Raw genomic sequence first — 114,126 nt, 5'->3', positions numbered from 1 at the left:
GTCCATCGGCAAGTACCACCCGAAGGAAGAGCCCTCGCTCATCGAGATCGACTCCGAGCGCGTGCAGTACTGGCTGGGCGTCGGCGCGCAGCCGACCGAGCCCGTCCTCCAGCTGCTGAAGATCACCGGCGACTGGCAGAAGTTCAAGGGCATCGAGGGCGCCGAGGGCACCCTGAAGGTCAAGCCGGCCAAGACGTCGAAGCTGGACCTGTTCAACGCCGCGCTGGCCGCCGCCGACAACGAGCCGGTCGCCCAGGCGGTCACCCCCAAGAAGAAGGCCAAGAAGGACACCGAAGAGGGCGCCGAGGCTGCTGAGGCAACCGAGTAATGAGCGGGCGTTACCCGTCCACCCCCTACCCGTCGCGAGCCGTCCACAGACCGGCCCCGACGACGGGTGAGTCGCGTCTCGAGGTGATGGAGCAGTGAGTGCCGTCGTCGCCGATGCCGTCGAGCACTTGGTGCGCGGCATCGTCGCCAATCCGGAGGACGTGCGCGTCGAGCTGATCACCGGCCGCCGCGGACGCACCGTCGAGGTGCACGTGCATCCCGATGACCTGGGCAAGGTGATCGGCCGCGGCGGACGGACCGCGACCGCGCTGCGCACCCTCGTCGCCGGTATCGGTGGCCGGGGGATCCGGGTCGACGTGGTCGACACCGACCAGTAGATGGAACTCGTCGTCGGGCGGGTCGCCAAGTCGCACGGTGTGCGCGGCGAACTCGTCGTCGAGATACGCACCGACGAGCCCGAGGCGCGTTTCGCGCCCGGCGTCACGTTGCGGGGCCGGCTGCCGCGAGCGGCGGAGGTCCGTGAGTTCACCGTGGAGTCGGCCCGGGAGCACTCGGGCCGGCTTCTGGTGTTCCTGGCCGGGGTGGCCGACCGCGCCGCCGCCGACGCGCTGCGCGGCATGCTGTTCCTGGTCGACAGTGCCGACCTCCCGCCGTCCGAGGACCCGGACGAGTTCTACGACCACGAGCTGGAGGGGCTGGAGGTCCGGCTCACCGACGGCACCGTGGTCGGGGCCGTGCGCGAAGTGCTGCATTCCGCGGCCGGTGAGCTGCTCGAGGTGCGCGCCGCCGACGACGGGCGGGAGATCCTGATCCCCTTCGTCACCGCCATCGTGCCCACGGTGTCGCTCGCCGAGGGCGTCATCGTGATCGATCCGCCCGAAGGTCTGCTCGACCCGGAATGAGGCGGTCGCTCACCCGATCGGGTGGCGCTCGCCCGGCCGACGAGGCGCGGCCCGGCGGCGACAGGAGACAGGCATGAAACTCGACGTCGTCACGATCTTCCCGGAGTACCTGGAGCCGCTGCGCACGGCTCTGCTCGGTAAGGCGATCGACAAGGGACTGATCTCGCTCACCGTGCACGACCTGCGCCGTTGGACGCACGACGTGCACAAGTCGGTCGACGACGCCCCCTACGGCGGTGGGCCCGGCATGGTCATGAAGCCGACCGTCTGGGGCGACGCGCTCGACGAGGTGTGTCCCGACGACGCGCTGCTCGTGGTGCCGACCCCGGCGGGTGTGCCGTTCACCCAGGACACAGCGCACCGCTGGGCCGCCGAGGAGCATCTGGTCTTCGCCTGCGGCCGCTACGAGGGCATCGACCAGCGCGTCTTCGATGACGCCGCCCGCCGCGTTCGGGTGGAGGAGGTCAGCATCGGCGACTACGTGCTGATCGGCGGCGAGGCGGCCGTGCTGGTGATGACCGAGGCCGTGGTCCGGCTGCTGCCCGGCGTCCTCGGCAACCAGCAGTCCCATCAGGAGGATTCGTTCTCCGACGGATTGCTCGAAGGCCCCAGCTACACCCGCCCGGTCTCTTGGCGCGGCCTCGACGTCCCGCCGATCCTGCTTTCCGGCGACCACGCGAAGGTGGCCGCCTGGCGGCGTGAGCAATCTCTCGCCCGCACCCGCGAACGCCGCCCGGACCTGCTCGTGGATCGCAACGAGGGGGCCGGGCCGCGGCATTAGACGTCGTCGAACTTGCTCGCCTATCTCCGTCCGGCGTCCTGACGGGACATCAGAGACCGGATCGCGGTATCGGACACTGCAGAGCCGTGGACGTGACAACCACGTCTCAGGGCAGCAAGCCGTGACGGCGGGCCGCTACCACCGCCTCGTGGCGGGAGTGGGCGTCGAGTTTGACCATCGCGTTGCGCAGGTAGCTCTTCACGGTTTCCGGGCCGAGCGAGAGACGTTGCGCCGCTTCCTGGTTGGTGCAACCCAAGGCGATCTGGGAGAGCGCGTCGAGTTCGCGGCGGGACAGGCGGGGGCTGTCGGGGTGCGGTTCGCCTGCCATGACCCGGGTGAGTCGTTCGCACACCGCGTGCAGGCGTCCGCGCAACCGATCGTCCTCGGCCGAGCGCGCCATGCCGCGGAGTTCGGCGTGGATGTCGCGCAGTTCCTCGGCGATGGCCGGAGCGGCCTCGGCCGACGGCGCGGCCAGCTCCAGCAGGCGCACGCGACGGTCGACCTCGTCGCGAATGGCGATCTCGGTGGCCAGGCGGCGCCCGGCCTGGACGACGAGATCCGCGGTGCGGTCGCCCAGCGGGCTGAGGCCCCTGGTCGCGGCGTAGAGCACCGCGCGTGAGCGCTGGTCCACCACGACGGGGACGGCGAGCACGGAGCGGATGCCCTCGCCGGAGACCGGCCCGTCGTAGTCGTGGGTGATCGAGGAGGCGCGGCGATAGTCGGAGACCGCGGCGGGCCGCCCGGATTCCATCACGCGGCCCCCCAGCCCCGACGTCCGCACGACGGCCAGGCCGCGCAGGCCGTTGGTCAGCGTGCCGACGAACTCCGACAGCAGCAGCGCGTCGCCGTGCACTTCGCCACCGAAGGCCACCGGCACGCCCGCGGTGCCGGCCACCCACCGGATCTCGGCACGCAGGGCGTCGCTGTCGCGCGGACGCAGCAGAGCGGTGTGGGTCACGAGACTCACCCCTTTTCGGGGGTAGTGGCGGGGGCGGTGTGACCCACATCCTATTGCACACCCGGGTTGCGCTGGATCACACAACGAGGAGAACCGAAGATGGGCACCGATCCGAATCAGCGGGTGCGCGAACTGCTGGACTGTTACGACCGCGGTGACGCATCAGCCGCCGACCTGCTGTGCGATCGGCACCCGGCCGACGGGATCGCCTTCACGATCGTCGAAGCCGACCTGTCCTCGACCGACCTCACCTACGGCGAACTGCGCGAACGCTCCGCTCGCTGCGCCGCGGCACTCGCCGAACTCGGCGTCGAACCCGGCGACCGGGTCGCGACCCTGATGGCGAAGTCGGCGGACCTGGTGGTCGCTCTGCTCGGCATCTGGCGCCGCGGCGCGGTGCACGTTCCGCTGTTCACCGCGTTCGCGTCGCCCGCCATCGCCCTGCGGTTGCACGCGAGCCGGGCCTCGCTCGTCATCGCCGACGCCGACCAGGCGGCGAAGCTGGCGCCCGGGCCGGATCTGCCCGCGGACCCACCCTGGCGCTTGATCGTCGCCGGCGCGGAGGTCCCCCAGGGGACGCTGGCGATGAACGACCTGCTCGACAGTCATTCGGCCACTCACCCGCACGCTCGTCCCGTCGCGGTGGGCGGCGACGGACTGCTCGTCCAACTGTTCACCAGCGGCACCACGGGCACGCCCAAGGGCGTCCCGATTCCACTGCGCGCGCTCGCATCCTTCCACGCGTACCAGGAATTCGCGCTGGACGTCCGGCCCGACGACGTCTTCTGGAACGCCGCCGATCCGGGCTGGGCCTACGGCCTCTACTACGCCATCCTCGCCCCGCTGGCCACCGGCACCCGCAGCATCCTGCTGCACGCGGGCTTCTCCGCCCCGCTGACCTGGCAGGTGCTGGAGACCTTCGGCGTCACCAACTTCGCCGCCGCCCCGACGGTCTATCGCGCGCTGCGCGCCGACAGCACCACGCCGCCCGTGCACTCCCGGTTGCGCCGCGCCTCCTCGGCCGGAGAGCCGCTGACCCCCGAGGTAGTCGCCTGGTCCGTCGAGTACCTGGGCGTCGCCGTGCGCGACCACTACGGCCAGACCGAGCACGGCATGGTCATCTGCAACGCCTGGCACGAAGACCTCGACACCGAGACTCCCGCGGGATCAATGGGCCGCTCGCTGCCGGGCTGGACCTGCGCCGTGCTCGCCGACGACGCCGACGTCGTCGCTCCCACCGGCGAATTGGGCCGGGTCGCGATCGACACCGAACGCAGCCCGCTGCTGTGGTTCCGCGGCTATCTCGACGCCCCGGACCGCACCGCTTCGCGTTACACCGCCGACGGCCGCTGGTATCTCACCGGTGACGCGGGCTCGCAGGACGCGGACGGCTTCTTCCGCTTCTCCTCCCGCGACGACGACGTGATCATCATGGCGGGCTACCGCATCGGCCCGTTCGAGGTGGAGAGCGTGCTGGTGCTGCACGAGCGGGTCGCCGAGGCGGCCGTGGTGGGCATGCCGGACGAACTGCGCGGCGAAGTCCTGGAGGCGTTCGTCGTGCTGCGCGAGGGAGCTTCGGGCGGCACCGATCTGGAAGCCGAGTTGCAGAACTTGGTGAAGAAGAAGTTCGCCGCACACGCCTACCCGCGCAAGGTCCACTTCGTGCCGAGCCTGCCGAAGACGCCCAGCGGCAAGGTACAGCGGTTCGTGCTGCGGCAGGGCGGTGCTCGATGACGCCGGCCGCGCAGCCGCCCGTGCCCAGCTACGCCTCCGGCGTGTCCGAAATCCCGCTGCTCGGCGACACCATCGGCGGCAATCTCGATCGGGCGGTGGCGGCGTTCCCGGAGCGGGAAGCATTGGTGGACCGCCCGACCGGACGTCGCTGGACATATCGGGAACTCGGCGCCGCGGTCGACGCCCTGGCCTGCGGCCTCGCCGGACAGGGCATCGGCAAGGGAGACCGGGTCGGCATCTGGGCGCCGAACTGCGCGGAATGGTTCCACGTGCAATACGCCACGGCGAAGATCGGCGCGATCCTGGTCACCGTCAACCCGGCCTACCGCACCAGCGAACTGGAGTACGTGCTGCGCCAGGCGGGCGTGCGGATGCTCATCGCGGCCGAGCGGTTCAAGTCCTCGGACTACGTCGCGATGATCGAGCGGGTCCGCCCGAAATGCCCGGAGTTGGCGCAGGTGCTCGTGCTGGGCACACCCGAGTGGGACGAGCTGTCCCGCACCGAGATCGACGCCGACCGGCTGGCCGCGCTCGGCGCGCGTCTGTCGGCCGACGACCCGATCAACATCCAGTACACCTCCGGCACAACGGGCTTCCCGAAGGGCGCCACGCTCAGCCACCACAACATCCTGAACAACGGCTACTTTGTCGGCGAGCTGTGCGGATACACCGAACAGGACCGGATCTGCGTTCCGACGCCCTTCTATCACTGTTTCGGAATGGTCATGGGCAACCTCGCGAGCACGAGCCACGCCGCGGCCATCGTGATCCCGTCGCCGTCGTTCGACCCGAAAGCGGCCTTGGCGGCGGTCGAGGCGGAGCGCTGCACCTCCCTCTACGGCGTGCCGACGATGTTCATCGACATGCTCGCCGAACTGGATTCGGCCACCGTGCAGCTGTCCACGCTGCGCACCGGGATCATGGCGGGCTCGCCCTGCCCGGTGGAGGTGATGAAGCGGGTGATCGACCGGATGGGCATGCGCGAGGTGTGCATCTGCTACGGCATGACCGAGACGTCTCCGGTCAGCACCCAGACCCGTCGCGACGACGGCGTCGACCGGCGCACCGCCACGGTCGGCCGGGTCGGGCCGCACCTGGAGGTCAAGATCGTCGATCCCGCAACGGGTCTCACGGTGCCGCGCGGCGAACCGGGCGAACTGTGCACCCGCGGTTACTCGGTGATGCTCGGCTACTGGGACGATCCGGACAAGACCGCCGAGGTCATCGATGCCGCCCGCTGGATGCACACCGGCGATATCGGCGTGATGGACGACGAGGGGTACCTGGCCATCACCGGCCGGATCAAGGACATGGTCATCCGCGGCGGGGAGAACATCTACCCGCGCGAGATCGAGGAATTCCTCTACACCCACCCCGACATCCTGGACGCGCAGGTGATCGGGGTACCCGATCCGAAATACGGCGAGGAGCTGATGGCCTGGGTCCGGATGCGCCAGGGGACAACGCCGTTGGACGCAGCGGCGGTGCGCGAGTTCGCCACCGGCAAGCTGGCGCACTTCAAGATCCCCCGCTACGTGCACGTGGTCGAGGAGTTCCCGATGACGGTTACCGGCAAGATCCGCAAGGCCGAGATGCGGGAGCTGTCGCGGCGGCTACTCGGCCTGGGCGACAGCTGAGGTGAGGAGGTTCACCTGGGCGTGGATCGCCTGTCAGGCGGCGACGGTAGTGTCTCGGACGTGACGACAGCGCCCGAGACTGCCAGTGCAGAGTCCACACCCGCCGTGCCACGCTCCGACGCCGCGGGCCCAGCCAGCGTGAACCGTCGCATCGCCGAGGAACTCGCGGTGCGTGAGACACAGGTGCGCGCCGCCGTCGAGCTCCTCGACGGTGGCTCGACGGTGCCGTTCATCGCCCGGTACCGCAAGGAGGTCACCGGCGGGCTGGACGACGCGCAGCTGCGCCTGCTCGACGAGCGTCTGCACTACCTGCGCGAACTCGACGAGCGCCGCGCCGCGATCGTCGAATCGATCCGCGGCCAGGGCAAACTCGACGACGCCCTGCACCGGCAGATCCTGCTCGCCGAGACCAAGGCCCGGCTCGAGGACATCTACCTGCCGTACAAGCCGAAGCGGCGCACGAAGGCGCAGATCGCGCGCGAGGCCGGGCACGAGCCGGTGGCCGACGCCCTGATCCAGGACCCGAACACCGATCCCGCGCAGTACACGGCCGAGCAGCTCGACGGCGCGCGCGCCATCCTGGTCGAACGATTCGCCGAGGACGCCGACCTGGTCGGCGAACTGCGCGAGCTGATGTGGAACCGCGGCCAGGTCACCTCGACCGTGCGCGCGGGCAAGGAGGAGGCGGGCGCGAAGTTCGCCGACTACTTCGACTTCAGCGAGCCGTTCGACAAGCTGCCCTCCCACCGCATTCTCGCGCTGCTGCGCGGGGAGAAGGAGGAGGTGCTCACGCTGCACCTCGAACCGCACACCGAGGAGCCGCAGCCGGGCGAGCGCACCATCTACGAGGGCCGCATCGCCGCCCGCTTCGGCATCGCCGACCGGGGCAGGCCCGCCGACTCCTGGCTGCTGGACACCGTGCGCTGGGCCTGGCGGACCAAGCTGCAAGTCAGCCTCGGCATCGACACCAGGATGCGGTTGCGGCAGGCGGCGGAGAAGGACGCGGTCGACGTCTTCGCCACGAACCTGCGCGACCTGCTGCTCGCCGCGCCCGCGGGCACCCGCACGACGATGGGCCTGGACCCCGGCTACCGCACCGGCGTGAAGGTCGCGGTGGTCGACGCCACCGGCAAGGTGGTCGCCACCGAGGTGATCTACCCGCACAAACCGCAGGGTCAGACCGAGAAGTCGCTGGCCGTGCTCGGCGCGCTGGTCGCCAGGTTCGGCGTCGAACTCATCGCCATCGGCAACGGCACCGCCTCGCGCGAGACCGATGCCCTTGCCGCCGAGCTGATCTCCCGCATTCCGGAGAACAAGCCGACCAAGATCGTGGTGTCCGAGGCGGGCGCCTCGGTGTACTCCGCGTCGGCCTACGCCTCGCAGGAGTTGCCCGACATGGACGTGTCGTTGCGCGGCGCGGTGTCGATCGCGCGGCGGCTGCAGGACCCGCTGGCCGAACTGGTGAAGATCGACCCGAAATCCATCGGTGTCGGCCAGTACCAGCACGATGTGTCCGAATCGCTGCTGGCCCGCTCGCTGGGCGCGGTGGTCGAGGACGCGGTGAACGCGGTCGGCGTCGACGTGAACACGGCCTCGGTGCCGCTGCTGTCCCGGGTGTCCGGCATCGCGGGCTCGGTGGCGGAGAGCATCGTGGCGCATCGGGATCAGAACGGCCCGTTCCGCAGCCGGACCGCGCTGCTCGACGTGCCGCGCCTGGGCCCGAAGGCGTTCGAACAGTGCGCGGGCTTCCTGCGCATCCGCGGCGGCGACGATCCGCTGGACACCTCCGCGGTGCACCCCGAGGCGTATCCGGTGGTGCGGCGCATCCTGGAAACGACCGGTCGTCCCGTCGCGGAGGTCATCGGCAACACCACGGTGCTGCGCTCGCTGTGCGCCGGGGATTTCACCGACGAGCGCTTCGGTGTCCCCACCGTCACCGACATCATCGCCGAGCTGGAGAAGCCGGGCCGTGACCCGCGCCCGGAGTTCAAGACCGCCGAGTTCGCCGCGGGCGTGGAGAAGGTCGCCGACCTGAAACCGGGCATGGTGCTCGAGGGCGTGGTGACGAACGTGGCGGCGTTCGGCGCATTCGTCGACGTGGGTGTGCACCAGGATGGCTTGGTGCACGTCTCGGCCATGTCGCACAACTTCGTCAAGGACCCGCGCGAAGTGGTGAAGTCCGGCGACGTGGTCAAGGTGAAGGTGCTCGAGGTGGACGTGGCCCGCCAGCGCATCGGCCTGACCCTGCGCCTGGACGACGAGCCCGGCGCGCCCGCCAAGGGCGGCGACAACCGGCAGCGCGGCCAGGGTGGCCAGGGTGGCCGATCCGGCGGGGGCGAGCAGCGGCAGCGGCAGAATGGTCAGAACAAGCAGCAAGGCCAAGGCCGCAATCAAGCACAGAACCGCGGCGGCAATCAGCGCCGCAACGCGCCCGCACCGAGCGGCGCGATGGCGGACGCGTTGCGCAGGGCGGGCTTCGGCCAGTAGCGCGGCGCACGGGAGGGAGTAGCGGCCATGCGACGGTGGCTCCACGAGGACGTGATCGCCCAAGGGCGGCTGCCGTTGCTGTGCTTTCTCCTCGGCTTCATCGTCGGGTTCCTGTTCATCCGCGTGAGCGTGCGGCTGATCCGCGCGCGGGTGCGCTGGTGGCCGGGCAACCTGCGGGCCGGTGACACCCACGTCCATCACATGGTGTTCGGGGTGATCCTGGTGCTCGCTTCGGGCATTGGCATGGTCACCCAGTACCAGAGCGCCGATACGACCACGGCCGGAATTCTCGCGGCCGTCTTCGGTGTGGGCGCCGCGCTGGTCCTCGACGAATTCGCGCTGATCTTCTATCTGCGCGACGTGTACTGGGAGGAGCAAGGGCGCACGTCGGTGGACGCGGTGTTCGTCGCGCTCGCGGTGACCGGTTTGCTGCTGCTCGGTTTCCACCCGCTGTGGCTGCTGGACATCAACGACTTCCGGCACGATCCGAGCATCGAGGCCCGCCTCTTCGTCGTCGTTTTCTCCGTGGTCAACCTGGCGCTGGCCGCGATCGTCATCGCCAAGGGCAAGATCTGGACGGGTTTGTTCGGCATGTTCTTCCTGCCGCTGCTGTTCGTGGGTGCGCTGCGGCTGAGCCGTCCGGGCGCGCCCTGGGCGCGCTGGCGTTACGGCGACCGCAGGCGTCTGATGTACCGGTCCATCGTCCGGGAACGGCGGTATCGCCGTCCGGTCATCCGCGCGAAGATCTTCGTACAGGACCTGGTCGCGGGAAAACCGGACGTCGAGCACGTCCTCACGGCGGCGGAGGCCGAACTCACGCGCAAGGTCGTGCCCGCTCCGCCCGCGCCGCATCGGCACCATTCGCTGTGGCATTCCGACCACGGTCCGCTGAATACGCCCAGCCCACCGCCCGCCCAGGACGCCATCTCCGGCGAGCAGAACCACCACTGACCTTGCTCTGCGTGGTACGCGGCGACCGCGCTTGCACCTGGTCGGCTTCGAAGCGCCGGAGAACCAGCGGCTCGCGGCGGTCGTGCACCGCCCCGTACCCGGGCCGATTTCTTCCGTGGCGCGCCGATCTGGCACAATGCACAGGTTGCCCTGGGTGATTCTCGACCCGGCGCACCCCATTGATCGGAGCATGAACCGGCCGAGCACGTCCAGTGCCGCCAGGGTCCTCTGTTCGCGCGAAACCATAAGGATGGAAATGAACACCCTTGACTTCGTCGACGAGAAGTCGCTGCGCAGCGACGTCCCCGACTTCCGGCCGGGCGACACGCTGAACGTGCACGTGAAGGTCATCGAAGGCTCGAAGGAGCGCATCCAGGTCTTCAAGGGCGTCGTGATCCGCCGCCAGGGCGGTGGCATCCGCGAGACCTTCACCGTCCGCAAGGTGTCGTTCGGTGTCGGCGTGGAGCGCACCTTCCCGGTGCACAGCCCGAACATCGACCACATCGATGTCGTGACCCGCGGTGACGTTCGCCGCGCCAAGCTGTACTACCTGCGCGATCTGCGCGGCAAGGCCGCCAAGATCAAGGAAAAGCGCTGAGTTAGCTTTTCGGCACACAGATTTTCCCCAGCCCGGCATCGGACCTCGGTTTCGCTGCCGGGCTAATCTGTTCGGCGTGGCAGACGAAAGTGGGTCGGTGTCGGTGTCCGAATCGGGCGACGAGAATACGCGGGCTGGTCGCGCAAAGCGGCGGGCGAAGAAGAAGCAGCGGCCGTTCTGGCAGGAATTGCCGATCCTCATCGTGATCGCCGCGGTGATCGCCGCACTGATGGTCACCTTCGTCGGTCGGCCGTACGTGATTCCGTCGGAGTCGATGGAAACCACTCTGCACGGATGCCCCGGATGCACCGGCGACCGCATCTACGTGCAGAAGTTGAGCTACTACTGGAGCGATCCACAGCCGGGCGACGTGGTCGTGTTCGTCGGCCCGCCCTCGTGGAACACCCACTACAAGTCGATCCGCTCGGACAACGCCGCCGTCCGTGGCGTGCAGAACTTCTTCTCCTTCTTCGGCCTGGTGCCGCCGGACGAGAACGACCTGGTGAAGCGCGTGATCGCGGTCGGCGGTCAGACCGTGGAGTGCTGCGACCCGCAGGGCCGGGTGATCGTGGACGGCAAGCCGCTGGACGAGCCGTACGCCCGCTACCTCGCCCCGTACGTGCCGGGTCAGCCCTACAACGCGACCGGCGGACGTGAGTTCAAGCCCGTGAAGGTGCCCGAGGGGCACCTGTGGGTGATGGGCGACAACCGCAACCAGTCCGCCGACTCCCGCGCGCACATCACCGACGAACTGCAGGGCACCATCCCAGTGGAGAACGTCCGGGGCAAGGCGGTGTTCAAGATCTGGCCGCCCGGCCGGATCGGACCGGTGCACTCGGAGAATCCCCAGACGAACTGATCGCTCGGGGCGCAGGATAATTGGACGGTGGGGCAAGGTCGAGTGCCGGTGGGTAACGGATGGCCGCCGCGCGTGGTGATGCGCAGGGCGGGAGGTCTGCGCACGCTCGAGGCGGCGTTGATCCGCAGTGGCCTCGGGCCGGTCGCCGGAGTCGACGAGGCGGGCCGGGGGCCGTGCGCGGGACCGCTGGTCGTGGCGGCGTGCCTGCTCGCCCCGAAGGCCTACGACAAGCTGGCCGGTCTCGACGACTCCAAGAAACTCACCGAGGCCACCCGCGAAGAGCTGTACCCGGTGATCATCCGGCTGGCGCTGGCCTATCAGGTCGTCGTCATCCCGGCCTGGGAGATCGACTCGATCGGCATCCACGTCGCCAATATCGAGGGAATGCGCCGCGCCGTCGCCGGGCTCGGCCAGGAGCCCGGCTACGTGCTGACCGACGGGTTCCGGGTCCCCGGCATTCCCGTGCCGTCGTTGCCCGTGATCGGCGGCGACGGGGCGGCGGCCTGCATCGCGGCGGCGAGCATCCTGGCCAAGGTCACCAGGGACCGCATCATGGTCGAGCTGGACCGGCGGTTCCCCGGCTACGGCTTCGCCGCCCACAAGGGCTACAACACGCCCGAGCACACCGCCGCGCTGCACCGCCTCGGACCGAGCAGTGAGCACCGCCGTTCCTGGCGCAATGTTCGCGAGGCCGCCGGGCTGCGGCCGGTCGCGGCGGCCGCCGACGCAGCGGACGCGGTGCTGGCCGAGGGCCTCGACGAGGCGCTGTCCGAGCAGTTTCCGAACGAGCGTACGGCTGGCCGAGTGGCTAGCGACGCAGCGCATGCGCGATGATGTCATCACACGACGCGATGCGGCGAGAAGGAGGACGTCCCACCCGATGAGTGCCGAGGACCTCGAGAAGTACGAAACCGAGATGGAGCTCTCGCTGTATCGCGAGTACAAGGACATCGTCGGCCAGTTTTCGTACGTGGTGGAGACCGAGCGCCGCTTCTACCTGGCCAATTCGGTGGAGCTGCGGCCGCAGAACGCGGATGGCGAGGTGTACTTCGAGGTGCGGATGAGCGACGCGTGGGTGTGGGACATGTATCGCCCGGCCCGCTTCGTCAAGCACGTCCGGGTGATCACCTTCAAGGACGTCAACATCGAGGAGCTGGAGAAGCCCGACCTGCGGCTGCCGGAGTGAGCCGCGGGGTTCTGCACAGCGGCTCGGCTATCCACAGGTTTTCTGTTCTCCCAGGTCGGTGGCGCTGACCTGATTCGCGCCCGGCGCACGCTGGCCGGGTGACTGACAGACAGGCGCTCGGCGCGCACGGGGAGGAATTGGCGGCGGATTTTCTGCGCGCCGCGGGGATGGAGATCGTCGCCAGGAACTGGCGTTGCCGATACGGCGAGCTCGACCTGATCGCACGCGACGGGGACGTGACCGCGTTCGTGGAGGTCAAGACGCGTTCCGGCCTCGGTTACGGCACGCCGGCCGAGTCGGTCACCTTCGCCAAGCGGCAGCGGATCCGCCGGCTGGCCCTGTTGTGGCTGGCCGAACAGGAAGGGCCGTGGCGGCGCATCCGGTTCGATGTGGTGTCGGTGCTGGCGGTGCGTGGTCGCGCACCCGTCATCGATCATCTCGAGGCGGTGTTCTGAATGGCCCTGGGACGGGCCCATTCCGTCGCGGTGACCGGCGTCGACGGTCTGCTCGTCGAGATCGAGGCCGATATCGGGCAGGGGCTGCCCTCCGTCCACCTGGTCGGGCTACCCGACACCGCGTTGCAGGAGTCGCGCGACCGGATCCGTTCGGCGGTGGCGAACTCGGGGGAGAAGTGGCCCGACGGCCGGGTGGTCCTCGCACTGTCACCCGCGACCTTGCCGAAGCTGGGCAGCGTCTACGACTTGGCGCTGGCCGTCGCGGTACTGGACGCGTCCGGCTCGGTCCCCTCCGAGCGGCTCGCGAAGACGGTGCTGCTCGGGGAGCTCGCGCTGGACGGGCGGGTGCGGCGGGTGCGGGGCGTCCTGCCCGCCGTGCTCGCGGCGCGCAAGGCCGGTTGGTCGACCGTGGTGGTACCGGCGGTGACCATGGCCGAAGCCGGACTGGTCGAGGGTATCGAGGTCTTCGGGGCCCGCAGCTTGCGCGGTGTCGTGGCCTGGCTGCGCGGGGAAGGCGCGCTCGACGAGCCGGACGGCGATCTGCCGGATTCCGTGCGGCAGGGCGGCGATCTCAGCGAGGTGGTCGGGCAGGACGAAGCGCGCTGGGCATTGGAGGTGGCCGCGGCGGGCGGCCACCATCTGCTGCTCACCGGCCCGCCCGGCATCGGGAAAACAATGCTGGCCCAACGACTTCCGGGACTGCTGCCCCCACTCACCGAGACCGAGGCGCTGGAGGTGACCGCGATCCACTCGATGGCGGGCACGCTCGCCGGTGACCACCCCCTGATCACGGCGCCGCCCTTCGTCGCCCCCCATCATTCGACCTCGGTGACCGCGATGATCGGCGGTGGCTCGGGGACCGCCCGGCCCGGCGCGGTCAGCCGGGCGCACCGCGGGGTGCTGTTCCTCGACGAATGCGCCGAACTCGGCACGAAGGTGCTGGAGGCGATGCGAACACCCCTGGAAGAAGGGGAAGTACGCATCGCCCGGCGTGACGGTGTGGCGCGCTACCCGGCCCGCTTCCAGCTCGTGCTGGCCGCCAATCCGTGCCCGTGCGCCCCGGCCCGCGATGTCGACTGCATCTGCGCACCGCTGGCTCGCCGCCGCTACCTCGGCAAGCTGTCCGGGCCACTGATCGACCGGATCGACATCTGGGTGCGGATGCACGGGCAGTCCGGCGCGGCGTTCAGCACCGATGCCGCCGAGAGCAGTGAGGTGGTCCGGGAGCGGGTCGCCGTCGCGCGACGCGCCGCCGCCGAGCGCTGGCGCGAGTACGGGTGGCTCACCAACGCCGAAGTCCCCGGTCACATCTTGCGCCAGCGGTTCCGGCTACCACGCGAATCGCTCGCTCCCGTCGAGACCGCGTTGCGTCTCGGCCGCATGTCCGCGCGCGGCGCCGACCGCGCCATCCGGGTCGCCTGGACCATCTGCGACCTACGCGGCGGCGAATTGCCATCGACGCAGGACGTTTTGGCCGCGTTGAACTTCCGTCAAAGGGGTGCGCAATGAGCGCGACGGTGCCGGCCGAGGAGGAGGCGGCCACCGTGCCGGCGGCCGCGAGCGTGCCCGGGGCGGACGCGTCGGCGGTGATGGATGAGCCTGCGGCCGCGAGCATTCCTCCGGCGCCGGGTGTGCCGGTGGTGGCGAGCGTGCCCGAGGCGGACGTGTTTGCGGTGGTGGATGTGTCCGCGGCTGCGACCATGCCTGCGGCGGTCGACGTGCCTGTGGCCCCGACTTTGCCTGTGGTGGACGTGTCCGCGGTGATGGATGGGCCTGTGGCCGCGACTTTGCCTGTCGTGGACGTGTCCGCGGTGGTGGATGGGCTTGTGGACGCGAGCATGCCTCCGGCGATGAGTGCGCCGGTGGTGGCGGACGTGCCGGTGGTGGCGAACGTTGCGGTGGCTGACGTGCCTGCGGTGGTGAGCGCGCCCGTGGTGGCGAACGTCCCCGCGGTGGTCGACGCGCTTGCGTCCGGTTCCGGAGTGTCGTGCGGCGAAGCCGATGCTCGGCGGCTCGCCTGGGTGTATCTGTCGCGGGTGGTGCAGGGGCCGTGCGCGCCACTGTCGGCGCTCATCGGGTCGGTCGGGGTGGTCGAGGCGGCGCGCGCTGTGCGGGAGTGCGCGCTGCCCGAACCGCTTCGCGGGCCCACGGCGCAGCGTCGCGAGGTCGACGTGGCGGCGCGGGACTTGGAGACCGTCGAGCGGATCGGAGGGCGCGTGGTGACGCCGGACGACCCGGAGTGGCCCGCTTGGCGCATGCTCGGTTTCGCGCAGCTCGAGCCGGGCCGGGATCGCGACGGCGCCGTTCCGCTCGTGCTGTGGGTGCGCGGCCCACGCTCGCTGCTGGAGTCCAGCGAACGCGCTGTGGCGGTGGTGGGTGCGCGGTGCAGCACTGGGTACGGAAACCGGGTCACGGGGGAGATCGCTGGCGATCTCGCCGCGCAGGGGTGGACCATTGTGTCCGGTGCCGCGTTCGGGATCGATGGCATGGCGCATCAGGCGGCGTTGGCGGTGGAGGGACCGACGATCGCCGTGCTGGCCTGTGGGATCGACCGGCCGTACCCGGCGCAGCACGAGCGCCTGCTGGCCGACATCGCCGAATCCGGCCTGGTGGTCAGCGAATACCCGCCCGGTGTCACCGCGCAGAAGCATCAGTTCCTCGCCCGGAACCGCTTGATCGCCGCCCTGGCCGACGGTGTGCTCGTCATCGAGGCAGGGTTGCGCAGCGGCGCACGCAACACCGTCAAATGGGCACGCCGCCTCGGCCGTCCCGCACTGGCCGTGCCCGGCCCGGTGACCTCGGCCGCGTCGGTGGGGTGCCACCGCATGATCCGCGACGGCGAAGCCCTCTTGGTGACCCGTGCCGAGGAGGTCGTCGACGAGGCGGGGCCGCTGCGTTTGTCGATTCCCGAAGCGGCGGCAGGTGGTGATCCGGAGCACCGGCTGACCGGCGACGAGGCGCTGGTCTTCGCCGCGCTGCCGAGAGTGGGTTCGCGCTTACCGCTCGAGGTGTCCCGGCAGTGCGGATTGTCTCTTCCGGTGGTACGTGCGACATTGGCCGCTCTCGAATTGGCGGGGTTGGTGGCCAGTGACGAAAGTGGTTGGCACCGAACGGCCCGCCGCCCGTGAGCGCGGTCGGCGCGGGGGCTTGCCATCCGGGGCGCGGGTCGCGACGGTGGAGGGATGGAGGAACTGCCCGAAGATCTGGAAGCGCTGCTGGTGGAGTACGGCAGGCATCTGCGGCTCGGGCGCAACCGCTCGGAGCACACGGTGCGGGCGTATCTGGGGGACGCTCGGTCGCTGCTGGAGCATCTGTACACACGGTCGGCGGATTCGGCCATCCGCGAGCTGGACCTGCTGCTACTGCGGTCGTGGCTGGCGCAGCAGGCGGCGGCGGGTGCGGCACGAACGACCGTGGCCCGGCGGGCGTCCTCGGCGCGCACGTTCACCGCCTGGCTCACCCGTACCGGCCGGTTGCCCGCCGATCCGGGGCTGCGGTTGGGTTCGCCGAAAGCGCATCGCGTCCTTCCCGCCGTACTCGGGCGGCAACAGGCGCTGGGTGCCATGGACGCGGCGCAATCCGGTGCCGCCCAGCGCGATCCGATGGCACTGCGGGATCGGGCGATCGTGGAATTGCTGTACGCCACCGGCATCCGGGTCAGTGAGCTGTGCGGGCTCGACATCGAGGACGTGGACCGCGAGCGGCGCGTGGTGCGCGTGCTGGGCAAAGGCAACAAGGAGCGATCGGCGCCGTTCGGCACGCCCGCCGACGAGGCGGTCGGCAATTGGCTGAGCTACGGACGTCCCGCCCTCGCCACCGTCGACTCCGGCCGAGCGCTGCTGCTCGGTCGCCGCGGCAGGCGGCTCGACCAGCGCCAGGCCAGAACCGTGGTGCACGAGGTCGTCGCGGCCATCCCGGGCGCACCCGACATGGGTCCGCACGGTTTGCGGCACACCGCCGCGACCCACCTCCTCGAGGGTGGGGCGGACCTGCGTGTGGTCCAGGAACTCCTCGGCCACGCCAGCATGGCCACCACGCAGCTCTACACCCACGTCTCCATCGACCGCCTCAAGAAGGTGCACGACCAGGCCCACCCGCGCGCCTGACGGTCTCACTCGGCCCAGCGACCGATCGGCCGCACCGGACAACAAGCCACCTCGGATGAGGACGCTCATCCGGCCGTGCTGAAGATCCATCGCCACCGGGCGCCGCTATTCCGACTGAGCGGTCTGTTTAGTGTCGGTGTCGTGCACTCGGGGTTCGGTAAGCGCCCCGGTCACATCGCGAAGTAGGCGAATACCCATGTGGCCGGTGCTCAGAAAGCGCACCCTGAGAGAAGCGAATCGGTGCCCGCAGTTCACGACGTACTTCGAGTGGGAAAGACGAACGATGCCTACGTCCGGCGGACAGGCCCTGAATCGCGGACTGTACTCACCAGCGGGACAGTCCGCGTGGTGGCAGTCGGCCGCAGGCGCCGCTTCCCGGCCCGCCGGACAGGACATGACGCGCGAGATTTCGCTCGACGGCGGCCCGGCAAGTCTCACTATCGGGCGTTCCGCGACGGCCGATATCCCCGTAACTTCCGACCCGACCGTCTCTCGGCTACACGCCGTTATCGAGCGTGTGGGCGGATGCTGGGTCATCGTCGACGACGGGCTGTCCAAAAATGGGACATTCGTCAATGGCGAACGTGTCGGTGGACGGCGGAAACTGGCTTCCGGTGACACGATTCGCGTCGGCCGGTCGGTATTCGTCTTCCGGGCCGCCGAATCCGTCGACGAGGACATGACGCTCGCCCATGCGCCGCTGCCCACCCGCAATTCACTGACCCCGGCCCAGTATCTGGTTCTCGAGGCGCTGTGCCGCCCATGCGACGCGCACAACGCGTATTCGTATCCCGCGACCAACAGTCGGATAGCGCGCGATCTGTGCCTGAGTATCTCGACGGTCAAGACGCACATGCGTGCGCTGTTCCGGATATTCCAGGTCGAAGCCTTACCTCCGAACCAAAAACGGCTGTTCCTGGTCGAACGGGCTATCGAATTCGGCATTGTCACCGACTCGGATAGGTAAGGCTTCGGCCGAATCCGGCGGAGTTCGCCCTGTCCCGCTAAATCGGCTGGAAACCCGCTCCGGCGCTACCGCGCGCGTTCACGTCGGCGACGACCGCGGTGATGTCCGTGCCGAGTTGCGGTCCGAGACACGGCACCGCCAAGTAGCCGTTGACCATGCCGACCAGCGTGGTTCCGACGACGAGTGGAGCCCCCGAATCGCCTTCGACGACACACGTCTGGGTCCAGGTCAAATTGCCGCTTGTGAACACGTCACCATAGGCCACCCCACAGGTCCGGCCGGTTGTCCGGCCCTCCTTGCAGACGGTGTCCGGGGGGCGGGCGGGCCCACCCAAGCCGGTGATGGTCGTGCCGCCCACCTGGTTGACCGGCGCGACCATCCCCGGATCGAACACGATCACGGAATAGTCCATGGTGCTGTCGGCGTAGTCGACAGTGCCGACAGCGCCGGCGTCTCGATTGTTTTCGGCGGCGACGGTGGCACCCGCGCCACCGCAGTGCGCCGCGGTGAACCCGACGAGCCGGCCGCTGGAGTCGCGCCCGATCGTGGTGAGAGTGCAGATGTTCTGACCGCCGACGACGATGCCGGAGCCTCCACCCAGAACGGTGGAAGGCTCGGCGTGCGCGGTCCCGGGTGCCCCGAACAGCGCCGTGGCCGCGGCGAGTGCCGCGGCAGCGCCCACGAGTTTCCTGAACTTGGTCATCCGGTAATTCAACCGCACTTATCCGCGCGTCACGATTGATTCCCGCAGTTTCCCCGGCTGGGCGCCGGATGAGCCGGGTATCGGAATTCCGTCTTTGTCCCGGAGCCCGGTGGCGGAGCGCAGACAGCGACGAGGCGCCTCGGGTTCACGACACCTCCCGAGGCGCACTCGTCTTCGAGGCGCTGCCTACGAATGCGGTCAAGCGGCGCAGACGAACACGGCGACCGCGTTGACGACCGGCGGAAGCAGCAACAAAGGAGCGCAGAAAATGCCCAGCGGCCAAATCAGGCCCAATGTCGCGGGCTCGACCTGAACCGGTACCGGTTGATCCGCTACGTGCACAGGTCCGGGGGATACGTCCGGTGCTGCCGAAGCAAAACCTGAACCCAGGGCGATGACCGGTGCGATCGCTACCGCCGCCGCCGTTACGCGCATTTTGTTCGTGATCATGATGTCTCCATCGATTGATTGCTTCACGAGCCCTCTTTTGTTGAAGGCCCACAGTGTGAACACACCATCAACTCTTCTCGGAGGGCGCGCGGGAGACCATCAGCCCCAGGGTCGGAATAGTTCATACCTCGAGCCACTCGCCCGCTCGGCGGGGCCGCCGACACGATCAGCCGTTGGCCACAGGGACGGTTTCCGGCTGCTCGACGACCGCTCCCGGCCGCCGTGCGCGCAGCAGGACCGCTCCGAGCAGGGCGGCGGCGATGCTGAATCCCGCGCTGATCCACGCGCCGGTGGACATGGCGGTGGTGAATGCGTCCTTGGCCGGCTCCAGGTAGCCGAGCTGGAAGGCGGCTCCGATGGACTCGCGGGCCGCGTCGGGGGCGTCGGCGGGCATGTTCGAGGTGAAGACCCCGGCCAGCACACTGCCGAGGACGGCGATGCTGATCGCCATGCCGACCTGCTGCAGCGTGTCGTTCATCGCGGAGCCGACACCGGCGTGCTGCAGCGGGATGGCGCTCATGATGGCCGCGTACGCGGCCGGACCCGCCAAACCGCCGCCCACACCCATCACGAGCATGCTGACCAGAATCCACAGGTACCCGCTCCCGACGGCGAGGATGCCGAAGGCCACACCCATGACGAGCAAGCCGGACACGATGAGCGTCTTGTTGCTCAGGGTCTTGCCGAGCGTCGCGCCGAGCCCGTTGCACACCGCCGCGGCCACGGCGTACGGCAACAGCGCCAGCCCCGCCTTCATCGGCCCGTAGCCGAGCACGAACTGCAGGTACTGCGTCAGCATCAGCATGACCGCGCCCATGCCGAAGACCATCAACAGCAGCGTGAAGCAGGTGCCCGTGAAATCGCGGCTGCCGAACACCGCCAACGGCAGCATCGGATGGGCCGATCGGCTCTCCCACACGACGAACGCGGCCGCCGCGACGACGGCCAGCACGATCACGCCGACGTTCCATTCCCGCTCGATGATCACGTAGACCGTCGCGCTCAGCGCCACCACGGACAAGACGACCCCGACCAGATCGACCGGCCGTTGTTCGCCGGTGGTCTCGGGCATCAGCACGACCGCCGCCACGATCGCGAGCACGGCCACCGGGATGTTGAGCAGGAACACCGACCCCCACCAGTAGTGCTGGAGCAGAAAGCCGCCCAGCGTCGGTCCGGCGACGATGCCGACCATGGAGACTGTCGACCACGCCGCCATCGCCGTGCGCCGTTCGTCCTCGGCGAAGGTGGTCATCAGGATCGACAGCGTCGACGGCATCAGCAGCGAACCGCCGACGCCCATCGCGGCGCGCGCGGCCACGACCTGCCACGGCTCGGTCGCCAGCACCGCGGCCAGCGAGGCCACGCCGAACACCGCCAGTCCGGTGATCAACGCTCGGCGCCTGCCGAAGCGGTCGGACAAGCTTCCCGCCGTGAGCAGGAGTCCGGCGAAGACCAGCACGTAGGCGTCCAGAATCCACTGCACGTCCGACGGGGTGGCGCCGAGCTCCCGGATCAGCGACGGAATCGCGAGATTGAGCACGGTGCTGTCGAGCATCAGCACGAGCAAGGACAGACAGAGGACCCCCAGAACCCACCAGCGGCGAGGGTCTCGTACAACGTTCGATTCCACTCGCACAGCGTACGAGAAACTCGAACAGTGTGCGAGCGATTATAAGATCGTGTTATGACCAAGCAGTTCGCCTCGGTATGGACCAAGCAGCCGCGCCGGCCCAAGTCCGCCGGGCTGCATCGTGAGCAGATCATCGCCGCGGCCGTGGAACTGCTCGACGCCGAGGGACTGGAGGCGCTGAGCATGCGCAAACTCGGCGCGAAGCTCGGTGCGGGCGCGACCAGCCTGTACTGGCACGTCTCCAACAAGGAGGAACTGCTGGAATTGGTGCTCGATGAGTTCTGGGGCCTGGTGCGGACTCCGGAGCCCGAGCAGGCCTCCTGGCGCGAACTGCTGACCACCTTCGCCTACAGCCTCCGCGCGAGCATCCGGGAGCACCCATGGATGGCGACCCTGGTGGGGCGGCTGCCCAGTATCGGCCCGAACTCGCTACGCCTGAGCGATCGGCTGCGCCGCGCGTTCGTCCAGGCGGGGTTTCATGGCGTGGACATCTACCTCGCCAGCGGAACGGTGATGTGTTTCGTCCTCGGCCAGGTGCTGCCCGAGATCGCCTGGGACACGGCGTACAAGGGGGCCGAGATCGACACCGACGGCGTCCTGCGCGTGATGACCGAATTGGCCGGTGACTATCCCGAAATGCTCGCGGACTATCAGGCGATCGTCCCGACGGACCAGGAGGTCGGGCGCGCGATGGCCTTCGACTTCGGCCTGCTGTGCGTCCTCGACGGCTTGGAAGCCCGCCTGCGGAATGCGGCGCGATCCGAGGAGTCGTGCGGAAGTCGTGTTCCGGAGGAGTGAGTCGTGGGAGTGAAACGGGTTCCCTGGGGAGAAAGTCCGGTCGACGCCGCATTGCGCCGATAAACTGATACGTGTTCTATGGACGTGGTCCGGTGCGGTAGCTCCGCACGGCCACGCGGCGCGCGGGCGCCGATGCGCAGAAAGGCGTCGACGTGAGCACGCACACCGTTCTCGGCCGCGAGGTCCGCATGCCGGTCCGCATCCGGCTCGCGCACGCGTTCATGGCCACCTATCTGGTGCCCGCCGCGGCGGCGCAACGCCTCATCGACTACTCCGGCCTGCGGGTTCTCCGGCTGCCCGGCGGGCGGGCGATGTGCACGCTGGTCTTCGTCGACTACGTCGACGGCGATCTGGGCCCCTACAACGAGTTCGGCGTCTCGTTCATGGTGCGCCACCACACCGCGGGCGCGGCCTCGGGATTCGGCGATCTGAAGGCGCTCAGATCCGGGCAGGCAGGCGTACTGATCCACCGGCTGCCGGTCGACGGCGATTTCACCCTGGCCGCCGGGCGCGGTATCTGGGGATTTCCGAAAGAACTCGCCGACTTCGTCGTCGACCACGGTGGCCCGACGCGCAGCGGTGCGCTGCACCAGAACGGACGGCTCATCGCGGATCTCACGCTGCGGCCCGGATTCTCGACCCCGAACGGGCGCGCCACCGCATCCTCGTTCGACGCCTACTCGCACATCGATGGCGTGACACGCTGCACGCGCTGGGAGATGCAGCCGTCCGGCATGCGAGCGCGGCTCGGCGGGGCGACGTTGAAGCTGGGGGATCACGAGATCGCCGCCGAACTCCGGTCGCTCGGTTTGCCGCGCCGGGCGCTGATGTCCTCGTCCGTTTCGCGGCTGGCCATGACATTCGAGGACGCCATCGCCATCTGACGCGCTGCATAACCACCCGGTCACGGGCGCGCGGGGCGCGTGGACGGCCCAGGTGACGGCGATTAATCTGACGTAGCGGATCGTTTGCCAACGCTAGCAGCGATGGAGTGGTGCCCGTGATCGTCGCCGACCGGACCTGTCCCGCCGCTGAATGCTGCGAGCTGGTTCGATCGTGTGATTCGGGGTCTCGAACACGAGTCGGGAATCGTTCAGGGAGCAGCACGCGAACACGGTTGCTGAGCGCTGCGCGCGGCGTCTGGCTTCCAGTCGGCAATCCGAGCGAGGCGACGGTGAGTGTCGCCCGCGCGAAGTGCCCGGTGCGCCTGCGAACACGGATCGGGTTCCCGCCGTCGGCGATGAGCCGCCGCGAGGTTCCTCGGTCCCCACTAGCGTGGTGTGTCGTGACCACCGTGCAGTCCGGCGTGAACCCGTGCGACGGAGCGCCGCCTCGTGTCACGAACCGCCACCCTCGTGCGCGGGTCGGTCGGCACTCGACGATCCGAGCCGAGGCGGCGTGACGCTGCCGAGTCCCGAAGCCGAATCGGAAGGGGGCGAAGAGGAACTCGACTATCGGTTCACGCTCGCGAACGAGCGCACCTTCCTCGCCTGGATGCGGACCGCGCTGGGACTGCTGGCCGGCGGCGTCGCGGTGCACACACTGGTCCAGTCGTTCCGGATGGCGGGACTGCGGCGCGCGATCGCGCTCAGTTGCCTGGTCCTCGCATCGGTCGTCGCGGTCGGCGCGTACGCGCACTGGCGGCGGGTCGGCGTGGCCATGCGGCGCGGCGATCCACTGCCGGACACGGTGCTGGTACCGGTCCTGTCGGCGGGCATCGCGATCGTCTCGGTGCTGGCGGCTATAGCGGTGCTGCTGCGGTGAGCGCGCCTCATCTGTCCGCCGAACGCACCGCGCTGGCGTGGCGGCGCACCGCCGTGGCGGCGATGGTCGTCGGCACACTGTTCCTGCATCAAGCCCTCGAAAGCGGGTGGCGAGCGGCCGCGGCGGCGCCGATCGGCGCCGCGATCACGATGGCGGCGCTGGCCGGGGCCTGCTATCTGCGCAACCGCGGTTTGCGCCGCGGCCACTACGCCCATGGTGGCCGCATCGTCGCCGCGACGGCCGCGGCGGTGTTCGTGGGCGCGGTCGCCGCCGCGGCCGCAGGCTCCCTCGAACCGCTGCCCTGAACCGGGCAGCGGCCCGGCAAGGTTGGTCGAGACGACAGGAGGACGACAATGAGCACAGCGAGCGAGCCGAGCGGCTTCATCGTCGCGGAACACCGGCGTGCGGCCGCCGCACTGCCATTCGCCGACACCACCGATCTGACCGACGCCGAGCGCGGATTCATCGCCGCGCCGGTATCGGGCGTGGTCACCTCCGGAGACGGAACCGTCGTGTGGGACAACGACTCCTACTCGTTCCTGCGGGAACCCTGCCCGGTCTCGGTCCATCCGAGCCTCTGGCGGCAGTCCGGCGTCGCGGTGCGACAGGGGTTGTTCGAGGTCAGCGAGGGCATCTATCAAATCCGCGGTTTCGACCTCTCCAATATGACGCTGGTCGAAGGCGAAACCGGCGTCCTCGTGATCGATCCGCTGATCTCGGCCGAGACGGCGGCGGCCGGTCTCGCGCTCTACCGCACCCACCGCGGCGACCGTCCGGTGACCGGGCTGATCTACACGCATTCGCACATCGACCACTTCGGCGGGGCGTGCGGAGTCACCACTACGGAGGCGGTCGCCGAGGGGCGCTGTCCGGTGCTGGCGCCGGCCGGATTCCTGGAACATGCGGTGGCGGAGAACATCTACGCGGGCACGGCGATGGCACGCCGCGCGGGGTACATGTACGGCGCGGTGCTGCCGCGCGGTCCACTCGGGGCGGTGGGAGCCGGGCTGGGGCAGACCACCTCGGTCGGCACCGTCACACTGATTCCCCCGACCGTCGACATCACCGCGACCGGCCAGGAGGAGACGATCGACGGGATACGGATGGTCTTCCAGCTCACGCCCGGTACGGAAGCGCCCGCGGAGATGAACTTCTACTTCCCGGATCGCCGCGCGCTGTGCATGGCGGAGAACGCGACCCACACCCTGCACAATGTGCTCACGTTGCGTGGCGCCCTGGTGCGCGACGCCCACGTCTGGGCGAAGTACCTCACCGAGGCGATCAATATGTTCGCGCGCGAATCCGACGTCGTCTTCGCCTCCCATCACTGGCCGACCTGGGGCACCGCCCGCCTGGTGGAATACCTCTCGCTGCAACGGGACCTGTACGGATACCTGCACGACCAGACCGTGCGCCTGCTGAACCAGGGATACGTGGGCGCGGAGATCGCCGAACTGGTGACGCTCCCACCCGCCATCGGGGAGGCCTGGCATGCGCGCGGATACTACGGTTCGGTCAGTCACAACGTGAAGGCCATCTACCAGCGCTACATGGGCTGGTTCGACGGAAACCCGGCGCACCTGTGGGAACACCCGCCGGTCGAATCCGCGCGACGGCACGTGGAATTCATGGGTGGGGCCGACGAGGTGCTGCGCAAAGCGCAGGTCTCCTACGACGCCGGGGACTACCGCTGGGTGGCGCAGGTGCTCAACTACGTCGTCTTCGCCGACCCGGACAACGATGCCGCGAAAGCGTTGCAGGCCAGCACGTTCGAGCAACTCGGCTACGGCGCGGAGAACGCGACCTGGCGCAACTTCTATCTCAGCGGAGCCTACGAGCTGCGCTACGGCTCGTTCGGCACGCCGACCAAGAGCGAATCGCCGACCATGGTCGCCGCACTGAGCATCGATCAGATCTTCGACGCTCTGGCGTTGCGCGTGGACGGTCCCAAGGCGTGGGACCACCGGCTCGTGACCGACTGGATCCTCACCGACCTGGACCGCACCCACCGGCTCGAACTGCGCAACGGCCGCCTCACCCACTTCGATGTGGCCCCCGGTATGCGCCTGCCACAACCCGACGCCACGTTCATCCTGGCCAAGTCCACGCTGATCCGGGTGTTGCTGGCCGGTGACGACTTCGGCGTCGCGGCGGCCGCCGGCGATATCGTCATCGAGGGAGACGTCACCAAGCTCGCCGAACTGGTCGACATCTTCGACGCCCCGGACCCCGATTTCGCGATCGTCACACCGTAGACCTCGCGGCTGGTGGTCGCGGCAGGCTGATCGCGCCGTGATGCTGCGTGGCGCGAGCTCGCGGGTGCACGCCGCGTGCCGTCGGGAGTCAGGCAGATGTCGGCAAGGCCGCGATGTATCTGCCCGCGACGAAACGCTGGATCAGCCGCACCACGGGTCCGCCGAGTCGGGTGTACCAGGTGGCGGGGCGCGAGAACGCGACGATCAGCCCGTACACCGTGTCGTCGGCGGGGTCGTACTCGACGGCGAACAGTTCCTCCCCGGACGCCGGATGTCCGGGCAAGGTTCCGTACGCGAAACCCCGTCGGTCGGGTTCGTCGAGGACGTACACCACGCGGCACGGTGCGGTGATTCCGAATGGACCGGCACCGAGCCGCACCGTGATGGTTGTGCCGGGTTCGGCCGTCGGAGTGTCGGCGGCTCGGAAGATTCCGGTGCCCTTCTGCACCCGGTAAGCCGAGATCTCCGCACCCGCGTGCTCGAACAGCGCGCGACCCCGCCCGATCGGCCGCCGCAGCCGAAACCCGTGATACCCCTCCGGTAGCGCACCTCGTGTCGCGCCGACTTCGGAATACGTGAACGACCGCCCATCCTCCATGCCCCCGATCTTCGCCCCGCCGCGCACCCTCCCGCCACCGCGCGCTGCCGACACGCCGGGCCCGATCACCGAGGTTTCCACCGAGACCTGAACCGAGGCGCGAACCAACTACGGCGCTTCTCCTGGTCGGGCTGAGGGGCGCACCGGTTTGAGGCGCAGGGGAGTGAGCTGCAGGAGCCCGAGGGGATCGAGGTACTCGCGGACGCGTCGGCCTGCGCCCTCGGCGCGGGCTCCCCAGTGCAGGCATGTCGTCACGCATCCGGGATGTCCGGCCTCCAGCGTGCCGATTCGGGTGCCACGCCCGACCCGCCTGCCCACGGGCACGTCGGCTCGAACGGGTTCGTAGGTGGTGCGCACCCCGCCCGGGTGATCGATGGACACGACCGGCTTGTCGGCCACGGTTCCGGCGAACACGACGATCCCCTCGCCCGCGGCCAGCACAGCTTGCCCCTGCACCCCGGCCAGATCGACCCCGCGATGTCCCGGCAGCCAGTTCTGCGCGGGTTTGTCGAAGCGCCGGACCACCGCGGGGCGCGGTTGCAGCGGCCAGTCGAACCGCGCCTCGGGTGCGGCGGTCGCCGTCGGCTCCATCGAGACGACCGCGGCGATGCCCAGAGCCAGCGCCGAAGAGGGACGCCGCCGCGTCCGCATGGGATGCGAACCGGTCGTTCGTGCCGGGCCGGGAAGCCCGACTACGACCCGCACAGGGGCACGGGCGGTGTACACAGGTCGCCACCGGAGGCGGGATCCGTTTCATCTCGGTGGTCACCGGCGCCGAGTCCGGATTGCCGCAACGGCGCTCGCCGGAGCAGTTGGGAAAGAGACGGCAGGCACGCGGACCCTGTGCACGCCCCGGGCGCAGGTTTCGCGGCGGGCGTCTCGGCCCCGACCGGCGGTGCGGTAACGACCCCGAGCACGAACAACAGCGGAACGAGGAAGGTCATCGTCGGGGAGATCGGTTTCATGCCTCCACCCTCCTGCGTTTCCGGCGACGCCGATGGCTCGATATACGGAATGTGGATAACCTCCCCGCCTGTGAAAAGTCGCTGTTCCGCCTGGTCGAAGGGGGCCGATCGAACCGGTTTAGGTCTGCGTGCCCGAAGGCCGTAAACTGAGCGAGCGGTCTGTGCATGCATGGACCGACTTCGCGCGCCACCCGTGCTTGTTCATAGCGGCGCTGTTCGAATCGAGCTCGAGATATCCGGGTTCGCGGCAGCGTGTTCGGAACAGGGAATCGTCGGCTGGTCCCCACCTTCGTGGTCGGGTCCGACGATTCGGCGGCGCCAGGGCAGCGGATCGCCGATTCGCTGCGTCAACCGGCAACGAAAGAGAGATACGGGAGCTATGGCTGTCGTAACCATGAAGCAGCTGCTCGACAGCGGCGCGCACTTCGGACACCAGACCCGGCGCTGGAACCCGAAGATGAAGCGGTTCATCTTCACCGACCGCAACGGCATCTACATCATCGACCTGCAGCAGACGCTGACCTACATCGACAAGGCCTACGAGTTCGTCAAGGAGACCGTCGCCCACGGTGGCACCGTTCTCTTCGTCGGTACCAAGAAGCAGGCCCAGGAGTCGATCGCGGCCGAGGCGACGCGCGTCGGGATGCCGTACGTCAACCAGCGCTGGCTGGGTGGCATGCTCACCAACTTCTCCACCGTGCACAAGCGCCTGCAGCGCCTCAAGGAACTCGAGGCCATGGAGCAGACCGGTGGCTTCGAGGGTCGCACCAAGAAGGAAATCCTCATGCTGACGCGTGAGATGAACAAGCTGGAGCGCACCCTCGGCGGTATTCGCGACATGCAGAAGGTGCCCTCGGCCATCTGGGTCGTCGACACCAACAAGGAGCACATCGCCGTCGGCGAGGCGCGCAAGCTGAACATCCCGGTCATCGCGATCCTGGACACCAACTGCGACCCCGACCTGGTCGACTACCCGATCCCGGGCAACGACGACGCGATCCGCTCCGCCGCCCTGCTGACCAAGGTCGTCGCCTCCGCGGTGGCCGAGGGTGTGCAGGCGCGCGCCGGCGCGTCCGCGGGCGACGAGAAGCCGGAGGCGGGTGCGGGCGAGCCGCTGGCCGAGTGGGAGCAGGAGCTGCTCGCGCAGGCCGCTCCCGGCGCCGAGGCCGCCGAGACCTCGGCCGAGGCCTGAGACTCGTAACCCCCGCGGCGTGAGCGACGGTCCCGGAGGCGGTAGCCTGCGTAACCACGCAGGGGCCCGCGAACGCCGCAGATCGGACACTGTTTCGGCGGCGATCACGAGCGAGTGCCATCGTGATCGCCGCTGCCAACACTCACACTTCTCCGAAGGAGGCTCGCCGAGAATGGCGAACTACACCGCTGCCGATGTGAAGCGGCTCCGGGAGCTGACCGGCTCCGGCATGATGGACTGCAAGAACGCGCTGGCCGAGACCGACGGTGACTTCGACAAGGCCGTCGAACTGCTGCGCATCAAGGGCGCGAAGGACGTCGGCAAGCGTGCCGAGCGGACCACCGCCGAAGGCCTCGTCGCCGCCAAGGACGGCGTCATGGTCGAGATCAACTCCGAGACCGACTTCGTCGCGAAGAACGCGGAGTTCCAGCAGCTCGCCGAGCAGGTCGTCGCCGTGGCGGCGACCGCCAAGCCCGGCGACCTGGAGACGCTGAAGGCGTTGGACCTGGGCGGCAAGACCGTCGACGAGGCCGTGCAGGCGCTCGCCGCGAAGATCGGCGAGAAGCTCGAGCTGCGTCGCGTCATCTCGCTGAACGGCCCGGTCGCCACCTACCTGCACAAGCGTGCCTCTGACCTGCCGCCCGCCGTCGGCGTGCTGGTCGAGTACACCGGTGAGGGCGACGCCGCGGCCGAGGCCGCTCGCGCCGCCGCCATGCAGGTCGCCGCGCTCAAGGCGAAGTACGTCACCCGCGACGAGGTTCCGGCCGACATCGTGGAGAACGAGCGCCGCATCGCCGAGCAGACCGCTCGCGAGGAGGGCAAGCCGGAGGCCGCGCTGCCGAAGATCACCGAGGGCCGCGTCAACGGCTTCTTCAAGGACGTCGTGCTGCTGGAGCAGCCGTCGGTCACCGATTCGAAGAAGACCGTCAAGGCGCTGCTGGACGAGGCCGGTGTCACCGTCACCCGCTTCGCCCGCTTCGAGGTCGGCGCCAACTGAGTCGCCGCACTCCCAGCGTGCAGGGCCCCCCGCCGACCGAACGAACGCCGGTTGACGGGGGGCCTTCTGCTGCCGCTCGAACCGAATAAGGCAGGATAGATGCCGCTGCGCCTTGCTCTACGTCACGGGCGCCTGCCGTGCGCACCGAATCGCCGGAAGAACGACAATCCCTCGCCTAAGGAGACTGGAGACCCATGACGGACCCGGGGACCGATCGCCCAGGATATCGCCGGGTACTGCTGAAACTCGGCGGCGAGATGTTCGGCGGAGGCAAGGTCGGTCTCGACCCGGATGTCGTGCAGACGGTCGCCGAGCAGATCGCCGAGGTGGTCGCCACCGGCGTCCAGGTGGCCGTGGTGATCGGCGGCGGGAACTTCTTCCGCGGCGCCGAGCTCGAGGAACGCGGCATGGAACGCGCCCGCAGCGACTACATGGGCATGCTCGGCACGGTGATGAACAGCCTTGCGCTGCAAGACTTCCTGCAGCAGCAGGGCGTGGACACCCGGGTGCAGACCGCGATCACGATGGGCCAGGTGGCCGAGCCCTACCTCCCGCTGCGCGCCAAGCGGCACCTGGAGAAGGGCCGTGTGGTCATCTTCGGAGCGGGTATGGGCATGCCCTACTTCTCCACCGACACCACCGCCGCGCAGCGCGCGCTGGAGATCGGCGCGGACGTGGTGTTGATGGCCAAGGCGGTCGACGGGGTGTTCACCGCCGACCCGCGCGTCGACGAGACCGCCACCATGTACTCCGAGATCACCCACAAAGAGGTCATCGAGCGCGACCTCAAGGTCGCCGACGCGACCGCCTTCAGCTTGTGCATGGACAACCAGATGCCGATTCTGGTGTTCAATTTGTTGACCAAGGGCAATATCGCCCGCGCGGTCGCCGGTGAGAAGATCGGCACACTGGTTCGGTCCTGATACCCGCAGACCGCGGATCATGACATGACGACGCTGTGGAGGAAACGGTCGTGATTGAAGAAGCGCTCTTCGACGCCGAGGAGAAGATGGAGAAGGCGGTCTCGGTAGCGAAGGACGATCTCGGAACCATTCGCACCGGTCGGGCGAATCCGGGTATGTTCTCCCGGGTCGTCGTGGACTACTACGGCTCGCCTACCCCGATCACGCAGATGTCCAGCATCACGGTGCCGGAGCCGCGCATGGTCGTGATCAAGCCTTACGAGGCGGGCCAGCTCGGGGCGATCGAAACCGCGATCCGCAACTCGGATCTCGGCGTCAACCCCACCAACAACGGTGACATCATCCGGATCTCGGTGCCCCAGCTGACCGAGGAGCGTCGCCGGGAACTCGCGAAGCAGGCGAGGGGCAAGGGCGAGGACGCCAAGGTCGCCATCCGGAATGTCCGCCGCAAGGCGATGGACGAACTGTCGCGTATCCAGAAGGATGGCGAGGCGGGGGAGGACGAGGTCGGGCGCGCCGAGAAGGAGCTCGACAAGACCACTGCCAGGTACGTCGGCCAGGTCGACGAACTGGTCAAGCACAAGGAAGCCGAACTGCTCGAGGTCTGACGCGGATCGGTCGGCAGGCGGGGCGGGCCCGGAGGAGGCCCAGCCCATCGCGAGTGCCGCCGGAGATTCAGCGGAGGGCCCGCCCGGGCGGGGGACGAACGGAACGACGAGTTGAGCGACGGGACAATCGTGGCCGAGAACGCCGCCGCGACCGGTGCGCCAGAGGAGCCGCCGGTGAACGGGACAGCCGATGCGATGCAGGAGCGCGCGCACGATGCTGGTGCGTCCGGTTATGAACCGTTAAGCAGCCCCGCGCCGTCCGGACCCGATGCCGCGGCCGCCCACACCGCTCCCGCGTCGAGCGGTTCGCGCGCGGGTCGCAATCTGCCCGCCGCGCTGACCGTCGGCTTCGGACTCGGCCTTTCGCTGATCGCGATCCTGCTGTTCGTGCCGAAAGTGTTCATCGGCGTCGCGGCGGCCGGTGTCGGCGTGGCCACCTGGGAGGTCGCCAAGCGGCTGCGCGAAGCCGACGTGCTCGTCCCGCGCGTCCCGCTGATCGCGGGCGGTCAGGCGGTGTTCTGGCTCGGCTGGCCCTACGGCGCCAGCGGCGTCGCGGGCGCGTTCGCCGCCACCACGCTGATCTGTATGGTGTGGCGGCTGTTCGATCACGGATTGCAGACGGCCCCGCGAAACTTCTTGCGTGACACCGCCATCACGGTGTTCACGCTGGCCTGGATCCCGCTGCTCGCTTCGTTCGCCACGCTGCTGCTGCTCGAGCCGGACGGCAACCTGCGGGTGCTCACCTTCATGATCCTGGTGGTCTGCTCCGACGTCGGCGGTTACGTGGCGGGCGTGCTGTTCGGCAAGCATCCGATGGTGCCCTCGATCAGCCCGAAGAAGTCGTGGGAGGGTTTCTGCGGCTCGCTGGTGTTCAGCGTGATCGGCGGTCTGCTCACGGTGACGCTGCTGCTGGAGGCCAACTCGATGATCGGCGTCGTGCTCGGCGTCGGCCTGGTGCTGGTGGCCACCTGCGGGGACCTGATCGAATCGCAGATCAAGCGGGAACTCGGGATCAAGGACATGGGCACGCTGCTGCCGGGCCACGGCGGCATCATGGACCGCCTCGACTCCATGCTTCCCTCGGCGTTCGTCTCCTGGCTGGTGCTCTCCACGCTGATCTGACTCGTGCGCGTCAGACCTTCTTGGCGGCGCGGCGCAATTGCAGGATGCGGACGCCGCCCACCGAGGCCATGACGAGTGCGCCGCCGATCACCGACAGCAGCACGGTGACGCCGAGCGGCAGCGAGAAGTTCCAGAAGAAGAAGTGCACTTGGATCTGTTCCAGGTTCTGCAGGATGAAGACCAGCAGCACGACCAGGATCAGGACGCCGGTGACGAGCCCGCTCCAGGCGTAACCGGTGCGCGAAGACAGCGATTTGTTGGTCGTAGTAGCCGGAGGAGCGCTCGGCCTCGAGGCGCGCTTAGGGTGCGACAGGTCCGGATCCGGCTCCGGCGGATGTTCGGCATGCGTGGACATATCTCGATCATGGCCGACCGCTATCACCGCCGCAGGCATTTGCCCGCGACGAACCGGGCATGTCGGGCCGCCCGCACGTGGTCGGGTGACGGGGCGGTTGCCGCGAATGGGAGAATGGAGCAACTATGACCGTCTCCCTGCCCCTGGTTTTCGACGCTCCGCGTCGCGGCATGCCGCCGCGCCATCTCGCCGACCTCGATGCCGAGGGCAGGCGGGTGGCCGTCGAGGAACTGGGTCTGCCGAAGTTCCGTGCCGATCAGATCGCCCGGCAGTACTACGCGCGTCTGCAGGCCGATCCCGCGCAGATGACGGATCTGCCCGCCGCCGTGCGGGAGAAGATCGGCGACGCGCTGTTCCCGCCGCTGCTGAGCGTTGTCAAGCACGTGGCGTGTGACGCCGGGGAAACCCGCAAGACGCTGTGGCGCGCGGGTGACGGCACGCTGCTGGAAAGCGTCCTCATGCGCTACCCCGACCGCGCGACGCTGTGCATCTCCAGTCAGGCCGGTTGCGGCATGGCGTGCCCGTTCTGCGCCACCGGTCAGGGCGGGCTGAACCGCAACCTGTCCACCGCCGAGATCGTCGACCAGGTGCGCGCCGCGGCCGCCGCGCTGCGGGACGGGGAAGTGGCCGGCGGGCCGGGCAGGCTGTCCAACATCGTCTTCATGGGTATGGGCGAGCCGCTGGCCAACTACAAGCGGGTGGTCGCCGCGGTACGCCGGATCACCTCGCCCGCGCCGGACGGCCTCGGTATCTCCCAGCGCAATGTCGTCGTCTCGACCGTCGGGCTGGCTCCCGCCATCCGCAAGCTGGCCGATGAGGGATTGTCGGTCACGCTCGCCGTCTCGCTGCACACGCCCGACGACGAACTGCGCGACACTTTGGTCCCGGTCAACAATCGCTGGCCGGTCGCCGAAGTGCTCGACGCGGCGCGCTACTACGCCGACAAGACCGGCCGCCGCGTCTCGGTCGAGTACGCGCTCATCCGTGACATCAACGACCACCCCTGGCGCGCCGACCTGCTCGGCGAGAAGCTGCACAAGGCGCTCGGCTCCCGCGTGCACGTCAACGTCATCCCGCTGAACCCCACCCCCGGCTCCAAATGGGACGCCAGCCCCAAACCGGTCGAGCAGGAGTTCGTCCGCCGCGTCAACGCCCAGGGCGTGCCCTGCACGGTCCGCGACACCCGCGGTCAGGAGATCGCGGCCGCCTGCGGGCAATTGGCCGCGGAGAACTGAGAAACGCTACCCGCGGTTCTTCGCCGGGCGGTTGGTGGCGGCGCGGCGTTCGGCTTCTTTCGCCTTGACGCGGGCGTTTTCCGCGCGCACCGCCGCGAGGTTCTCGCGTTCCCGGACAAGCCATTCCGGCGGGTCGGCCAGCAGCGCGCTGATCTCGTCGGCGGTGAGGGCATCGGAGACCTCGGCGCGGGCCAAACCGGTGTTGGAGACACCGAGCTTGCGTGCCACCACATCGCGGGGGAACGGGCCGGTGCGGCGCAGCTCGGTGAGCCATTCGGGGGGATCGTTGCGCAGCGCGTCCAGCTGGGCGCGGGTGATCGGCGCGTTGCGGAACTCCTCGGGCGCGGCCGGAAGGTAGATGCCGAGCTTGTTCGCCGCGGTGAGCGGCTTCATCGTCTGCGGTTTCTTGTCCGGGCTCACCGATACAGCGTACTGGGCGGCGCGGCGGGTCCTGACCACGCGGTGGCCTACGCTTCCACGAATGAGCCGGTTGGAGTCGATCGATGTCGTGCGCCTGCGCTGGTTCGTCGCGGTCGCGCAGGAGTTGCACTTCGCGCGTGCGGCGAAGTCGCTGCACATCTCACGGCAGAAGCTGAGCCACACCGTCATCGACTTGGAAAACGAGCTGGGCACCAAGCTTTTCGTACCCGGGGCACAACCTACCCAGCTCACCGACGACGGGCATGCGGTGCTGGAGCAGGCGCGAGAGATCATCTCGCGGTCCGAATCGTCGGGCGGGCAGGAACAACCGGACGGTTCGGCCGGCCTGCGCGTGGGTTTCGTGCCGGGCGTGACCGTGTCCAAGTGGACCCGGATCTGGGGTGAGCGGTTTCCGGAAACCTCGCTCGAGGTGATCGCGCTGACGCAGGCGGACCAAGAAGCGGCGTTGCGCGAGGGACGTGTCGACATGTGCTTCGTGCGGCTGCCGATCGACCGCGAGGGCGTGAGCGCGATTCCGCTCTACCGGGAGGTGCCGGTCGTGGTGGTGCAGAAGGAACACCCGCTGTCGGTATTCGACGAGGTACGCATGGGCGACCTGTCCGACGAGCGCCTGCAGGACACCTCGGACGTCGACGCGATCGCCGCCGCGCTGGAACTCGTCGCGGCGGCCGGTGGCGCGGCGATCGTGCCGCACTCGCTCGCTCGCCTGCACCACCGCCGCGACCTGGTCTACCGCCCGATGCTCGATGTTCCCGACACCGAGGTAGCGCTGGCCTGGCGCACCGGCCACACCAGCGACCTGGTCGAGGATTTCATCGGCGTCGTGCGCGGGCGTTCCGAGCGCAGTTCACGCGCACCGGCGCGCGCTGAGGAGAACCAGCCGCGAAAGAAGTCTCCGGCCAAGAAAACGAGCGGTCGTCCGGCTCCTGCCAAGAAGAAGCCCGCCCGGCGCCGCGGGCGCTAGCCGGCCCGGTGGCGGCGCGAACCGCGGCGGATCCGCGCCGTCCGTTCGTCAGCTCTTGCAGACCCGGTTCAGTTCGTCGGTCGCCGGGTCCATGCTCGCGACCTTGTCATCGGTGAGGGCGTGCGCGTAGGCGGCGATGGCGTCCTTCTCGGCGCCTTCGGCCTCGATGGCCGAGAGCTTCGCGGCCAGTGACTGCTGCACGGTGGGATCCAGATTTCCGCCGGACTCGTCGATGGCGGCGTTGATCGCGGCGATGGCCGCGCCGCACGCCGGTGACTGGGCGTGCGCCGGCGCCGCGGGAAGCAACAGCAGCGAGCCGAACGCGCTCGCGACGAGCAGGGCAGCCGAACAGGTCTTGATCATTGCGTCCTAAGGGTCTTGTGCGAACAGAAAACGAGGTCCGCGACCCTGTTGGGACGCGGACCCCGGACGCACACGGTACCGGGCTGCTGCTGCCGGTACAGGACGAATGAGACTAGCGCGGCTTGCGCTGCAGCACCGAGTCGCGGATCAGGATGCCTGCGATCAGAGCGGCGAAGCCGACCAAGAAGATGTCCTCGACCTTGCCGCTGTGGTTGCCGACCAGCATGGCCAGCAGGATCAGCGCGACGATCCAGCCCGCGATCCGGAAGGTGCGACGCGACTCGCCGCTCCAACCCCAGGCGGCGGAGGGAACTTCGGCGGGGTCCACGCGAGTGACGACGCGCTCGGTGTCGGCGTGTTCGAGTTCCGTGGCGGCCACGATCGCTCCTTAGCTGTTACTTGTACCGCGATTCCGGTACGCACTCGATGAGCTACTGCCGCATATCGTGACATACGACGGTGTGTCGTTGTAAGTCGGCCCGCGCCCGTCGGACGCGTTCGGCCGGGTAGGACACAATGAAGTCGTGTCCGACATCGTGAGAGTCCTGCTGCTGGGCAGCACCGGATCCATTGGCACCCAAGCGCTCGAGGTGATCGCCGCCAATCCCGACCGCTTCGAGGTGGTCGGACTCGCCGCGCGCGGCGGCAATACCGAGCTGCTCGCCGCCCAGATGGCCGCCACGGGCACGCGCAATGTCGCCGTCGCCGATCCGGCCGCCGCCCAGCGGCTGGACCTGCCGCTGGGCGGCCCGGGGGCGGTGACCGAACTGGTGCGCCGCACCGAAGCGGACGTCGTGCTCAACGCGCTGGTCGGCTCGCTGGGACTGGAGCCGACCCTGGCCACCCTCCAGTCGGGCACCCGGCTCGCCCTGGCCAACAAGGAATCGTTGGTCGCGGGCGGTTCCCTGGTCACCCGCGCCGCCGCTCCGGGGCAGATCGTCCCGGTCGACTCGGAGCATTCCGCGCTGGCGCAGTGCCTGCGCGGCGGTCGCGCCGAGGAAGTCGACCGGCTGGTGCTGACCGCCTCCGGCGGCCCGTTCCGCGGCTGGACCACCGAGATGCTCGATTCGGTCGAGCCCGCCGAGGCCAAGGCGCACCCCACCTGGTCGATGGGGCTGATGAACACGCTGAACTCGGCCTCGCTGGTGAACAAGGGGCTCGAGCTGATCGAGACGCACCTGCTGTTCGGCATCCCCTACGACCGCATCGACGTCACCGTGCATCCGCAATCGATCGTGCATTCGATGGTCACCTTCACCGACGGCTCCACGCTCGCCCAGGCCAGCCCGCCGGACATGAAGCTGCCCATCGCGCTGGCGCTCGGCTGGCCGGACCGGGTGCCCGGCGCCGCCGCCGCTTGCGATTTCGGCACCGCGTGCACCTGGACGTTCGAGCCGGTCGACAACGACGTCTTCCCGGCCGTCGAGCTCGCGCGCGCGGCCGGGCAGGCGGGCGGCAGCGTCACCGCGGTCTACAACGCCGCCAACGAGGTCGCGGTGCAGGCCTTCCTGGACGGCGCCATCCGCTTCCCGCAGATCGTTCGCACAGTGGCCGCCGCCGTCGAGGCCGCCGAACGGTGGCGTGCGGAGCCGGATTCGCTCGACGAGGTCCTCGCCGCGGACCGCTGGGCGCGGGAGTTCGCCGCCGCTCGGGTACGCGACTGAAACCGTTCGGCGACGGATCGGACGCGCGCAGCGACGGGGTCCTGGCACACTGAACACACAGGACAGATCACTGTCCGGTTAGGGTGATCAGAGTGCTCGCGGCCAGGAGCGGACGCGTGCGTGCGGGATAGACGAGCTGCGCAAACGCAGGAGGGTCGTAGAGCAAATGGTGTTCGCGTTGGGATTCGTGCTGTTCGCGCTGGGCATCACGGTGTCGATCGCGCTGCACGAATGTGGGCACATGTGGACCGCCCAGGCCACCGGCATGAAGGTGCGACGGTATTTCATCGGATTCGGACCGAAGATCTTCTCGTTCCGCCGCGGTGAGACCGAATACGGCCTCAAGGCTCTTCCCCTCGGCGGCTTCTGCGACATCGCGGGCATGACGGCGCTGGACGAATTGCGCCCGGAAGAACTCGATCGCGCCATGTACCGGCAGGCCACCTGGAAGCGGCTGCTCGTGATGTCCGGCGGCATCGCGATGAACTTCGTCCTCGGGTTCCTCCTGATCGTGGTGCTCGCCGTCGGGTGGGGCCTGCCGAACCTGAAAGAGCCGCCCGCCACCGCGCTGGGCGAGATGAGCTGCGTCGCCCAGCAGAATCCGGACGGCTCCACCCTGCCGTGCACGGGCACGGGCCCCGCGCAGCGCGCCGGATTGCAGCGCGGTGACATCGTCAAAGAGGTGAACGGCGTCAAGGTCGACACCTGGCGGGAGTTCCAGGCCGAGACGCAGAAGCAGACCGGCCCGTTCACCTACGTCGTCGAGCGGGACGGCCGCACCCTCAGCATCCCCGTCACCCCGGAGCGGGTTGTCCGCTACCCCGAGGGCGGTGGCGCGGGTCGCGAGGTCGGCGCCATCGGTGTAGGGCGGGAGCGTTACGAACCCGTGCAGTACGACTTGCTGGGGGCAGTTCCCGCCGCGGTCACCTTCACCGGGGACATGTTCGTGCGTACTGTCGACGCGCTGGCCCAGATGCCCGCGAAGGTGTCCTCGCTGTGGGACGCGATCACCGGCGGTGAGCGCGACCCGGAGACCCCGGTCAGCGTCTACGGCGCCAGCAAGATCGGTGGCGAGACCGCCGAACGCGGCCTGTGGAACATTTTCATCCTCGTGCTGGCCAGCCTGAACTTCTTCCTCGGCGTCTTCAATCTGCTGCCGTTGTTGCCGTTGGACGGGGGCCATATCGCGGTGGTCGTCTACGAGAAGATCCGTAACACCATCCGCGGCTGGAAGGGGCTCGCTCCCGCGGCGCCGGTGAACTACTTGAAATTGCTGCCGGCGACTTATGTCGTCGTGGTGATCGGCGGCGCCTATATGCTGCTCACCCTGGCCGCCGACATCATCAACCCGATCAAACTGTTCTGACCGGGGGCGATGGCCGGGCGATTCGGTTCGCGACGTAGTCTGTCGCGGTCACACCGGGGAAGCCTTGTCGTTGCTGTCACAGGGTGGGCGTCGTGCGCCAAGGCTAGACTCGGCACCGAACCGGCAGGACACGATGAAAGTAGGCAGCCGAAGGTGACCAGCACAATCGGATTGGGAATGCCGGCCGCTCCCGCGGCAGTGCTCGCTCCACGGCGTAAGACCCGCCAGCTGATGGTGGGCAATGTCGGGGTGGGCAGCGCTCACCCGATCTCGGTGCAGTCCATGACCACGACCAAGACGCACGACGTGAACGCCACCCTGCAGCAGATCGCGGAACTCACCGCGTCGGGGTGCGACATCGTGCGAGTGGCCTGCCCGCGTCAAGAGGACGCGGACGCGCTGGCCACGATCGCGCGGAAATCTCAGATTCCGGTGATCGCCGACATCCACTTCCAGCCCCGCTACATCTTCGCCGCGATCGACGCCGGGTGCGCCGCGGTGCGCGTCAACCCGGGCAACATCAAGGAGTTCGACGGCCGGGTCGAAGAGGTCGCCAAGGCCGCGGGCGCCGCGGGCATCCCGATCCGCATCGGCGTGAACGCCGGTTCGCTGGACAAGCGGATGATGGAGAAGTACGGCAAGGCCACGCCGGAGGCGCTGGTGGAGTCGGCGCTGTGGGAGGCGAGCCTGTTCGAGGAACACGGCTTCGGCGACATCAAGATCTCGGTCAAGCACAACGACCCGGTGATCATGGTGGAGGCCTACCGGCAGCTGGCCGCGCAGTGCGACTACCCGCTGCACCTCGGCGTCACCGAGGCGGGCCCGGCGTTCCAGGGCACGATCAAGTCGGCGGTCGCATTCGGCGCGCTGCTGGCCGAGGGCATCGGCGACACGATCCGCGTTTCGCTGTCCGCGCCGCCCGCCGAGGAGGTCAAGGTCGGCGGTCAGATCCTGCAATCGCTGAACCTGCGTCCGCGCAAACTGGAGATCGTGTCGTGCCCCTCCTGCGGGCGTGCGCAGGTGGATGTGTACACCCTGGCCAACGAGGTGACCGCCGGTCTGGAGGGCATGGCGGTTCCGCTGCGGGTGGCCGTCATGGGCTGCGTCGTGAACGGGCCCGGCGAGGCACGCGAAGCCGATCTGGGCGTGGCCTCGGGCAACGGCAAGGGCCAGATCTTCGTCAAGGGCGAGGTCATCAAGACCGTTCCGGAGGCGAAGATCGTGGAGACGCTCATCGAAGAGGCGATGCGCATCGCCGAGGAGATGGGTGAGAACGCCGCCGCAGGCGAACCGGTCGTCACCGTCAGCTGAGCCGTCGCCTCCCACGGCTTTGCGTGGAGACGTACCGCATCGCGCCGGTTCGTGGCAGGCTGTGATCGTGCGGAGTCTGCTGGAGCCGGCGCGACGGGCCAAATACGCCCCTGCGCGGCAGCTCGCTAATCGGGACCTTGCCCAGGTGCTGCGTGTGCTGGATGCCGATCCGGTGGCTTCGTGCATGGTCGCGGCCCGATTGCAGGAGTTCGGCCTGGACACCCGGTGCGGGCAGGGCGAGCTCTGGTCCAGGGGCGGCCCCGCTGAGTCACTGTGTTTCTCGGGTGCGAATCTCGTTCCGTTGCTCGGCGACCGGGACGCACTGCGCGCGTTCGCCGACCGGGCGATCCGGTGGCCGCGGATCTGTTCCTCGGTGGTGGGCCGCAGGGAACTGGCGTTGCCGCTGTGGGAGATGCTGGCCGGTCACTGGGGTCCCGAACGTGAGCTACGCGGGGAACAGCCGCTACTGGCGCTGGCCCAGCCGCCGCTGGCCACACCCGACCAGGAGGTCCGCCGGGTGCGCCGCGACGAACTCGACCGCTACCTCTCGGCCGCGATCGCCATGTTCATCGAGGAGGTCGGTGTCGACCCGCGCGCGGGCGACGGCGGCCGCGGCTATCGCCGCCGGATCGAGAGCTTGATCGAATCCGGCCGTGCCTGGGCCCGTTTCGAGGACGGGGAAGTGGTGTTCAAGGCCGAGGTCGGCTCGCTGTCGCGGCGCACGGGCCAGATCCAAGGGGTCTGGGTGCATCCGGACCATCGGGGCAAGGGACGCGGCACCGCGGGCACCTCGGCCGTCGCGAACGCCGTGGTCGCCTCCGGCCGCACCGCGAGCCTGTACGTGAACGACTACAACGCGATCGCCCGCCGTGCCTACAGCCGGGTCGGATTCCGGCAGATCGCGACCTTCGCCACCGTCCTGGTCGATTGAGCGTGCACTTCGGCACGGCGAATCGCGGAGTGCCGCAGGCGTTTGCCGGTCAGTGACTACTACGATCGGTGCCGATGTCGACTCGCATGCTCGTCTCGCTCGCCGCCGTGGCCCTCACGGTGGCCGCGGCTGGTTGTGCGAGCGAGCCGCAGGGCCCCGTTCCCGCCGCGGACGCGTTCGTCAAAGCGTTCGCCGAGCACCGGGTGAGCGCGGCCGCGGAGTTCACCAATCTGCCGGAGAAAGCGACCGGCGCATTGCGTTCCGCGTGGGACCAGCTCCAGGCCGAGCAGCTCACCGCGCGAACCGGCGCGGCGCGCGTGACCGGCGACACCGCGACCGTCGACTACACCTACGAGTGGCGGCTGCCGAAGAATCGGATCTGGAAGTACTCGGGCCAATTGCAGATGGGCCGCAGCACGGGTCGCTGGATGGTCCGCTGGACCTCCACCAATATCCACCCCAAACTCGGCGACACCCAGACCATGACGTTGCGGTCCAATCCGCCCCCGAGATCGCGGGTCAACGAGCAGTCCGGCAGTGACGTGATGGTGCCCGGCAAGGTGTCCCGGGTCGCGTTCGCCGTGGCGGACGCCGCCGAGCCCGCGACGGTGGCCACCGCGCTGGCCGCCGCGCTGCATCGTTTCGACCAGTCGCTGACGCCGCAGTCGATTCTCGACGCGGCGGAGGCGGCGCGGGGCACTTACACGGTCGCCCTGCTCAACGAAGTCGAATCCGGCCAGGTGATCACCGATCTGATCGGGTTGCCCGGCGTCACGCTGACCCAGCAGTGGGATCTGGTGGCCACCGATCGGGAATTCGCGCCCGATCTGCTCACCCAGGTGCGCAAGACGGTGATCGCGGAGGTGGACGGCAAGGCGGGCTGGAGCGTGGTCACCATCAACGCCAACGGCGCCGACACCGACGTGCTGATGGAGGTGCCTTCGCAGCCCGCGCCGTCGTTCTCGCTCAGCGTCGATCGCAACGTGCAGATCGCCGCCCAGCGCGCGGTGCGGCAGCGCACCGAGCAGACCATGATGGTGGTGCTGCGGCCGTCGACCGGCGCGATTCTTGCGGTGGCGCAGAACAAAGCCGCCGACCGGGACGGTCCCATCGCGACGATCGGCCAGTATCCGCCCGGCTCGGTGTTCAAGACGGTGACCGCCGCCGCGGCCATGTCGAACGGTCTCGCGACACCCGACACGGTGTTGCCGTGCCCGAGCCGGATCGTCATCGGCGAGCGGACCATCCCCAACTACAACCTGTTCACGGTCGGCAACGTGCCGATGTCCACGGCCTACGAGCGGTCCTGTAACACCTCGTTCGCCAAACTCGCCAGTGCGCTGCCCGGGCGGGCGCTGCACGAGGCCGCCGCGAAGCTCGGTGTGGGGCCGGCCTATTCGGTGGTGGGGCTACCCACGATCTCCGGATCGGTGCCGCCCACCGACGACCTGATCCAGCGCACCGAGGACGGCATCGGTCAGGGCAAAGTGGTGGTCAGCGCGTTCGGCATGGCGCTCATGGCGGCAACCATCGCGAACGGCTCGGCGCCCGTGCCCTACCTCATCGTGGGACGGCCCACCCAGGTCGACGGAGACCGTACGGTTCTCGCGCCCGACGTCGTCGCAGGACTGCGCGCGATGATGCGGCAGGTGGTCGTCGGCGGCACGGCGGAGCGGATCGCCGATCAGGGCGAGGTGTACGGCAAGACCGGCGAGGCGGAAGTCGACGGCGGGTCGCACTCCTGGTTCGTCGGCTTCCGCGGCGACATGGCGTTCGCCACGCTGCTGGTCAAAGGCGGTAGTTCCGACAATGCCGTCGCGGTGACGCGGGATATGCTGGCCGCGTTGCCCGCCGGTTACTGACGCGCCTTCGCTCCCACACGGGGACGACCCAGAGAAGGAACTCGGGGTGCCGCGGCACGGGAAACAGTGCCGCCCGGATCATTGTCGACCGGTAGTTCATCGGTGTCCTCCTTCGTCGTGCTCGGCCGCGTCACGAACCCGTCGCGGAGTCCGAGCCGATGCGTCCGCGTCGGCCCGGACAGTGGTGTCCCAACTGTCCGGGCCGACGGATGTGCGTGCCTCTCCTCTCCGGCTACGCGATCAGCAGATGCTCCAAACTGGTCGTCCGGTCGGAATACTCGTCGACGCCGATCACCGCGACGAACTCGCGATCACCGACACGGTGCTGGAGGGAAAGCCACGAATCGGCGAGATGCCAGCCCGCTCCGGCCGTCCCCCGTGGCCGCAGGCCGCCGCAGAAGAACCAGTATCGATCGGGATGCTGATCCGGGCACGGTCGTACTCGCGCGATGACGCTGATATTGCGGTCGTCGCCCGAGTCGTACCGGCTGCCGTCGGCCAGCTCCAGGTACACCGGTGTGTAGTCGTCCTCGGCGCCGCTGTCGCGGATGGTGAACAGCGGGCGCTCGACGGTTCGCGGGTACAACCGGGTGCAATCGTTGCCGCTCAGCCCGAAGCTGATGAACGGGCGGTCATGGTGAGCGACCATGTAACGGTCGCTGCGGACCTCGGCCCGAATGCTGGTGTGGCGTTGGAGCATGGAGAACATGTACAGCAGCCCGCGAAAATCGTTCTCCGCCACCACGGAGGGAACATCGACGGGACGATCCGGGAAGGCACCCTCTTGCTTCCCGAATATTCGCCGCCGGGAGATCCCCGCCGCCCGCAGTGCGTCCACGGACGACCTGGTCAACTCGAACGACGGATACACCAGAGTCGTTCCCCGGGTGGTGGTCTCCACCCCGAGAAACGCCTCGAGCCGGACGTCGGTGCCGGACGGACCCGGCCCGAGCGATCCGGTGCCGTCCGGTGTCGAGTTGGCCATCTGGAACAATCCTTCAACAGTCCAGCCGGGGAACATCTTCTCGAGCACCCGGCGGTGATAGTCGCGTGGAAGTCCGATCATGCGGCCGGACAACCACTGGTAGTACTGCGCCTTCGCCGGCCCATGCCCTGGGGGAATGGGCGGGTCCAGCTGTGCCGCGCATCGGTCGTACGCGACCAGAAAATCCGGATGACTCTTGAGATGCCGCTCCGCTAGCAGCATCTTCAGTACGGTCGCCAACGAAAACCCCCTTACCCCTGCAGCCTCCGTCGACGGTGACGAAGACTCTGTTGTATTGGCTCAACCGCAACGAAACTGGGCCGCCGGCAAAAAGCCTGCCGACGGCCCAGCCGCATCAGCCGTCAGATGTAGATGAATGGGAGACCATTACTGGTTCCTCCGGAGGTGGTTGCGGTGAGTTGCACTGTTCCCGTTCCGGCGGGTGTGACGGCGGTGATCTGTGTTGCGGAGTCGACGGTGAACGAGGTTGCCGGTGTGCCGCCGAAGTCGACGGCGGTGGTGCCTGTCAGGTCGGTCCCGGTGAGGACCACTGTCGTTCCGCCGGCTGCCGGTCCTACATTCGGAAGTACCACCGCCAGTGTGGGCACCGCGATGTACGTGTAGGCGAGGCCGTTGCTGGTTCCGCCGGAGGTGGTGGCGGTGACTTGCACCGTACCGGTCCCGGCGGGCGCTACGGCGGTGATCTGAGTGGGTGAGTTGATCGTGAACGACGTCGCCGGTGTGGCACCGAAGTTCACCGCGGTCGTACCGGTCAGGTCCGTCCCGGTGAGGATGACGATCGTTCCGCCCGCTTCCAGGCCTACGTTCGGAAGCAAGGTGGTCAGGCTGGGCGCCGCGAGATAGGTGTAGGCGACGCCGTTGCTGGTTCCGCCGGAGGTGGTGGCGGTGACCTGCACGACCCCGGTGCCGGCGGGTGCGACGGCGGTGACCTGGGTGGCGGAGTCGACGGTGAACGAGGCTGCCGGTGTGGCACCGAAGTTCACCGCTGTCGTTCCGGTCAGGTCAGTTCCGGTGAGCACGACCGTCGTGCCGCCCGCGGCCGGTCCCACGCTCGGAACCGCCACCGCCAGGGTGGGAACCGCGATGTAGGTGTAGGCGACACCGTTGCTGGTCCCGCCCGCAGTCGTGGCGGTGACTTGCACGGTCCCGGTGCCGGCGGGAGCGACGGCGGTGATCTGGGTGGCCGAGTCGACGGTGAACGAGGTCGCCGGTGTGGCACCGAAGTCGACCGCCGTCACGCCCGTCAGTCCCGTGCCGGTGAGGACAACCGTTGTTCCACCCGATACCGTGCCCACGTTCGGAACCGCTGTGGCGAGGGTGGGAACCGCGACGTAGGTGTAGAGGACGCCGTTGCTGGTCCCGCCCGGGCTGGTGGCGGTGATCTGCACGATTCCGGTTCCCGCCGGGGCGACGGCGGTGATCTGAGTGGGTGAGTCGACGGTGAACGAGGTCGCCGGTGTGGCGCCGAAGTTCACCGCTGTGGTACCGCTCAGGTTTGTTCCGGTGATGACGACTGTCGTGCCGCCGGAGACCGAACCGAGATTCGGAACCGCCGTCGTGAGAGCGGGAAGCGCGACGTAGGTGTAGGCCACGCCGTTACTGGTTCCACCCGCGGTGGTCGCCGTCACTTGCACGGTCCCGGTCCCCGCCGGGGCGACGGCCGTGATCTGCGTGTCGGAACCGACGATGAACGAGGTCGCCGGTGTGGCACCGAAGTTCACCGCGGAGGTAGTGGACAGGCCGGTCCCGGTGAGGACGACGATGGTCCCTCCCGCTACCGGGCCCACATTCGGAACGTCCGTGGTGAGCGTGGGTACCGGAACGTAGGTGTAGGCGAGGCCGTTACTGGTTCCACCCGCGGTGGTCGCCGTGACCAGCACTGTTCCCGTTCCGGCGGGGGCGACGGCGGTGATCTGGGTGGCGGAGTCGACGGTGAACGAGGTCGCCGGTGTGGCACCGAAGTTCACCGCTGTGGCGCCGGTCAGTCCCGTGCCGGTGAGGACGACGGTCGTCCCGCCCGATTCCGTCCCCACGTTCGGCACCAGCGCGACCAGGGTGGGAACCGCGATGTAGGTGTAGGCGACACCGTTACTGGTTCCACCTGGAGTGGTGACGGTGAGCTGCACGGTCCCGGTCCCCGCGGGAACGATGGCCGTGATCTGGGTGGCGGAGTCGACGGTGAACGAGGTCGCCGGTGTGGCACCGAAGTTCACCGCGGTCGCTCCGGTCAGTCCGGTTCCGGTGACGATCACCGTTGTGCCGCCGGTGGCAGGGCCCACATTCGGTACCACCGCGGTCACGGCGGGCACCGGAATGTAGGTGTAGGCGACGCCGCCGCTGGTTCCGCCCGGGGTGGTGACGGTGAGCTGCACGGTCCCGGTTCCCGCCGGTGCGACGGCGGTGATCTGCGTGTCGGAGTTGACGGTGAACGAGGTCGCCGGTGTGGCACCGAAGTTCACCGCGGTCGCTCCGGTCAGCCCGGTTCCGGTGACGACGACTGTCGTTCCGCCTGCTTCCACGCCGGCGTTCGGCACCACCGCGGTGACGGTGGGCACCGCGACGTAGGTGTAGGCGACGCCGTTGCTGGTTCCGCCGGCGGTGGTGACGGTGACCTGCACGGTCCCGGTCCCCGCGGGAGCGGTTGCGGTGATCTGGGTGGCGGAGTCGACGGTGAACGAGGCTGCCGGTGTGGCACCGAAGTTCACCGCGGTCGCTCCGGTGAGTCCGGTTCCGGTGATGACGACGGTGGTTCCGCCGGTGACCGGTCCTACGCTCGGTACCACCGTGGTGATGGCGGGCACCGCGACGTAGGTGTAGGCGACGCCGTTGCTGGTTCCGCCCGCGGTGGTGACGGTGACCTGAACGGTCCCGGTCCCCGCTGGGGCGACGGCGGTGATCTGGGTATCGGAGTTGACGGTGAACGAGGCTGCCGGTGTGGCACCGAAGTTCACCGCGGTCGCTCCGGTGAGTCCGGTTCCGGTGATGACGACCGTTGTCCCGCCGGTGACCGGTCCTACGCTCGGCACCACCGTGGTGATGGCCGGCACCGGAATATAGGTGTACGGGAGGCCGTTGCTGGTTCCGCCCGGCGTGGTGACGGTGACCTGCACGGTCCCGGTCCCGGCGGGCGCGACCGCCGTGATCTGGGTAGCCGAGTTGACCGTGAACGAGCTCGCCGGTGTGGCGCCGAAGTTGACGGCTGTCGCTCCCGTCAGATTCGTTCCCGTGATGACGACCGTCGTCCCACCGGTGACCGGACCGGCGTTCGGCACCAACGTCGTCAGGGTCGGCACCGCCACATAGGTGAAGGCGACGCCGTTACTGGTTCCGCCCGGAGTGGTGACGGTGACTTGCACGGTCCCCGTCCCGGCAGGAGTGACGGCGGTGATCTGGGTGTCGGAGTTGACGATGAACGAGGTTGCCGGTGTGGCGCCGAAGTTGACCGCGGTGGCCGTCGACAGGCCCGTGCCGGTGATGACGACTGTCGTGCCGCCGGTCGTCGGACCGGTATTGGGCGCGATGGCGGTCAGTGCGGGGACACCGGCATAGGTGTAGGTGACGCCGTTGCTGGTCCCACCCGAGCCGGTGACCGTGACCTGCACGCTGCCCGTTCCGGGAGGCGCGACGGCGGTGATCTGCGTGGGGGAGTTGACCGTGAAAATGGTTGCGGTGTTGCCGAACCGGACGGTGAGCGGGCCGGTGAACCCGGTACCGGTGATGATGACGGTATTACCACCCGAGGCCGGACCGGCGGTCGGCGAAATGGCCGTGATGGTGGGTACGACTACGTAGATGAACGGCACCGCACCGCTTGTCCCACCTGGGCCGGTGACAGTTACCGGCACGATCCCTGTTCCGGCAGGCGTGACAGCCGTGATCTGGGTGTCGGAGTTGACGGTGAACGAAGTCGCCGGAGTGCTGCCGAAATTGACTGCGGTGGCGCCTGTGAAGCCCGAGCCGGTGAGGGTGACCGTCGTCCCGCCCCCGGTGGAGCCCTGGTTGGGGTTGATGCTGTTGAACGCGGGCACCGGAACATAGGTGTAGGGCAGGCCGTTGCTGGTTCCCGTCGAGTCGGTGACGGTGACCTGCACCGTACCGACTGAACCGGCCGGGGAGATGGCCGTGATCTGGGTGGGAGAGTCGAGCGTGAAAGTGGTCGCGGTACTGCCGAACCGCACCGTCGTGAAATTGCCGAATCCGGTACCGGTGATCGTGACGCTGGTTCCCCCCGTGGTCGGTCCTGAGGTAGGGGAGAGGGAAGTGATGGTAGGCATGACTGCCTCCTTGTCGCCGTGGTGATGATTCCTCTGCACCGGGGGGCGCCCGCCGCTCTTCAGCAGCCCGGCTATTTCCATTAACTCCCTTGAATCGGTGCCTGGCAACGTGTCTCGCGATCCGTTTTGGTCCGTTTTCGATTTGGCACCGGTGTGGCGGGTTGCGGCACGAACGTCCTGGCAGGCGTTGTGACAGCGATGTTTTCGACGGCGGCGCGCCGTCGCCTTCGCGGCCCCGCGGGGCGGGCGGCCCACCGAGACCTATGGTGCCGGCGAACGATTGGCGACCAACCGGAACGTCCGTCAGCGTCCCGTCATCGAGGGGTCTACTCGAGTCACAGGAACAGTTCGGGTGGGTCATCGAATTCGATGCCCGCCTGGCGTGCCCGGGTCACCATCCTCCGATCCCATTCCCGGTGCACCCGCAGCGCCATACGGAACTCGCCCATCTGCTCGGACATCTGCTGTGTCTGCGAAATGGCGAGGTCACTCAGCACTTTCGCGGCGTCGGCCTTCGTCTTCGTCATGCTGGCGTCGACGTCGCCGCGTTTGAACCACGCCGTCACCGCCGCCGAGAGAACCGACGAGCTGGCGATGAGCACGAGCGCCGCGAAGATCGGCGACTGCTGGATCACGTTCATGACGCCTCCCGAGCCTTCACCGCGTGCAATGTCCGGACGTCCTGCAGCACCTGTCGGCGCTTCCACAGGAACGCGACACCCAACGCGATGGGGAGCGGACCTCCGAGAACAGTGGCCGGACCGAGGGTTCGGTGCTGGATCTGCAACAGCAGCAGCTGCGCACCGAACGCCACCAGCGACCAGCCGAGCGCCCCCAAACCGACCTGCTCGACCAGATAACCCCAGACCCGCCGGGCGAACAGGCCGACCAGCGTCGCGGCACAGCCGATCAGCATGAGGGCGAGCCACAATGTGCGGAATCCCGATGGCATGGCCGCGGTCGCCGAACCCGTCGGCGGGCCGTAGATCCACTGCAACAGCATCGAGACGCCGAAGACGGCGCACAGCACCACTTCGAAGGGGTCGTGGCGCGTCTTCTCTTTCGGGGCTTTCATGCTGGTGCACCGCGGTCGGGTGGCGCGGGGCTCACCCGGTGGCGCGCCGACTCGACCGCGGGCAGGCCCAGCGCCGCCGCGACAACGGCCAGGACGAATCCGGAGAGGTCGGACGAGACGACGCCCTTGGTGACGCCGTACCCGATCAGCGCCGCCAGCAGCGGGTACAGCAAGGCGCGGACGGGCTCACTGCGCAGGATGGTGATTACTTTGTTCATCGGTTTTCCCTTTCTCAGTTGTGCGGATCGTGCAGGGGTTCATCGATGCCGTCGGCGGTCACCGTGGCCAAGGTCTGGCGCGGTGTCCAATAGACGAGACCGTTCTCGAAGTCTTGGTAGGTACCGGTGTCCCAGGGGATCTCGTCGGAGATCGGCCAGCCGAGGCGGCCGTTCTCGGAGCCGCTGCGGTTCCAGCGGTCGCGGATCGCACCGCGCATCCAGTAGGCCTTCGTGCCGTCCCGGCGGTACAGTGCGCCGCCTTGGAAGCCCTGTACCTCCCCCCACTCCAGGCCGCCGGGTCCGGTGAGCACGGTGCAGTCGGTGACGGGATATCCGAGCGGGCCCGCTTCCCAGCCCAACTCGGCGAACTTCGACCACAACGTGTGGGGGATCGGGTGCGCGCCGGTCGTGGGATGCCAGTAGATATAGCCGTGCGCGAATTGGGCGTATCGACCCACTTTGTCCGGGGTCACGAATTCGCCGCCGGTGATTCGCTCGCCGAGCCAGGGATTCACGGCGTAGGTATCGTCGATCGCGCTCGGCGGCGATGCGGTAGCTGCGCCGGAGGCGTATTCCTGGACGTAGCCCATGAACCGGGTCCACGGGAAGTTGAAGCCGACGTCGGTGTGTGTGCCGATGCCGAGGCATTCGGTTACGTAATGGTGGTCGCTCAGGCCCTCGCGCTGCTGATAGGGCGGCGCGATGACATCGGCGGCGAAGCCGTACTTCTTCGCGTCCTGTACGGCCAGCCATGCGGCGATCCGGATATCTCCGTCGACCTGCGCCCAGTCGTCCGGTCCCCATCCGGCCCGGCTTCCGGCGAAGCACAAATTGATCGTGTACGGATTCGCGTCCAGCACCGACCAACTCGCGAGGTCGGTGTCGACGACATCGCACACGATGCCATCGCGCACGGTGTAGTGGTAGCTGACCGCGTGACCCGGATCGTTGAGATAGGCGGCCAGGCTCTCGGCCGTGCCGTCCCCCTCCTGGGTGTGCAGCAGGAAGTTGGTGATCCGCGCGCCGTGGCGCGAGGACCCCGAGGCGCCGGTCTGATCGAGTTCTGTGTATTCCGGTGGCATCATTTCGTGCCTCCCGATGAATCGGATCGGGTGCGGTGACCATCGGTCGCCGCGAATGGGTGGGACTGGGAAGGCGGGAAGCCGGACTGCGCTCGGTAGGAAGTCGGCCCCGCGAGTGCGAGTGCGAGCGCGTCGTGACGTCGGATTCGGTGACGAACCGCGGAATCTAATTGAACCCGTATGCGAAGGAGGAGGGTTCGTGGTGTCGCGCTTCCGCGCGTACCGAAGCGATCTCGTCGGCCGGAGCGGCGGCCACGGTGACTCGGGGACCCCACCAATCGTGTCCCGAGGACGGGGAGAGGAAAGTAGGCATGTCGCTGCCTCTCTGTTTGCTGGTTCCGCGATACCGGGGGTTCCCGAAGTTGGTGGTAGCCCGGTTAACTCCGTTATCCTCCAAGATCAGCGCCTCGGCAACGCGTCAGGTGATCCGTTTTTGTCCGTTTTCCAGATTGTTGCCACGAATTGACCAATGGCGAGTGCTCCGGCGCGATGGCATCGTCCGGCCTTGGTGCAGCGCAGTTCTCGGGGGCGTCGCCCACCGGAGCCTCTCGCGGTGTCTTCGGCCGTCAACGCTGAGGAACGGAACCCGCTCGTGCACAGTGCCCCTCGCGGCACTGCGAGTCCGTCGGCTGGGCAGCGGCTTACGAGGGGCTCATCCGAGCCTCCGACGATGCGCAAACGACTGGGCCGCCGCCGGGATTCCGGCGACGGCCCACGAACTGCCTCGATCAGACGTAGGTGTAGGTGAGGCCGTTACTGGTACCGCCCGAACCTGTGACGGTGACCTGCACGGCTCCGGACCCGCCCGGCGCGACGGCCGTGATCTGCGTCGCGGAGTCGATGGTGAAGGTCGTCGCGGTGCTGCCGAAGCTGACGGTCGCGGGACCGGTGAACCCGGTCCCGGTGATCGTGACGCTGGTACCTCCCGAAGTGGGGCCCGAGGTCGGGGAAATGGAAGTGATTGTGGGCACGGCGATGCCTCCTGGTTCTGTGGAAGATCTTCTGCACCGGGAGGCGCCCCGACTCACTCTGTGGCCCGGCACTTTCCATCAGGTCCCCGTCAGCGCCACTGCGGCGATGAATCCCGACTCCGTTTTGTCCGTTTTACGATCAGTGCGCGTGGGAAATTCTTCGGTGTGGTTCTCGTGGCGGTGGTGGTGATGCGGTGGGTGCCTCCATGGCCTCCGATCTCACCTACTCGGAAGCGGTACAGGTGAACCGGCGCGCGTCGCCGAATCGCAGGCATTGGCGCAGCGGTGCCGGATCGTGTTGGAGGGTGCCGAGGAGGGGGTGCCGATCGAACAAGTACTCCACGTGCCAAGCGGGAGCGGTCAGCCCTTCATCGTTCGGATCATGTTCACCAGTGCTTGCGCGCCTTCTCGTATCAGTTGGTCATCTCGCGTCGTTTGGACTTCGGTTGCTCTGAAGTGGAGTTCGCCCTCCCAGCCATCGATCGTGGCGGTGAGGTCGACGTCGAGCAGCGTGTTGGCGTGATCGCCTCCCTTGGGCAGTGGCTCGGTAGCCACCTTGACGGTCACGCCGTCCGCAGTTACGACCTTGGTCGGGTAGTTCTTCGTCGTCGACGGAGATTCGAGCAGGGTGTTACCACTGGCGACGACGCGAAACAGCGATACATATCCGGCGGAAGACGGCCATGCGGACCCGTCAGCCTTCTCATAGAAGCAACCATTGCCGGTGTCAATCTTATCGGCCAGCGCTTTTCCGCCGGCGCCGGCGCTGACCTTCAGATTCTCGGCACCGGCTCGGGTGACGAAAAACTGTTTCGTAGAGTCGCACAATTCCTGGATGGAGTGATCGCTCGTCGGTATCTGATATCTATCGGGATGAGTGGGCGAAAACAAATCGCAGGCTGAAAGCAGCACCGTCAGCGCCGAAATCGCCAGAAGATTTCGCGGGTTCATGTCGCCTGCCATTCGAGGCTGGGAGAGTTGATGTTGAAGTCGTCGGAAGCGCTACGCGGCCAACGATTGTTATGAAAGCCTTTCTGATGGTCTGTCGACTCCTTTATCTTGCTGATGCTTTGCCTTTGCAAAAAGAGGGCATCTATGAGATTTCGCATATGTTCGACGGCGCTGCTGATTACTTTCCCAAGGATATCAATCGCATCGGAGACTCCCATCGGAGCGAGGACGAAGGTGCCGATCTTGGCAAGAGCTTTCCCGAGCTCTATGAGCAGGTTGGCGATATCCGTGACGATCTTGGAATAGAAGTCCCAAGCGATGTCCGATATCTTGGCAAGTGCTTCGGCCATCTTGTCGCAGGTCGATTTCGCCGAATCCATCGCGGTGTCCTGAAGTGTCCGCGACGCTGTGTACTTGAGGGCCGCCGCTCCCGCCCAGTAACCGGTGATGTTCCCGTTGTTCACCTCGTTGTTCTGCGCGACGCCGATCTTGCCCTTCAGCGTCGTCCATGCCTCACTCGTCTGCAGGAAGGCGATGGGCGCCTTCAAACTATCGACCGCACCCTGCAGTTTGTCCAAGAGTTCTTGGATCTTCTTCTTGATCGCTTCCTTGTGGTCCTGCATGTAGCCGGTGAAGTCATCTTCGGTCATCGCGCCGTAGAGGGCACCTGCCACCGCGCCTGCCGCTCCGAAGAATGTCGCCGCCTCGACCTCGGCGGCGGCAATCGCCGCCTTCCGGAACGCGTCATCCACCTTGGCGGGCTGGTCCCTGATCTCCGCGATCTGGTCCGAGAACCTATCGAGTACGGAGTTGATCTCGTCCAGAGATTTCGTGGCGCCCATGGCTAGTCGGCCTCCAGCTCGATCAGGACGTTCGCGAAGTTCTGATCCTGCTCCTGATAGACCTTGGCGACATGGTCCAGAGCCTTGGCGATGGCATCGGTTTCGTCTCTTCCCTCGACCAATCTGTCGTACATATACCGTGCAGCGGCCATCTGAGCGTCCCAAGTTTCTCGGAAAAGCCCCCAGGCCACGTCCTGGTGACTGAAATGGATGCTCTGCGCCTCGGTAGCGGCGACGGTGAGGGCGTCCGACGCGTGATCCCAGGCTCGGGAAGCCTTGACCAACTGGTTCAGATCCGTAGAGAAATTGACCATTACGAGTTCCTCATCAGGTAGCGCTTGTATTCCGCGAGTTCGTGTTCGAGCTCATCGTCGGTGCGGTCGGCCCAAGACCCGTCTTCGTGGAACCGTGGGCGCTGTTGCCGGATCTGATTCGCGCAGTCGAGGATGTCGTGCGCGATGTAGGACGGGCTGGCCGTGGCTGCCCACCGCGGATCGATCTCGATGCCGCCGATGCGCGAGATGCTCGCGACCATCGTGATCGAGGGGGCTCCGAAATCGGTCACCGGCCCTCGCCCGACGAATTCCTCACTCAGCCGTAATGAGCGTTCGACCATCTCGAATTCGGCGAGCGACCGGGTGTCGAGGAGCGTGATCAGTTCGGTGCGGCGAGACGGGGACACGGTCAATTCGGTCCATCTGCCCGATGCGATGACCGGCGCGTCATGCTGCCACAGAGCCACGTAGTAGCCGGTCATCGCCGCCGCGGAGAGGTCCGGTGGATCCAAGCGGTCGTGGATATTCCGGCTCACATCGACGTCTACCGGAAGGCGACCTTCGTCGAGATTCATTGTGAACAGTCCCACGCCGACCAAACGAGTGAACTCGCTCATCGGATACCTTCGCCTTTCGATAACGACCCGCTGTGTGGGAACACCGTCTTCGGCACTGCGGCTCTATTCCTCGGTCACTTCTGTCGGATTGCGGTAGTCGCCTACCTACTGAGTTGGACGTCGCGTGACCGGGTTCGGTTCCGCTGGGCTCGTTACCAACTTTCCGGGCGGGTGGCTGCCAAGCGTTGGAGGGCGTGGTCGATCCAGGTTGTGAAGTGCGTTGTCAGGTCGGTGGGGGTGGTAGGGCGGACGGTTATGTGGTCGGCGCGGTGTTCGGTGTAGCGGCCGTCGTCGGAGATGTCGTGCCACTGGAGGACTTTGGTGGGCTTTGTACGGGTGTGCAGGGGGGCGGTGAGGAGGACGGCGGTGGCGCCGCCGTCTACGGGGCGGCCGAGGAGGCGTTGGTACTGCTCGCGGGGGGTGTTGCGGGCGTTGTCCTGGAGGTAGGTGTCGCGGCGTGGGCTCAGGTCGTGCGGGTGGAACATGGCGGGTTTCTCGGTTCCGGGTGCGCAGGGCGGGATCGCGTTCACGAGGCGTGCCGGGAGTTGGTCGGCGGGGAACATGCGCACGCGGATCGGACCGTGCTCGTGTCGGTTGCCTGCTTGGCTGAGAAGGACAGCGCGGTAAGTGTCGCGGGCGCCGAGGATCCGGTACTCGCGGACGTCGTGGGGGCCGGTGCTGTTCTTGTGCTTGCACGTGCCGCCGAGGATCTCGATGCGGAGGTCGGAGGCGCCCAGGGTGTGGAAGGCGGCGTTGATCTCGTCGAACTCGTCTGCCGAATAGCGCTGCCGGACGGCGGCGCGGTGTGAGTCGAAATCGTCGCGGAAGGCGAAACGACTCGTGTAGCGCAATGGGCCGGGGATGCGATCGTGTGCGTCGCCGTACCAGAGGGCTGCGAAGTCGTCCGGTTCCCAAGTCCATTCAGCCATGTGAGGTCCAATCCGGCCGCATCGGGGCGGCCACTGTCCACCCGCCCGCACCGGTAGCGATGCGGGCGGGCGCCGAGTCGAGAAGTAGGCCGCCCGATCTAGGTGGGCGTGCCGCCGATGACGCCGCCGGGCAGCGTCCTCGGCGCCTCACCGAGCAATTCGTCGGTGTTCTCCTGGGTGATCAGGTAGTCCGGCGTCTTGTGCTCGGATTCGTCGTCCTTGCCGCCGCCGCGAGCGCCGGGCGCCATCATGCCCGGCATACCGCTGGTACCTCGCGCGGCGCTGGCAGCCGCGGCGGCAGCCGAAGGATTCATCGTCGGTGTGCCAGGTGCGCCCGCGATGCTGCGTCCAGGTTGCGGCTGGTTCGATGTGCTCGGAGCGCCAGGACTCCCCGGTGTGCCCGGGCTGTGCGAAGTCGGGGTGCCGGCCGGCGTGGTCTTCGTCGGGTCCGTGGTAGAGGCGGGGTTGGTCGACGTGGGGTCCACACCGGCGGGTGTGGTCGAGGGATCGGCCGTCGTCGTGTCGGAGGATTGCTGGTCCTGCGTCGACTCGTCGGTGGACTGTGGCTCCTCGGTAGTCGTCTCCTCGGGCGTGCCTTCGCTGTTCGAGTCGTCGGAGGTGCCCGTATCTGTGGCGGTCGGACCGGTGCCCGTGTCGTTCGCGCTGGGTCCGCCGCTGTCGCCGCTCTGGTATCCGCCCGGCGGGGGCGCTGGAATGTCCACCGATGCGGTCGGGCCGACCGGCGTGGGCAGCACCGGAATCTTGCCGTCCATCTCGCTGAACGGCTGCACGTAGTATTCCTTCATCGCGACCCGCGCGGCCTGTTCGGCTTCGGACCGGTCATCCGACAGGAGCCAGCGCGATGGGTGGAAGACGCGCTCGTCCCAGGAATAATCGACGGTGTCGGGGAGGGCATTCCTCGTATTGGCGATCGCAGTAGCCGCGTCGCGGACTCGGTAGTACAGCTCCTCCAGCGAGGTCGTCAGATTTTGCGCGTCGCTGGTGTATTTGGCGATGGAACTCTTGGATTGTTCTGCGGCGGGACCTGACCAGGCTTGGGCTATGGAAGTCTGGATGGAGCGGGCGAAGGTCTCGACACCGCGTTCCCACTCGTTGCGAGCTCGCCAGTACTCGTCGGCCTGGGTGAACGTGGCGGTGGGATCGAGCGGCTTGAATGTGTCGTTGATCCGGGAGTGTTCCCAACTGTCGGCGTGCTCGCCACCGTTCGGAATACGCTTGTTCTCGTACCCGCTCATTTGTTCGGTCCGATCGGGAGTCTGGGCGGTGCGAATTGGACCCCGACAGGAGGGCGCTCGGGCAGGGCGGTGTTCAGTCTATTGAAGTCTGCGGCAAAGTCGCTGTCCGCCTGCATGATTCGATCCCGGACGATCCGGTGCACTTCTTGGATGTCCTCGACGATCCGATAGTGATCTTCCATGATCTGATGGACGCTATTGAGGTCTTCGGCTCCCCGAGCCTTCTTCTTGAATCTATCGACCAGGGTTTGTGCCGAGACCATTTCCCCGTTGCCCTCGCCCAATCCCCAGTGAGACTGCCGTGAGACAATGTCCATGGACCTCTGGATCGATCGAATGGCGATTTTGAAGTACTCGCAGTCTCGGTCGATGTAGATGAAGTCCTCTGCGGACATTTGAATGCCTAGCTGCCCATCCCGCGCCGCGTTCACAATGTTCCCCATCGGCCGGGGTGGCTGCGTGCTGTCGTCACCCATGTGTTACTCCCTCCCGGTGAGTTCGATCACATCAGCGTATTTCAAACTGTGGCAGGCATTGTCGGCACTACCTTCTCGGCCAAGCTCTTCGCGAGCGCGCACGTGTCGAGTTGGCCGGTCTTGCGATTCGACGGTGGATTGCTCAGGAAGAATTCGAGGCTTCCGCCCTTCATCTCCACGTTGATCGTGCACACTGCGTCGGGGTGCTCTTCGACCTGCCGTGTAGAGATGGCACGGCGACCGTTGATGGTGTACTCGCGGGTATCTGCGAACTTCTTGTCGCGCACCATGTCAACGCTGATATTTGTCGTGGTGATGGCGGGTGCGTATCCGTCGGGCTGGACCCATCCGCAACCACGCCACTTGATTCCCCCCGATGCGTTGCGGTCTTCGTTGGTCTTGTAACGCAGGTTCTCTGAATCGAGGACGCTTTGCGGGATGTCGGCGCATGGGTCGTAGCCGGTGGGTGCGTCAGGGGCGATACTCAGGCTGGCGGGAGAAGTTCCCGTCGGCGAGGCATCGTCATCGGACGGACCGCAGCCAGTCAGTACGAGTGCGGCACCGACGGCGAGGACGGCCAGTCGCCGCGAATTCCGCCCTGATGTCATTGGTTCCCTCGCAAACCGGGTTGTTCCTGGCCTCTCCAGGGCCGGACCGGCTCCTCCGCCCCCTGCAGTGAATGTTGACGCTACCGGCGGGGTTTCCCGGGTGCAAGCGACCTGACACGCATCGCCCGATCATGGACCCGACCAGTTCAGCGAGTGCCCCGACCTCCCGCGAGGAAGAGGCCGGGGCTATGGACGAGCGGCTTCGTCAGGACTGCGACAGATCGAGTTCGCCGCTGGTCATGTGGGAAGTGAACGAGTCCCACTCGCTCGGTGTGAACACGAGAGCCGGGCCAGTGGGGTTCTTCGAGTCACGTACACCCACGCCTTCGCGGAGGAACGCGACCTCGACGCAGTCCCTGTCCGCGCTGCTGTAGCTGCTCTTGAACCAGGTGGCACCGGATAGGCTGACGCTCATTCGGCATACTCCTTGGCGATCTTGCGGATGAGGGCTCGGCTTCCCTCCTGGTCGAGGGCCGATCGCAGGATATCGGCGTACGCCTGGCGGTGTTGCCGGACCTCGTCAGGCTTCTCAAGATACAGGTCGCCGGTGAATCCTTGCATGTAAACGACCGGTGGTTCGGTGAGATGACTGATGGGGTGCTCGGGGAAGTCGAGAATCACGAACGAGCCGACGTTCAGTCCCGCGTATGCCTCCGCTGCGAGGGGAACCACCCGTGCCGAAACACTCGGTCGTTCATCGAATCGCAGCAGGTGCCTGAGCTGGCCTTCCATGACCGATGGTCCGCCGATCCCCCGGCGCAGGGCGGACTCATCGATGACGGCTTCGTAGCGTATCGCATCATAGTCCCTGTCCAAGCGCGACTTTCGCTGCCTGAATGCCTCGATCTTTCGTTCGACCTCTGGTCCGGACATCGCCGGGAAGCGGACCCAGATCAAGGCGCGCCGATACTCGTCGGTTTGCAGTAGTCCGGGGAGCAACGTTGTTTGGTAGGAGACGATGCGTTTGGCTGTCGCCTCCAGCTCCACGAAAAGGTTGAAGTCTTCGAGGATGGCGTCATCGAACGCATGCCACCATCCGGTGCGCTTGGTCTCCTCGACCAGGTTGAGCAGAATGGCGGTTCGTTCTTCGGACGCCCCGTACAGCTTGCAAAGCCCCTCGACGACCAGCGGATGAAGCCGGACCGGCTGCCCGGTCTCCATCCGCCACAGGGTTTGTTTGCTCACGTCGATCGCGTTGCGGGCGTACTCCGCGCTGATGCCCGCGCTGATCCGCAACGCCCGCAGCTGCCGCCCCAGCATCCGGCGGGGCAAAGTGGAACCTGTTGAACTCACGACGAATCCCTTTCGTAGCCGAACTAGCGGCCGGGTACCTGACTGGAACCTTTTGGCGGGGGGCCTTGGAACCTGGGCGGTTTCCGCCCGATTCCACCACTGAGATCGTTCCCGCCCAGCAATATCCGGTGCTCTACTGAACGCGACCGGTCCGAATCGAAGATGTGCTGAAACCTTAACCGCGCCAACGGTTGCAGGTCCAGCGACCGGGATTTTCCGCTTACCGAACTATGTGAATCGAGGCTGGCGAATGAACAATGCGGCATTCGCGGACACCCCCGCGTCCCGCTGCGCGTTTTACCGCCGTACCTGTGGACTGCCCGCCGGGATACACCCGGAGATCGGCCGAATCGTGGTGAAGGCCGGTGTGGTCGGTGGGATCACGATGCCCGACAGGCTGGGGCAATGCGTGCGCGACGACATGCTGTTCCGTGGACTACCGATCGGTCCGGTGGTCGGGCATATCCGTTCGCACCGCTGGACTTTCCTGTGCCGGCCCGATCTACCGGAGGATGTGCGGCTGTTCGCGGCGTTGTTCCGGATCGACGTTTCGATCGTCCCGTTCGGCAGCGAAATCGCACTGCCTTCGCCTGCCGATGCGAACGGCGGCTTCCGCCGGTGGGTGGTGGCGCCGCGGGACACGTTCCGCCCGTCGGGCATGGTGATCGTGAATTGCGTGCTGGCCCGCGCGGGCGCGAAAGGCGCGCCGTGAACGGGGGTCTGCCGACGCGAAGTGAGCTGCTGCAAGCCTGCCGGGAGGACGCCGCGCCGTCGGATCATCCGGTGCTGTTGCGGGCGCGCGCCCTTGCCGAACTGCATGTTCGTCGGCTTCGCATAGGGCAGGCAGGTGTGTGCGGCATAGACGGGCGCCGTGCCCGGCTGATTCGCGACGTCGACCGCTGGGTGGGCCCTCGGTTGCCCGCGGCGCGCGGCGGAGCCTATCTGCACACCGAATCGCTCGGATCGGTAGTCGATCGTCTCGCTCGGCTGAGTGCGTGCGCGTACGCGGCTATGGCCGACGACCAGGAATGGGACCTGTGGTTCGCGTGGGAACAGTTGGCCGAAGTGGCCGTGGCTTACGAGGATCTGGTCACCGAACTGAGGAGTGGCCGTCGGCGGTTGCCGAGCGCTTTCTAGCGAGGCCGGTTCAGTCCCGCCGCAAGGTGGCCGCGAGGTGATGCTGCAAGGGTTCGCCGACCGCCGCCATCCGGAGCGTGTAGTCGATGGTGTCGCCGGACAGGCGCAGCGAACGGCCGAGGGCGGTCACGAGTTTCGCTGTGGTGCTGCGCCCGATGCCGGTGGAGTCCAATTCCATGCGCAGCGTGCCGTCCTCGACGGCGAGCGAGCCCTCACAGATTTCGGTGATTCCGGTGGGATGGGCGAGGATCAATTCGACGCGGTCGGGACGTGGGCAACGCAGATAGCCGGTTTCGGCATGCAGCGGCCGGCCGTCGTCGGTGGCGCGAGTCTTCTGCCGGTAGGTGAGGAACGGGCGGCCGAGATGGCCGAACCGGATTTCCTCGACATAGCCGAACGGCTGAATGGTCGGGTATTCACCCTGCCCGTTGCCACGCCAAGTGCCGAGCAGTGGAGCGAGCGGGGCGATATCGGGATGCAGGGCAATAGCAGGCTGGGGTTCGACCACGGCGAACAGCCTAAACCCGGCCTTCGCCCGCCGTTCGCGTACTCCGGAAATTTGCTCACGCTAAGGTTAGCTTCGCCTTATCACCAATGTGGTGTGGTCGGAAAGGAAACAAGAAGTTGAACGGACGCTGGAATGAGTCGCGCCGTGGCGGTACGCCGCGGTCGCGGACCCGAAGTGGTCTGCTGCGCGCGTCGGCGCTGGGGGTCGCGCTGGCGCTGGCGGCGGGCTGCTCGGACTCGAAGTCGGACGAGGTGCCCGCGCTCGACGGCAACAAATACGTCCAGACCAACCTCGCGGCCAACAACGCGGAATACAAGGCGCAGTTCATTTTTCCCGACCTGGTGAACGCCTGGGGACTCGCCGACCGCCCCAAGGGCGCGGGCGGGCACTTCTGGGTCGGGGCGGGCGGCAAGTCGTTCCAGTTCGTCGGCGACGTGACCAAGTCCGCGGACGAGAAGGTGCAGAAGCTCTTCCAGGATCAGCTGAAGATCGTCACCATTCCCGGCGCCGACGCCGACACCTCGGACAAGAGCGTGGGCAAGACCACCGGCGTGGTGTTCAACCCGGCGCCGATCACCTCCGATCTGTTCGTTGTCCACGACCAGCCGGTGGAGGCGGAAGGCGGACCCCTGAACGGCTCGGCGCGGTTCATCTTCGCCACCGACTCCGGCAAGATCTCGGCCTGGACCGAGCAGGGCTTGGAGGGCCGCATCGTGCGCCACGACGGCCCCGCCAACCTGGTCTTCGACGGCGAGCCGCAGGGGATGCAGTTCTTCGGGATCGCGCTGGCGCCGTCCGGTGACAAGCTGCTGGCCGCCGACTTCGGCGCCGACCCGCAGGTTCGGACGTTCGACCGGAACTGGCAGCCGATCCCGACCACCGGCTTCGCCAACCCGTTCGCCACCGGCGACACGATCGACCCGGCCGCGCCGGAAAAGGGCAAGAAGACAGTGCCCGGCGATCCCGCGCCGTTCAACGTCTCGACCATCGGCGACCGGGTGTTCGTCGCCTATGCCACCACGCAGCCGGACGAGAAGGACAAGGCCGAGTTCGACGCCGGTGAAGAGGATTCGCTGGACAAGGACAAAGAGCAGGAGGCGGGCGGCAAGCCGGACAAGGGCAAGCTCGCCGAGTTCGACGCCAACGGCAAGCTGGTGCGCATCATCGATGACGGCAAGCGCCTGAACGCGCCATGGGCGGTGACGATCGCGCCGGACGGTTTCGGTCCGCTCAGCGGCAAACTGCTGGTCGGCAACTTCGGCGGCGCCGGGCACGTGCTGGCCTACGACGACACCACCGGCAAGTTCGCCGACTACTTGCGCGATGCCAACGGCAAGCCGGTCGCCATCGAGGGACTGTGGGCGCTGATGTTCGGCAACGGCGAGAGCCTCGGCGACGCCGACTCGCTGTATTTCACCGCGGGACCCGACGACGAGAAGGACGGTCTGTTCGGCAAGCTCCGCTTGAAGTAGACCCCGTCGCGAGCGGCCCGCACCGGAATGGTGCGGGCCGCTCGCGCGTTATCGGCCACCGGTCGGCGCCGAGGCCCTTGGTTCGGTGCGCCGTTCGCGGATCGCCGACTCTACTTCGGCCAAAGCCGTCCGGATCGTCGCTCCGTAGCCGTCGTCGGCGAGCGTGTGCACACGCTTGCGGGCGGCTTCGATTTCGCGCTGGGCGGCGCTGAACGAGCTGAGCCTGCGATAGTCGTCGGCGAGGTTGAGGTGCAACGACGGGTAGAACGCGGCCACCCGCAGCGAACCGTCATAGCTTTGAGCGCGATCGTCCGAAAGACTGTCGGCTGCGTCGAGCGCCCGGATGTCCCAGGTCAGCGCTTCCGCCGGGTCGTCGTGCAAGTCGGCCAGATAGTGGGCGAGCGTGCAGCGGTGCAACGGATCCCCCTGTGGCCCGAGCGAGGCCCAGACGGCGAGCAGGGCATCTCGCGCGTCATCCGGACGGCCCTCGCGTCCGAGCGCGACAGCGCTGGTGATGGCGTCCATGGTGTGGTCGGGGGATGGGTTCATCGGGGCTCCTTCATGGGTGCGCGGACGGAGAGGTTCGTGTGATTACGCCCGGCTGACTCGAGTGCGGGGCATCGGAGAAGTCGGGGCGGATGGTCGCAATTTCACGTGAGCGGTCGGATCGAGCCGCCAGCGAGAATGGGCGCGCGTAGTCGTGTGGGCCTCGGCTGCGCGGAGTCGTCAGCGTTCGGCGACTATTTCGAGGTGGCGTGGTCGAGCGCTCGTCTGGGCATGACCAGGGTGGTGAGGTCGCCGTCGGTGGCGGAGCGCAGGACCACCGGCTGGTCGGCGGCGCTGATGTCGAGCATGAGCTCGGGACCGAGCGCGCTGTGAACGGCGGGCAGCAGTGTCGCGGGCTCGAACGACAGTGTGACTGCGGAGCCGGTGACCGTCGCGGGCAGACGGTGCGCTCCGCCTCGCGCGGCTATCGCGATCCCGGACGGTTTGATCGCGAATCGTAGTGGGGCGTCGGTCTTTTCGAGAATGTCCAGCATCAGCTGCCGAGCGACGATCGCCCTGGTGCGTACCGGTGCCAGCCCGGAGAGCAGGGCGCGGTGATCCGGGAAGGATTCCTCGATGACAGTCGCCCGGTGTTCGACGCCGTCGCCGGTCAGAATCAATCCGTCGTCGGCCGGTGTGGCCACGACCTCGTCCAGGCCGCGCAGCCGCTCGATGATCGACTCGAGTCCGTTCGGATCGAGCACCACGGCCCAATCGCCGCCGTGCTGCCGGTTCGCCACCACCGTGCGGGTGGACAGACGGTAGCGGTCGGTCGCGGTGAGGGTCACCGCGTTCGCGCCCGCTTCCAGCAGAACGCCCGTCAGTACCGGTATCTCGCGGGTGCGGGCCGCGGCGGCGCGGACCTGTTCGAGCGCCTCGGCCATAACCGCGGCATCGACCGCCACGTGAGTTCGAAGCGACCGTTTGATCACCGCGGCGACTTGCGCGGCCTCATGCGCACGCCGCGCCAATTCCGCCACGTGACGATCGAGCAGGCGCCGTGCCCGTTCACCGTCACCGGCGAGAATCTCCGCGATCGCGTCCAGCGGGAGATCGATCGCACGCAGTTGCCGGATGAGTGTCGCCCGCTCCCGCTGCGTCTCGGTGTAGTAGCGGTATCCGGTCAGCGGGTCGACCCGAGCCGGAACGAGCAGGCCGCAGTCGTCGTAGAACCGCAGCGCGCTCGCCGTCAGTCCACTGGCCCGCGCCAGCACACCGATCGTGATCAACCCTGTCGACTCCGAACTCGTCACCCGGCCATCATGGAGCCTCAACCAACTCGAAGGTCAATCTCTCGCGCAGGCGCCGTCAGTCGGTACCGGATTCGATGGGGGTCACGCGCCAGCGGCGCGACCAGTCCCAGACCGGCCCGAGTGCCGTGCTGAGTTCGCTGCCCGCGGTGGTCAGTTCATAGGACTTGTCGGGGTTCTTCGCGATCAAGCCCGCGGATTGCAGGTGTTGCAAGCGCACCGAGAGCATGCTCGAGGAGCAGTTGCCCATGCGTCTGCGCAATTCGAGGAAGCCGAGACGGTCGGGTTCCAGCTCCCACAGGATGCGCAGGATCCAGCGTTGGCCGAGCAGATCCATTGTGGCCAGCAGCGGCGCGTTCGACGGGTCGTCCCGGCCGCGCGGCGGCCTCGGTGAGTTTGCACTTCTCATTTAGAACCAGCATAGTGATTCTGAATCAGAAGCACTGGCGCGGGTGATCGCCGGGCGGGACCGAGAGGGTGACGGTGGACGACACGATCGGACGGCGCATCGTGCTGATCACGGGCGCCTCCCGCGGTATCGGCGCGGAGACGGCACGGGTGATCGCCGGGCGGGGTGACCACGTGGTGATCAACTACCGGGAGAAGGCCAAGCGAGCCGAGACACTGGCGGAGTCGATCCGTCAGGCGGGCGGTAGCGCGTCCACCGCGGGTGCCGACATCGCCGCCGCGGAATCGGCCGGTGCCTTGATCGCGCAGATCGTCGCGGAGTTCGGCCGTGTGGATGTGCTGGTGCTCAACGCCTCCGGCGGGCTGGAACGCAACGCCCGGCCCGATTACGCGATGGCGCTCAATCGTGACGCGCAGGAGCGGCTCGTCCGGCTCGCCCTGCCGCACATGCCGTCGGGTTCGCGGATCGTCTTCGTGACCAGCCATCAGGCGCACTTCCACGGCCGCAAGCCGGTCCCCGCCGATTACGAACCCATCGCCGCGAGCAAGCGCGCGGGCGAGGACGTCCTGCGCGCCATGATCCCGGAGCTCACCAGCCGGGGGATCGCCCTGCACGTCGTCTCCGGCGACATGATCGACGGCACGATCATCGTCCAGCTGTTGGAGCGCCGAAACCCCGACGCCGTGGCCGCGCGCCGCGATCAGGGCACCCTGCCCACCGTCACCGAATTCGCCACCGCCGTCGCTCTGGCCAGCACCGCCCCCGCGGATCCGGGCCACACCACATACATCGGCGGTCAGGACTACCTCGCCGCGCACGAGACGATTTCCTGAGCGCCGATCGGGGACGGAGTCGTGCGTGGGCCGAGACCGGACGGCAGTAGGTGCCGCTGTCCGCGCCCAGCTCGCCTGTGTGACTGCTACAGACCGCCGTTCGACGCGTCCGACACGCGCTTCGAATTTCGCACCTTCGATGGACCCGTTCGGATACTGCGGGGCAGGTAATTCGGTGGTGGATTACGGGGTGAGGCTTGGACCATGGGGCGATGGTGAATTTCCTGGGCACTGCGTCGAGGATCGGGTGGGCCGAGGTGCCGCGGCCGGTGCGGGTGGGAATAGAGCGGATGCTCGGGGACGTCGTGTGCGCGGCCGCGGATCAGGGCGGCGGATTCAGTCACGGGGTGGCGGTGCGGGTGCGGACGGTCGGTGGTGACGCTGCCTTCGTGAAGGCGATCGAGGCCGGGGACGGACTCGCGCCGGTGTATCGGCAGGAGGCGCGGATCGCGTCGCGCCTGCCCGCGACGGCGCCCGCACCGCGATGCCGGTTCTCGGGCGAGATCGCGGGGTGGTTCGTCGCCGGGTTCGACGATGTCGAGGGGACGTTTCCGCGCCTCGACGAGCCGGGGGAGTTGCGCGACACCCTCGAACTGGTGACTCGCTTGGCGACGGAGCTGACACCGAGCCCGCCGGCGGACGTGCCGACGGTGACGGAAGCCTATGGACCGGAGCTGGTCGGCTGGCGCGCCTTCGCGAGCGAGGGGCCTCCGGCGGACCTGGACGGTTGGCCCGCTCGGCATTTGACGGAATTGGCCGAGCTGGAAGCGACGTGGATGGCTGCTGCGGCCGGGAATACTTTGCTGCACACCGACCTTCGTCCGGACAACATGGTGCGGCGAGCGGACGGTGCGGTGCTGGCGGTCGACTGGGCGTGGGCATGCCGGGGCGCGGCGTGGATGGATCTCGTCGCCCTCGCCCCGTCGATCGCGGCCGCCGGTGTCGACCCGGATCCGATCATCGCCACCCATCCGGTGACCCGCGACGTCGACCCGGCGGCGGTCGACGCTTTCGTCTGTGCGCTCGCCGGCTATTGGGCAGTTGCCTGCCGGAAGCCGGGGCCGCCCCGTTCGCCCCATTTGCGTGGGCATCAAGCGGCGTTTGCTCGGATCACCATTGGATGGCTGGCGTGTCGCCTCGGCTGGCAATAGTCGCAGGAAAGTAGGCTCTATCTTCGAATAACGCAAGGTCACTGGATGTTTGCCGTGTGCGTCGAACCGGCTCGTGCACCGGAAATCCGATCGATGGGCGTGTCGCGTGAGCGGAAGTGATCGAATTCGACACGGGGGACTGCGTGCTCGGTCACGCTTGGATCATGTGGATGTTCGGGCAGTGCCGGGACACCGGCGAGGCAAGGCATCGAGGGCGTGAGCGAGACGCGTCCACCCTGGTAGGAATGGGGGCTCGGAAAGTGGCTCAGGCGTCGGAGGCCCGGGTGATTCCCGGCAAAGAACTTCTGCTGGCTGCCTTCCGGGGCTTGCCGCACATGGATCATCCGATGCTGGAGGCGGCCGGAGAATTGGCTCAGCTGCACCAGACTCGCGAGCGCACCCCGGCGAGCCGGTGCGACAAACTCGACCGGCGCCGGGCGCAGCTCGTGCGCGGCATCGACCGCTGGGTCACGCTGGCCATGCCGATACCGCCGCCCGCCGCGCCCGAACACACCGAGACCGTGGGCCGCATGGTGGACCGATTGGCCATGCTTGCCGCCCAGGCGCTCGCGGCGCTGGCGCACGCGCCGGAATCGGTCTCCTACGACGCGTGGGTCCGCATCGATGAATTGGCCGACGGCTACCAGGATCTCATCGACGACTTGCGAGCCGGCGCGAGACGACTACCCGAGGGGCGCTACGACCGCTGGTAGCTATCTGCCTCGCCCGAACAGCCGGAACGACCGCTGGCGGCGGCGCGGCAAGGTCGCGTACACCATGGTCATATCGGCGAATACCTCGGCTTCCCGCTCGCGATCGGCGCCGAATTCGGTACGGCCGAGCACATGTTCGATCGAATGCGGCGAGATCGAGGGCAGGATGACGGCCAGCGAGGGCGGCAGCGGTTCGCCGCGTTCGTGATCTTTGTGGTGACCCAGCAGCATGTGCCCGATCTCGTGCAGGATGACGTGATCGGCGTTGCGGCCGGTGGCCGCGGCGTCGTACACGATGATGTCGTCGTGCTTGCGTGCCACCCACAGGCCGCCTCCGCCGCAGCCTGTTTCGGCCAGCATCGCCTTGGGCACGGGGTGCAGGCTGATCGAGCGTCCGCGATGGGCGGCCACCGCGGCTAGATAGGCGGTCAGATTCCACGGGTTGGGGAGGGGCACGGTCCGGGTGGCATCCCCGAAACGGGCTTCCATGCTGGTCATCGGCGCCCACCTTACCTACCGGGCAGCGACTAGTCATCCGCAGAAATCCGACATACCGGCGGACACGCCCCGCCGGTCGGTCAGTCGGCGCCCGGCTTGGTGTCCAACGGCTGGGCCCGCATTGCGCGGATGGCCAGGTAGTTCACGCCCCACAGCGCGACTCCGATGGCCAGCAGCACGCCCGCGATGGCGTACTGCGCCGGATTGCGGTCGGTGAACGGCGTGACGAGAAAGCCGCAGGTGAGCGCGCCGAGGACGGGCAGCGGCGTCGGCGTCCTGAAATGCTTGTGCGCCACCGGGTCTCGGCGCAGCACCAGCACGGCGACGTTGACCACGGTGAACACCGCGAGCAGCAGCAGCGCCGTGGTGCCGCCGAGCTCGGGCACTTCACCGACGAACAGGATGAGCCCGAGCGCCAGCAGCGTGGTGAAAACGATGGCGTTGTAAGGCGTCCGGCGCCGCTCGTGCACGCGGCCGAACGGCCGGGGCAGTACTCCTTGCCGGGCCATGCCGTAGATCAGGCGGCTGGCCATCAGCATGTTGATCAGCGCCGAATTGGCGACGGCGAACATGGTGATGTACGCGAACACGTGGGTCGGGAAGCTCGGCGCGCCCGCCTCGACTACCTTCAGCAGCGGCGTATCGCCCTGGCCGAGTTGGTCGGCGGGCACGAGCGCCACCGCGCTGATGGACACCAGCACGTAGATGAGCCCGGTGATGAGCAGCCCGGCGAGCAGCACCTTCGGGAAGATCCGGCTCGGCTCCTTGCACTCCTCGGCCATGTTCACCGAGTCCTCGAAGCCCACCATCGCGTAGAACGCGAGCGTGGTGGCCACGATGACGCCGCCGACCGCGTTGCGCTCGCCGGTCTCGAATTCGACGATGCGGGAGAAGTCGCCGTCACCGACGCCCAGCGCCCAGCAACCGATGGCGATGACGATCAGCAGGCCGGTCAGCTCCACGCAGGTGAGCACCACGTTGAGCTTCACGCCCTCGCTCACGCCGCGCAGGTTGACCGCCGCCACCACCGCCATGAACACCAGGGCGATCACCGTCACCGCGGTTCCGGTGCCCAGATCCAGGTCGAAGGCCTCGGCGAAGTTGGCCGCGAACGCCCGCGAGGCCGTGGCCGCGGAGGTGATGCCGGAACTCATCACCGCGAACGCGACCATGAAGGTGAGGAAATGGATGCCGAACGCCTTGTGCGTGTAGAGGGCGGCGCCCGCGGCGTGCGGGTACTTGGTGACCAGTTCGAGGTAGCTGAAGCCGGTGACGAGCGCGACCAGGAACGCCACGAGGAACGGCACCCACACCGCCCCGCCGACCTCGTTGGCCACCTTTCCGGTGAGCGCGTAGATCCCGGTGCCGAGAATGTCGCCGACGATGAACAACAGGAGCAGTCCCGGCCCCATCACCCGTTTCAGCTCGGGCCCGGATTCGGATATCGGATTCGCAGTGACTTCGGACATGCGTCCTCCCCTCGGCAGTAAGGGCGAGGGTACCCACTCCGCGGCGGAATAGTCGTTCACCGGGCCGATTTCCGCTGGGGTTTTGCGCCCGCCGCTACTCCTCCATCCCGTCCATCCGGCGCGCGGCCTCCACGATCATGGCCGCGGAATCACGCGGGCTCAGCGCCATGGCGCGCAGCTGGTCGAAGATCACGCCGAAACGCCGGATCTCGGTGTGGCCCTCGATCAGCTCGTCACCCGCCATGCCCTCCACGTAGACCAGCTCGGGGTCGGCGGGATCGGGAAAGTCCAGCAAGGTGAAGGAGCCCGCCATGCCGGGGTGCGCGCCCGCGTCGAACGGCAGGATCTGCAAGATCACGTTCTTACGCTTGATTTCCTGCAGCAGCCGGTCGAGCTGGCCTCGCATCACCGCGGGGCCGCCGACGATGCGACGGATCGCGGCCTCGTCCATGACCACCCACAGCTCGAGCGGGTCCTCTTTGGTGAGGTTGACCGCGCGATCCATCCTGGCCTTGGCCCTGCTCTCCATGACCGACGCCTCCAGCTTCGGCATCGAGGTGTCGATCACGGCGGTCGCGTACTCGTAGGTCTGCAAAAGACCTGGGATGAAGGAGGTTTGGTAGTGCCGGGCCGACAGCGCCTCGGACTCGAAGTTGATGTAGGCGGCGTACACCTCCGACACGCTGCCCTCGTAGGCGCGCGACATGCCGGGCTTCAGCGCGTCCGACAGCAGTTCCAGGGCGTCTTCGCGCTGTTCGTCGCCGATGCGGTACAGGTCGAGCATCGCCATGAGGGTGCGCCGCTGCGGACGGGCCTGGGCGGTTTCGATCCGGTACAGCGTGGTGACGTTGATCCCGGTCTTCGCGCTGACCTCTTCTTTGCTGAGCTGGGCGTTCTCGCGCATCTCGTGCAGCATCGCCGCCAGCCGCCGCAACCGGACGGTCAGGACGGTGCGCTTGCCTGCCATCAGTACAACCCCTTCGGTCTGCGCACTAGCTGGAACGCGTTATGACGTTCGCCCTCGAATGCGGCCTATGTGCAGCGGATCTGTGCCGAGTGTGGGCACAGCAACAGAGACTACCTCCCGTGATCCACGTTATGGTCGGTGTTTTCGTGGGCGTTTACGCCCGGCGCACAATCTTGCGGGGTAAACCGGACCGGCGACTCGGTTGTATCGGCCTGCGAATACCCGCGGACCTGCTCGGGGACCTATCGCGGACGGCGGAAATGCCGCGGGCGAAGCGCCACCGCTGGATGCCGCTGCGGGGTCGTGCCCCACTCGGGCGGAAGCGCAGGTCTTCGGCAGGGCGCCGGGCTCAGCGGCCGCAGCCCATAGCGGACTGATTGCTCAGAATGGTCAGATGTTGCCACATCGTGATTTTCCCTAGGTAAGCAGCGATTTAATGAGGATGCGGAGAGTTTGCCACAATTCGATTTCATTCCGTGTTCCGCGCCGTAGCCCTCGAATGCCGATGGATAATGACCGCGTGACGAGGATGGATCACCTCGCGCTGAGAAGCGCCTCCGCGATCGAGAGCGTCCTCGCGGGCACGCCGCAGAGCGTGGGTGGCTTCCGCTTCTGGTTCGAGGATCAGCGATGGGAATGGTCGGACGAAGTGGCCGCGATCTACGGCTACCCGGCGGGGAGTGCGCGCCCCAGTACGGAGTTGCTGCTGGCGCACAAGCACCCCGACGACCGCGAACTGGTCGACCGGTCCATCGTCACCGCCGTGCGAACCGGTGAGCCGTACTGCGGCCGCCACCGCGTCATCGACACCGGCGGGCGAACCCATCACGTCATCGTCGTGGCCGATCGCATGCTCGACGACCGTGAGTCGGTGGTCGGCGCCTGCGGCTATGTCATCGACGTGTCCGAGACTCTCGCGGAGAACCGGCAGGAGATCCTCGACGGCACGCTGCCCGAACTCGTCGAATCGCGGGCGGTGATCGAGCAGGCCAAAGGCGTGCTCATGCTCGTCTACGGGATCAACGCCGAACAGGCGTTCCGGGTATTGCAGTGGCGCTCCCAGGAAACCAACATCAAGCTGCGGACGCTGGCCCGACAGCTGGTCGGCGAGATTCCCGCGATGGGCGGCGGTCCGGCCGCGCAACGGGCCCAATTCGACCATCTGCTGTTGACCATGCACGATGTCCTGGCGTCGAAGTGAGCGCGCCCTCAGGCACAGCCCGCATCCTGTGACGATCCCCCGATAGTTCAACTGCCGGACGTTCGGCGACAGCGCCTGCGTCGCGTGTCCCAGACGGGTCGCTTACCTCGATGTGCCACCGCGATTGCGCGCTATGGCGCCCCGCTTCGGGGCGAGCTGGCCGTTTGCCGTGCTCCAGCGTCAGATCCCCCGCGCGCCAAAGCTATCGGGCGTTCGCGAGTTGCGTGATCTTCGCCCTTCGACCGATCCCACACCCGATAAGTCGGAGACAATTCATTAGAAGTCACCATAGTGGGAGGGAGTCGTTGTGGTCAGCGAGTACACATCGGCACTCGAGCAAGAAATCGTCACCATGCGGGGGCGACACGAGATGTTGCTGAAGGCCGGGCGGCAGTGGTCGTTGCGCGCGATGTTCGGCACGCCCGACTGGGACATCGTCGATTACTGCCGCGACTTCCGGCCCAACCGGTTCGGGGAGCAAGCCTGTGCGGAGGTCGAGCGCTTCTGCCGCGAGCACGGCATCTGGCTCGAGCGCGCGGGCCCGCACTACAACAGCATGACTCCCTATCTGCATCCCGGCGCCGTGAGCGCGGAGCGGATGACGATCATCGGGCTCTACAACGCGATCCTGTTCTGGCTCAACGACACTGTCGGCCGGGAGAAGTTCGGCCACCTCGGCGACCATGAGCAGCATCAGGCGCGCGTCGCGACCGACCGGCTGTGCGTGCTCCTGCGTACCCGCTGGGCGCCGGCGGACCCGACCCCGCTGGAGACCGCGACGTCGGCGTTTCTCACGATGCTGTCCGCCCTCGCGGACCCGGCGTGGCTCGACCGGTTCCTCGAGTCCACCATCGAGCACCTGCGGCCCGCGATCCAGGACCAGAACGCCAGGGCGCGCGGCGGCTTGCTCAGCGTCGCGGAGTACATCGACCTGCGAGCCCAGGTGTCGGGCATGTATCCGGCGATCGCGCTGTGCGAATTCGGCCGGGACGATTACCTGCCCTGGGACCGGATCGGGCACACGGAGCTGGCCTGCGATCTGCGGCGGCTGCGGGTGCTGACCGTGGAGATCGGGGCGCTGATGAACGACGTGTTCTCCTTCGAGAAGGAATGCATCGTCGATCTCGCGGATTTCAATTTGATTCCGGCGGTCCTGCTGAACCACCCCGGATGGTCGCTGGAGGACGCCGTGCGGGGCTCCACCGAGATCGTGCGCGCGCGGCTCGCCGAATTCCGGGAGCTGGGCGCGCTGGCGACCGAACGCTGCGAGCGCCTGGGCGCGGAAGACGCCGATCTGGCGGCGACCGTCTCGACGCACATTGCCGATCTGATCGGATGTGTGCAGGCGACTTGGGTGTGGCAGGTGGAGACGCTGCGGTACAAAGGTGCGTCGATATTCCGGGAGAACGGGCTGAAGTAGGCACGTCACCCTGGCCACCTCTGGGAATGCTTCCAGGCGGCAGTACTCGACGGTCTCGAACTTCTGTGGATACGATGCGTCGGGGGCTATCTCCGGCCTGAATGGTGAGGGGGTTGCGGTGGAACAGATCGAACTCGCCTCGATGGCGAACTTGTGGTGGCGCGCGTTGCAGGCCGTCGCCGAGGGGTCGGTGTCCGTACCGGACCCCGAGCTGGTGCTGCGCGGCCTGGTCGAGGAGTTGGTTTCCGCCCTGGAAGCCGAACCGTTCGACGCGGGCGTCGGTCTGCGCGTCGGCGCGGCCCTGGCCGCCGCCGGGTTGGTCGGTCCCGGCGTGCCGAGCGCGTCCGCGCAGGTCCTGTACGGATTGGCCGAGCAGGGAGCGGTCGCGGATCGCGGTCGGCGACTCGCGGCACTGCTCGCGGCGGTCGGTCAGGGCCACGAAGCGCAATCCCGTTCGCACGAAGAGGCCGCGAGCGACGCGGCCCGGGCCGCCGACGACCGGTTCCGGGTGGTCTTCGACAACGCGGCGATCGCGATCGCCATCGGCGACACCGACGGGACGCTGCTGGACGTCAACCGGGGCTTGGCCGAGATGATCGGCGTCCCGGTCGACACCTTGCGCGGGGTGTCCGTCTACGACTTCGCGCACCCCAACGACCGTGAGGGCATCCGCACGCTGGTGTACGACAAGCTGGTCCCGTCCGGGGAAGGCACGGTCAAGCTGGAGCAGCGGATCCGCCGCGCCGACGACAGCTACGGGTGGGCCTCGTTCGCCATCACCTTCGTCAAGGGCGTCGACGGGCAGAGCGACTATCTGCTGGCAGTCGGCGAAGACGTCACCGAGCAGCACCGGATGCGGGAGGAGCTGCACCGGCAGGCCCGGCACGACCCCCTCACCGGACTGCCGAACCGGCGGCATCTCATCGAACGGATCGACGCGATGATCGCGGACGCCCGCAACGGAGACCGCGCGGGATTGTGTTTCGTCGACATCGACCGCTTCAAACACGTCAACGACCGCTACGGCCATGGGACCGGCGATCAGATCCTCACCGCGGTCGCCGGGCGTCTGCAGGACAGTGTGCGCGGATCGGGCTGCCTGGTCGCCCGCATCGGCGGCGACGAGTTCGTCGCGCTGATCCCGCCGCCTGCCAGCGACCACCGGGTGGCCACCGTGGCGAACAGCCTGCTCGAGGCGCTGGTCGACCCGATCACGGCCGGCGACCGGCGACTACGGATGTCGATCAGCATCGGCGCGGTCGTCACCGCGGTCGCGGGCGCGGACGCCGAATCGCTGCTCGATGCCGCCGACACCGGCCTCTACCGGGCGAAGGCCGACGGCAAGGGCCGGTGGGTGCTGCACATCCTCGACACCGACACCTCCCGCGGTCCGCAACCGGTGGTGTAGGCGGGGGACCGCGTCAGCGGGCCAGCAACCGGTGCAGGAAGGCGGGCGGGACCATCGGCCATTCTTCGTGCCAGCGGCCTTCGTGCAGGTCGTAATTCACGCTGTGCAGCAGCGACATGATCCACGGGCCCTCGTCCAGCAGCGGCCGAATGAGACCGGCGTCGGCGTACCTGGCCACGATCGGGACCAACTCGTCCTTGGCCGCCTCGGTCTTTCCGGCCGCCGCAAGGCAGGTGGCGAGCAGCAGTGACGCTTGCGCCGCGGCCCGGGGGCGCCGGTCGGCATCGATGGAATTCCGTAACTGCTGGGCGCGTGCCACCGCGGCGGTGACACGCTTGGCGGCTCCGGACCGCAGCAGCATCCGGATCGCGGAATCCTCCCGCAGTTCCGCGGCCATCACGGCGATACCGCCTTCCCCGGCCGGCGGTTCGGTGACGTAGGTGGCGGTCAGGCCGAGCCGGACCTGCTCGTTGGCGATCCGGGTGGCCAGCCGTGGCAACTTCAAGGCGCGGGCCACCTCGGCGCCTTCGTCCAGCCGTCGTGCGGCGGACGCCAGATCGCCGCGCAGGGCTTTGATCCGGGCGCCGGTGGCGTAGTTGGCCATCAGGAAGTCGACGGGGCCGCCCTCGATGCCGAGCCGTCCGGCTTCGTCCAGCAGGCGCTCGGCCGCCGCCACCTGGTCCCGTTTGTAGAGCAGCTCGCCGAGCAAGGCGCCGGCCAGGCGAGCGGCGTAGGACTGCGGGCCCGACGAGGTGGTGGCCAGCTCGAACGCGGTGCGGAAGCTGCGTTCGGCCGCCGCGATATCGAGCTCTTCCCGTGCCGCGATGCCGACCAGGCTGTGGCTGTACATCAAGATGAACGTGCTGCGGGTCTGCTGGTAGAAGGGGGTGGCCCAGTCGTGCCATTCCCGCGCCCGCTCGTAGTCGAACCGGCTGATCGCGGAGAAGGCGGCGAGGTTCGCGGCCGCGCACAGCGCCCACGGGCCCAGCGTGTCGGCCCGGCCCAGGCATTTGCCGACCACCGCGTCCACGCCCTCCGGATGGTCGGCGAACGCGCGTTCCACGCACCCGATGAGGTCGGCTTCGAGCGCGAGATCGGGGTCGGCGTCCGGGGCCTTGTCCAGCGACGCCCGCACCAGCCGTAGCGCGGCGTGCAGTTCGGTGGGCTGACGCAGCAGCGCGTTCGTCCAGGCGACGCCGACCTGCAGCCGCGGGCGGGCGGCGGCGGCCGCGGGCGGAAGCTTGGCGACCAGTCCCAGGAACGTCGCCAGCTGGGCTTCCTGCACCAGATCGCGGGACCTTCCCTCCACGATGTCGACGGCCTTCTCCCCGTCGTCGGCGGCCAGCGCATGATCGATCGCCTCGCTGAGCATCTTGTGGTCGGCGAACCAGGCGGCTGCCGCGCGATGCAACGCGGGCACCTGCTCGGGCTGGTCGCGTTCGAGTCGCCTGCGCAGGAACTCGGCGAACAGATGGTGGTAGCGGAACCAGTCGCCGTCCTCGTCGACGCGGCGCAGGAACAGATTGCGGCGTTCCAGATTCTCCAGGACGGACTGCCCGTGCGGCCGTCCGGTCAACGCGGTGACCAAGCTGCCGGAGACCCGTTCGGGGAGCGAGGTTTTGAGCATGGTGTCGAGCAGTTCGGGCTCGACGGTGTCGAGCACGTTCTCGGCCAGGTACTCGGCGATGGCGTGATGGTGCCCGGACAGGTGGGCGATCAGCGAAGCCGGGTCGGGGTGCTCACGCAGCGACAGCGACGCGAGTTGCAATGCCGCCGCCCAGCCCTCGGTGTAGTCGCGCAGCTCGGCGCTCTCGGCGTCGGCCAGGGTGAGGCCGGTCTGCTCGACCAGGAACGCCCGTGCCTCCTCGGCGTCGAAACGCAGTGCGGCGGCATCGATTTCGACGAGTTCGTGGCGCACGCGCATGGTGCCGAGCGGCAAGCCCTCCAGCGATCGGCTGGTCAGGATGATCTGCAGATGGTGCGGGCCCTGCTCGATCAGGTAGTGCAGGGCGTCGACGGCGGCGCGGTCGGTGATCCGATCCCAGTCATCGATCACCAAGGCGAACCGTTCGTCGCGTTCGTGGATGGTGTTGATCAGCGTGGTGAGCACGTAGCGTGCGGCGGCGTCGTCACCCTCTTCGAGGATCGACGCCAGGTCGGGCGCCAGCGTGGGGACCACCCGGTGGAACGCCTCGATCAGGTGCGTCAGCAGCCAGACCATGTTGTTGTCGTCGCGGTCGGCGTTCAACCAGGCCACCGCCACCTTGTCGGTCTCGGCGAGGCGCTTGGCCCACTGGGCCGCCAGCGTGCTCTTGCCGAACCCGGCCGGTGCGTGGATGACCACGAGCCGCGGCCGTGGCTCGGTTTGCAGCGTGTCGATCAGGCGGTCGCGCTGGACCAGCGGACGAGTCGACATCGAGGGGCGGAACTTGGTCTCGGGCGTCGGCGGTGTCTTGGGATGGGGAGTGGGAAAACGCGCGGTGGCGGTCAAGGGCCGCGTGCTGAGATCTTCCGGCACGGGTTGATCGGTGGTGGGCAGCGTCATGTGCTCGATCGGCATGTCGTTGCCGCGCTGAATGGCGCGCAGCATCTCACCGAACGCGGCGGCCGAGGGCGGGCGGTCGGCGGGATCGTGCGCCATGCTGGCCTCGATGGCGGCGGCCACGTCGTCGGGGATGCCGTCGAGCCGCAGATCGGGGAGCGGGTCGGCCGCGATGCGCAGGAATTGCGCCACGACCTGCTCGCCGGAGCGACGCTCGTACGCCGCGTGCCCGGTGATCATGGCGAACAGCGTGGCGCCGAGACCGTAGACGTCCGAGGCCACCGACGGAGTGCCCGAGCGCAGCACCTCCGGCGCGGTGAACGCGGGGGAGCCGGTCACCACTCCCGTGGTGGTCTCGAAACCGCCTTCGACCCGGGCGATCCCGAAGTCGGTCAGTTGCGGTTCGCCGTAGTCGGTGAGCAGGACATTGCCCGGTTTGATGTCGCGATGCAGAATCCCGGAGCGGTGCGCGGTCTCCAGAGCGCCGGCCAGCTTGACGGTGATCCCGATCGCCTCGGGCAGCGGCACGAGACCTTCGCGGCGGATCCGGTTCTCCAGTGAACCGTGCGAGTGAAACGGCATCACCAGGTAGGGGCGCCCGCTGCGGGTGGTTCCCACCTGCAGGATCGGCACGATGTTCGGGTGCCCGGACAGGGCGCCCATCGCCTGCTGCTCGCGCAGGAACCGTTCGACGTTCTCCGGCTCGAGATCGGGCCGGGCGGTGAGGACCTTGACCGCGACGCTGCGATTGAGCGCCCGCTGCCGACAGCGATAGACCACGCCGAACCCGCCCTTGCCGATCACTTCGGGGTCGTCGAGACCCGCGCCCTCCAGTTCCTGCTCGATACCTGGAGGCCGATCGTGCTGTGTGGCGAACGGGTCCGAACCGGCCATGGTCCTGCTCTGTGTCGGTTGTCGGTAGTGCTGCGGTCGATACCCAGTTTATGCCCGGCGAACCGCCCGCTAGGTTATTACGGTTGATATAGATGGGGTGGTGAGGCGCGTGATAACTCGCCATTCGGGGTTCGGGACTCCGGGTGTCGACTCGGGTCGGCAACATTCCTCGTGCACGATGAGAGTTGCTGTCGCTCAGCAGGAATCGCTGCGGCGACCGTTCCCCGCACCGGTAGCCGCGGGGCGTTGAGGGGCTATAACGTATGTCATAATCCCCGCATGACCATCGATGTCTGGGCGCAACACCCGACCCGGCGGTTCCTCGCCCACGACATGTTCGCCTCGCTGCGGCGGTGGACCGGGGCCGCGATTCCGGCCGACGAGATCCCGCTGTCGGTCACCCTCGACGCGATGGACGCCGCGGGCGTGGACCGTGCGCTCATCTCGGCGTGGCACGCGCCGGACGGCGTCCTCATCTCCAACGACGAGGTGGCGGCGTGGGCGGCCGAGGCGCCGGAGCGCCTGCTTCCCATCGCGTCGGTGGACCTGCGCAAGCCGATGCCCGCCGTGCGGGAACTGCGCCGCCGGGTGGAGCAGGGATTCAAGGGCCTGCGGGTGCTCCCGTGGCTGTGGGAGCTCCCGCCGACCGACCGGCGCTTCTATCCACTGTTCGCGGCGTGTGTCGAGACCGGGATTCCGTTCTGCACGCAGGTGGGGCACACCGGTCCGCTGCGGCCGTCGGAGACCGGTCGCCCCATCCCGTACATCGACCAGGTCGCGCTGGACTTCCCCGAGTTGACGATCGTCTGCGGGCACATCGGCTATCCGTGGACCGAGGAGATGATCGCTGTCGCCAGAAAGCACGAGAACGTCGTCATCGATACCTCGGCGTACACGACGAAACGCCTTCCGGCGGAGCTGGTCTCCTACCTGAAGTCGGGTAGCGGCCGGCACAAGGTGCTGTTCGGCACCAACTATCCGATGATCTTCCCCGGTCACGCACTGGAGGGCCTCGACGCCCTCGGTCTGGACGAGCAGACCCGCGAGCTGTATCTGGACGGCAACGCCCGCCGGGTTTTCGGGCTGACCGGCTGACCGCTCAGGGCGAGTGCGCCCGCGCGGCGGCGTGTCGCCGGTGTGTTGCGCGTCCTCCCGCGGCTCGGGTCATAGGATGCCTCGGCGCACCGCAGTCGCTCAGGTCTGCACGGGATCCGTGGCCGGCGTCTTCCGGTCGATGCGCTTCGTGAGGAGGTCGAATGCTCTGGGTGGTACAGGTGCTCGCCGTCGCGGCCGCTCTGCTCCATGTCGGCATCTTCGTCATGGAGTCCGTGCGGTTCGCCGACCCCGCGGTGCACAAGGGGGTCTTCCGAGTTTCCGAAGCCGAACTGGCCGCGGCTCGGCCGTGGGCGTTCAATCAAGGCTTCTACAACCTGTTTCTCGCGGTGGCGACACTGGTCGGCGTGGCGATCCTGCGGTCGGTGCCGGAAGCGGGATGGGCGCTGGTGCTGTCGGGGTGCGGGTCGATGCTGGCCGCGGCTGTGGTTCTGGTGGCGCACGACCGCCGGTTCGTCAGGGGTGCGGTGGTGCAGGGCACGTTGCCCGCGCTCACGCTGCTCGCGGCCGCGACCCAGCTCTGACCGACGCCGGGTGGTTGTCTATGACCGGCAACCGAAGGTCGGTAACAGTGGGCGAATTCGTACGGGAGTGCGGATGTGCGCTCGCGAAGATGTCCGGAAGTATGCACGCGCGGAGGTGATCGGCCTCGTTCCGGGGCGCCGACCGGAGCGGACACCGCTTGCCATCAGCGCCGAAAAAGGTTGCGGCCGGTCTGCTCTGGGTCTCCAGGTGCTGTCAGGAGTCCTTAACCGCAGAAATGCAGACGCAATCTTGCGTTCTTGCATCTGTACGTGCATGATCCAGCTAGCCTAGTTGTGACAACCGATCCGATGACCGGGATAACGGAATCGAGAGCCAATTATGTTGGTACAAAGCGCGTTGGTGTCGGGTGAACTCGGAGTACGGCGATGAGCGCGCCGACGGTCGGTGCCTTACCGACCGCGCCGCAATTGTTGTGTGCTTTCCAAGGGCGGCGTTTCCAAGATCGGGAACTGCTACGGTCCGCGCACGCACTAGCCGAACTGCACCAGCGTCGTGCGCAGGTGCTGGACACCGCGCTGATCGCCGAAATCGACTGTCGCAGACGTGAACTCGTCGACGACATCAACGACTGGGTCACGCAGGAGATTCCCCAGCATCGCAATGGGGCCTCGCTGCACACCGAAACCCTCGGCGCCGTAGTGGATCGAATGGCGCGCAGCTGGGTGGATGCGAATCAGGTCATTCACACCGAGGGCGGGCGCAGCGACAATACCCATAAACATTGGTATCAGCTGGCCGAACTGGTCGACGGGTACACTGATCTGGTAACCGACGTGGCCGGTGGCCGCCGCCGTTTGCCCGAACAATGAACTCGTCGCGACGGTGGTCTCGTCCGCGGTAGTGACACTGCCCCGCAGCGTCACACGTCCGAATGGCGACGTCCCGGCGCCGAGTCATCCGACCAGTGGCTTCAGCCGGGCGATCTCGTCGCCGGCACAGTGACGGCGGGCGCAACGGGGCGCCCCGCCCGGCGTGCCGCGTAGTCGACTGGCGCGGCACGCCCGTGACCGATCCCGCTGTCTGGCAATCACTCCGCAACTAATCCTCGGCTACGCGTGCCTGCCGCCCGGCGAGCGCGCCGCCGCCGGCGATAACGACGGATCCGGCTCGCGCAAAAGTACACCAGCGCCAGGCCGAGGACGAGCAGGACCGCCGCGATCACCGCCGCGGCCACCGGGTGGAACACGGCGAGCGTGACCACGCCCGCGACGGTCACGTCCTCGGCGGTGCTGACCACGATGTTGCTGGCGGGCTCGGGAGAAGTGTTGACGGCCATCCGCGTTCCCGCCTTCACCAGATGGCTCACCAGCGCGGCCGTACCACCCACCGCGCCCGCGGCGAGTTCCGAGAGCGATCCGTCCTGTCCGGCCAGCAGCGCCGCGACCACGGCGCCCGCGATCGGCCGCACCACGGTGTGCACCGCGTCCCAGAACGAGTCGAGATAGGGGATCTTGTCCGCCACGGCTTCGATCAGGAACAACACCGCCGCCGCGACCAGGACGTCGGTGCGCTGCAACGCTTCCGGCACCGAATCGGCGAATCCGAACCGGCCGAAGAGCCCGAGCAGCAGAACCACCGCGTAGGCGTTCACGCCGCTGGCCCAGCCTGCGGTGAAGATGAGAGGTAGTGCGGACACGCGCCCATGGTAGGGCGACCGGACGCGCGGCGTCGGCGACCGTCTTTGGGGTCGCACTCGGCGCTGGGCGGATGCGGACGGCGCGGCAGGATGGGCTCGCCTCGACGACGGTGTCCGCGTCGCAGAGCGTGATCTTGTGCGGGGAGCGGGCAAGCGACCAGCCGTCGCCGTGCCCCTCGGTGGCCCGGGACAAGGCCCGCATCCCGCGGGCTGCCGAGCATGCGCCGCACGAGGACCAGTTTGCTCGTCGCGCTGTGCCCGAGCTCCGCGGCGCCCAGTGAACGGTTGTTCCGGCATCGCGACCGCGCTCCTGCCCGGCACACATCGTGGCCGCTCCCCGGATGGCGCCCCGGGATAACCGCAACGAAGGCAGTTGCAGTTCGACGTGTCGATCCGGCGAGGCCGCCCCGGGAGCGCGGGGGTCACCGCAGGGACAGGGAACGGCATCGGCGCGGTGGGCCGATTACGCTGTTCGCTATGTCTGTCCGCACCCGCAAGCCGCTCGTCCCGGGCACGCTGTCGCCCACCCGTGAAGTTCCGCGCGCCATCGAGCGCCCGGAATACGCGTGGAAGAAGACCGCCAACGAGGGACGCGAGCCCTGGGTGCAGACCGCGGAGACGATCGAGAAGATGCGGATCGCGGGCAAGATCGCCGCGCAGGCGCTGGAAGAGGCGGGCAAGGCGGTGGCGCCCGGCGTCACCACCGACGAGCTGGACCGCATCGCGCACGAGTACATGTGCGACCACGGCGCCTACCCGTCGACACTGGGCTACAAGGGCTTTCCGAAATCGTGCTGCACCTCGCTGAACGAGGTGATCTGCCACGGCATCCCGGACTCCACCGTGATCGAGGACGGTGACATCGTCAACATCGACGTCACCGCCTACATCAACGGCGTGCACGGCGACACCAACAAGACCTTCCTCGCCGGTGACGTCGACGAGGAGGTGCGCCTGCTGGTCGAGCGGACCGAGGAGGCCACCATGCGGGCGATCAAGGCGGTACGGCCGGGCCGGGCGCTGAACGTGATCGGCCGGGTCATCGAGTCCTACGCCAATCGTTTCGGCTACGGCGTGGTCCGCGACTTCACCGGCCACGGTGTCGGTCCGACCTTCCACAGCGGCCTGGTCGTGCTGCACTATGACCAGCCCGCCGTGGAGACCATCATCGAGCCGGGCATGACGTTCACCATCGAGCCGATGATCAACCTCGGCGGGATCGACTACGAGATCTGGGACGACGGCTGGACGGTGGTCACCAAGGACCGCAAGTGGACCGCGCAGTTCGAGCACACCCTGGTGGTCACCGAATCGGGGACCGAGATCCTGACCCTCCCGTGACCGGCGGCCGGACCGGACGCGATCCGGTCGGCCGGACGTCCCGGGCGGCCGCGCACCGGACGAGCCCGCGATGAAGGGCGCGCTGCTGGTCGCGGGCACGACCTCGGACGCGGGCAAGAGCGTCGTCGTGGCCGGGATCTGCCGGATGCTGGCTCGGCGCGGTGTGCGCGTCGCGCCGTTCAAGGCGCAGAACATGTCCAACAACTCGGTGGTCACGCTGGACGGCGGGGAGATCGGCCGGGCGCAGGCGCTGCAGGCCCAGGCGTGCGGGCTGGAGCCGAGCGTGCGGTTCAATCCCGTGCTGCTCAAGCCGGGCAGTGACCGGCGTTCCCAGCTGGTGGTGCGGGGCAAGGCGGTCGGCACCGTCGGCGCCGAGGACTACATCCGGCATCGCCGGGAGTTACGGGGCGTGGTGGCCGCCGAACTCGCGGCGCTGCGGGACGAATTCGACGTGGTCGTCTGCGAGGGCGCCGGATCGCCCGCCGAGATCAACCTGCGCGCGACCGACCTGGCGAACATGGGTCTCGCGCGTGCCGCGGGCCTGCCGGTGCTGCTGGTCGGGGACATCGACCGCGGCGGCGTGCTCGCCCACCTGTTCGGCACGGTCGCCATCCTGGAACCCGAAGACCAGCGATTGATCTCGGGGTTCGTCGTCAACAAATTCCGCGGCGCGGTCGAGTTGCTGCGGCCGGGGCTGGAACGCCTGGCCGAACTCACCGGCCGTCCCACCCTCGGCGTGCTCCCATACGCCGAAGACCTCTGGATCGATGCGGAGGACTCGCTGAGCACCCTCGCCGACGCGCCGGTCGGCCGTCCCCGCCCGCCGGTGGGGGCCGAATGGCTGACCGTCGCCGCGATCCGGCTGCCGCGCATCTCCAACTCCACCGACGTCGAGGCGCTGGCCTGCGAGCCCGGCGTCGCGGTGCGCTGGGTGAACGAGCCCTCCCGCCTGGCGGGCGCCGACCTGGTGGTCCTGCCGGGCAGCAAGGCGACGGTGTCGGATCTGCGATGGTTGCGCAGTAGCGGCATCGCCGACGCGCTGCGGGCACGCGCCGCCGTGGGCGGACCGATTCTGGGTGTGTGCGGCGGATACCAGATGCTCGGCACCCGCATCATCGACCCGGTCGAGTCCGGTGCGGGCGCGGTCGACGGACTCGGGCTGCTGGACCTGACCGTCGAGTTCGCCGAGTCGAAGGTGCTGCGTCGTAGCGCGGGGCACGCGGCGGGCGTCGCGGTGCGCGGCTACGAGATCCACCACGGACGTGTCACGCACAACGGTGACCCGGCGTGGCTCACCGTCGACGGCGAGCCGGAAGGCAGTGTCCGCGGTGCGGTGTGGGGCACTCACCTGCACGGGCTGCTGGAATCCGACGAGTTGCGCCGCGATTGGCTCCGCGCGGTCGCCGTGGCCGCGGGCCGGTCGGGTTTCGTTGTCGCCGAGGATGTTTCGGTCACCGAGGTGCGTACCGCCCAGCTCGATCTGCTGGCCGATCTGATCGAAGCCCACCTCGATCTGGCCGCGCTCGAGCGCCTGCTCGCCGAGGGTGCGCCCGCCGGATTGCCCATCCTGGCGACCGAGGCGATCGGCGCGAGCGGCCGTATCGGTTGACGCGCGCCACCCAGCGCCTTACCTTGCAGTAAGGAATTCGGCTCCGGGTAAGGCGTGGGCTGAACGAGCATGGTCGGGTGTGAGGAAGATGGCGGCGGAGAAGAGACCCAGCAGCCGAGGGGGGAACGTGGTGTCGGCGGCGGTCACCAGTAAGGGGCAGATCACGATCCCGATCGATGTGCGCGTGGCGATGGGTTTGCGTACGGGCGTGCGGGTCGCCTTCGTGCCCACTCCCAACGGCACCTATGAACTGGTGCCCGAAACGCGCACGATCAAGTCGCTGAAGGGCATCGTGGGCTGGTCCGGCTCGCCGATCGGCCTGGCCGAGATGAACGAGGCGATCACGGGCAACGTCGTGGAAGGCAAGCCGCGATGATCGGCCTGGACGCGAACGTGCTGATCCGCTACCTGACCCAGGACGATCCGGAACAGTCCGCCCGGGCCAACCAGGTGATCGACGGGCTCAGCGAGAGCAAACCCGGCTACATCACGATGATCGTCCTCGCGGAGATCCACTGGGTACTGCGGCGCGGCTACAAACAGGACCCCGAGGCGGTCACCGACGTGCTGCTCGGACTGCTCGATTCCAGCGAGATCGTCGTCGAACGCGCCGACACCGTGCGTCAGGCGCTGCGCCGGGCCGCCGACGGCGCCGACTTCGCCGACGCGCTGATCCAGCAGCTCGGCCAGGAGGCCGGGTGTGACCTTACCGTCACCTTCGATCACAACGCAGGTGAGCAGGCCGGGATGCGCCTGCTCGCCTGAATCCGCCACCCCGACCGGCCGCCGCGGTGCCCTGATCCGTGTAGCGTGATTCGGCATGGAATCTCGGCAGATCACGGTCGGTGACCGGGCGTGGACCGTGCGGATCGACGGACCGGAATCCCGGCACAGCGTGCTCCTGCTGCCCGACGCCGGTGACGCGGCGGACGTCTTCGATCAGGTGTGCGCCCGCCTGCACACCTCGGATCTGCGCACCTTCGCGGTGGAATCGATCGAGGGTCTCGACCCGGCCGGGGTGACCGCGATCCTGGACGCGCTCGGGCTGCCGTGGGTGAATGTGGCCGGGCGCGGGACGGGCGCGGTGCTGGCTTGGCAGGCGTGCGCACGCGTATTCGGCCGTTTCCAGAGCCTGGTCGTGGCCGATCACGGCCACCCGGCCACGCCCGGCGCCGACGGCACGGTGGCGGACGCGGCCACCGGCCCGGTCGAGGTGCCGACCACGCTGCTGGTCACCAAGAATCTGCCGCGCTCGGTGGCCGACACATCGGGCCGGTTCGTCTACGGCGAATTTCGGGTGGTCGAGGTCGACGTCACCAACGTGGCCACCGAAGCCGACCATGAGCTGGCCACCGAGATCGTGCTACGCACCAGCCTCTGGTGACTTCGCGCCCGCCGCTTCCTGATAGCCCGCGAGCCAGTCGAGCCAGCTGTCGAGCTCGCGGAACGCCTGCGCCAGCGGTTCGGGGCCGGAGAGGAACACGTCGTGCTTGGCGCCGTCGATCGGCACCATATTGGTGCGATCGCCCAGGCAGCCCGACCAGCGCTGGATCTGCTTGACGTCGAGCACCGCGTCGGCCACGTCCACGGCGGGGCCGTACTCCTTGGCGAACTTGGTCATCCGGGAGCGCAGGATCAGCGAGGGCACGCCGATGTCGAGGCCCTGGTGCAGCCGCGCGTGGCCGTTGCGGATGGCGCGCAGCCAGCCGAGCCGCACCGGGAAGCCCTGCAACGGCTTCCAGTCCAAGTTGTAATTCCACTCGCCGGACACCGAGTGGTGCAGGCTGTCGCCGTAGGTGCTGATCTTGCCGCCGCCGGGCAGCTGGACCATCTTCCGGAACCGCCCGACCGCCTTGATGATCGGCGTGCCGACGGTCCGGTAGTACGCGGGACCCTGCAGGTCGAACCACGGGCTGTTGAGCACCACGCCGGTGATGCCCGCGGCGGCCGTCCCCCGGGCACGGTTGAGCCGATCCAGCCACAGCGACACGACCAGCCCGCCGGTGGAGTGCGCGTTGAGCACGACGGGAGCGTCGCCGTTCTCGGCCCGGATGATCCGCAGGGACTCCGCGAGCTCCCGGTCGTAGAAAGCGAGATCCGTCACATAGTGCGGCGTGTGCCCGTCGCGCAGCGACCGGCCGCATTTGCGCAGGTCGAGTGCATAGAACTGGAACCCGCGCGCGGCGAAGTGCTCGGCGAGGTGCTCCTGGAAGAAGTAGTCGGTGAATCCGTGCACGTAGAGCACCGCGCCCGCGGTCTGCTCGACGGCGCCGGTGGGCGTGTAGCGCACCAGTGTGGCAACCACCTCGCCTTCGCCGTCGGGATCGGGACCGAGGGGCAGCGTGCGCTGCTGATAGTGCGGGCCCAGGACGTCGGGGCGCCAGCCTCCGCCATCCGGAGAAGTGCTGACCGGCTCGGCAAGCGACTGTTCGTTCGTCACGCGACCAATCTATTGGACGGCGTCAAGCGCCGACAGACCACGGCCGTCACCCGGCCGCCGAAGTGACGACCATCTCTGTCGCATTCCGCACATTCCACAGGTTCGCTGCGGGGCCGCGGCGTGGTGAGGTGCACAATTGGGCTTAGGTGAACGGCGGGTAACCTGACTCCCGCCATGCCGTTCGGTGCCGGCGGACGCCGGGACCGAGCCACAACCACACCGTGCCCAGGCAGGTCCACCCGCCCGGTGGGCCCGCGCAGAAGGACAAGGAAGTCGATCTACCCGTGCCGAACGCTGCCATGACTGAAAAGACCGATGTAGTACTCATCGGTGCCGGCATCATGAGTGCCACTCTCGGCGCGCTGCTGCGGCAGCTGCAGCCGAACTGGTCGATCTCCCTGTTCGAGCGGCTGGACGCCGCCGCCGCGGAGAGCAGCGATCCGTGGAACAACGCGGGCACCGGGCACTCCGCGCTCTGCGAGCTGAACTACAGCCCGCAGAACGCCGACGGCTCGGTGGACATCACCAAGGCGGTCGACATCAACGAGCGCTTCCAGGTCTCGCGCCAGTTCTGGTCCTACGGCGTGGAGAACGGCATCCTGCGCGATCCGTCCGCCTTCATCAACCCGATTCCGCACGTCAGCTTCGTGCACGGCGCCGACAACGTGGAGTACCTGCGCAAGCGGTACGAAGCGCTGGCGCCGCACCCGCTGTTCGAGGGCATGGAGTACATCGACAGCCCCGACGAGTTCACCCGGCGGTTGCCGTTGATGGCGCGCGGGCGGGACTTCTCCGATCCGATCGCATTGAACTGGACCGACGGCGGCACCGACATCGACTTCGGCTCCCTCACCCAGGAGCTGCTCGCCTACCTCGGCGCCTCCGGCGTCGACCTGGCCTTCGGCAACGAGGTGCGCGACCTGTCCAAGCAGTCCGACGGGTCCTGGCTGGTCACGGTGCGCAACGTCCGCACCAGGGAAACCCGCAGGCTGATCAGCAAATTCGTGTTCGTCGGCGCGGGCGGCGGCGCGCTGCCGCTGCTGCAGAAGGCGAACATCAAGGAGGCCAAGGGATTCGGCGGCTTCCCGGTCAGCGGTCAGTTCTTCCGCTGCGTCAACCCGGCGCTCATCCATCAGCACGAGGCCAAGGTGTACGGCAAGGCCGCGGTCGGCGCTCCGCCGATGTCGGTGCCGCACTTGGACACCCGCGTGATCAAGGGCAAGCCGGGCCTGCTGTTCGGCCCGTACGCGGGCTGGACGCCGAAGTTCCTCAAGGACGGCAAGAACACCGACCTGTTCAAGTCGGTGCGCCCGAACAACATCTTCTCGCTGCTCGGTGTCGGCGTCACCGAGCTCGGTCTGACCAAGTACCTGGTCAGTGAGCTGCTGAAGTCCGAATCGGGCAAGGTGATCACGCTGTCGGAGTTCATCCCGCGCGCCGAGGGCAGGGACTGGGAGCTGATCACCGCGGGCCAGCGTGTGCAGGTGATCCGCCGCAAGGGCGTGGGCGGCGTGCTCGAGTTCGGCACCGCCGTGATCGCCGCGCAGGACGGCTCGATCGCCGGTCTGCTCGGCGCCTCCCCGGGCGCGTCCACCTGTGTCACCGCCATGCTGGACGTCCTGCAGCGCTGCTTCCCGCAGGAGTACGCCGAGTGGACGCCGAAGCTGAAGGAAATGGTGCCCTCGCTGGGCGTGAAGCTCTCCGAGAACCCGGCGCTGTTCCACGAAGTGTGGGATTGGACCTCCAAAGCGCTGAACCTCGTCGACGGCGGCGACAACACGCCGAGGCACGCGGGGGTCGCGGCGAACGCCTAGGTTGTGATAGCAAGGCTCGATGATGTCAACGGTTGCTCTCAAACGCTCATGGGCGCAGGATCTCGATACCGCGACGCTCTACCAGCTGTTGAAACTTCGCGTCGAAGTCTTTGTCGTCGAACAGAAATGCGCGTATCCCGAACTGGACGGGAAGGACCTGCTTCCCGAGACCAGGCACTTCTGGCTCGATGACGAGGGCGAGGTCATCGCCACGCTGCGTCTGTGCGAGGAGCACCACGACGGGGTGAAAAGTTTCCGCATCGGCAGGCTCTGTACCGCGGTGCCCGCCCGCGGGCACGGATACACCACGCGGCTGCTGCAGGCGGCGCTGGCCGAGGTCGGTTCGGCGACGGTGCGGCTGAGTGCGCAGAGCTACCTGATCGACCTCTACAGCAAGCACGGCTTCAAGGTCGACGGCGCGGAATTCGAGGAAGACGGCATCGCCCATGTGCCGATGCGCAGGGGCGGGGAGTGACCGTCCCGCCATTCGCACCCGCTCCGGGCGTCTCCGGGGCGGGTGCGGCATTTTCGCCGGGCCGCCCGCATCGGTTCTGAATCGAAGGGCACTGTCGGGTGGATGTGGGCGCGCCCTTAGAGTTGGGGCGTGTCCGTGTCCCATGCCGAAACAGTGCCGACATCCGACCAGAGCAGTCGAACGCGTCCGGGTTCGGACGGTGACGCGGGATTCCCGTTCTCGGCGGTGGTCGGGCAGGAACGGCTGCAGCTGGCGCTGATCCTCTGCGCGGTGCATCCCGGAATCGGCGGGGTACTGGTGCGCGGCGAGAAGGGCACCGCCAAGTCGACCGTGGTGCGCGCGCTGGCCCAGCTGCTGCCACCCGTGGTGGACGAGACCGGCGCGCGCCCGGCCCGCCTGGTAGAGCTGCCGGTGGGCGCGACCGAGGACCGCGTGGTCGGTTCGCTGGACTTGGAGCGGGTGCTGCGCGACGGGGAGCAGGCGTTCCGCCCCGGCTTGCTGGCCGCCGCCCATCACGGCGTGCTCTACGTCGACGAAGTCAACCTGCTGCACGACCATCTGGTGGACGTGCTCCTGGACGCCGCGGCGATGGGCCGGGTGCACATCGAACGGGACGGCGTCTCGCACTCGCATCCGGCGCGCTTCGTGCTGGTCGGCACCATGAACCCGGAGGAGGGCGAGCTGCGTCCGCAGCTGCTGGACCGGTTCGGCCTGACCGTGGACGTGGTGGCTTCCCGGGACGTGGACGTGCGTATGGCTGTGGTGCGCCGCAGGCTGGACTACGAGGCCGACCCGGCCGCTTTCGCGGCCCGGTACGCCCAGGCCGATCACGAGGTGGCCGAGCGGATCCTCGCCGCCCGCGACCGGGTGGCGCAGGTGACCCTCGACGACGTGGAGCTGCGCCGGATCGCCGCGCTGTGCGCCGCGTTCGACGTCGACGGGATGCGCGCCGATCTGGTCGTCGCGCGCACCGCGACCGCGCACGCCGCCTGGCGCGGCAGCGACGTGGTGACCGAGGACGACGTGCGGGTGGCCGCGGAACTGGCGCTGCCGCACCGGCGCAGGCGCGATCCGTTCGACGAACCCGGCATCAGCGAGCAGCAGCTCGACGATGCCATGCGCGACGCGGCGGAGGAGGTGCGGCGCGAGGAGGAAACGTCCGAGCCGAGCGGTGCGCCCGAGATGGACGACACGCCACGGGATGCCGGGGAGCCGGACGGCGCTTCCGGCGACGACCCGGACGGTGGCCCCGAAGACCCCTCGCCGCCCGACGGGCCGGGCGGCGGGCACTCGCGTGAAGGACGCAGTGGCGCACCGGTTTCCGCCGGTGCGCGGACACCGCGCTGGGAAGTGCCCGGCGTCGGCGAAGGCGCACCGGGGCGGCGCTCCCGCGCGGAATCACGGCACGGGCGGGTGGTGCGTCCGAATACCGACACCTCCTCCGGCCTGCATCTGCTCGGTACCGTGTTCGCGGCCGCGCCGCATCAGCGTTCCCGCGGCCGCGGCGACGGGCCGCTGCGGCTGGCGGCCGACGACCTGCGCGGCGCCTATCGGGAAGGGCGGGAAGGGAACCTGGTCGTCTTCGTGGTCGACGCCTCCGGTTCCATGGCCGCGCGCGACCGGTTGTCCGCCGTCACCGGCGCGGTGGTCACCCTGCTGCGGGACGCTTATCAGCGCCGCGACAAGGTCGCCGTCGTCAGCGTGCGCGGCGCGGAGGCAGAACTCGTGCTGCCGCCCACTTCGTCGGTCGACATCGCGGTGCGCCGGTTGTCCGGGATGCGCACGGGCGGGAAGACGCCGTTGGCCGCGGGCCTGCTGAAGGCACGCGAGGTGGTGCTGCGCGAGCGGGTGCGCGATCCGCGCCGCAGGGCGATGCTGGTGCTGCTCACCGACGGTCGCGCCACCGGCGGCGTCGATCCGGTTCCACGCGCCCGCGTCGCCGCGGGCTTGCTCGCCAAAGACGCGGTCACCTCGATCGTGGTCGACTGCGAACGCGGCATGATCCGCCTCGGCCTCGCCGCGGACCTGGCCCGCGACCTGCGCGGGGGCTATCTGCGCCTGGCCGAGCTGACCGGCGATTCGGTCGCGGACGTCGTGCGCGCGAGTTCCGGGGGTACGAGCGGTATGTCGTTGCGGGCGGTTCGAGCGGCGTGAGCGCGACTTTCGAACGGAAGCGCCCGATGGAGGGCGCCCGGCCGCTCCGATGGCGGCGTTGGGGAGACGCGGTGAGTCGGCGGCGTCCGTCCTACGGGATGCTCGGTCGTCGCCCGACGGGCGGGTTGCGCGAGGTCGCGGCGATTTCTCGTGGCTCCAGGTCTGGCCGCGGTGCACAGGTTCGGAGTGATCCGAGGACGAGCAAGGAGATTCGATGCCCAAGGGTGTTCCGGAGACCGTTCCCGACGACGGGTTGACCACCCGGCAGCGGCGCAATCAGCCGGTGCTCGCGGTGCACACCGGACCGGGCAAGGGTAAGTCGACTGCCGCGTTCGGGATGGCGCTGCGTGCCTGGAACCAAGGCTTCGACGTCGCGGTGTTCCAATTCGTGAAGAGCGCCAAATGGAAGGTGGGCGAGGAAGCCGCCTTCCGCGCCCTGGGTGCGGTGCACGAGCAGACCGGCGCGGGCGGGGCGGTCGAATGGCACAAGATGGGCGAGGGCTGGTCCTGGACCCGCAAACAGGGCACCGAGCAGGACCACGCCGCCGCCGCGCTGGCGGGTTGGCAGGAGATCGCGCGCCGCCTGAAGGCCGAACAGCACCGCTTCTACGTCCTCGACGAATTCACCTACCCCCTGAAATGGGGCTGGGTCGACCTCGCCGAAGTAGTCGACACCCTCCAAGCCCGCCCCGGCAACCAGCACGTCGTCATCACCGGCCGCGACGCACCCCAACCCCTCATCGAAGCCGCCGACCTCGTAACAGAGATGACCAAACTCAAACACCCCATGGACGCCGGCCGCAAAGGCCAGCGAGGCATCGAATGGTGACCGTCGCGAGTGGCACATGGCCGCGGCGAATCGCGAGAGGCCCGCACAGTGGTGTGCCACTCGTGGAGTGGGGGCGGGGATGAGGGCGGTTGTGGTCGCGGCGCCGGCGTCGGGGAGTGGGAAGACGACCGTGGCTACGGGGTTGGTGGGGGCGTTGCGGAGGGTGGGGCATCGGGTGGCGCCGTTCAAGGTGGGGCCCGATTACATCGATCCGGGGTATCACGGGCTGGCGGCGGGGCGGCCGGGGCGAAATCTGGATCCTGTGCTGGTGGGTGCGGAGCGTGTCGTGCCGCTGTATCGGCACGGTGCGCAGGGGTGCGACCTCTCGGTGGTCGAGGGTGTGATGGGCCTGTTCGACGGCCGGATCGACGACCAGCACTCCGGGCCGGTGGCGGAGGGGTCGACGGCGCAGGTCGCGGCCCTGCTGGGTGCGCCGGTGGTACTGGTGGTCGACGCGCGGGGGCACAGTCAGAGCCTGGCGGCGCTGCTGCACGGATTCGCCACCTTCGACAGCGGCGTCCGGCTGGGCGGTGTGATCTTGAACCGGGTTGGCAGCGAACGCCACGACCAAGTGCTGCGTGCCGCCTGCGATCGTGTCGGGCTGCCGGTGCTCGGTTCGCTGCCGCGCCTGGCCGAACTGGAGGTCCCGTCCCGGCATCTCGGCCTGATCCCCGCGGTGGAACACGGCACGGCCGCGACAGCGGCGGTGGCGGCGATGACGGATCTCGTCGCCGCGCACGTCGACCTGCACGCCATCGCGGCACTTGCTCGCTCGTCAGTCACCGGGCCCGCCTGGGATCCCGACGCCGCCGTGCGCGGTGTGGAAGGCGCAGGCGAGGAATCCAGGGTCGCGCCGCTTGGTCAGGGCGGCTCGGGGGTGTCGACTGTGACGCCGTTCGGTGGGGCCGGCTCGGGGGTGTCGACTGTGACGCCGTTCGGTGGGGCCGACTCGGGGGTGTCCACTGTGACGCCGCTCGGTGGGGCCGACTCGGGGGTGTCCACTGTGACGCCGCTCGGTGGGGCCGACTCGGGGGTGTCGACCGTGACGCCGCTCAGTGGGACCGACTCGGGAGTGTTCACCGCGATGCCGCTCGGTGGGGCTGGCTTAGAGGTGCCCGCCGCGACGCTTCTCGGCGATGGCCGTGACTCGTGCGGCCCCGGTGCGGCGCTCGTCGAAGCTGGTGGTGACTCGCGGCCTGCCTACGAGAGCGTCGTCTCCTGCCGCACCGGCGGGGAGAGTCCGGTTGTCGCCGTCGCCGGTGGCCCGGCGTTCACCTTCGGCTATGCCGAGCACCGTGAGCTGCTGGTGGCCGCGGGCGCGCAGGTGGTCGTGTTCGATCCGCTCCATGACGAATTGCCCGCCGGAACTGCGGGTTTGGTGCTGCCGGGTGGCTTCCCCGAGGAACATGCGGCGGAGCTGGCCGCCAATTCCGGTCTGTTGCGGGCGGTGGCCGATGCCGTCCGCCACGGCATGCCGGTGCACGCCGAATGCGCCGGGCTGCTGTATCTCACCCGCTCGCTGGACGGGCACCCCATGGCCGGGGTGTTGGACGCCGACGCCGCGTTCGGGCCGCGCCTGACCCTCGGCTACCGCGACGCCGTCGCACTGGCCGACTCGCCCCTGTGGCGGGCGGGCGAACGGGTCCGAGGACATGAATTCCACCGCACGTTCCTGGTGTCGGCGCCACCGGGGAACCCGGCGTGGGGTTGGCTCGGCAGCGCGGGAGAGCGTGTGCGGGAGGGGGCGTTGATCGGCAACGTGCACGCGTCGTACCTGCACACCCACCCGGCGGGAAATCCCGAGGCGGTGCGGCGGTTCGTCACCGCCGCAGAGCGATTCGCGGGTTCCCGTGTCGTCGGCTGACGTGGTCGTCGGGATCGTCCTGCGACCGCGTGCATCGGCCGACGTGGTCTGCGCGGTGCTGCGCCAGCCGTGTTCGCGGGTTCCCGTGCCGTCGGCTGACGTGGTCGTCGGGATCGGCCCGCGACCGGCCGACGTGGTCCGCGAAGTGCTGCGCGAGCCGGGTTCATGGGTTCCTCTGTCGTCGGCTGACGTGGTCGTCGGGATCGTCCTGCGACTGCGTGCATCGGCCGACATGGTCCGCGCGGTGCTGCGCGAGGCCGTGTTGATGGGTTCCCGTGCCCTCGGCTGAGGTCGTCGTCGGGATCGTCCTGCGATCGCGCGCATCGGCCGAGGTGATCCGCGCGGTGCTGCGCGAGCCGTGTTCATGGGTTCGTGTGTCGTCGGCTGACGTGGTCGTCGGGATCGTCCTGCGACTGCGTGCATCGGCCGACGTGGTTCGCGCGGTGTTGCGCGAGGGCGTGTTGATGGGTTCCTGTGCCGTCGGCTGAGGTCGTCGTCGGGATCGGACTGCGACCCGGCACATCGGCCGACGTGATCCGCGCCGCGCTGCGCGAGGCCGTGGGTGATCACCGGATCGTGTGCCTGGCCACCATCGCGCAGCGCCGCGCCGAACCTGGGCTGATCGCCGTCGCCGCGGACCTCCAGGTGCCGCTACGGTCTTATTCCGCCGCCGAACTGGCGGCCGTCGCGGTCCCCAACCCGGGGAGCCGGGCACGGTCGGCCGTCGGTACACCGAGTGTCGCGGAGGCCGCGGCGCTGCTCGCCGCCGAGGGCGGGCCGCTGGTGTTGGCGAAGCGCGTCGTGCACGGCGTGGTGCTCGCGGCAGCGCTGTACGAGCGGTAGAACCGTCGAGCGGAGGCGGGTTCGGCCTCGAGCGCCGTCGCTGTGCGGAGAGAACCGCGGTACCGAACCGACAGCGGCCGCACTCAGCTCGAGCTCGGTCCCGGCCGCACTCAGCTCAGAAGCACGGTCCCGGCGTGGCTGCCCGCTGCGCTTCGACGGTCTCCTCGGACGGTGGCGGTATAGATCGCAACGGATGGCGTTGCGGCTCAGGGGGCGACCGAGCCCCAGTCGGCGAAGCCGGTGGGGTCGTGGCGGCCGATGCTGGCGTGTTCGAACAGGCCCCAGCCCTCGGCGTCGCCGCAGCGGGCGTGGGCGACATGGTCGGTCACCCCGTAGGGGGTGCGGGCGAGGATCGCCGGGTCGGTGAGGTCGTAGCGGCTGGAGGAGGACCAGTCGCGGCCCTTCCACTGGCCGTGCTGCCAGTCCGGATCGCCGCCGTAGCCGCAGCCGACGTGCAGCGGGACGCCGATGCCCGGCGTGATCTCGATCTCCAGCGGCTTGCCGTCCGGCGTGGTCAACTCCAGTCGCGCCCCGACGGGATTCCTCGTGCCGGAACGGTAGTCGATCGAGATGCGCGGCCAGCCGAGTTGCTCGGTGCGTCCGTCCGGCCAGACTCGGGTCGCGTCGTTGAGGGTGCGCCTGCCGTCCGGCTCCTCCTGCACGATGACCACGACCGCGAATTCCTCGAACCGCAGCGGTACGTACAGCCACCAGAAACCGCCCGACGGTTCGGTGGCCGCGCGCCCGGGCGGCTCGGTTTCGCCGACCGGGCGGATGCCCCACGAGCGGTCCCTGGTTCCGGTCCACACCGCCGGGTCGATCGCGATGTCGTCGCCGTCCACGTGCAGCGTTCCGGCCCACGAACCCACCTGCGCGAACCGGGACGCCTCGATGATCGGCCGGTTGCCCGAGAGAATCAGGTGCGGTTGTTCCTGCACGGCGGGGAAGGCGCCGGTCCAGGTGAGGTCGAAGCCGAGATCGTCGTGTTCGCAGACCACCCGGATGCGCCGCAGCGGCTCCAGCACCTCGATGCGGTAACCGCCGACGCGCTGGTCGAGGCTCCGGTCGCCGAGCGCGTCGGAGAAGCGCACCGCCCGCACCGTGTCGCCGCGGCGTACAGCCGCGTAGGCGTCGGTCACCCCGAGGTTGGGGTACACGCCGAAACCGGTGATCAGCAGGGTGCCGCCGTCGCGGTCGTGGGCGTTGAAGTAGCTGCGGTCGTAGAAGTTCCGATCGCTGGAGGCCACGCGGGCCAGTGACAGCGGGGTCTGGTGGATCGGGTACTCGTCCAAAGGCACAGGCATGGTCAGTCCCATTCGTAGGTTCCGTCGAGCAGCGCTTCCAGGCTTGCCCGGTGCATCACGTAGTCGTCGCGATCCGGAGTGTCGGTGTCCTCGCCGAAGTGGATCATCCTGCGCTTGACCCGCGCCATCACGATCGCGTGCCGCAATGCGGCGTAGACGACGTAGAAATCGAGATCGCGCACCGAATGACCGGTCAGCGCTTCGTATCTCGTCACCACGTCGTCGCGGCGCAGGAAGTCGGGGAGCCCCGGCTGGCCGAAACGGGTGGCCAGATCCTGGAAGAACCGGTGGATGAAGATCATCCAGCCCAGGTCGAGCTCGCGCGGGCCCAGTGCTGCCATTTCCCAGTCCAGCACCGCTACGGGGTCGAAATCACGGTAGATGACGTTGCCGGGGCGGGCGTCGCCCCAGCTGAGCACGTCCGGGCCGGGGTCGGCGGGCCAGTGCTCGTCGAGCCAGGTGAAACTCCGCTCGATCAGCGGGATCTCGAAGCCGTCGTCCGCGAGCGCCCATCGGTACCAGGAGCGCTGCGCGGCGACGTGCCTGCGCAGCGACTCGCCCGGCCCGCTCAGCATCGGGAAGAGCGCCGCGGGATCGGGGATGCCGTGGATCTTCGCGATCACCTCCACGGTGTTGTGCGTGAGCCGGAGACGTTCGGCGGGGCTCGCGTCGAACAGCCAGCCGACGAACACGTACGGGGGGTTGTCCGTCGGCACCCGTCCGTCGATCCGGCGCATCACGAAGAAGGGTGTGCCGAGCGGCTTCGCGTCGGTCTCCAGCCAGCACAGACCGGGCAGCGGCACGTCGGTGGCCGCGGCGACGCCCGCCATCACCTGGTACTGGGTGGCCAGGTCATAGGTCTCGAACACCGGGAACGACCCGGCCTCGGGCGCCATCCGCGCGACGAAGGACCCGCGCTCCGTGCGCCCTCCGGCGCTCCATTCGGCGTCGAACAGGATCGATGTGCTGGACATGCCGCCGGACTGCGGACGCGACAACTCGGAGACCCGCGGCAGCTCGTCGGCGGAAACTTTCGTGTCGAGCCAGCGCGCCAGGTCCCCGGTGAGCGCGTCCAGGTCGCGTTCGCTGACGGTCAGCTGCTGTCGCTGTGCCGGGTCCGGATCGTCGGTCATATCTGTCCTCCTGACACGTGCCGCCCGGCTGCATCGCCCCGATGCCCCGGGATACGCGACTGTAACGCGTTCTAGTTGTTGGCGGGCCGGAACCGGAAGACGAAGGCCGGGCCGGTATCGGCACCCCCGGTGGGGCAGGCACGTAGGCCGAAAGATGTACGCGGAAATCCGGGGTTTTCCCTGAGGTCATCCCATGACCTGGTCGGATACGTTCGGCTCGCGGAAATGTCGGCCGGCGAGGGGAGCGGTGTGAGTACGGTCGGAACGAATGTCGTGAAGCGAAGCAGCGGCGAGGCGCCGGCCGATGCCGAGCGGCGGCCTTGGCGCTTGCCGACCCGGATCGCGTTCCGGTTCGTCTTCGTCTATCTCGGGCTGTTCTGCGTGTTGATGGCGCAGATCCTGTTCGTGTTCACAGGCATTGTGAGCAAGTGGCTGCCGGAAAGCGCGGTCATCTGGCAGATGCGGGCGACGAGCCCGCTGGTCGGCTGGGTCGGCGAACACGTCTTCGGGGTCGACGCCGTCCTGCACGAGGATTCGGGCAGCGGGGACCAGACCGCCATCTGGGTGCTGATCTTCTGCGAACTCGTCGCGGCCGTGGTGATCACGGTCGTCTGGTCGATGCTCGATCGCCGCCGCCCGGACTACCGGACGCTCGGCAACTGGTTCGTGCTGTTCATCCGGCTCTGCCTGGGCGGCCAGATGCTGTTCTACGGTCTCGCCAAAGCCATTCCGTCGCAGATGCCCCCGCCGTCGCTGACCGCCCTGCTGCAGCCGTACGGGACGATGAGCCCCGCGTCGGTGCTCTGGAACCAGGTGGGCGCGGCGCCCGCGTACGAGATCCTGCTCGGTACGGCCGAGGTGCTCGGCGGTCTACTGCTGTTCGTGCCGCGCACCGCGACGATCGGCGCGCTGCTCAGCCTGGTGAGCATGGCGCAGGTCTTCGTGCTGAACATGACCTACGACGTGCCGGTGAAGATCCTCTCGTTCCATTTGCTGCTGCTGTCGCTGGTCGTGCTCGCGCCGCAGGCCCGGCGGCTGGCCAATGTGCTCGTGCTGGAACGCCCGGCCGAGCCTGCCGCGCAGCCCACGCTGTTCGGTTCCCGCCGCGCGAACCGGATCGTGGCGGCGGTGCAGGTCGCGCTGGGACTGTGGGTGCTGATCGGCGGTGTGCACATCGGCTGGCAAACCTGGCGCGAAGCAGGTGGCGGAGCACCGAAACCCGCGCTGTACGGCATCTGGACCGTCGGTGAGTTCACCAGGGACGGGCATCCGGCGCCACCGCTGATCACCGACGAGAACCGCTGGCGGAGGATGATCTTCGACCGGCCCGGCACCACGCTGCAGCGGATGGACGGCTCGTTCGTTCCCGTCGTGGCCGTGGTCGACGAGGGCGCGCACACCATGACGTTGTCGGCCGCGCCGCAGTCGCCGGAAACGCCGCCCGCCCGTTCGGGCGCCTTCACCTTCACCCAGCCGACTCCGAACACACTGTTGCTGACAGGTGAGCTGAACGGAACGCCGGTCACGGTGTCGCTCGACCGCATGGACCTGAACTCCTTCACGTTGCGCAGCCGGGGCTTCAACTTCGTCCAGGAATACCCGTACTTCCGCTGACCCGGGATCCGGCGACCCGAGGACGGGGGAGATCCAGCCGAAACCCGATACGGGCACGGCACTTTTCGATACCTTCGGTCTGCATCGACTCGGACTGGAGGGACCGCCGTGACCGAAGCGATCCTCGATCGGACGGACACCGACACGAAGGCGGAGGATTCCGGTACCCGGCCCTGGCGGGGCGGCACCCGGGTGGCGTTCCGTTTCGGTTTCCTGTACTTCGGGCTGTTCTGCCTGACGTACCCGGCGATCGTCCCGGAATTCCTCGGACTGACGCGCGAATGGCTGCCGGAATGGGTGAACTCCGGTGTCGCCCGAGCGCTGCGCCCGCTGGTCGAGTGGACCGGAACCCAGGTGTTCGGCGCGTCCGTCGCGGCGAACACGGCGTCGATCAGCGGAGACCAGGCGTATTTCTGGGTGCTGGTGTTCGTCGTCCTGGTGGTCGCGCTGCTCGGCACGCTGATGTGGAGCGTGCTGGACCGCAACCGCCCGGACTATCGGGCCGTGCTGCCCTGGTTCCTGCTGTTCGTGCGCTTGTGCCTGGCGGGGCAGTTGGTGGCCTACGGCATGGCCAAGGCCATCCCGACCCAGATGCCGCCGACACCGCTGAGCCGATTGCTCGAGCCGTACGGGAATTTCAGTCCGATGGCGGTGCTCTGGAACCAGATCGGGGTGTCGACGCAGTACGAGATCCTGCTCGGCTGCGCGGAACTGCTCGGCGGCGTGCTGCTGTTCGTACCCCGCACCGCGTTGGTGGGCGCGATGCTGAGCCTGGTGTGCACCACGCAGGTATTCGTGCTGGACATGACCTACGACGTGCCCGCGAAGATCCTGTCGTTCCACCTGATGCTGCTGTGCCTGGTGCTGCTCGCGCCGGAGGCCGGGCGTCTGGTGAACGTGCTGCTGCTGAACCGGCCGGCCGCACCGTCGACCACACCGCCGCTGCTGCGCACGCCCCGAGCCAACCGGATCGCGGCCGCGGTGCAGATCGCGCTCGGGGTGTGGCTGCTGTTGTCGAACGCGTACACCGGCTGGGACCGGTGGAACGAACAAGGCGCTGGGCGGCCGGAACCTCCGCTGTACGGCATCTGGTCGGTCACCGAATTCAGCGCGCACGGCACCCCGATTCCGCCGCTGACCACCCACGAACTGCGCTGGCAGCGCCTGGTCTTCGACCGCGACGGGGCCACTGTGCAGCGCATGGACGGCCAGTTGATCCCGGTGCTGGCCATGGTCGATGCCGATGCGCGCACCCTGGTCATGGTCGCGCCGCCGAGAGCCGTCGGCGCGCAACCGGAACGCTTGGGCAGTTTCGGCTTCGACCGCCCCGCCCCCGAGCGGCTGACCTTGACGGGTGAGCTCGCCGGGCAGCCGGTCTCGATAGCGTTGACGTCGGTCGCGCTCGACGACTTTCCGTTGCGCAGCCGCGGATTCCATTGGGTGCAGGAATATCCGTACTTCCGCTGAGATGCCCTCGTTACGCCTCGAGATCGTCGGCGATCCCGATGTCCTCCTGCCACAACGCGGGATGTTCGGCGATGAATCGGCTCATCAGGTCTATGCAGCGCCGGTCTTCCAGAACGGTGACGGCGACGCCGTGCCCCGCTAGCCACTCATGTCCGCCCGAGAATGTCTGCGACTCACCGACCACCACCGAACCGATGCCGAACTGGCGGATCAGACCGCTGCAATACCAGCACGGGGACAGGGTGGTGACCATGATGGTCCGGCGGTAATCCCGCCGCCGTCCCGCCGCGCGGAAGGCGTCGGTCTCGGCGTGCATGCTGGGATCGCCGGACTGCACCCGGCGGTTGCGGCCGCGCCCGAGCAGCGTGCCCGCCGTGTCGAAGAGGGCGGCGCCGATCGGGATACCGCCCTCGGCGAGCCCGCGCAGCGCTTGGTCGTAGGCCACGTCGAGCAGTCGTGCCGGTGTCACCCGTGTCATCGGTCCGCCTTTCCGAGCAGGACGCGTCGCTTCGCAACCTACCGTCCGGACTCGGCGAACCGCTTGTTACCACTGGTCACAGTAGGTGGGCGGTGGGTGGGTTCCGGCCGAGCGATCGTTCGGCATGCCCGGTCGATTGCCGGTGCCGGTCGGTCACGCCGTAGGCTCGAAACTTGTGCCGAACACGTCAGACGCAACGCAGGACCAGCCCACCGGCGACCCGAACTACCTGGTCGGGCTCGATCTGCACGGCCGGCGCGTCGTCGTGGTCGGCGGCGGGACCGTGGCGCAGCGCAGATTGGGCCTGCTGATCGCCTCCGGCGCGGACGTCCACGTGGTGAGTCGTGCGGTCACGCCCGCTGTCGAGGGGATGGCGAACTCGGGGCAGATCACCGTCACGCTGCGCGAGTACGCCGACGGCGACCTCGACGGCGCCTGGTACGCGATCGCCTGCACCGACGAACCCGAGACCAACGCGGCAGTCGTCGCCGAAGCGACGCGGCGGCGGATCTTCTGCGTGCGGGCCGACACGGCACGGCTGGGCACCGCGGTCACTCCGGCCACCGCGCGCTACGACGGGCTGACCCTCGGTGTGCTGGCGAGCGGACAGCACCGGCGTTCGGCGGCCGTGCGCAACGCGTTGCTGGAAGCTCTGCAATCGGGTGTGGTGAGCGACGACTCGACGCCGATCGCGCCCGGTGTGGCCCTCGTGGGCGGCGGTCCCGGCGACCCGGACCTGATCACCGTGCGCGGGCGGCGGCTGCTGGCCAGGGCGGACCTGGTGGTGGCCGACCGGCTCGCACCGCCGGAACTGCTCGCCGAACTCGGGCCGGAGGTCGAGGTGGTCGACGCCGCGAAGATCCCGTACGGGCGGGCGATGGCACAGGAAGCGATCAACAACGCGCTGGTCGAGGGCGCGAAGGCGGGCAAGTTCGTGGTGCGGCTCAAGGGCGGCGACCCCTATGTGTTCGGGCGCGGTTACGAGGAGTTGGAGGCGTGCGTCGCCGCGGGTGTTCCGGTCACGGTGGTGCCCGGCGTCACGAGTCCCATCTCGGTGCCGGCCGCGGCGGGCATCCCGGTGACGCACCGCGGCGTCACCCACGAGTTCGTCGTGGTGAGCGGGCACGTCGCGCCGGATCACCCCGACTCGCTGGTGGACTGGCCCGCGCTGGCCCGCTTGCGCGGCACCCTGGTGCTGATGATGGCGGTGGAGCGGATCGAACAGTTCGCCACCGCCCTGCTGGACGGCGGGCGCTCCGCGGGCACGCCCGCCACGGTCATCCAGGAGGGCACGCTGCGCACCCAGCGCGTGCTGCGCGCGGATCTCGGCACGGTGGCCGCCCGGGTGCGCGCGGAAGGCATTCGCCCACCCGCGATCGTGGTGATCGGCCCGACCGCCGGGTTCTCGGCCGACAACGTCGTCCCGCACGCCGACTCCGCTGCGGGATAGCGCGGCCCCCGGGGTGACGCCGGACGATCCGAGCCTCGCCGTGTTGCCGCTGGATCGGTGGGCGGGCAAGGTAAGGCACGGCATCAATTACAGTGACTCACTGTGCTTCGGAACCCCGCTGCGACGATGCAGTATCCAGTGACGCAGCGGGCCTTCGGGCTCGCCATCCTAGTCCTGAGCGGATTGCAGCTCATGGTCGTGCTCGACGGCACGGTGGTGATCTTCGCGCTGCCCCGGCTGCAGGAGGAGATGGGGCTGTCCAGCGCGGGTAGCGCGTGGACGGTGACGTCGTACGGGCTCACCTTCGCGGGTCTGATGCTGCTCGGCGGCCGCCTCGGCGACGCGTTCGGCCGCAAGCGCATGCTGGTGGTCGGCGTAGCGGTGTTCACCCTGGCCTCGCTGTTGTGCGGGCTCGCGCAGAACCAGGCGATGCTGCTCGCGGCGCGGGCCTTGCAGGGCGCGGGCGCGGCGGTCGCGGCGCCCACCGCGTTCGCGCTCGTGGCGACCACTTTCGCGCCGGGCAAAGCGCGCAACCAGGCGATCGCGATCGTCGGCTCGATGGTCGGCATCGGCTCCGTAGGCGGGCTCGTGGTCGGCGGTGCGCTGACCCAGCTGTCCTGGCGGTGGATCTTCCTGATCAACGTCCCGATCGGCGCGCTGATCATCCTCGGCGCGGCCTACAAACTCGCCGACACCGAACACCACCGCTCGGCGCTGGACATTCCCGGCGCGGTGCTCGGCACCATCGCCTGCGCGGCGATCGTCTTCGGGGCCACCGAGGGGCCGGAGATCGGATGGGGGCACCCGGCGATCATCGGTTCCCTGATCGCGGGCGTGGTGCTGCTGATCGTCTTCATCGCGCTGGAACGACGGGTGGACGACCCGCTGCTGCCCTGGTCGCTGTTCGACAGCCGCGACCGCATCGCCACCTTCCTGCTGATCTTCCTGGCCGGTGGCGTGCTCGGCGCCATGACCTTCTTCGTCGCTCAGTTCATGCAGAACGTCATCGGATACGGTCCGCTCAAGGCGGGTGTCGCGGCGATTCCGTTCACCGTCGGCATCGGCGTCGGCGGTGCGGTGGCCTCCAAGGCGGCGCTGTACGTCGCGCCGCGCTGGCTGCTCGCGGGCGCGGCCGCGGTGCTCGGCGTCGGGCTGCTGTTCGGTTCGACGCTCGACGGCGAGGTGATGTACTACGCGACGCTGCTGCCCTTGCTGGTGGTGATCGGCTTCGGCGTCGGCGTCGCCATGGTGCTCTCGCCGCTGTGCGTGCTGGTCGGTGTGCCGCCGTCCAATATCGGCCCGCTGGCCGCGGTCGGCCAGATGTTCATGAACCTGGCCACTCCCGTGGCCATCGGGCTGCTCACCCCGATCGCCGCCTCCCGCACCCTGTCGCTCGGCGGTCGCACGGAAAAGGTGACCGGGATGACGCCCGCGGAGATCGCCGCGCTGGGCGACGGCTACACACTGGTGCTGTTCGTCTGCGCCCTCATCGCCTTCGCCGCCGGACTGGTCGCCCTGACCCTGCGCTTCACCCCGCAGCAACTGGCCATGGCCCAGCACGCCCAGGAAGAAGCCCAGCAAACCTAGTCGTCCGGCAGCCCAGTCTTCAGAGACGGCCCGCTACTCGTCGGGACGTCACCCGCACGATGATCCGGGGGCCGTCGTTGACGGAGGCCGGGTTGAAATCCACGTACTTCTGTCCGGTGTACTTCGCCGAGAGTTCGTCGGGCAGGGTCTTCTCCGGATCGGGGCTGATCGTCGCGCTGCCCCGGATCTCCGCGTAGACGTACGGGTTGTCCGGCGGGTTGATCAGCACGGTGATCCGCGGGTCGCGGGCGAGGTTCTTGCCCTGCTGGCGATCGGTCGTGGTGGAGAAGAGCAGGTCGTCGCCGTCACGCTTGAGCCAGATCACGGTCAGGTGCGGTTGCCCGTTCGGCCCGATCGTGGCGGCGGTGGCGAAGACCTTCTCTTCGTCGAGGTATTTCTTCAGGTCGTCGGAGAGCTTTGCGGTACTGGTCACGCTCTGAGCGAACAACCAGGCGCAGCGCGGCATTCCCGTGGGGCCGGCCGCCGCGCCGGTCGTAAAGCGTTGCGGTCCAGACGGTATGCCGGTCGGGCGAGGTCAACGCGTGGTCGAGGATACTTTCCGGTCCGCTCCGAACCTGTGTCACCGGCCGGTGCCTACTTGTTCTGCGGGAAGCCGAGATTCAGCCCGCCGTGACTGGGGTCGAGCCAGCGTGTGGTGACCGCCTTGGTGCGAGTGAAGAACCGCACGCCGTCGGCCCCGTGCGCGTGCGCGTCGCCGAACAGCGAGTTCTTCCAGCCGCCGAAGCTGTAGTAGGACATGGGGACCGGGATCGGGACGTTGATGCCGACCATCCCGACCTCGACCTCGTTGTGGAAGCGGCGCGCGGCGCCGCCGTCGTTGGTGAAGATGGCGGTGCCGTTGCCGTAGGGATTGGCGTTGATCAGCGCCAGCGCGTCGTCGTAGCTGTCGACGCGTACGACCGACAGCACGGGCCCGAAGATCTCGTCGGTGTAGACGCTCATATCGGTGTCCACATGGTCGAGGATCGTCGGTCCGAGCCAGAATCCGTCTGCCGGGCCGTCGGCTCGCACGCCTCGTCCGTCGAGAACCACGGCGGCCCCCGCGGCTTCGCCCGCCGCGATGTAATCTGCGACCCGGTCGCGGTGCGCGCGGGTGACCAGCGGACCCATGTCGGCGCCGCGGGCGCCGTCGCCGATCCTGATGGTCCTGGCCCGCTCGGCGATCTTGCCGACCAGATCGTCGGCCGTCGCGCCCACCGCGACCACCACGCTGATCGCCATGCACCGCTCGCCCGCCGAACCGAACCCGGCGTTCACCGCGGCGTCGGCGGCCAGGTCCAGGTCCGCGTCCGGCAGCACCACCATGTGGTTCTTCGCGCCGCCGAGCGCCTGCACCCGTTTACCCGCGGCGGTGCCACGCTGGTAGACGTACCGGGCGACGGGGGTCGAGCCGACGAACGAGACGGCCTTGACGGCCGGGTTGTCCAGCAGTTCGTCGACCGCGACCTTGTCGCCCTGCACCACCGTGAAGACGCCCGCGGGCAGCTCGGCTTCGGCCCACAGCCGCGCCAGCCACAGGGACGGTGACGGGTCCTTCTCGCTCGGTTTGAGCACCACGGTGTTGCCCGCGGCGATGGCGAGCGGGAAGAACCACATCGGCACCATCGCGGGAAAGTTGAACGGCGAGATGACCGCGACCGGTCCGAGCGGCTGGCGGACGGCGAAGACGTCGACCTTGGTCGAGGCGTTCTCGGTGTAGCCGCCCTGGAGCAGATGCGGTATGCCGCAGGCGAACTCGACGACTTCCAGACCGCGGCTCACCTCGCCGGTCGCGTCGGCGACGACCTTGCCGTGCTCGGCGGTGATCAAGCGCGCCAGCTCGTCCTTCCGCTCGTTGAGCAGTTCGCGGAAGCGGAACAGGATCTGGGTGCGCCGGGCCAGGGAGGTGTCCCGCCAGGCGGGGAAGGCCGCGGCGGCGGAATCGATCGCCGCGCGGGTGTCGGCGACGTTCGCCAGCACGACCCGTCCGGTCACCGCCCCGGTCGCCGGATCGGTCACCGGCGCGGTCTTCTCGCTGGTGCCCGCGAAAGCCTTGCCGTCGAGCCAGTGCGCGATGGTCTGCATGTCTCCTCGATTCGCTCGGTGAGCATCGGCGGTGCCGCGGGCTCTCGCCGGACCTCCGATCCCACGGAACGAGAGGCGAGAAGCGGCTCGACTACTACTGTCCGGCTCCTAGCCTTCCCCGTGCGCCGACGGTCTGTACACGATTTCCACAGCTGTCCTACGATTCGCCGATGCTTGCCCGCAGGCGATGCCGGTGATGCGCGCCAGGGGCCGCGCCATTGTCGTGCGCAGGCGGTTGCGTGAGACTGTGCGCATGACGGTGGAGGAACGTGTGCTGGCGCGCTGGGTCGAGCTGGCGGGGGAGCACTTCGGTGCGGTGGGTTCGGATCTGATCGAGCGCTACGGCGAGCCGCATCGGCGCTACCACACGGTCGAGCATCTGGCGGCCGTGCTGGCGGTCGTCGACGACCTGGCCGAGGACGCCGACGACGTCGCCGCGGTGCGCTACGCGGCCTTCTTCCACGACGCGATCTACGCGGTCGATCGCGCAGACAACGAGGAGCGCAGCGCCGAACTGGCGGAGTCGACGCTGCCTGCCTTGGGTGCGTCGCCGGAGCTGGCAGGCGAAGTCGGCAGGCTGGTTCGCCTCACCGCGACCCACCACACCGCCGCCGATGACCGCAACGGCAACGTGCTCTGCGACGCCGACCTGGCGATACTCGCCGCCGATGCGTCCGGCTACGCCGCCTATACGCGGGCCGTGCGCGCGGAGTACCGGCACGTTCCGGACGACCTGTTCCGTGCGGGTCGCGCCGCGGTATTGCGAAAGCTGGCCGAGCAGCCGTACCTGTTCCGGACATCCGCCGCCCGCCGCCGGTACGAGTCGGCGGCGCGGGCCAATCTGGCGGCCGAGCTGGTCGCGCTCGCCATAGAGCAGCCCGACTCGCTCAGGTGATGATCAGCAGCTCGGTGGGCGAGGCGATCTCGGCTCGCAACCCCGCTTTGGCCGCTACCCGCGCGACCCCGCGGACGTCGGCCGGTTCGGCCCTGGTGAGCACGAGGGCACGCGCGAGCAGGCCCTTGTGGTGTTTGTTGAAATGACTCACCACCGTGCGCGAGCCGTCCGGATGCTCGGTGAGCACGTTCGCGGTGATCGCGCCGGGCACCCGCCCCAGTTGCTGATAGGTGCCCGAGCGCAGGTCCACGACGAGTTCGCCCGCGGCTTCGGTGTGCAGCGCCGCGGCCAGCTCGTCGCGCCAGAGGGCCGAAAGCGTCGGGAGACCGGGCAGTTTGGAGCCGCCGGAGAGCCGGTAGGCGGGGATGGGGTCACCCGCGCGGACCGCGCCGAACAGGGCGGAGCCGATGCCGAGCCGGGCGTACGCCTTGGCCCGCTGGGTCTTGGTGAACGAGCGCGCGTCGAGCGCGTCGTAGAGGACGCCGGTGTAGCGCTCCAGCGCGGGCCGGGTCGGCGAAACGCGCAGCGCGGCGTTGCGCGCGATCTCGCCGTCGGCCCCCTTGCCGAGTCCCAGCGCGGTTCGCGAGCGTTCCGGGTCGGCCGCCAATCGCACCACCTCGTCGATCAGCCGTGCCCGCACGCCCGTGAGCTGCGGCATCGCCAGCGAGTCCAGCGCGAGCGGCGTCCCCGCGCCGCCATCGGACTTGGTTTCGGAAGGAGGCAGCAGCACCAGCACGAACGAATACGGTAATGCGCTGGGACCGGCGACCGGCCAGCGACTACCCTGTGCTTCCGTGATCACCCGCCTCTCCCGCCTGTTCCTGCGAACTCTCCGCGACGATCCCGCCGACGCCGAGGTGCCGAGCCACAAACTGTTGGTCCGTGCCGGCTACGTGCGCCGCATCGCCCCGGGTGTCTACTCGTGGCTGCCGCTGGGCCTGCGCGTGCTGCGCAAGGTCGAGGACGTGGTGCGCGAGGAGATGGACGCGATCGGCGCCCAGGAGATCTCGCTACCGGCGCTGCTGCCGCGGGACCCGTACGAGACCACCAACCGGTGGACCGAGTACGGCGACGGCCTGTTCCGGCTGCGCGACCGCAAGGGTGCGGACTACCTGCTCGGCCCCACGCACGAGGAACTGTTCGCGCTCACCGTGAAGGGCGAGTACAGCTCCTACAAGGACCTGCCGGTCACGCTGTACCAGATCCAGACGAAGTACCGCGACGAGGAGCGTCCGCGCGCGGGCATCCTGCGTGGGCGCGAGTTCGTGATGAAGGACTCCTACTCCTTCGACCTGGACGAGGACGGCCTGAAGGCCAGCTACGACGCGCACCGCGAGGCCTATCAGCGCATCTTCGACCGGCTGCGGGTCAAGTACGTCATCGTGGCCGCCACCTCGGGCGCGATGGGCGGCAGCGCGTCGGAGGAGTTCCTGGCCGACAGCCCGGTCGGTGAGGACACCTATGTGCGCTGCCCGGAATCCGGCTACGCGGCCAATGTGGAGGCGGTGGTCACGCCCGCTCCCGAACCGCTGCCGATCGAAGGACAGCCGGCGGCCGTGGTGCACGACACCCCGGACACTCCGACCATCGCGACGCTGGTCGACTGGGCCAATAGCGCCGGTCTCGCCGAGCGCTACGGTCGTCCGGTCACCGCGGCCGACACGTTGAAGAACGTCATGGTCAAGCTGCGGCATCCCGACGGGAAGACCGAGATCGTCGGCATCGGCGTCCCCGGTGACCGCGAGGTCGACGACAAGCGCCTCGGCGCCTCGGTCGAACCGGCCGAGGTGGAGCTGCTCACCGAAGCGGACTTCGCCGAGAATCCGTTCCTGGTCAAGGGCTACATCGGCCCGAAGGCGCTGCAGGCCAACGGTGTTCGGTACCTGGCCGATCCCCGCGTCGGCACCGGCACCAGCTGGATCACCGGCGCCGACGCACCGGGCAAGCACGTCGTCGGTCTGGTGGCGGGCCGCGACTTCACCCCGGACGGCACCATCGAGGCCGCCGAGGTCCGCGACGGCGATCCCTCGCCCGACGGCCGGGGCACGCTGGTGGCGGCCCGCGGTATCGAGATCGGCCACATCTTCCAGCTCGGCAACAAGTACACCGACGCGTTCGAGGTGGACGTGCTCGGCGAGAACGGCAAGCCGGTGCGGCTGACCATGGGGTCCTACGGCATCGGCGTCTCGCGCATGGTCGCGGTGATCGCCGAGCAGCAGCACGACGACAAGGGGCTGCGCTGGCCCGCGGCGGTCGCGCCCTACGACGTGCACGTCGTGGTCGCGAACAAGGACGACGCGGCCCGTGCGGGCGCGGAGGACGTGGTGGCCGGCCTGCACGCCCAAGGCTTGGACGTGCTCTTCGACGACCGGACCGCCTCGCCGGGCGTGAAGTTCAAGGACGCCGAGCTGCTCGGCATGCCGCTGGTGCTGGTGATCGGCCGCGGCTGGGCCGAGGGCAAGGTCGAATTGCGCGACCGCTTCACCGGCGAGGCCGAGGAACTCCCCGCCGCCTCTGCGGTGGACGCGGTGGTAGCCCGAGTCCGCGGCTGACCCGGTGCTCGACGGCCCCCGGCGGAATCCGCCGGGGGCCGTCGTTGTCCCGACCAGGGCTATCGCCGCGCTGCCCGCGAACTGCTCCGACCGCTGGAACCATGGGCTCGCCACCTACGTGACCGTAACCGGTATTTGCTGGTCACAGATCCGTAGACCGCGCCGACGCTGCTATTACCCGCTGGTAAGTTAACCAGCATGACAAACACCGACGCGCGGCTCTTCAATCCCGCCACCTATGACCCGCAGCAGTTCGACGCCGAAACGCGGCGCCTGTTGCGCGCCACCATCGAGTGGTTCGAGGGCCGGGGTAAGCAGCGTCTGCTCGCCGACGACGCGAACGCGGTGTGGACTGCGGATTTCCTCGACTTCGTGAAGAAGGAGAAGCTGTTCGCGACCTTCCTGACCCCGGCGGCCTACGCCGACGGTGACCCGAACCGGCGTTGGGACGCCGCGCGCAACGCGGCGCTGTCGGAGATCTTCGGCTTCTACGGCCTGGCGTACTGGTACGCCGAGCAGGTGACCATCCTCGGCCTCGGACCGATCTGGCAGAGCGACAACGAGGCGGCCAAGAAGCGCGCGGCCGCTGATCTGGCCGACGGCGAGGTGATGGCGTTCGGTCTGTCCGAGCAGACCCACGGTGCCGACATCTACAACACCGACCTGGTGCTCACGCCCACCGAACCCGGCAGCGCGGACGCCGAAGCCGGCATCCTCTTCCGCGCGAACGGCGAGAAGTACTACATCGGCAACGGAAACGTGGCCAGCATGGTGTCGGTGTTCTCCCGGCGCTCCGACCTGGAGGGCGCGGACGCCTACGTGTGGTTCGCCGCCGACTCCCGCCACGAGAACTACCGCCTGCTCGGCAACGTCGTGCATCAGCAGATGTACGTCAGCACCTTCCGCCTGGAGAACTACCCGGTGCGCGCGGAGGACATCCTGCACACCGGCCCCGAGGCGTTCTCCGCCGCGCTGAACACCGTGAACGTGGGCAAGTTCAACCTCTGTCACGGCGGAATCGGCATGGTCGAGCACTCCTTCTACGAGGCGATCACGCACGCGAACAACCGCATCCTCTACGGCAACCCGGTCACCGACTTCCCGCACGTGCGGGGGAATTTCGTCGACGCCTACGCGCGCATCGTCGCGATGAAGCTGTTCAGCGATCGCGCGGTCGACTACTTCCGCAGCGCGAGCCTGGAGGACCGCCGGTACCTGCTGTTCAACCCGATGACGAAGTCCAAGGTGACCTCCGAGGGCGAAACGGTCATGACGCTGCTGCTGGATGTGCTGGCCGCCAAGGGGTTCGAGAAGAACACCTACTTCGCCGAGGTGCAGCGCCTGATCAACACGCTGCCCCGGCTGGAGGGCACGGTGCACGTGAACGTCGGGCAGATCCTGAAGTTCATGCCCAACTACTTGTTCGCCCCGCAGGACTACCCGGAGATCGGAACCCGGCAGGACGCCGCCGACGACGCGTTCTTCTGGCGTCAGGGCCCGGCCCGGGGCGCGGGCAAGGTGCGCTTCGCCGACTGGACGCCGGTCTACGACAAGCACGCCGACATTCCCAACGTGGGCCGGTTCTACGAGCAGGCGCAGGCGCTGCGCACGCTGCTGACCACAGCGGCGCCGGATGCGGACCAGCAGAAGGATCTGGACTTCATGCTGACCATCGGCCACCTGTTCTCCCTGGTGGTCTACGGCCAGCTGATCCTGGAGCAGGCCGCGATCACCGGCCTGGACCGTGACCTGATCGACCAGATCTTCGACTTCCAGATCCGCGATTTCAACACTTACGCGACGGCGCTGTACGGCAAGTCGTCAGCTACCCCGGACCAGCAGGGCTGGGCCGCATCCGCACTGCGGCCTCCGGTCGCCGATCGCCCGCGCTTCGACCGGGTATGGGCAGAGGTGGCGTCCTACGACGGCGCGTACGAGATGCGCCCGTAGTAACCGTGCGCCGAGCGAACGGCGGCCTAGGGTTATCCGTCGGCCGCCGTTCGCATCGATCGCCGGTGCGGCGTCTTCGGCGGGCTGCCGATGGCCGCACCCGCCTCACGGTCGGTGCGGCGCATGGGATCTCTCGACGCCTCGGTGCCCGGTCGCCGGGTCAGGCCTTGCCGGGAAACGCGACGGTGGGCGGATCGGCGCCGAGAATCGACTGCCAGGTGGCCAGCCGGACGGCGGCTTCGGTGAGCGCGTCGACCCCGCTGCGCCGGATGGCCATGGACACGCCACGCTCGACCACCGACCGCCAGGCGACGGCCGTATCGGACTCGACCGTGACGGCCAGCCGCGCGGCGGCGATCGGATCGGTGACCGGAAACGGCACCGTGTAGGCCGCGTCGGGCGGCGGCACCGTCGCACCGCCCAAGGTGAGGGCGTCCACGGTGGCGTTCCGCCGGGCCCGGTGCGCGGCGGTGTGCTCGGCGACCAGCCTGGTGCGCTCCGGCGAGGCGTAGGCGGCGATCACGCCGTAGGCGTACACCGCGCCGTACTCGGCGTTCAGCGCGTCGACGAGCGCTTCTCGTTCGGCCTCGGTCATGCCAGCAACACCCCAGCGTGCACCGCGCAGGCGGCGCTGATCGAAGCGAGCAGACCGGCCCGGTAGCCGGACAGGGCGCGAGCCAGATCGGCGGCCGATTTCCGGGACTCGGTGAGCTGCGCCCGCAGCGCGTCGACGGTGGGCGGCGCGGTGAGCGGTGCGGCGCTGCCCGAAGCCACGGCCGACGGACCGGATCCGTTGGCGCGGGTGCGGTGCACCGGCTTGGTGCCGTCGGCGTAGACGCCGATCACGCGATCGATCTCGGTTCGCAACGCGTCGGCATGGGCGGTGCGCTCTGCCGCGATCGCGGTCAGCGCGGCGTGCCGCTCGGGTGCGGCGGCGATGGCCGCGGTCGCGGCGGCGGCATCGGCGCGGGCCACGACCTCCTGCGCGGCAAGGGGATCCGGCTCGTGGACCACGTCGTCGCCGGTGCAGCCCGCCAGGGCCCCGAGGGCGAGGGCGCCGACCGTTCCGCCGCCCGCGAGACGTAGCGCGCTGCGACGATCCAGCGCGGCGAGGCGGGGTCGGTGCCGGTCGGAAGGCATGCCGGAAGTGCGCCCGGCACGCGGCGGGGCGGGAAGGCGGATGGGCACGGCATCATCGTGCCAGATTCGCGGGGCGGCACCGGACGAGCGTCGGCCGTGGCGCGCAAACTCCTCGACCACTGGTCCTTTACACTCTCGTGGCGCGTTACGCTAGACCTTCGGTAGAGAATTCTCCCGCCGCGTCACAACTGAACCAGGAGCCGCCCCACATGCCGATGCCGACCGAGGAAAGGGTGAGCCAGCTCGTAGCTGGTCTCGTGGAACGCCGAGGATTCGACCTCGAGGGCGTCGAGATCGCGACGGCGGGCAAGCGCGTGGACGCGCAGGCTCGGGTGCAGGTGACCGTGGATCGCGACACCTCCGATCTGGACGCGCTCGCGAACCTCAGCACCGAATTGTCGGCGCTGCTGGACGAGGCGGGGGAGTTCGGCGAGACGCCCTACCTGCTGGAAGTCACGACCCCGGGCATCGATCGACCGCTGACCGCCGACCGGCACTGGCGCCGGGCGCGGGGGCGCAAGGTGCGCGTCACACTGCGCGAGGGCGCGCAGCCGCCGGAGGGATCGGCCCGCTTCGAGGCCAGGGTCGGCGCGCTCTCCGGTGATTCGGTGGCGCTGGTGCTCGGCGGCAAACGAGACCCGCACCGGGTGACTGTCCCGCTCGCCGACATCGCCACAGCCGTCGTCCAGATCGAGTTCTCCCCGCCCGGCGCGCGGGAGCTGGAACTCGCGGGCGGAGTCGTTCCGGGGCGGCCCGCCCCGGGCCAGGAAGATGCGGTGGCGGTCGACGACGCCGCGGAGCTCCGAGGAACACCGAATGCACTCTCCGAATCCGTGACTGCGTCCGATTCGCCGACCGAAGGGACCGTGGAATGAACATCGAAATCGAAGCCCTGCGCGCGATCGTCGCCGACAAGGGGATCTCGATCGAGACCGTGATCTCCGCGATCGAGTCGGCGCTGCTGACCGCGTACCGCCACACCGAGGGCCACCAGCCCAACGCGCGCATCGACATCAACCAGAAGACCGGTGTGGTCCGGGTGATGGCGCGCGAAGTGGACGCCGACGGCAATGTGATCTCCGAATGGGACGACACCCCGGAGGGGTTCGGCCGGATCGCGGCGACCACCGCCAGGCAGGTGGTGCTGCAGCGGCTGCGCGACGCCGAGAACGAGAAGTCCTTCGGCGAGTTCTCCACCCATGAGGGTGACATCGTGGGCGGCGTGGTGCAACGCGACGCGCGCGCCAACGCCCGTGGCACGGTCGTGGTGCGCATCGGCAGCGAGCTGCACGGCGCGGAGGGGCTGATCCCGCCCGCCGAGCAGGTGCCGGGCGAGACCTACGAGCACGGCGACCGGATCAAGTGCTACGTCGTCGGCGTCTCGCGCGGTTCGCGCGGTCCGCAGATCACGCTGTCGCGCACCCACCCGAACCTGGTGCGGCGCTTGTTCGCGCTGGAGGTGCCGGAGATCGCCGACGGCTCGGTGGAGATCGTGGCCGTGGCGCGGGAGGCCGGCCACCGATCCAAGATCGCCGTCCGCACCACCGTCCCCGGCGTGAACGCCAAGGGCGCCTGTATCGGTCCCATGGGGCAGCGCGTGCGCAACGTGATGAGCGAGCTGGCCGGCGAGAAGATCGACATCATCGATCACGCCGACGATCCGGCGACCTTTGTCGGCAATGCGCTCTCGCCGTCGAAAGTGGTTTCGGTCACTATCGTCGACGCCGAGGCCCGGGCGGCCCGCGTCGTGGTCCCGGATTTCCAGCTTTCGCTGGCGATCGGCAAGGAGGGCCAGAATGCCCGCCTGGCCGCGCGGCTGACCGGCTGGCGCATCGATATCCGCAGCGACGCCGCTCCCGACATGGGCGGATCCGTGCGAACGGAGGCGCATCGGAGTTGACCGGAGCCCGCCCGCGGAGTGCTCGGGATGACAGGTTCGTAACTTCCGCGGGGGAGGGGTTCGGCGTTCCGAGCGCGGCAGCGGTAGAGTGGTCCAAGGTTCAGTCCGAGCCTTCGGTTCCACTGCCCGACCGCACCACCGAGCAGCCCCCGGCGCCCCAGCGTCGAGCAGCTCCGGTACGGACGTGCATCGGGTGCCGAAAGCGAGTACTGGCCGTCGATCTGTTGCGGATCGTGGCTCGGGACCGTGAGACCGGAGACGGCTCCCACGTCCTCGAGATCGTTCCCGATCCGCGGCGCAGACTTCCTGGACGGGGTGCCTGGATGCACCCCCTTTCGGCTTGTCTGCGCGCCGCAGAGCGGCGCCGAGCGATCGGCAGAGCACTCCGAGTGTCCGGACATCTGGATATCTCAGCCCTGGAGCATTACCTCGAGAACAGGCACGAGCACTCATGAGCACACCGTGAAGTACCAACGATGAACGTCCATCGGAGATAACCCGAGGTCGTGCGGGCCGCCGTCGCCAGAACGGTGGGGCTGCTCGACCTCTCAGTGAGGAGAGCAGTGGCAGGCAAGGCCCGCGTGCACGAGTTGGCCAAAGAACTCGGTGTCACGAGCAAGGAACTACTCGCAACGCTCAAGGAGCAGGGCGAGTTCGTGAAGTCGGCGTCCTCGACGGTGGAAGCACCCGTCGCGCGTCGGCTGCGTGAGTCGTTCGCGGCGAAATCCGCCCCGTCGAACGGCAACAAGCCGGGCGCACGCCCCGGACCGTCCGGCCGTCCGGCCGCCAAGCCCGCGGGCGGTGGCCCGCGTCCAGGTCCCCGTCCGCCGGCGCCCACCCCGGCGCCCACCGTGCAGGAGACCGCCGTTCCCGCCGCGCGCACCGGCGAATCCCCGGCCGTGAAGCCGGGTCCGGCCACGCGTCCGGGACCGTCCCCGTCGCCCAAGCCCCCCGTCAGGGAATCGATCACCCCGCAGGCCGCGTCGGCTTCGGGTGCGACGGCGAGTTCCGCGCCCGCTCCGGCGGGTCCGCGTCCGACGCCGGGTGGCCCGCGTCCCGGCCAGCAGCAGCGGCCCGGTGCGCCCGGCCCGGGTGGTCAGCGCCAGGGTGGCGCCGCTTCCGGCCCGCGCCCGGGGCCGAAGACCCCGCGCGTCGGTAACAACCCCTATTCGTCGGCTCCCGAGCGTCCCGCGCCGCGTCCGGCCCC

The 114,126-nt window shown here is 68.4% G+C and carries 115 protein-coding genes (1 of these 115 only partly in view); 70 read left to right on the top strand and 45 right to left on the bottom strand.

The annotated features are described in order from the left end of the window. From rpsP to trmD, 4 genes are all read left to right on the top strand, one after another. Positions 1-328, top strand: partial view of a 30S ribosomal protein S16 gene (gene rpsP, locus ON19_RS20715; protein WP_043695253.1) — the 3' portion only. The gene continues 104 nt to the left of window position 1, outside the view; the window shows 328 of its 432 coding nt (coding positions 105-432); its start codon lies off the left edge, out of view; the stop codon is at positions 326-328. 94 nt (positions 329-422) lie between these two features. Beyond that, entirely contained in the window at positions 423-665 is a 243-nt protein-coding gene (locus ON19_RS20710; protein WP_040708791.1) for an RNA-binding protein, read from the top strand. Further along, positions 666-1,190 (top strand): ribosome maturation factor RimM, encoded by a 525-nt coding sequence (gene rimM / locus ON19_RS20705; protein ID WP_043695250.1) that lies wholly within the window; start codon positions 666-668, stop codon positions 1,188-1,190. Between the two features lie 73 nt (positions 1,191-1,263). Beyond that, positions 1,264-1,971: a tRNA (guanosine(37)-N1)-methyltransferase TrmD gene (gene trmD / locus ON19_RS20700; RefSeq protein WP_043695247.1), complete on the top strand. Its 708-nt coding sequence runs from the start codon at positions 1,264-1,266 to the stop codon at positions 1,969-1,971. 106 nt (positions 1,972-2,077) lie between these two features. On the opposite strand, the gene ON19_RS20695 is transcribed toward trmD, so the two are convergent. Continuing rightward, on the bottom strand, positions 2,078-2,929 hold the full coding sequence (locus ON19_RS20695; RefSeq protein ID WP_043695245.1) for a helix-turn-helix transcriptional regulator: 852 nt from the start codon (positions 2,927-2,929) through the stop codon (positions 2,078-2,080). A 99-nt stretch (positions 2,930-3,028) separates the two neighbouring features. Here ON19_RS20695 and ON19_RS20690 point away from each other — a divergent pair, with 99 nt between their 5' ends. The 13 genes from ON19_RS20690 to ON19_RS20630 all read left to right on the top strand — a co-directional run bounded on the left by ON19_RS20690 (position 3,029) and on the right by ON19_RS20630 (position 17,909). Then, positions 3,029-4,663: an AMP-binding protein gene (locus tag ON19_RS20690; protein ID WP_043695243.1), complete on the top strand. Its 1,635-nt coding sequence runs from the start codon at positions 3,029-3,031 to the stop codon at positions 4,661-4,663. Next, positions 4,660-6,300 carry an AMP-binding protein gene (locus tag ON19_RS20685; protein WP_043695240.1) on the top strand — a complete coding sequence of 547 codons (1,641 nt, stop codon included), beginning with the start codon at positions 4,660-4,662 and terminating at the stop codon, positions 6,298-6,300. The genes ON19_RS20690 and ON19_RS20685 overlap by 4 nt, the downstream gene beginning before the upstream one ends. A gap of 105 nt (positions 6,301-6,405) precedes the next feature. After that, on the top strand, positions 6,406-8,787 hold the full coding sequence (locus ON19_RS20680) for a Tex family protein (protein WP_043695237.1): 2,382 nt from the start codon (positions 6,406-6,408) through the stop codon (positions 8,785-8,787). 27 nt (positions 8,788-8,814) lie between these two features. After that, positions 8,815-9,738: a hypothetical protein gene (locus ON19_RS20675; protein WP_051169107.1), complete on the top strand. Its 924-nt coding sequence runs from the start codon at positions 8,815-8,817 to the stop codon at positions 9,736-9,738. A 256-nt stretch (positions 9,739-9,994) separates the two neighbouring features. Continuing rightward, positions 9,995-10,336, top strand: a complete 342-nt coding sequence (gene rplS / locus ON19_RS20670) for a 50S ribosomal protein L19 (protein ID WP_011210681.1) — start codon at positions 9,995-9,997, stop codon at positions 10,334-10,336. Positions 10,337-10,412: 76 nt separating this feature from the next. Further along, complete coding sequence (lepB, locus tag ON19_RS20665) at positions 10,413-11,195, top strand: signal peptidase I (protein ID WP_086006676.1); 783 nt, start codon at positions 10,413-10,415, stop codon at positions 11,193-11,195. Between the two features lie 48 nt (positions 11,196-11,243). Next, entirely contained in the window at positions 11,244-12,029 is a 786-nt protein-coding gene (locus ON19_RS20660; protein WP_086006677.1) for a ribonuclease HII, read from the top strand. A 46-nt stretch (positions 12,030-12,075) separates the two neighbouring features. Then, positions 12,076-12,381 (top strand): DUF2469 domain-containing protein, encoded by a 306-nt coding sequence (locus ON19_RS20655; protein ID WP_011210678.1) that lies wholly within the window; start codon positions 12,076-12,078, stop codon positions 12,379-12,381. Between the two features lie 98 nt (positions 12,382-12,479). Further along, a complete protein-coding gene (locus ON19_RS20650; protein ID WP_043695231.1) occupies positions 12,480-12,836 on the top strand; it encodes a YraN family protein in 357 nt (118 codons plus the stop codon). After that, positions 12,837-14,345, top strand: a complete 1,509-nt coding sequence (locus ON19_RS20645; protein ID WP_043695228.1) for a YifB family Mg chelatase-like AAA ATPase — start codon at positions 12,837-12,839, stop codon at positions 14,343-14,345. 473 nt (positions 14,346-14,818) lie between these two features. Beyond that, positions 14,819-15,964, top strand: coding sequence for a DNA-processing protein DprA (dprA, locus tag ON19_RS20640; protein WP_043695340.1), 1,146 nt, complete (start codon positions 14,819-14,821; stop codon positions 15,962-15,964). Between the two features lie 54 nt (positions 15,965-16,018). Continuing rightward, positions 16,019-16,942: a tyrosine-type recombinase/integrase gene (locus ON19_RS20635; RefSeq protein WP_043695225.1), complete on the top strand. Its 924-nt coding sequence runs from the start codon at positions 16,019-16,021 to the stop codon at positions 16,940-16,942. A gap of 196 nt (positions 16,943-17,138) precedes the next feature. Continuing rightward, complete coding sequence (locus ON19_RS20630) at positions 17,139-17,909, top strand: FHA domain-containing protein (RefSeq protein WP_227954668.1); 771 nt, start codon at positions 17,139-17,141, stop codon at positions 17,907-17,909. Between the two features lie 37 nt (positions 17,910-17,946). Here ON19_RS20630 and ON19_RS20625 read toward each other — a convergent pair whose 3' ends face one another. From ON19_RS20625 to ON19_RS20615, 3 genes are all read right to left on the bottom strand, one after another. Further along, positions 17,947-18,612, bottom strand: coding sequence for a chymotrypsin family serine protease (locus ON19_RS20625; RefSeq protein WP_043695219.1), 666 nt, complete (start codon positions 18,610-18,612; stop codon positions 17,947-17,949). Positions 18,613-18,810: 198 nt separating this feature from the next. After that, positions 18,811-19,125, bottom strand: a complete 315-nt coding sequence (locus ON19_RS20620) for a hypothetical protein (RefSeq protein WP_157229766.1) — start codon at positions 19,123-19,125, stop codon at positions 18,811-18,813. A 103-nt stretch (positions 19,126-19,228) separates the two neighbouring features. Continuing rightward, on the bottom strand, positions 19,229-20,695 hold the full coding sequence (locus ON19_RS20615) for an MFS transporter (protein ID WP_043695214.1): 1,467 nt from the start codon (positions 20,693-20,695) through the stop codon (positions 19,229-19,231). A gap of 54 nt (positions 20,696-20,749) precedes the next feature. On the opposite strand from ON19_RS20615, the gene ON19_RS20610 reads away from it, so the two are divergent. From ON19_RS20610 to ON19_RS20590, 5 genes are all read left to right on the top strand, one after another. Next, entirely contained in the window at positions 20,750-21,493 is a 744-nt protein-coding gene (locus ON19_RS20610; RefSeq protein WP_043695212.1) for a TetR/AcrR family transcriptional regulator, read from the top strand. Between the two features lie 152 nt (positions 21,494-21,645). Further along, the gene (locus ON19_RS20605; RefSeq protein WP_043695209.1) at positions 21,646-22,377 is read left to right on the top strand and encodes an acetoacetate decarboxylase family protein; all 732 of its coding nucleotides are present in this window, start codon (positions 21,646-21,648) and stop codon (positions 22,375-22,377) included. Between the two features lie 514 nt (positions 22,378-22,891). Next, positions 22,892-23,257: a YidH family protein gene (locus tag ON19_RS20600; protein WP_043695206.1), complete on the top strand. Its 366-nt coding sequence runs from the start codon at positions 22,892-22,894 to the stop codon at positions 23,255-23,257. Further along, positions 23,254-23,562: a DUF202 domain-containing protein gene (locus ON19_RS20595; RefSeq protein WP_051169106.1), complete on the top strand. Its 309-nt coding sequence runs from the start codon at positions 23,254-23,256 to the stop codon at positions 23,560-23,562. The genes ON19_RS20600 and ON19_RS20595 overlap by 4 nt, the downstream gene beginning before the upstream one ends. Before the next feature lie 48 nt (positions 23,563-23,610). Beyond that, entirely contained in the window at positions 23,611-25,512 is a 1,902-nt protein-coding gene (locus ON19_RS20590; protein ID WP_043695203.1) for an alkyl/aryl-sulfatase, read from the top strand. An 88-nt stretch (positions 25,513-25,600) separates the two neighbouring features. Here the strand turns inward: ON19_RS20590 and ON19_RS20585 are convergent, their stop codons facing one another. Together ON19_RS20585 and ON19_RS20580 are read right to left on the bottom strand one after the other, a co-directional pair. After that, positions 25,601-26,110 (bottom strand): DUF1990 domain-containing protein, encoded by a 510-nt coding sequence (locus tag ON19_RS20585; RefSeq protein WP_043695335.1) that lies wholly within the window; start codon positions 26,108-26,110, stop codon positions 25,601-25,603. Between the two features lie 108 nt (positions 26,111-26,218). Then, positions 26,219-26,761: a M23 family metallopeptidase gene (locus ON19_RS20580; protein WP_043695200.1), complete on the bottom strand. Its 543-nt coding sequence runs from the start codon at positions 26,759-26,761 to the stop codon at positions 26,219-26,221. Between the two features lie 693 nt (positions 26,762-27,454). On the opposite strand from ON19_RS20580, the gene rpsB reads away from it, so the two are divergent. The 5 genes from rpsB to ON19_RS20555 all read left to right on the top strand — a co-directional run bounded on the left by rpsB (position 27,455) and on the right by ON19_RS20555 (position 31,917). Further along, complete coding sequence (gene rpsB / locus ON19_RS20575; RefSeq protein ID WP_043695197.1) at positions 27,455-28,267, top strand: 30S ribosomal protein S2; 813 nt, start codon at positions 27,455-27,457, stop codon at positions 28,265-28,267. Positions 28,268-28,439: 172 nt separating this feature from the next. Next, positions 28,440-29,264, top strand: a complete 825-nt coding sequence (gene tsf, locus ON19_RS20570; protein WP_043695194.1) for a translation elongation factor Ts — start codon at positions 28,440-28,442, stop codon at positions 29,262-29,264. 194 nt (positions 29,265-29,458) lie between these two features. Next, a complete protein-coding gene (gene pyrH, locus ON19_RS20565) occupies positions 29,459-30,187 on the top strand; it encodes a UMP kinase (protein ID WP_040780648.1) in 729 nt (242 codons plus the stop codon). A gap of 50 nt (positions 30,188-30,237) precedes the next feature. After that, positions 30,238-30,795: a ribosome recycling factor gene (frr, locus tag ON19_RS20560; RefSeq protein ID WP_043695332.1), complete on the top strand. Its 558-nt coding sequence runs from the start codon at positions 30,238-30,240 to the stop codon at positions 30,793-30,795. 195 nt (positions 30,796-30,990) lie between these two features. After that, a complete protein-coding gene (locus ON19_RS20555) occupies positions 30,991-31,917 on the top strand; it encodes a phosphatidate cytidylyltransferase (protein ID WP_051169116.1) in 927 nt (308 codons plus the stop codon). Between the two features lie 10 nt (positions 31,918-31,927). Here the strand turns inward: ON19_RS20555 and ON19_RS20550 are convergent, their stop codons facing one another. After that, entirely contained in the window at positions 31,928-32,272 is a 345-nt protein-coding gene (locus tag ON19_RS20550) for a LapA family protein (RefSeq protein ID WP_043695187.1), read from the bottom strand. Positions 32,273-32,397: 125 nt separating this feature from the next. Here ON19_RS20550 and rlmN point away from each other — a divergent pair, with 125 nt between their 5' ends. After that, positions 32,398-33,507 (top strand): dual-specificity RNA methyltransferase RlmN, encoded by a 1,110-nt coding sequence (gene rlmN / locus ON19_RS20545; protein ID WP_043695184.1) that lies wholly within the window; start codon positions 32,398-32,400, stop codon positions 33,505-33,507. Positions 33,508-33,513: 6 nt separating this feature from the next. On the opposite strand, the gene ON19_RS20540 is transcribed toward rlmN, so the two are convergent. Further along, a complete protein-coding gene (locus tag ON19_RS20540; protein ID WP_043695330.1) occupies positions 33,514-33,927 on the bottom strand; it encodes a DUF5997 family protein in 414 nt (137 codons plus the stop codon). A 61-nt stretch (positions 33,928-33,988) separates the two neighbouring features. Between ON19_RS20540 and ON19_RS20535 the strand changes: the two genes are divergently transcribed. Next, the gene (locus tag ON19_RS20535) at positions 33,989-34,912 is read left to right on the top strand and encodes a LysR family transcriptional regulator (RefSeq protein ID WP_043695182.1); all 924 of its coding nucleotides are present in this window, start codon (positions 33,989-33,991) and stop codon (positions 34,910-34,912) included. A 48-nt stretch (positions 34,913-34,960) separates the two neighbouring features. Here ON19_RS20535 and ON19_RS20530 read toward each other — a convergent pair whose 3' ends face one another. Both ON19_RS20530 and ON19_RS20525 read right to left on the bottom strand, forming a co-directional pair. Continuing rightward, entirely contained in the window at positions 34,961-35,275 is a 315-nt protein-coding gene (locus ON19_RS20530) for a hypothetical protein (RefSeq protein WP_043695179.1), read from the bottom strand. A 112-nt stretch (positions 35,276-35,387) separates the two neighbouring features. Beyond that, on the bottom strand, positions 35,388-35,654 hold the full coding sequence (locus ON19_RS20525) for a DUF2631 domain-containing protein (protein ID WP_043695176.1): 267 nt from the start codon (positions 35,652-35,654) through the stop codon (positions 35,388-35,390). Positions 35,655-35,799: 145 nt separating this feature from the next. Here ON19_RS20525 and dxr point away from each other — a divergent pair, with 145 nt between their 5' ends. The 5 genes from dxr to ON19_RS20500 all read left to right on the top strand — a co-directional run bounded on the left by dxr (position 35,800) and on the right by ON19_RS20500 (position 42,409). Beyond that, positions 35,800-36,939 (top strand): 1-deoxy-D-xylulose-5-phosphate reductoisomerase, encoded by a 1,140-nt coding sequence (gene dxr / locus ON19_RS20520; RefSeq protein ID WP_043695173.1) that lies wholly within the window; start codon positions 35,800-35,802, stop codon positions 36,937-36,939. 166 nt (positions 36,940-37,105) lie between these two features. Further along, on the top strand, positions 37,106-38,305 hold the full coding sequence (locus ON19_RS20515) for a M50 family metallopeptidase (RefSeq protein ID WP_043695171.1): 1,200 nt from the start codon (positions 37,106-37,108) through the stop codon (positions 38,303-38,305). A 153-nt stretch (positions 38,306-38,458) separates the two neighbouring features. Then, positions 38,459-39,616 (top strand): flavodoxin-dependent (E)-4-hydroxy-3-methylbut-2-enyl-diphosphate synthase, encoded by a 1,158-nt coding sequence (gene ispG / locus ON19_RS20510; RefSeq protein ID WP_043695168.1) that lies wholly within the window; start codon positions 38,459-38,461, stop codon positions 39,614-39,616. A gap of 67 nt (positions 39,617-39,683) precedes the next feature. After that, positions 39,684-40,547 (top strand): GNAT family N-acetyltransferase, encoded by an 864-nt coding sequence (locus ON19_RS20505; protein ID WP_083899510.1) that lies wholly within the window; start codon positions 39,684-39,686, stop codon positions 40,545-40,547. Positions 40,548-40,621: 74 nt separating this feature from the next. Then, entirely contained in the window at positions 40,622-42,409 is a 1,788-nt protein-coding gene (locus ON19_RS20500) for a penicillin-binding transpeptidase domain-containing protein (protein ID WP_043695165.1), read from the top strand. 232 nt (positions 42,410-42,641) lie between these two features. On the opposite strand, the gene ON19_RS39065 is transcribed toward ON19_RS20500, so the two are convergent. The 17 genes from ON19_RS39065 to ON19_RS20415 all read right to left on the bottom strand — a co-directional run bounded on the left by ON19_RS39065 (position 42,642) and on the right by ON19_RS20415 (position 58,249). Then, complete coding sequence (locus ON19_RS39065; RefSeq protein WP_051169104.1) at positions 42,642-43,634, bottom strand: hypothetical protein; 993 nt, start codon at positions 43,632-43,634, stop codon at positions 42,642-42,644. Between the two features lie 122 nt (positions 43,635-43,756). Next, entirely contained in the window at positions 43,757-47,689 is a 3,933-nt protein-coding gene (locus tag ON19_RS39790; protein ID WP_218006454.1) for a beta strand repeat-containing protein, read from the bottom strand. A 335-nt stretch (positions 47,690-48,024) separates the two neighbouring features. Continuing rightward, on the bottom strand, positions 48,025-48,330 hold the full coding sequence (locus tag ON19_RS20485; protein WP_043695162.1) for a hypothetical protein: 306 nt from the start codon (positions 48,328-48,330) through the stop codon (positions 48,025-48,027). Next, complete coding sequence (locus tag ON19_RS20480) at positions 48,327-48,764, bottom strand: hypothetical protein (RefSeq protein ID WP_043695159.1); 438 nt, start codon at positions 48,762-48,764, stop codon at positions 48,327-48,329. Before ON19_RS20480 ends, ON19_RS20485 begins: the two co-directional genes overlap by 4 nt. Further along, positions 48,761-48,982, bottom strand: coding sequence for a hypothetical protein (locus tag ON19_RS20475; RefSeq protein WP_043695155.1), 222 nt, complete (start codon positions 48,980-48,982; stop codon positions 48,761-48,763). Before ON19_RS20475 ends, ON19_RS20480 begins: the two co-directional genes overlap by 4 nt. A 14-nt stretch (positions 48,983-48,996) precedes the next feature. After that, positions 48,997-50,067, bottom strand: coding sequence for an N-acetylmuramoyl-L-alanine amidase (locus tag ON19_RS20470; protein ID WP_043695152.1), 1,071 nt, complete (start codon positions 50,065-50,067; stop codon positions 48,997-48,999). Positions 50,068-50,792: 725 nt separating this feature from the next. Beyond that, entirely contained in the window at positions 50,793-51,035 is a 243-nt protein-coding gene (locus ON19_RS20465; protein ID WP_043695149.1) for an IPT/TIG domain-containing protein, read from the bottom strand. 360 nt (positions 51,036-51,395) lie between these two features. After that, positions 51,396-51,998, bottom strand: a complete 603-nt coding sequence (locus tag ON19_RS20460; RefSeq protein WP_043695146.1) for a hypothetical protein — start codon at positions 51,996-51,998, stop codon at positions 51,396-51,398. Beyond that, a complete protein-coding gene (locus ON19_RS20455) occupies positions 51,983-52,828 on the bottom strand; it encodes a hypothetical protein (protein ID WP_043695143.1) in 846 nt (281 codons plus the stop codon). The genes ON19_RS20460 and ON19_RS20455 overlap by 16 nt, the downstream gene beginning before the upstream one ends. Positions 52,829-52,830: 2 nt before the next feature. Next, positions 52,831-53,142: a hypothetical protein gene (locus ON19_RS20450; protein ID WP_043695140.1), complete on the bottom strand. Its 312-nt coding sequence runs from the start codon at positions 53,140-53,142 to the stop codon at positions 52,831-52,833. After that, positions 53,142-53,720, bottom strand: coding sequence for a hypothetical protein (locus ON19_RS20445; RefSeq protein WP_043695137.1), 579 nt, complete (start codon positions 53,718-53,720; stop codon positions 53,142-53,144). The genes ON19_RS20450 and ON19_RS20445 overlap by 1 nt, the downstream gene beginning before the upstream one ends. Positions 53,721-53,872: 152 nt before the next feature. Further along, the gene (locus tag ON19_RS20440; protein ID WP_043695135.1) at positions 53,873-54,649 is read right to left on the bottom strand and encodes an ESX secretion-associated protein EspG; all 777 of its coding nucleotides are present in this window, start codon (positions 54,647-54,649) and stop codon (positions 53,873-53,875) included. 98 nt (positions 54,650-54,747) lie between these two features. After that, a complete protein-coding gene (locus ON19_RS20435; RefSeq protein WP_043695132.1) occupies positions 54,748-55,905 on the bottom strand; it encodes a hypothetical protein in 1,158 nt (385 codons plus the stop codon). Beyond that, on the bottom strand, positions 55,902-56,381 hold the full coding sequence (locus ON19_RS20430; protein ID WP_043695129.1) for a hypothetical protein: 480 nt from the start codon (positions 56,379-56,381) through the stop codon (positions 55,902-55,904). The genes ON19_RS20435 and ON19_RS20430 overlap by 4 nt, the downstream gene beginning before the upstream one ends. A gap of 41 nt (positions 56,382-56,422) precedes the next feature. Next, the gene (locus ON19_RS20425; RefSeq protein WP_043695128.1) at positions 56,423-56,989 is read right to left on the bottom strand and encodes a DUF3558 domain-containing protein; all 567 of its coding nucleotides are present in this window, start codon (positions 56,987-56,989) and stop codon (positions 56,423-56,425) included. Positions 56,990-57,194: 205 nt separating this feature from the next. After that, a complete protein-coding gene (locus tag ON19_RS20420; RefSeq protein ID WP_043695125.1) occupies positions 57,195-57,404 on the bottom strand; it encodes a DUF397 domain-containing protein in 210 nt (69 codons plus the stop codon). After that, the gene (locus ON19_RS20415) at positions 57,401-58,249 is read right to left on the bottom strand and encodes a helix-turn-helix domain-containing protein (protein ID WP_063709469.1); all 849 of its coding nucleotides are present in this window, start codon (positions 58,247-58,249) and stop codon (positions 57,401-57,403) included. Before ON19_RS20415 ends, ON19_RS20420 begins: the two co-directional genes overlap by 4 nt. Before the next feature lie 283 nt (positions 58,250-58,532). On the opposite strand from ON19_RS20415, the gene ON19_RS20410 reads away from it, so the two are divergent. Together ON19_RS20410 and ON19_RS20405 are read left to right on the top strand one after the other, a co-directional pair. Further along, entirely contained in the window at positions 58,533-58,994 is a 462-nt protein-coding gene (locus tag ON19_RS20410; protein ID WP_043695119.1) for a hypothetical protein, read from the top strand. Then, positions 58,991-59,419: a DUF4254 domain-containing protein gene (locus ON19_RS20405; RefSeq protein WP_043695116.1), complete on the top strand. Its 429-nt coding sequence runs from the start codon at positions 58,991-58,993 to the stop codon at positions 59,417-59,419. Before ON19_RS20410 ends, ON19_RS20405 begins: the two co-directional genes overlap by 4 nt. Positions 59,420-59,429: 10 nt before the next feature. Here ON19_RS20405 and ON19_RS20400 read toward each other — a convergent pair whose 3' ends face one another. Further along, positions 59,430-59,927 carry a peroxynitrite isomerase gene (locus ON19_RS20400; RefSeq protein ID WP_086006673.1) on the bottom strand — a complete coding sequence of 166 codons (498 nt, stop codon included), beginning with the start codon at positions 59,925-59,927 and terminating at the stop codon, positions 59,430-59,432. Positions 59,928-60,043: 116 nt separating this feature from the next. On the opposite strand from ON19_RS20400, the gene ON19_RS20395 reads away from it, so the two are divergent. Beyond that, entirely contained in the window at positions 60,044-61,399 is a 1,356-nt protein-coding gene (locus ON19_RS20395) for a TIGR03118 family protein (RefSeq protein WP_051169103.1), read from the top strand. A 48-nt stretch (positions 61,400-61,447) separates the two neighbouring features. On the opposite strand, the gene ON19_RS20390 is transcribed toward ON19_RS20395, so the two are convergent. The 3 genes from ON19_RS20390 to ON19_RS20380 all read right to left on the bottom strand — a co-directional run bounded on the left by ON19_RS20390 (position 61,448) and on the right by ON19_RS20380 (position 63,604). Beyond that, the gene (locus ON19_RS20390; RefSeq protein WP_043695112.1) at positions 61,448-61,948 is read right to left on the bottom strand and encodes a hypothetical protein; all 501 of its coding nucleotides are present in this window, start codon (positions 61,946-61,948) and stop codon (positions 61,448-61,450) included. A 191-nt stretch (positions 61,949-62,139) separates the two neighbouring features. Beyond that, a complete protein-coding gene (locus ON19_RS20385) occupies positions 62,140-63,198 on the bottom strand; it encodes a DNA polymerase III subunit beta family protein (protein WP_043695109.1) in 1,059 nt (352 codons plus the stop codon). A 55-nt stretch (positions 63,199-63,253) separates the two neighbouring features. Beyond that, entirely contained in the window at positions 63,254-63,604 is a 351-nt protein-coding gene (locus tag ON19_RS20380) for a winged helix-turn-helix transcriptional regulator (RefSeq protein ID WP_043695106.1), read from the bottom strand. Positions 63,605-63,678: 74 nt separating this feature from the next. Here ON19_RS20380 and ON19_RS20375 point away from each other — a divergent pair, with 74 nt between their 5' ends. The 3 genes from ON19_RS20375 to ON19_RS20365 all read left to right on the top strand — a co-directional run bounded on the left by ON19_RS20375 (position 63,679) and on the right by ON19_RS20365 (position 66,301). Continuing rightward, the gene (locus ON19_RS20375; protein WP_372478682.1) at positions 63,679-64,437 is read left to right on the top strand and encodes an SDR family oxidoreductase; all 759 of its coding nucleotides are present in this window, start codon (positions 63,679-63,681) and stop codon (positions 64,435-64,437) included. A 212-nt stretch (positions 64,438-64,649) separates the two neighbouring features. Continuing rightward, entirely contained in the window at positions 64,650-65,588 is a 939-nt protein-coding gene (locus ON19_RS20370) for a phosphotransferase family protein (protein WP_051169101.1), read from the top strand. A 245-nt stretch (positions 65,589-65,833) separates the two neighbouring features. Beyond that, the gene (locus ON19_RS20365; protein WP_051169113.1) at positions 65,834-66,301 is read left to right on the top strand and encodes a DUF4254 domain-containing protein; all 468 of its coding nucleotides are present in this window, start codon (positions 65,834-65,836) and stop codon (positions 66,299-66,301) included. Here ON19_RS20365 and ON19_RS20360 read toward each other — a convergent pair whose 3' ends face one another. The 3 genes from ON19_RS20360 to ON19_RS20350 all read right to left on the bottom strand — a co-directional run bounded on the left by ON19_RS20360 (position 66,302) and on the right by ON19_RS20350 (position 69,235). Continuing rightward, positions 66,302-66,799 carry a hypothetical protein gene (locus ON19_RS20360; protein WP_043695103.1) on the bottom strand — a complete coding sequence of 166 codons (498 nt, stop codon included), beginning with the start codon at positions 66,797-66,799 and terminating at the stop codon, positions 66,302-66,304. Positions 66,800-66,879: 80 nt separating this feature from the next. Beyond that, positions 66,880-68,268 (bottom strand): APC family permease, encoded by a 1,389-nt coding sequence (locus ON19_RS20355; protein WP_043695100.1) that lies wholly within the window; start codon positions 68,266-68,268, stop codon positions 66,880-66,882. A 94-nt stretch (positions 68,269-68,362) separates the two neighbouring features. Further along, positions 68,363-69,235 carry a helix-turn-helix domain-containing protein gene (locus ON19_RS20350; protein ID WP_043695097.1) on the bottom strand — a complete coding sequence of 291 codons (873 nt, stop codon included), beginning with the start codon at positions 69,233-69,235 and terminating at the stop codon, positions 68,363-68,365. A gap of 529 nt (positions 69,236-69,764) precedes the next feature. Here ON19_RS20350 and ON19_RS20345 point away from each other — a divergent pair. From ON19_RS20345 to ON19_RS20335, 3 genes are all read left to right on the top strand, one after another. Further along, positions 69,765-70,436: a PAS and ANTAR domain-containing protein gene (locus ON19_RS20345; RefSeq protein ID WP_051169112.1), complete on the top strand. Its 672-nt coding sequence runs from the start codon at positions 69,765-69,767 to the stop codon at positions 70,434-70,436. 307 nt (positions 70,437-70,743) lie between these two features. After that, positions 70,744-71,856 (top strand): terpene synthase family protein, encoded by a 1,113-nt coding sequence (locus tag ON19_RS20340; protein WP_043695094.1) that lies wholly within the window; start codon positions 70,744-70,746, stop codon positions 71,854-71,856. Positions 71,857-71,974: 118 nt separating this feature from the next. Next, positions 71,975-73,264: a GGDEF domain-containing protein gene (locus ON19_RS20335; protein ID WP_227954669.1), complete on the top strand. Its 1,290-nt coding sequence runs from the start codon at positions 71,975-71,977 to the stop codon at positions 73,262-73,264. A gap of 13 nt (positions 73,265-73,277) precedes the next feature. Here the strand turns inward: ON19_RS20335 and ON19_RS20330 are convergent, their stop codons facing one another. Beyond that, complete coding sequence (locus ON19_RS20330; protein WP_043695091.1) at positions 73,278-76,700, bottom strand: serine/threonine-protein kinase; 3,423 nt, start codon at positions 76,698-76,700, stop codon at positions 73,278-73,280. A gap of 279 nt (positions 76,701-76,979) precedes the next feature. On the opposite strand from ON19_RS20330, the gene ON19_RS20325 reads away from it, so the two are divergent. The 3 genes from ON19_RS20325 to ON19_RS20315 all read left to right on the top strand — a co-directional run bounded on the left by ON19_RS20325 (position 76,980) and on the right by ON19_RS20315 (position 79,168). Further along, positions 76,980-77,795: an amidohydrolase family protein gene (locus ON19_RS20325; RefSeq protein WP_043695088.1), complete on the top strand. Its 816-nt coding sequence runs from the start codon at positions 76,980-76,982 to the stop codon at positions 77,793-77,795. A 161-nt stretch (positions 77,796-77,956) separates the two neighbouring features. Continuing rightward, positions 77,957-78,337, top strand: coding sequence for a DUF1304 domain-containing protein (locus ON19_RS20320; RefSeq protein WP_043695085.1), 381 nt, complete (start codon positions 77,957-77,959; stop codon positions 78,335-78,337). Between the two features lie 522 nt (positions 78,338-78,859). Further along, positions 78,860-79,168, top strand: a complete 309-nt coding sequence (locus tag ON19_RS20315) for a DUF4254 domain-containing protein (protein ID WP_227954670.1) — start codon at positions 78,860-78,862, stop codon at positions 79,166-79,168. 218 nt (positions 79,169-79,386) lie between these two features. Here the strand turns inward: ON19_RS20315 and ON19_RS20310 are convergent, their stop codons facing one another. Beyond that, a complete protein-coding gene (locus ON19_RS20310) occupies positions 79,387-79,995 on the bottom strand; it encodes a DUF4126 domain-containing protein (protein WP_043695082.1) in 609 nt (202 codons plus the stop codon). Between the two features lie 477 nt (positions 79,996-80,472). On the opposite strand from ON19_RS20310, the gene map reads away from it, so the two are divergent. From map to ON19_RS20280, 5 genes are all read left to right on the top strand, one after another. Further along, on the top strand, positions 80,473-81,336 hold the full coding sequence (gene map / locus ON19_RS20300; RefSeq protein ID WP_043695076.1) for a type I methionyl aminopeptidase: 864 nt from the start codon (positions 80,473-80,475) through the stop codon (positions 81,334-81,336). A gap of 70 nt (positions 81,337-81,406) precedes the next feature. Then, positions 81,407-82,945, top strand: coding sequence for a cobyric acid synthase (locus tag ON19_RS20295; protein WP_043695073.1), 1,539 nt, complete (start codon positions 81,407-81,409; stop codon positions 82,943-82,945). Between the two features lie 88 nt (positions 82,946-83,033). Further along, positions 83,034-83,321, top strand: a complete 288-nt coding sequence (locus ON19_RS20290) for an AbrB/MazE/SpoVT family DNA-binding domain-containing protein (protein ID WP_227954988.1) — start codon at positions 83,034-83,036, stop codon at positions 83,319-83,321. After that, a complete protein-coding gene (locus tag ON19_RS20285) occupies positions 83,318-83,710 on the top strand; it encodes a type II toxin-antitoxin system VapC family toxin (RefSeq protein WP_043695067.1) in 393 nt (130 codons plus the stop codon). The genes ON19_RS20290 and ON19_RS20285 overlap by 4 nt, the downstream gene beginning before the upstream one ends. A 55-nt stretch (positions 83,711-83,765) precedes the next feature. After that, positions 83,766-84,329: a hypothetical protein gene (locus tag ON19_RS20280; protein WP_043695064.1), complete on the top strand. Its 564-nt coding sequence runs from the start codon at positions 83,766-83,768 to the stop codon at positions 84,327-84,329. Here ON19_RS20280 and ON19_RS20275 read toward each other — a convergent pair. Beyond that, positions 84,309-85,385: an alpha/beta hydrolase gene (locus ON19_RS20275; protein WP_051169099.1), complete on the bottom strand. Its 1,077-nt coding sequence runs from the start codon at positions 85,383-85,385 to the stop codon at positions 84,309-84,311. The genes ON19_RS20280 and ON19_RS20275 overlap by 21 nt on opposite strands. A 299-nt stretch (positions 85,386-85,684) precedes the next feature. Between ON19_RS20275 and mqo the strand changes: the two genes are divergently transcribed. From mqo to ON19_RS20230, 8 genes are all read left to right on the top strand, one after another. After that, positions 85,685-87,199: a malate dehydrogenase (quinone) gene (gene mqo, locus ON19_RS20270; RefSeq protein WP_043695061.1), complete on the top strand. Its 1,515-nt coding sequence runs from the start codon at positions 85,685-85,687 to the stop codon at positions 87,197-87,199. A 19-nt stretch (positions 87,200-87,218) separates the two neighbouring features. After that, positions 87,219-87,674 carry a GNAT family N-acetyltransferase gene (locus tag ON19_RS20265; protein ID WP_043695058.1) on the top strand — a complete coding sequence of 152 codons (456 nt, stop codon included), beginning with the start codon at positions 87,219-87,221 and terminating at the stop codon, positions 87,672-87,674. A gap of 153 nt (positions 87,675-87,827) precedes the next feature. Then, positions 87,828-89,828, top strand: coding sequence for a magnesium chelatase subunit D family protein (locus ON19_RS20260; protein WP_051169098.1), 2,001 nt, complete (start codon positions 87,828-87,830; stop codon positions 89,826-89,828). A 214-nt stretch (positions 89,829-90,042) separates the two neighbouring features. After that, positions 90,043-90,657, top strand: a complete 615-nt coding sequence (gene cobO / locus ON19_RS20255) for a cob(I)yrinic acid a,c-diamide adenosyltransferase (protein WP_043695054.1) — start codon at positions 90,043-90,045, stop codon at positions 90,655-90,657. Between the two features lie 130 nt (positions 90,658-90,787). Then, positions 90,788-92,521, top strand: a complete 1,734-nt coding sequence (locus tag ON19_RS43890; protein ID WP_372478683.1) for a cobyrinic acid a,c-diamide synthase CobB — start codon at positions 90,788-90,790, stop codon at positions 92,519-92,521. After that, positions 92,508-92,810: a hypothetical protein gene (locus ON19_RS20240; RefSeq protein WP_157229765.1), complete on the top strand. Its 303-nt coding sequence runs from the start codon at positions 92,508-92,510 to the stop codon at positions 92,808-92,810. Before ON19_RS43890 ends, ON19_RS20240 begins: the two co-directional genes overlap by 14 nt. Further along, entirely contained in the window at positions 92,797-93,009 is a 213-nt protein-coding gene (locus ON19_RS20235) for a hypothetical protein (RefSeq protein WP_043695049.1), read from the top strand. Before ON19_RS20240 ends, ON19_RS20235 begins: the two co-directional genes overlap by 14 nt. Beyond that, a complete protein-coding gene (locus ON19_RS20230; RefSeq protein WP_043695047.1) occupies positions 92,996-93,364 on the top strand; it encodes a cobalamin biosynthesis protein in 369 nt (122 codons plus the stop codon). Before ON19_RS20235 ends, ON19_RS20230 begins: the two co-directional genes overlap by 14 nt. Before the next feature lie 206 nt (positions 93,365-93,570). Here ON19_RS20230 and ON19_RS20225 read toward each other — a convergent pair whose 3' ends face one another. Then, a complete protein-coding gene (locus ON19_RS20225; protein ID WP_043695289.1) occupies positions 93,571-94,668 on the bottom strand; it encodes an Rv3169 family protein in 1,098 nt (365 codons plus the stop codon). 2 nt (positions 94,669-94,670) lie between these two features. Further along, entirely contained in the window at positions 94,671-95,801 is a 1,131-nt protein-coding gene (locus ON19_RS20220; protein WP_043695044.1) for a phosphotransferase family protein, read from the bottom strand. A gap of 273 nt (positions 95,802-96,074) precedes the next feature. On the opposite strand from ON19_RS20220, the gene ON19_RS20215 reads away from it, so the two are divergent. Further along, positions 96,075-97,415: a DoxX family protein gene (locus ON19_RS20215; protein ID WP_227954671.1), complete on the top strand. Its 1,341-nt coding sequence runs from the start codon at positions 96,075-96,077 to the stop codon at positions 97,413-97,415. 108 nt (positions 97,416-97,523) lie between these two features. Next, complete coding sequence (locus ON19_RS20210) at positions 97,524-98,882, top strand: hypothetical protein (RefSeq protein ID WP_063709468.1); 1,359 nt, start codon at positions 97,524-97,526, stop codon at positions 98,880-98,882. 10 nt (positions 98,883-98,892) lie between these two features. Here ON19_RS20210 and ON19_RS20205 read toward each other — a convergent pair whose 3' ends face one another. After that, the gene (locus tag ON19_RS20205) at positions 98,893-99,336 is read right to left on the bottom strand and encodes a nucleoside deaminase (protein ID WP_043695280.1); all 444 of its coding nucleotides are present in this window, start codon (positions 99,334-99,336) and stop codon (positions 98,893-98,895) included. 199 nt (positions 99,337-99,535) lie between these two features. Here ON19_RS20205 and cobA point away from each other — a divergent pair, with 199 nt between their 5' ends. Then, positions 99,536-100,810 carry a uroporphyrinogen-III C-methyltransferase gene (cobA, locus tag ON19_RS20200; RefSeq protein WP_051169111.1) on the top strand — a complete coding sequence of 425 codons (1,275 nt, stop codon included), beginning with the start codon at positions 99,536-99,538 and terminating at the stop codon, positions 100,808-100,810. Between the two features lie 126 nt (positions 100,811-100,936). Continuing rightward, the gene (locus ON19_RS20195) at positions 100,937-102,397 is read left to right on the top strand and encodes an MFS transporter (protein ID WP_043695041.1); all 1,461 of its coding nucleotides are present in this window, start codon (positions 100,937-100,939) and stop codon (positions 102,395-102,397) included. 19 nt (positions 102,398-102,416) lie between these two features. Here the strand turns inward: ON19_RS20195 and ON19_RS20190 are convergent, their stop codons facing one another. Continuing rightward, positions 102,417-102,830, bottom strand: a complete 414-nt coding sequence (locus ON19_RS20190) for a PPOX class F420-dependent oxidoreductase (protein ID WP_043695275.1) — start codon at positions 102,828-102,830, stop codon at positions 102,417-102,419. Between the two features lie 161 nt (positions 102,831-102,991). Continuing rightward, positions 102,992-104,482 carry a CoA-acylating methylmalonate-semialdehyde dehydrogenase gene (locus tag ON19_RS20185; RefSeq protein ID WP_043695038.1) on the bottom strand — a complete coding sequence of 497 codons (1,491 nt, stop codon included), beginning with the start codon at positions 104,480-104,482 and terminating at the stop codon, positions 102,992-102,994. 253 nt (positions 104,483-104,735) lie between these two features. Here ON19_RS20185 and ON19_RS20180 point away from each other — a divergent pair, with 253 nt between their 5' ends. Continuing rightward, positions 104,736-105,377 carry an HD domain-containing protein gene (locus ON19_RS20180; RefSeq protein WP_043695272.1) on the top strand — a complete coding sequence of 214 codons (642 nt, stop codon included), beginning with the start codon at positions 104,736-104,738 and terminating at the stop codon, positions 105,375-105,377. Here the strand turns inward: ON19_RS20180 and yaaA are convergent. Beyond that, positions 105,370-106,113, bottom strand: coding sequence for a peroxide stress protein YaaA (yaaA, locus tag ON19_RS20175; protein ID WP_043695035.1), 744 nt, complete (start codon positions 106,111-106,113; stop codon positions 105,370-105,372). The genes ON19_RS20180 and yaaA overlap by 8 nt on opposite strands. A gap of 58 nt (positions 106,114-106,171) precedes the next feature. Between yaaA and ON19_RS20170 the strand changes: the two genes are divergently transcribed. Both ON19_RS20170 and ON19_RS20165 read left to right on the top strand, forming a co-directional pair. Then, positions 106,172-107,929, top strand: coding sequence for a proline--tRNA ligase (locus tag ON19_RS20170; RefSeq protein WP_043695032.1), 1,758 nt, complete (start codon positions 106,172-106,174; stop codon positions 107,927-107,929). A 198-nt stretch (positions 107,930-108,127) separates the two neighbouring features. Continuing rightward, positions 108,128-109,879: an acyl-CoA dehydrogenase family protein gene (locus ON19_RS20165; RefSeq protein ID WP_043695029.1), complete on the top strand. Its 1,752-nt coding sequence runs from the start codon at positions 108,128-108,130 to the stop codon at positions 109,877-109,879. 160 nt (positions 109,880-110,039) lie between these two features. Here ON19_RS20165 and ON19_RS20160 read toward each other — a convergent pair whose 3' ends face one another. Next, the gene (locus ON19_RS20160) at positions 110,040-110,474 is read right to left on the bottom strand and encodes a ferritin-like domain-containing protein (RefSeq protein WP_043695026.1); all 435 of its coding nucleotides are present in this window, start codon (positions 110,472-110,474) and stop codon (positions 110,040-110,042) included. Then, positions 110,471-111,019 carry a hypothetical protein gene (locus ON19_RS20155; RefSeq protein WP_043695024.1) on the bottom strand — a complete coding sequence of 183 codons (549 nt, stop codon included), beginning with the start codon at positions 111,017-111,019 and terminating at the stop codon, positions 110,471-110,473. Before ON19_RS20155 ends, ON19_RS20160 begins: the two co-directional genes overlap by 4 nt. A 209-nt stretch (positions 111,020-111,228) precedes the next feature. Here ON19_RS20155 and rimP point away from each other — a divergent pair, with 209 nt between their 5' ends. From rimP to ON19_RS39055, 4 genes are all read left to right on the top strand, one after another. Next, positions 111,229-111,894: a ribosome maturation factor RimP gene (gene rimP / locus ON19_RS20150; RefSeq protein ID WP_043695021.1), complete on the top strand. Its 666-nt coding sequence runs from the start codon at positions 111,229-111,231 to the stop codon at positions 111,892-111,894. Next, positions 111,891-112,919 carry a transcription termination factor NusA gene (gene nusA / locus ON19_RS20145; protein WP_043695018.1) on the top strand — a complete coding sequence of 343 codons (1,029 nt, stop codon included), beginning with the start codon at positions 111,891-111,893 and terminating at the stop codon, positions 112,917-112,919. The genes rimP and nusA overlap by 4 nt, the downstream gene beginning before the upstream one ends. Before the next feature lie 122 nt (positions 112,920-113,041). Further along, positions 113,042-113,374, top strand: a complete 333-nt coding sequence (locus ON19_RS40515; protein ID WP_083899509.1) for a YlxR family protein — start codon at positions 113,042-113,044, stop codon at positions 113,372-113,374. 108 nt (positions 113,375-113,482) lie between these two features. Next, on the top strand, positions 113,483-114,126 hold a 644-nt coding region (locus ON19_RS39055), incomplete at its 3' end, for a translation initiation factor IF-2 N-terminal domain-containing protein (RefSeq protein ID WP_174377711.1).

The organism is Nocardia abscessus NBRC 100374 (assembly GCF_000308455.1).
Taxonomy (GTDB): Bacteria; Actinomycetota; Actinomycetes; order Mycobacteriales; family Mycobacteriaceae; genus Nocardia; species Nocardia abscessus.
The sequence above is the reverse complement of the archived record's forward strand: the minus strand, read 5'-3'. Positions and strand labels throughout refer to the sequence as shown.

Coding starts and splice junctions, on each gene's coding strand:
- rimM (WP_043695250.1), top strand. CDS start 666: ATGGAACTCGTCGTCGGGCGGGTCGCCAAGTCGCACGGTGTGCGCGGC.
- trmD (WP_043695247.1), top strand. CDS start 1,264: ATGAAACTCGACGTCGTCACGATCTTCCCGGAGTACCTGGAGCCGCTG.
- ON19_RS20690 (WP_043695243.1), top strand. CDS start 3,029: ATGGGCACCGATCCGAATCAGCGGGTGCGCGAACTGCTGGACTGTTAC.
- ON19_RS20685 (WP_043695240.1), top strand. CDS start 4,660: ATGACGCCGGCCGCGCAGCCGCCCGTGCCCAGCTACGCCTCCGGCGTG.
- ON19_RS20675 (WP_051169107.1), top strand. CDS start 8,815: ATGCGACGGTGGCTCCACGAGGACGTGATCGCCCAAGGGCGGCTGCCG.
- rplS (WP_011210681.1), top strand. CDS start 9,995: ATGAACACCCTTGACTTCGTCGACGAGAAGTCGCTGCGCAGCGACGTC.
- ON19_RS20655 (WP_011210678.1), top strand. CDS start 12,076: ATGAGTGCCGAGGACCTCGAGAAGTACGAAACCGAGATGGAGCTCTCG.
- ON19_RS20645 (WP_043695228.1), top strand. CDS start 12,837: ATGGCCCTGGGACGGGCCCATTCCGTCGCGGTGACCGGCGTCGACGGT.
- ON19_RS20635 (WP_043695225.1), top strand. CDS start 16,019: ATGGAGGAACTGCCCGAAGATCTGGAAGCGCTGCTGGTGGAGTACGGC.
- ON19_RS20630 (WP_227954668.1), top strand. CDS start 17,139: ATGTGGCCGGTGCTCAGAAAGCGCACCCTGAGAGAAGCGAATCGGTGC.
- ON19_RS20625 (WP_043695219.1), bottom strand. CDS start 18,612: ATGACCAAGTTCAGGAAACTCGTGGGCGCTGCCGCGGCACTCGCCGCG.
- ON19_RS20610 (WP_043695212.1), top strand. CDS start 20,750: ATGACCAAGCAGTTCGCCTCGGTATGGACCAAGCAGCCGCGCCGGCCC.
- ON19_RS20590 (WP_043695203.1), top strand. CDS start 23,611: ATGAGCACAGCGAGCGAGCCGAGCGGCTTCATCGTCGCGGAACACCGG.
- ON19_RS20585 (WP_043695335.1), bottom strand. CDS start 26,110: ATGGAGGATGGGCGGTCGTTCACGTATTCCGAAGTCGGCGCGACACGA.
- ON19_RS20580 (WP_043695200.1), bottom strand. CDS start 26,761: ATGCGGACGCGGCGGCGTCCCTCTTCGGCGCTGGCTCTGGGCATCGCC.
- rpsB (WP_043695197.1), top strand. CDS start 27,455: ATGGCTGTCGTAACCATGAAGCAGCTGCTCGACAGCGGCGCGCACTTC.
- tsf (WP_043695194.1), top strand. CDS start 28,440: ATGGCGAACTACACCGCTGCCGATGTGAAGCGGCTCCGGGAGCTGACC.
- pyrH (WP_040780648.1), top strand. CDS start 29,459: ATGACGGACCCGGGGACCGATCGCCCAGGATATCGCCGGGTACTGCTG.
- ON19_RS20555 (WP_051169116.1), top strand. CDS start 30,991: ATGCAGGAGCGCGCGCACGATGCTGGTGCGTCCGGTTATGAACCGTTA.
- ON19_RS20550 (WP_043695187.1), bottom strand. CDS start 32,272: ATGTCCACGCATGCCGAACATCCGCCGGAGCCGGATCCGGACCTGTCG.
- rlmN (WP_043695184.1), top strand. CDS start 32,398: ATGACCGTCTCCCTGCCCCTGGTTTTCGACGCTCCGCGTCGCGGCATG.
- ON19_RS20535 (WP_043695182.1), top strand. CDS start 33,989: ATGAGCCGGTTGGAGTCGATCGATGTCGTGCGCCTGCGCTGGTTCGTC.
- ON19_RS20530 (WP_043695179.1), bottom strand. CDS start 35,275: ATGATCAAGACCTGTTCGGCTGCCCTGCTCGTCGCGAGCGCGTTCGGC.
- ON19_RS20515 (WP_043695171.1), top strand. CDS start 37,106: ATGGTGTTCGCGTTGGGATTCGTGCTGTTCGCGCTGGGCATCACGGTG.
- ON19_RS20500 (WP_043695165.1), top strand. CDS start 40,622: ATGTCGACTCGCATGCTCGTCTCGCTCGCCGCCGTGGCCCTCACGGTG.
- ON19_RS39790 (WP_218006454.1), bottom strand. CDS start 47,689: ATGCCTACCATCACTTCCCTCTCCCCTACCTCAGGACCGACCACGGGG.
- ON19_RS20485 (WP_043695162.1), bottom strand. CDS start 48,330: ATGAACGTGATCCAGCAGTCGCCGATCTTCGCGGCGCTCGTGCTCATC.
- ON19_RS20480 (WP_043695159.1), bottom strand. CDS start 48,764: ATGAAAGCCCCGAAAGAGAAGACGCGCCACGACCCCTTCGAAGTGGTG.
- ON19_RS20475 (WP_043695155.1), bottom strand. CDS start 48,982: ATGAACAAAGTAATCACCATCCTGCGCAGTGAGCCCGTCCGCGCCTTG.
- ON19_RS20470 (WP_043695152.1), bottom strand. CDS start 50,067: ATGATGCCACCGGAATACACAGAACTCGATCAGACCGGCGCCTCGGGG.
- ON19_RS20460 (WP_043695146.1), bottom strand. CDS start 51,998: ATGGCAGGCGACATGAACCCGCGAAATCTTCTGGCGATTTCGGCGCTG.
- ON19_RS20455 (WP_043695143.1), bottom strand. CDS start 52,828: ATGGGCGCCACGAAATCTCTGGACGAGATCAACTCCGTACTCGATAGG.
- ON19_RS20450 (WP_043695140.1), bottom strand. CDS start 53,142: ATGGTCAATTTCTCTACGGATCTGAACCAGTTGGTCAAGGCTTCCCGA.
- ON19_RS20445 (WP_043695137.1), bottom strand. CDS start 53,720: ATGAGCGAGTTCACTCGTTTGGTCGGCGTGGGACTGTTCACAATGAAT.
- ON19_RS20440 (WP_043695135.1), bottom strand. CDS start 54,649: ATGGCTGAATGGACTTGGGAACCGGACGACTTCGCAGCCCTCTGGTAC.
- ON19_RS20435 (WP_043695132.1), bottom strand. CDS start 55,905: ATGAGCGGGTACGAGAACAAGCGTATTCCGAACGGTGGCGAGCACGCC.
- ON19_RS20430 (WP_043695129.1), bottom strand. CDS start 56,381: ATGGGTGACGACAGCACGCAGCCACCCCGGCCGATGGGGAACATTGTG.
- ON19_RS20425 (WP_043695128.1), bottom strand. CDS start 56,989: ATGACATCAGGGCGGAATTCGCGGCGACTGGCCGTCCTCGCCGTCGGT.
- ON19_RS20420 (WP_043695125.1), bottom strand. CDS start 57,404: ATGAGCGTCAGCCTATCCGGTGCCACCTGGTTCAAGAGCAGCTACAGC.
- ON19_RS20415 (WP_063709469.1), bottom strand. CDS start 58,249: ATGCTGGGGCGGCAGCTGCGGGCGTTGCGGATCAGCGCGGGCATCAGC.
- ON19_RS20410 (WP_043695119.1), top strand. CDS start 58,533: ATGAACAATGCGGCATTCGCGGACACCCCCGCGTCCCGCTGCGCGTTT.
- ON19_RS20390 (WP_043695112.1), bottom strand. CDS start 61,948: ATGAACCCATCCCCCGACCACACCATGGACGCCATCACCAGCGCTGTC.
- ON19_RS20380 (WP_043695106.1), bottom strand. CDS start 63,604: ATGAGAAGTGCAAACTCACCGAGGCCGCCGCGCGGCCGGGACGACCCG.
- ON19_RS20370 (WP_051169101.1), top strand. CDS start 64,650: ATGGTGAATTTCCTGGGCACTGCGTCGAGGATCGGGTGGGCCGAGGTG.
- ON19_RS20365 (WP_051169113.1), top strand. CDS start 65,834: ATGGGGGCTCGGAAAGTGGCTCAGGCGTCGGAGGCCCGGGTGATTCCC.
- ON19_RS20360 (WP_043695103.1), bottom strand. CDS start 66,799: ATGACCAGCATGGAAGCCCGTTTCGGGGATGCCACCCGGACCGTGCCC.
- ON19_RS20355 (WP_043695100.1), bottom strand. CDS start 68,268: ATGTCCGAAGTCACTGCGAATCCGATATCCGAATCCGGGCCCGAGCTG.
- ON19_RS20350 (WP_043695097.1), bottom strand. CDS start 69,235: ATGGCAGGCAAGCGCACCGTCCTGACCGTCCGGTTGCGGCGGCTGGCG.
- ON19_RS20345 (WP_051169112.1), top strand. CDS start 69,765: ATGGATCACCTCGCGCTGAGAAGCGCCTCCGCGATCGAGAGCGTCCTC.
- ON19_RS20330 (WP_043695091.1), bottom strand. CDS start 76,700: ATGGCCGGTTCGGACCCGTTCGCCACACAGCACGATCGGCCTCCAGGT.
- ON19_RS20325 (WP_043695088.1), top strand. CDS start 76,980: ATGACCATCGATGTCTGGGCGCAACACCCGACCCGGCGGTTCCTCGCC.
- ON19_RS20320 (WP_043695085.1), top strand. CDS start 77,957: ATGCTCTGGGTGGTACAGGTGCTCGCCGTCGCGGCCGCTCTGCTCCAT.
- map (WP_043695076.1), top strand. CDS start 80,473: ATGTCTGTCCGCACCCGCAAGCCGCTCGTCCCGGGCACGCTGTCGCCC.
- ON19_RS20295 (WP_043695073.1), top strand. CDS start 81,407: ATGAAGGGCGCGCTGCTGGTCGCGGGCACGACCTCGGACGCGGGCAAG.
- ON19_RS20290 (WP_227954988.1), top strand. CDS start 83,034: ATGGCGGCGGAGAAGAGACCCAGCAGCCGAGGGGGGAACGTGGTGTCG.
- ON19_RS20285 (WP_043695067.1), top strand. CDS start 83,318: ATGATCGGCCTGGACGCGAACGTGCTGATCCGCTACCTGACCCAGGAC.
- ON19_RS20280 (WP_043695064.1), top strand. CDS start 83,766: ATGGAATCTCGGCAGATCACGGTCGGTGACCGGGCGTGGACCGTGCGG.
- mqo (WP_043695061.1), top strand. CDS start 85,685: ATGACTGAAAAGACCGATGTAGTACTCATCGGTGCCGGCATCATGAGT.
- ON19_RS20265 (WP_043695058.1), top strand. CDS start 87,219: ATGATGTCAACGGTTGCTCTCAAACGCTCATGGGCGCAGGATCTCGAT.
- cobO (WP_043695054.1), top strand. CDS start 90,043: ATGCCCAAGGGTGTTCCGGAGACCGTTCCCGACGACGGGTTGACCACC.
- ON19_RS20225 (WP_043695289.1), bottom strand. CDS start 94,668: ATGCCTGTGCCTTTGGACGAGTACCCGATCCACCAGACCCCGCTGTCA.
- ON19_RS20220 (WP_043695044.1), bottom strand. CDS start 95,801: ATGACCGACGATCCGGACCCGGCACAGCGACAGCAGCTGACCGTCAGC.
- ON19_RS20195 (WP_043695041.1), top strand. CDS start 100,937: ATGCAGTATCCAGTGACGCAGCGGGCCTTCGGGCTCGCCATCCTAGTC.
- ON19_RS20185 (WP_043695038.1), bottom strand. CDS start 104,482: ATGCAGACCATCGCGCACTGGCTCGACGGCAAGGCTTTCGCGGGCACC.
- ON19_RS20180 (WP_043695272.1), top strand. CDS start 104,736: ATGACGGTGGAGGAACGTGTGCTGGCGCGCTGGGTCGAGCTGGCGGGG.
- ON19_RS20165 (WP_043695029.1), top strand. CDS start 108,128: ATGACAAACACCGACGCGCGGCTCTTCAATCCCGCCACCTATGACCCG.
- ON19_RS20160 (WP_043695026.1), bottom strand. CDS start 110,474: ATGACCGAGGCCGAACGAGAAGCGCTCGTCGACGCGCTGAACGCCGAG.
- ON19_RS20155 (WP_043695024.1), bottom strand. CDS start 111,019: ATGCCTTCCGACCGGCACCGACCCCGCCTCGCCGCGCTGGATCGTCGC.
- rimP (WP_043695021.1), top strand. CDS start 111,229: ATGCCGATGCCGACCGAGGAAAGGGTGAGCCAGCTCGTAGCTGGTCTC.
- nusA (WP_043695018.1), top strand. CDS start 111,891: ATGAACATCGAAATCGAAGCCCTGCGCGCGATCGTCGCCGACAAGGGG.